Source organism: Enterobacter sp. BIDMC 27, from assembly GCF_000534415.1.
Classification (GTDB): Bacteria; Pseudomonadota; Gammaproteobacteria; order Enterobacterales; family Enterobacteriaceae; genus Enterobacter; species Enterobacter hormaechei_C.
This window is the reverse complement of record NZ_KI973178.1, coordinates 1,875,093-1,990,435: the sequence shown is the minus strand read 5'-3', so window position 1 is coordinate 1,990,435 and position 115,343 is coordinate 1,875,093. Positions and strand designations below refer to the sequence as shown.

At 55.1% G+C, this 115,343-nt stretch carries 105 protein-coding genes, 1 other RNA gene and 1 other annotated feature (3 of these 107 running past the window's edge); of the genes, 47 read left to right on the top strand and 59 right to left on the bottom strand.

The genetic code is table 11. The features are described from left to right. From dnaX to L463_RS13195, 3 genes are all read right to left on the bottom strand, one after another. On the bottom strand, positions 1-1,299 hold the 5' portion of the coding sequence (dnaX, locus tag L463_RS13185; protein ID WP_017694393.1) for a DNA polymerase III subunit gamma/tau. Its footprint begins 630 nt before the window's first position; only the first 1,299 of its 1,929 coding nucleotides appear in the window; the start codon lies at positions 1,297-1,299; its stop codon lies off the left edge, out of view. After that, positions 1-41, bottom strand: a sequence feature (DnaX frameshifting element) (it extends 24 nt beyond the left edge of the window). (Overlaps the previous gene by 65 nt.) A gap of 88 nt (positions 1,300-1,387) precedes the next feature. After that, on the bottom strand, positions 1,388-1,939 hold the full coding sequence (gene apt, locus L463_RS13190; RefSeq protein ID WP_000127359.1) for an adenine phosphoribosyltransferase: 552 nt from the start codon (positions 1,937-1,939) through the stop codon (positions 1,388-1,390). A gap of 151 nt (positions 1,940-2,090) precedes the next feature. Beyond that, positions 2,091-2,468, bottom strand: a complete 378-nt coding sequence (locus L463_RS13195) for a DUF454 family protein (RefSeq protein WP_032104069.1) — start codon at positions 2,466-2,468, stop codon at positions 2,091-2,093. A 50-nt stretch (positions 2,469-2,518) separates the two neighbouring features. On the opposite strand from L463_RS13195, the gene priC reads away from it, so the two are divergent. Beyond that, entirely contained in the window at positions 2,519-3,046 is a 528-nt protein-coding gene (priC, locus tag L463_RS13200; RefSeq protein ID WP_017383213.1) for a primosomal replication protein N'', read from the top strand. 12 nt (positions 3,047-3,058) lie between these two features. After that, entirely contained in the window at positions 3,059-3,235 is a 177-nt protein-coding gene (gene rsmS / locus L463_RS13205; protein WP_017694394.1) for a pleiotropic regulatory protein RsmS, read from the top strand. Position 3,236: 1 nt separating this feature from the next. On the opposite strand, the gene mscK is transcribed toward rsmS, so the two are convergent. Together mscK and acrR are read right to left on the bottom strand one after the other, a co-directional pair. Continuing rightward, entirely contained in the window at positions 3,237-6,584 is a 3,348-nt protein-coding gene (gene mscK, locus L463_RS13210; RefSeq protein WP_023296044.1) for a mechanosensitive channel MscK, read from the bottom strand. A gap of 113 nt (positions 6,585-6,697) precedes the next feature. Next, positions 6,698-7,351 (bottom strand): multidrug efflux transporter transcriptional repressor AcrR, encoded by a 654-nt coding sequence (gene acrR / locus L463_RS13215; protein WP_015571247.1) that lies wholly within the window; start codon positions 7,349-7,351, stop codon positions 6,698-6,700. Between the two features lie 141 nt (positions 7,352-7,492). On the opposite strand from acrR, the gene acrA reads away from it, so the two are divergent. The 6 genes from acrA (at position 7,493) to L463_RS13245 (ending at position 14,330) form a co-directional block, all read left to right on the top strand. Then, entirely contained in the window at positions 7,493-8,686 is a 1,194-nt protein-coding gene (gene acrA / locus L463_RS13220) for a multidrug efflux RND transporter periplasmic adaptor subunit AcrA (protein WP_017694395.1), read from the top strand. A gap of 22 nt (positions 8,687-8,708) precedes the next feature. Then, positions 8,709-11,855, top strand: a complete 3,147-nt coding sequence (gene acrB / locus L463_RS13225; RefSeq protein ID WP_015571248.1) for a multidrug efflux RND transporter permease subunit AcrB — start codon at positions 8,709-8,711, stop codon at positions 11,853-11,855. 510 nt (positions 11,856-12,365) lie between these two features. Then, positions 12,366-12,740 (top strand): Hha toxicity modulator TomB, encoded by a 375-nt coding sequence (gene tomB, locus L463_RS13230; protein ID WP_006809850.1) that lies wholly within the window; start codon positions 12,366-12,368, stop codon positions 12,738-12,740. A gap of 27 nt (positions 12,741-12,767) precedes the next feature. After that, the gene (locus L463_RS13235; protein WP_015571250.1) at positions 12,768-12,986 is read left to right on the top strand and encodes an HHA domain-containing protein; all 219 of its coding nucleotides are present in this window, start codon (positions 12,768-12,770) and stop codon (positions 12,984-12,986) included. A gap of 208 nt (positions 12,987-13,194) precedes the next feature. Then, positions 13,195-13,746 (top strand): maltose O-acetyltransferase, encoded by a 552-nt coding sequence (gene maa, locus L463_RS13240; RefSeq protein WP_015571251.1) that lies wholly within the window; start codon positions 13,195-13,197, stop codon positions 13,744-13,746. 116 nt (positions 13,747-13,862) lie between these two features. Beyond that, on the top strand, positions 13,863-14,330 hold the full coding sequence (locus L463_RS13245) for a YlaC family protein (protein WP_023296041.1): 468 nt from the start codon (positions 13,863-13,865) through the stop codon (positions 14,328-14,330). On the opposite strand, the gene L463_RS13250 is transcribed toward L463_RS13245, so the two are convergent. Continuing rightward, positions 14,302-15,762: a MocR-like pyridoxine biosynthesis transcription factor PdxR gene (locus tag L463_RS13250; RefSeq protein WP_032673154.1), complete on the bottom strand. Its 1,461-nt coding sequence runs from the start codon at positions 15,760-15,762 to the stop codon at positions 14,302-14,304. The genes L463_RS13245 and L463_RS13250 overlap by 29 nt on opposite strands. A 101-nt stretch (positions 15,763-15,863) precedes the next feature. On the opposite strand from L463_RS13250, the gene L463_RS13255 reads away from it, so the two are divergent. Beyond that, the gene (locus tag L463_RS13255; RefSeq protein ID WP_023296039.1) at positions 15,864-16,574 is read left to right on the top strand and encodes a GNAT family N-acetyltransferase; all 711 of its coding nucleotides are present in this window, start codon (positions 15,864-15,866) and stop codon (positions 16,572-16,574) included. On the opposite strand, the gene ykgO is transcribed toward L463_RS13255, so the two are convergent. Next, positions 16,571-16,711 carry a type B 50S ribosomal protein L36 gene (ykgO, locus tag L463_RS13260; RefSeq protein WP_003859006.1) on the bottom strand — a complete coding sequence of 47 codons (141 nt, stop codon included), beginning with the start codon at positions 16,709-16,711 and terminating at the stop codon, positions 16,571-16,573. The two genes, L463_RS13255 and ykgO, sit on opposite strands and share 4 nt — an antisense overlap. A gap of 2 nt (positions 16,712-16,713) precedes the next feature. After that, positions 16,714-16,974 (bottom strand): type B 50S ribosomal protein L31, encoded by a 261-nt coding sequence (locus L463_RS13265; protein WP_015571255.1) that lies wholly within the window; start codon positions 16,972-16,974, stop codon positions 16,714-16,716. A gap of 217 nt (positions 16,975-17,191) precedes the next feature. On the opposite strand from L463_RS13265, the gene L463_RS13270 reads away from it, so the two are divergent. Then, on the top strand, positions 17,192-18,760 hold the full coding sequence (locus L463_RS13270; protein ID WP_032104923.1) for an EAL domain-containing protein: 1,569 nt from the start codon (positions 17,192-17,194) through the stop codon (positions 18,758-18,760). Here L463_RS13270 and L463_RS13275 read toward each other — a convergent pair. After that, the gene (locus L463_RS13275; protein WP_015571258.1) at positions 18,753-19,025 is read right to left on the bottom strand and encodes a metal-sensing transcriptional repressor; all 273 of its coding nucleotides are present in this window, start codon (positions 19,023-19,025) and stop codon (positions 18,753-18,755) included. The genes L463_RS13270 and L463_RS13275 overlap by 8 nt on opposite strands. 134 nt (positions 19,026-19,159) lie before the next feature. Between L463_RS13275 and L463_RS13280 the strand changes: the two genes are divergently transcribed. Then, on the top strand, positions 19,160-19,975 hold the full coding sequence (locus L463_RS13280; protein WP_017694400.1) for a nickel/cobalt efflux protein RcnA: 816 nt from the start codon (positions 19,160-19,162) through the stop codon (positions 19,973-19,975). Positions 19,976-20,010: 35 nt separating this feature from the next. On the opposite strand, the gene L463_RS13285 is transcribed toward L463_RS13280, so the two are convergent. From L463_RS13285 to L463_RS13295, 3 genes are all read right to left on the bottom strand, one after another. Beyond that, positions 20,011-23,100, bottom strand: coding sequence for a beta-galactosidase (locus L463_RS13285; RefSeq protein ID WP_032673152.1), 3,090 nt, complete (start codon positions 23,098-23,100; stop codon positions 20,011-20,013). A gap of 103 nt (positions 23,101-23,203) precedes the next feature. Further along, entirely contained in the window at positions 23,204-24,274 is a 1,071-nt protein-coding gene (locus L463_RS13290) for a LacI family DNA-binding transcriptional regulator (RefSeq protein WP_015571260.1), read from the bottom strand. A gap of 77 nt (positions 24,275-24,351) precedes the next feature. Beyond that, positions 24,352-24,963, bottom strand: a complete 612-nt coding sequence (locus L463_RS13295) for a membrane protein YczE (RefSeq protein ID WP_015571261.1) — start codon at positions 24,961-24,963, stop codon at positions 24,352-24,354. Between the two features lie 84 nt (positions 24,964-25,047). Here L463_RS13295 and L463_RS13300 point away from each other — a divergent pair, with 84 nt between their 5' ends. After that, the gene (locus tag L463_RS13300; protein ID WP_032102880.1) at positions 25,048-26,469 is read left to right on the top strand and encodes a MocR-like transcription factor YczR; all 1,422 of its coding nucleotides are present in this window, start codon (positions 25,048-25,050) and stop codon (positions 26,467-26,469) included. A gap of 70 nt (positions 26,470-26,539) precedes the next feature. Here L463_RS13300 and L463_RS13305 read toward each other — a convergent pair whose 3' ends face one another. Continuing rightward, entirely contained in the window at positions 26,540-26,755 is a 216-nt protein-coding gene (locus L463_RS13305; protein WP_015571263.1) for a hypothetical protein, read from the bottom strand. After that, complete coding sequence (locus tag L463_RS13310) at positions 26,752-27,003, bottom strand: hypothetical protein (protein WP_006809862.1); 252 nt, start codon at positions 27,001-27,003, stop codon at positions 26,752-26,754. The genes L463_RS13305 and L463_RS13310 overlap by 4 nt, the downstream gene beginning before the upstream one ends. A gap of 422 nt (positions 27,004-27,425) precedes the next feature. Here L463_RS13310 and L463_RS13315 point away from each other — a divergent pair, with 422 nt between their 5' ends. Next, on the top strand, positions 27,426-29,912 hold the full coding sequence (locus L463_RS13315; protein WP_223826493.1) for a BsuBI/PstI family type II restriction endonuclease: 2,487 nt from the start codon (positions 27,426-27,428) through the stop codon (positions 29,910-29,912). A gap of 121 nt (positions 29,913-30,033) precedes the next feature. On the opposite strand, the gene ffs is transcribed toward L463_RS13315, so the two are convergent. Beyond that, an RNA gene (gene ffs / locus L463_RS23480) (signal recognition particle sRNA small type) lies at positions 30,034-30,130 on the bottom strand. Positions 30,131-30,300: 170 nt separating this feature from the next. Here ffs and L463_RS13320 point away from each other — a divergent pair. Beyond that, positions 30,301-30,612, top strand: a complete 312-nt coding sequence (locus L463_RS13320) for an MGMT family protein (RefSeq protein WP_023296033.1) — start codon at positions 30,301-30,303, stop codon at positions 30,610-30,612. Positions 30,613-30,649: 37 nt separating this feature from the next. On the opposite strand, the gene L463_RS13325 is transcribed toward L463_RS13320, so the two are convergent. Beyond that, complete coding sequence (locus tag L463_RS13325) at positions 30,650-31,177, bottom strand: YbaY family lipoprotein (protein WP_023296032.1); 528 nt, start codon at positions 31,175-31,177, stop codon at positions 30,650-30,652. A 203-nt stretch (positions 31,178-31,380) separates the two neighbouring features. Between L463_RS13325 and tesB the strand changes: the two genes are divergently transcribed. After that, positions 31,381-32,241, top strand: a complete 861-nt coding sequence (tesB, locus tag L463_RS13330) for an acyl-CoA thioesterase II (protein ID WP_015571264.1) — start codon at positions 31,381-31,383, stop codon at positions 32,239-32,241. Between the two features lie 102 nt (positions 32,242-32,343). On the opposite strand, the gene amtB is transcribed toward tesB, so the two are convergent. The 5 genes from amtB to L463_RS13355 form a co-directional block, all read right to left on the bottom strand. Next, positions 32,344-33,630 (bottom strand): ammonium transporter AmtB, encoded by a 1,287-nt coding sequence (gene amtB / locus L463_RS13335; RefSeq protein WP_015571265.1) that lies wholly within the window; start codon positions 33,628-33,630, stop codon positions 32,344-32,346. A gap of 35 nt (positions 33,631-33,665) precedes the next feature. Further along, a complete protein-coding gene (gene glnK / locus L463_RS13340; RefSeq protein ID WP_006809867.1) occupies positions 33,666-34,004 on the bottom strand; it encodes a P-II family nitrogen regulator in 339 nt (112 codons plus the stop codon). Between the two features lie 211 nt (positions 34,005-34,215). Continuing rightward, positions 34,216-35,997, bottom strand: coding sequence for a SmdB family multidrug efflux ABC transporter permease/ATP-binding protein (locus L463_RS13345; RefSeq protein ID WP_023296031.1), 1,782 nt, complete (start codon positions 35,995-35,997; stop codon positions 34,216-34,218). Beyond that, entirely contained in the window at positions 35,990-37,744 is a 1,755-nt protein-coding gene (locus L463_RS13350; protein WP_032102879.1) for a SmdA family multidrug ABC transporter permease/ATP-binding protein, read from the bottom strand. The genes L463_RS13345 and L463_RS13350 overlap by 8 nt, the downstream gene beginning before the upstream one ends. A gap of 30 nt (positions 37,745-37,774) precedes the next feature. Next, entirely contained in the window at positions 37,775-38,233 is a 459-nt protein-coding gene (locus tag L463_RS13355; RefSeq protein ID WP_015571267.1) for an Lrp/AsnC family transcriptional regulator, read from the bottom strand. Positions 38,234-38,348: 115 nt separating this feature from the next. Between L463_RS13355 and L463_RS13360 the strand changes: the two genes are divergently transcribed. Then, on the top strand, positions 38,349-39,395 hold the full coding sequence (locus L463_RS13360; RefSeq protein WP_023296029.1) for a PLP-dependent cysteine synthase family protein: 1,047 nt from the start codon (positions 38,349-38,351) through the stop codon (positions 39,393-39,395). A 41-nt stretch (positions 39,396-39,436) separates the two neighbouring features. On the opposite strand, the gene cof is transcribed toward L463_RS13360, so the two are convergent. Next, positions 39,437-40,255 carry an HMP-PP phosphatase gene (gene cof, locus L463_RS13365; protein ID WP_017383195.1) on the bottom strand — a complete coding sequence of 273 codons (819 nt, stop codon included), beginning with the start codon at positions 40,253-40,255 and terminating at the stop codon, positions 39,437-39,439. A gap of 101 nt (positions 40,256-40,356) precedes the next feature. On the opposite strand from cof, the gene L463_RS13370 reads away from it, so the two are divergent. Together L463_RS13370 and queC are read left to right on the top strand one after the other, a co-directional pair. After that, positions 40,357-42,057 carry an SgrR family transcriptional regulator gene (locus tag L463_RS13370; protein ID WP_023296028.1) on the top strand — a complete coding sequence of 567 codons (1,701 nt, stop codon included), beginning with the start codon at positions 40,357-40,359 and terminating at the stop codon, positions 42,055-42,057. Between the two features lie 66 nt (positions 42,058-42,123). After that, positions 42,124-42,819 carry a 7-cyano-7-deazaguanine synthase QueC gene (queC, locus tag L463_RS13375; protein WP_015571271.1) on the top strand — a complete coding sequence of 232 codons (696 nt, stop codon included), beginning with the start codon at positions 42,124-42,126 and terminating at the stop codon, positions 42,817-42,819. A 62-nt stretch (positions 42,820-42,881) separates the two neighbouring features. On the opposite strand, the gene L463_RS13380 is transcribed toward queC, so the two are convergent. The 9 genes from L463_RS13380 to bolA form a co-directional block, all read right to left on the bottom strand. After that, on the bottom strand, positions 42,882-43,280 hold the full coding sequence (locus L463_RS13380) for a YbgC/FadM family acyl-CoA thioesterase (protein ID WP_017694410.1): 399 nt from the start codon (positions 43,278-43,280) through the stop codon (positions 42,882-42,884). Between the two features lie 97 nt (positions 43,281-43,377). Next, a complete protein-coding gene (locus tag L463_RS13385) occupies positions 43,378-43,758 on the bottom strand; it encodes a helix-hairpin-helix domain-containing protein (protein WP_023296027.1) in 381 nt (126 codons plus the stop codon). Between the two features lie 148 nt (positions 43,759-43,906). Next, positions 43,907-45,778, bottom strand: a complete 1,872-nt coding sequence (gene ppiD / locus L463_RS13390) for a peptidylprolyl isomerase (RefSeq protein WP_017383192.1) — start codon at positions 45,776-45,778, stop codon at positions 43,907-43,909. 212 nt (positions 45,779-45,990) lie between these two features. Next, entirely contained in the window at positions 45,991-46,263 is a 273-nt protein-coding gene (gene hupB / locus L463_RS13395; RefSeq protein ID WP_002444653.1) for a nucleoid-associated protein HU-beta, read from the bottom strand. Positions 46,264-46,473: 210 nt separating this feature from the next. Next, complete coding sequence (lon, locus tag L463_RS13400) at positions 46,474-48,828, bottom strand: endopeptidase La (RefSeq protein WP_014882775.1); 2,355 nt, start codon at positions 48,826-48,828, stop codon at positions 46,474-46,476. Positions 48,829-49,012: 184 nt separating this feature from the next. Next, positions 49,013-50,287, bottom strand: a complete 1,275-nt coding sequence (gene clpX, locus L463_RS13405) for an ATP-dependent protease ATP-binding subunit ClpX (RefSeq protein WP_015571275.1) — start codon at positions 50,285-50,287, stop codon at positions 49,013-49,015. Positions 50,288-50,414: 127 nt separating this feature from the next. Then, on the bottom strand, positions 50,415-51,038 hold the full coding sequence (clpP, locus tag L463_RS13410) for an ATP-dependent Clp endopeptidase proteolytic subunit ClpP (protein ID WP_006809880.1): 624 nt from the start codon (positions 51,036-51,038) through the stop codon (positions 50,415-50,417). Positions 51,039-51,298: 260 nt separating this feature from the next. Further along, positions 51,299-52,597: a trigger factor gene (tig, locus tag L463_RS13415; protein ID WP_015571277.1), complete on the bottom strand. Its 1,299-nt coding sequence runs from the start codon at positions 52,595-52,597 to the stop codon at positions 51,299-51,301. A 331-nt stretch (positions 52,598-52,928) separates the two neighbouring features. After that, the gene (bolA, locus tag L463_RS13420) at positions 52,929-53,246 is read right to left on the bottom strand and encodes a transcriptional regulator BolA (protein ID WP_003859051.1); all 318 of its coding nucleotides are present in this window, start codon (positions 53,244-53,246) and stop codon (positions 52,929-52,931) included. Between the two features lie 303 nt (positions 53,247-53,549). On the opposite strand from bolA, the gene L463_RS13425 reads away from it, so the two are divergent. The 7 genes from L463_RS13425 to cyoE all read left to right on the top strand — a co-directional run bounded on the left by L463_RS13425 (position 53,550) and on the right by cyoE (position 60,913). Further along, positions 53,550-54,128 carry a lipoprotein gene (locus tag L463_RS13425; protein WP_003859052.1) on the top strand — a complete coding sequence of 193 codons (579 nt, stop codon included), beginning with the start codon at positions 53,550-53,552 and terminating at the stop codon, positions 54,126-54,128. A 45-nt stretch (positions 54,129-54,173) separates the two neighbouring features. Next, the gene (ampG, locus tag L463_RS13430) at positions 54,174-55,649 is read left to right on the top strand and encodes a muropeptide MFS transporter AmpG (RefSeq protein WP_017383190.1); all 1,476 of its coding nucleotides are present in this window, start codon (positions 54,174-54,176) and stop codon (positions 55,647-55,649) included. A 479-nt stretch (positions 55,650-56,128) separates the two neighbouring features. Next, entirely contained in the window at positions 56,129-57,076 is a 948-nt protein-coding gene (gene cyoA, locus L463_RS13435; RefSeq protein ID WP_006809886.1) for a cytochrome o ubiquinol oxidase subunit II, read from the top strand. Positions 57,077-57,092: 16 nt separating this feature from the next. Then, complete coding sequence (gene cyoB, locus L463_RS13440) at positions 57,093-59,084, top strand: cytochrome o ubiquinol oxidase subunit I (protein WP_017383189.1); 1,992 nt, start codon at positions 57,093-57,095, stop codon at positions 59,082-59,084. Then, positions 59,074-59,688 carry a cytochrome o ubiquinol oxidase subunit III gene (locus L463_RS13445; RefSeq protein ID WP_003859057.1) on the top strand — a complete coding sequence of 205 codons (615 nt, stop codon included), beginning with the start codon at positions 59,074-59,076 and terminating at the stop codon, positions 59,686-59,688. Before cyoB ends, L463_RS13445 begins: the two co-directional genes overlap by 11 nt. Continuing rightward, positions 59,688-60,014: a cytochrome o ubiquinol oxidase subunit IV gene (locus tag L463_RS13450; protein ID WP_006809888.1), complete on the top strand. Its 327-nt coding sequence runs from the start codon at positions 59,688-59,690 to the stop codon at positions 60,012-60,014. The genes L463_RS13445 and L463_RS13450 overlap by 1 nt, the downstream gene beginning before the upstream one ends. Before the next feature lie 11 nt (positions 60,015-60,025). Further along, positions 60,026-60,913, top strand: a complete 888-nt coding sequence (gene cyoE, locus L463_RS13455) for a heme o synthase (protein ID WP_017383188.1) — start codon at positions 60,026-60,028, stop codon at positions 60,911-60,913. Positions 60,914-60,953: 40 nt separating this feature from the next. On the opposite strand, the gene fucU is transcribed toward cyoE, so the two are convergent. The 3 genes from fucU to fucI are packed head-to-tail and all read right to left on the bottom strand — an operon-like array spanning position 60,954 to position 64,606. After that, positions 60,954-61,382 (bottom strand): L-fucose mutarotase, encoded by a 429-nt coding sequence (gene fucU / locus L463_RS13460; protein ID WP_023296025.1) that lies wholly within the window; start codon positions 61,380-61,382, stop codon positions 60,954-60,956. Then, complete coding sequence (fucK, locus tag L463_RS13465; protein WP_032102885.1) at positions 61,375-62,778, bottom strand: L-fuculokinase; 1,404 nt, start codon at positions 62,776-62,778, stop codon at positions 61,375-61,377. The genes fucU and fucK overlap by 8 nt, the downstream gene beginning before the upstream one ends. A 49-nt stretch (positions 62,779-62,827) precedes the next feature. Then, entirely contained in the window at positions 62,828-64,606 is a 1,779-nt protein-coding gene (fucI, locus tag L463_RS13470; protein ID WP_017383185.1) for an L-fucose isomerase, read from the bottom strand. Positions 64,607-65,013: 407 nt separating this feature from the next. On the opposite strand from fucI, the gene L463_RS13475 reads away from it, so the two are divergent. The 7 genes from L463_RS13475 (at position 65,014) to L463_RS13505 (ending at position 73,308) form a co-directional block, all read left to right on the top strand. Next, a complete protein-coding gene (locus L463_RS13475; protein ID WP_017383184.1) occupies positions 65,014-66,513 on the top strand; it encodes a sugar ABC transporter ATP-binding protein in 1,500 nt (499 codons plus the stop codon). A gap of 2 nt (positions 66,514-66,515) precedes the next feature. Continuing rightward, positions 66,516-67,499 carry an ABC transporter permease gene (locus L463_RS13480; RefSeq protein WP_017383183.1) on the top strand — a complete coding sequence of 328 codons (984 nt, stop codon included), beginning with the start codon at positions 66,516-66,518 and terminating at the stop codon, positions 67,497-67,499. A 47-nt stretch (positions 67,500-67,546) separates the two neighbouring features. Then, positions 67,547-68,497, top strand: coding sequence for an ABC transporter substrate-binding protein (locus L463_RS13485; RefSeq protein WP_000858088.1), 951 nt, complete (start codon positions 67,547-67,549; stop codon positions 68,495-68,497). 11 nt (positions 68,498-68,508) lie between these two features. After that, a complete protein-coding gene (locus L463_RS13490; RefSeq protein WP_017694416.1) occupies positions 68,509-70,098 on the top strand; it encodes an FGGY-family carbohydrate kinase in 1,590 nt (529 codons plus the stop codon). Between the two features lie 61 nt (positions 70,099-70,159). Beyond that, the gene (locus L463_RS13495; protein ID WP_023296023.1) at positions 70,160-71,155 is read left to right on the top strand and encodes a LacI family DNA-binding transcriptional regulator; all 996 of its coding nucleotides are present in this window, start codon (positions 70,160-70,162) and stop codon (positions 71,153-71,155) included. 28 nt (positions 71,156-71,183) lie between these two features. Further along, positions 71,184-71,831: an L-fuculose-phosphate aldolase gene (gene fucA / locus L463_RS13500; protein ID WP_023296022.1), complete on the top strand. Its 648-nt coding sequence runs from the start codon at positions 71,184-71,186 to the stop codon at positions 71,829-71,831. 115 nt (positions 71,832-71,946) lie between these two features. After that, a complete protein-coding gene (locus tag L463_RS13505; RefSeq protein ID WP_023296021.1) occupies positions 71,947-73,308 on the top strand; it encodes an MFS transporter in 1,362 nt (453 codons plus the stop codon). A 32-nt stretch (positions 73,309-73,340) separates the two neighbouring features. Here the strand turns inward: L463_RS13505 and L463_RS13510 are convergent, their stop codons facing one another. Beyond that, positions 73,341-73,832, bottom strand: a complete 492-nt coding sequence (locus tag L463_RS13510; RefSeq protein ID WP_017383179.1) for a YajQ family cyclic di-GMP-binding protein — start codon at positions 73,830-73,832, stop codon at positions 73,341-73,343. Between the two features lie 125 nt (positions 73,833-73,957). On the opposite strand from L463_RS13510, the gene panE reads away from it, so the two are divergent. The 5 genes from panE to L463_RS13535 all read left to right on the top strand — a co-directional run bounded on the left by panE (position 73,958) and on the right by L463_RS13535 (position 79,051). Further along, complete coding sequence (gene panE, locus L463_RS13515) at positions 73,958-74,869, top strand: 2-dehydropantoate 2-reductase (RefSeq protein WP_023296020.1); 912 nt, start codon at positions 73,958-73,960, stop codon at positions 74,867-74,869. Then, positions 74,832-75,425: a protein deglycase YajL gene (gene yajL, locus L463_RS13520; protein ID WP_023296019.1), complete on the top strand. Its 594-nt coding sequence runs from the start codon at positions 74,832-74,834 to the stop codon at positions 75,423-75,425. Before panE ends, yajL begins: the two co-directional genes overlap by 38 nt. Positions 75,426-75,725: 300 nt before the next feature. After that, positions 75,726-76,994 (top strand): PTS sugar transporter subunit IIC, encoded by a 1,269-nt coding sequence (locus L463_RS13525; protein WP_032673151.1) that lies wholly within the window; start codon positions 75,726-75,728, stop codon positions 76,992-76,994. Positions 76,995-77,006: 12 nt separating this feature from the next. Further along, positions 77,007-78,332 carry a 6-phospho-beta-glucosidase gene (locus tag L463_RS13530; RefSeq protein WP_015571289.1) on the top strand — a complete coding sequence of 442 codons (1,326 nt, stop codon included), beginning with the start codon at positions 77,007-77,009 and terminating at the stop codon, positions 78,330-78,332. Continuing rightward, a complete protein-coding gene (locus L463_RS13535) occupies positions 78,329-79,051 on the top strand; it encodes a glucosamine-6-phosphate deaminase (protein WP_017383175.1) in 723 nt (240 codons plus the stop codon). Before L463_RS13530 ends, L463_RS13535 begins: the two co-directional genes overlap by 4 nt. A gap of 26 nt (positions 79,052-79,077) precedes the next feature. Here the strand turns inward: L463_RS13535 and L463_RS13540 are convergent, their stop codons facing one another. Further along, on the bottom strand, positions 79,078-79,812 hold the full coding sequence (locus tag L463_RS13540) for a GntR family transcriptional regulator (RefSeq protein ID WP_017383174.1): 735 nt from the start codon (positions 79,810-79,812) through the stop codon (positions 79,078-79,080). Between the two features lie 69 nt (positions 79,813-79,881). After that, on the bottom strand, positions 79,882-81,330 hold the full coding sequence (gene thiI, locus L463_RS13545) for a tRNA uracil 4-sulfurtransferase ThiI (protein ID WP_006809903.1): 1,449 nt from the start codon (positions 81,328-81,330) through the stop codon (positions 79,882-79,884). Positions 81,331-81,508: 178 nt separating this feature from the next. Here thiI and xseB point away from each other — a divergent pair, with 178 nt between their 5' ends. The 4 genes from xseB to L463_RS13565 all read left to right on the top strand — a co-directional run bounded on the left by xseB (position 81,509) and on the right by L463_RS13565 (position 85,575). Beyond that, entirely contained in the window at positions 81,509-81,751 is a 243-nt protein-coding gene (xseB, locus tag L463_RS13550; protein WP_015571292.1) for an exodeoxyribonuclease VII small subunit, read from the top strand. Continuing rightward, entirely contained in the window at positions 81,752-82,651 is a 900-nt protein-coding gene (gene ispA, locus L463_RS13555) for a (2E,6E)-farnesyl diphosphate synthase (RefSeq protein WP_017383172.1), read from the top strand. Positions 82,652-82,675: 24 nt separating this feature from the next. Beyond that, complete coding sequence (gene dxs, locus L463_RS13560) at positions 82,676-84,538, top strand: 1-deoxy-D-xylulose-5-phosphate synthase (RefSeq protein WP_015571294.1); 1,863 nt, start codon at positions 82,676-82,678, stop codon at positions 84,536-84,538. Between the two features lie 62 nt (positions 84,539-84,600). Beyond that, positions 84,601-85,575, top strand: a complete 975-nt coding sequence (locus tag L463_RS13565) for an aldo/keto reductase (RefSeq protein ID WP_017383171.1) — start codon at positions 84,601-84,603, stop codon at positions 85,573-85,575. A gap of 58 nt (positions 85,576-85,633) precedes the next feature. On the opposite strand, the gene L463_RS13570 is transcribed toward L463_RS13565, so the two are convergent. The 8 genes from L463_RS13570 to nrdR all read right to left on the bottom strand — a co-directional run bounded on the left by L463_RS13570 (position 85,634) and on the right by nrdR (position 91,394). Continuing rightward, positions 85,634-86,017, bottom strand: a complete 384-nt coding sequence (locus L463_RS13570) for a DUF943 family protein (RefSeq protein ID WP_049012873.1) — start codon at positions 86,015-86,017, stop codon at positions 85,634-85,636. Positions 86,018-86,140: 123 nt separating this feature from the next. Further along, positions 86,141-86,602 (bottom strand): DUF943 family protein, encoded by a 462-nt coding sequence (locus L463_RS0122670; RefSeq protein ID WP_050499228.1) that lies wholly within the window; start codon positions 86,600-86,602, stop codon positions 86,141-86,143. Positions 86,603-86,609: 7 nt separating this feature from the next. Further along, the gene (locus L463_RS13575) at positions 86,610-87,449 is read right to left on the bottom strand and encodes a DUF3289 family protein (RefSeq protein WP_049024630.1); all 840 of its coding nucleotides are present in this window, start codon (positions 87,447-87,449) and stop codon (positions 86,610-86,612) included. Between the two features lie 338 nt (positions 87,450-87,787). Continuing rightward, positions 87,788-88,759, bottom strand: a complete 972-nt coding sequence (gene thiL / locus L463_RS13580) for a thiamine-phosphate kinase (RefSeq protein WP_032102872.1) — start codon at positions 88,757-88,759, stop codon at positions 87,788-87,790. Positions 88,760-88,837: 78 nt separating this feature from the next. Continuing rightward, complete coding sequence (gene nusB / locus L463_RS13585) at positions 88,838-89,257, bottom strand: transcription antitermination factor NusB (protein ID WP_006809908.1); 420 nt, start codon at positions 89,255-89,257, stop codon at positions 88,838-88,840. 21 nt (positions 89,258-89,278) lie between these two features. Continuing rightward, positions 89,279-89,749 carry a 6,7-dimethyl-8-ribityllumazine synthase gene (gene ribE / locus L463_RS13590; RefSeq protein ID WP_003859098.1) on the bottom strand — a complete coding sequence of 157 codons (471 nt, stop codon included), beginning with the start codon at positions 89,747-89,749 and terminating at the stop codon, positions 89,279-89,281. A gap of 87 nt (positions 89,750-89,836) precedes the next feature. Then, on the bottom strand, positions 89,837-90,940 hold the full coding sequence (ribD, locus tag L463_RS13595) for a bifunctional diaminohydroxyphosphoribosylaminopyrimidine deaminase/5-amino-6-(5-phosphoribosylamino)uracil reductase RibD (RefSeq protein ID WP_032102871.1): 1,104 nt from the start codon (positions 90,938-90,940) through the stop codon (positions 89,837-89,839). A 4-nt stretch (positions 90,941-90,944) separates the two neighbouring features. Then, positions 90,945-91,394 (bottom strand): transcriptional regulator NrdR, encoded by a 450-nt coding sequence (nrdR, locus tag L463_RS13600; protein WP_003859099.1) that lies wholly within the window; start codon positions 91,392-91,394, stop codon positions 90,945-90,947. 152 nt (positions 91,395-91,546) lie between these two features. Here nrdR and L463_RS13605 point away from each other — a divergent pair, with 152 nt between their 5' ends. Together L463_RS13605 and L463_RS13610 are read left to right on the top strand one after the other, a co-directional pair. After that, positions 91,547-92,086, top strand: coding sequence for a SadB/YajI family lipoprotein (locus tag L463_RS13605; RefSeq protein ID WP_003859100.1), 540 nt, complete (start codon positions 91,547-91,549; stop codon positions 92,084-92,086). A gap of 268 nt (positions 92,087-92,354) precedes the next feature. Beyond that, complete coding sequence (locus L463_RS13610; RefSeq protein ID WP_026080602.1) at positions 92,355-93,239, top strand: nucleoside-specific channel-forming protein Tsx; 885 nt, start codon at positions 92,355-92,357, stop codon at positions 93,237-93,239. Between the two features lie 88 nt (positions 93,240-93,327). On the opposite strand, the gene L463_RS13615 is transcribed toward L463_RS13610, so the two are convergent. The 7 genes from L463_RS13615 to queA all read right to left on the bottom strand — a co-directional run bounded on the left by L463_RS13615 (position 93,328) and on the right by queA (position 99,986). Beyond that, positions 93,328-94,008, bottom strand: coding sequence for a helix-turn-helix transcriptional regulator (locus tag L463_RS13615; RefSeq protein ID WP_032102870.1), 681 nt, complete (start codon positions 94,006-94,008; stop codon positions 93,328-93,330). A 10-nt stretch (positions 94,009-94,018) separates the two neighbouring features. Further along, entirely contained in the window at positions 94,019-94,384 is a 366-nt protein-coding gene (locus L463_RS13620) for a VOC family protein (protein WP_017383165.1), read from the bottom strand. 138 nt (positions 94,385-94,522) lie between these two features. Then, a complete protein-coding gene (gene secF / locus L463_RS13625; protein WP_003859105.1) occupies positions 94,523-95,494 on the bottom strand; it encodes a protein translocase subunit SecF in 972 nt (323 codons plus the stop codon). Between the two features lie 10 nt (positions 95,495-95,504). Beyond that, the gene (gene secD, locus L463_RS13630; protein ID WP_063135571.1) at positions 95,505-97,352 is read right to left on the bottom strand and encodes a protein translocase subunit SecD; all 1,848 of its coding nucleotides are present in this window, start codon (positions 97,350-97,352) and stop codon (positions 95,505-95,507) included. Positions 97,353-97,379: 27 nt separating this feature from the next. Beyond that, positions 97,380-97,712 (bottom strand): preprotein translocase subunit YajC, encoded by a 333-nt coding sequence (yajC, locus tag L463_RS13635; protein WP_003859109.1) that lies wholly within the window; start codon positions 97,710-97,712, stop codon positions 97,380-97,382. 22 nt (positions 97,713-97,734) lie between these two features. After that, positions 97,735-98,862: a tRNA guanosine(34) transglycosylase Tgt gene (tgt, locus tag L463_RS13640; RefSeq protein WP_015571303.1), complete on the bottom strand. Its 1,128-nt coding sequence runs from the start codon at positions 98,860-98,862 to the stop codon at positions 97,735-97,737. A gap of 53 nt (positions 98,863-98,915) precedes the next feature. Continuing rightward, entirely contained in the window at positions 98,916-99,986 is a 1,071-nt protein-coding gene (queA, locus tag L463_RS13645) for a tRNA preQ1(34) S-adenosylmethionine ribosyltransferase-isomerase QueA (RefSeq protein WP_017694427.1), read from the bottom strand. 92 nt (positions 99,987-100,078) lie between these two features. On the opposite strand from queA, the gene acpH reads away from it, so the two are divergent. After that, a complete protein-coding gene (acpH, locus tag L463_RS13650) occupies positions 100,079-100,660 on the top strand; it encodes an ACP phosphodiesterase (RefSeq protein ID WP_015571305.1) in 582 nt (193 codons plus the stop codon). Positions 100,661-100,787: 127 nt separating this feature from the next. Then, complete coding sequence (locus L463_RS13655) at positions 100,788-101,390, top strand: peroxiredoxin C (RefSeq protein ID WP_003859113.1); 603 nt, start codon at positions 100,788-100,790, stop codon at positions 101,388-101,390. Between the two features lie 49 nt (positions 101,391-101,439). On the opposite strand, the gene L463_RS13660 is transcribed toward L463_RS13655, so the two are convergent. The 7 genes from L463_RS13660 to phoB form a co-directional block, all read right to left on the bottom strand. Continuing rightward, entirely contained in the window at positions 101,440-102,819 is a 1,380-nt protein-coding gene (locus L463_RS13660) for a DUF3999 domain-containing protein (RefSeq protein WP_032102867.1), read from the bottom strand. After that, positions 102,816-105,425, bottom strand: a complete 2,610-nt coding sequence (locus L463_RS13665) for a DUF2339 domain-containing protein (RefSeq protein WP_032673150.1) — start codon at positions 105,423-105,425, stop codon at positions 102,816-102,818. The genes L463_RS13660 and L463_RS13665 overlap by 4 nt, the downstream gene beginning before the upstream one ends. A 91-nt stretch (positions 105,426-105,516) precedes the next feature. Beyond that, positions 105,517-107,334 carry a maltodextrin glucosidase gene (gene malZ, locus L463_RS13670; RefSeq protein ID WP_023296011.1) on the bottom strand — a complete coding sequence of 606 codons (1,818 nt, stop codon included), beginning with the start codon at positions 107,332-107,334 and terminating at the stop codon, positions 105,517-105,519. A 163-nt stretch (positions 107,335-107,497) separates the two neighbouring features. After that, positions 107,498-108,871 carry a proline-specific permease ProY gene (proY, locus tag L463_RS13675; protein ID WP_017383160.1) on the bottom strand — a complete coding sequence of 458 codons (1,374 nt, stop codon included), beginning with the start codon at positions 108,869-108,871 and terminating at the stop codon, positions 107,498-107,500. 81 nt (positions 108,872-108,952) lie between these two features. Continuing rightward, positions 108,953-110,272 (bottom strand): branched-chain amino acid transporter carrier protein BrnQ, encoded by a 1,320-nt coding sequence (gene brnQ / locus L463_RS13680; protein WP_017694430.1) that lies wholly within the window; start codon positions 110,270-110,272, stop codon positions 108,953-108,955. 409 nt (positions 110,273-110,681) lie between these two features. Next, positions 110,682-111,977 (bottom strand): phosphate regulon sensor histidine kinase PhoR, encoded by a 1,296-nt coding sequence (gene phoR / locus L463_RS13685; RefSeq protein ID WP_017383159.1) that lies wholly within the window; start codon positions 111,975-111,977, stop codon positions 110,682-110,684. Between the two features lie 21 nt (positions 111,978-111,998). After that, a complete protein-coding gene (gene phoB / locus L463_RS13690; RefSeq protein ID WP_003859122.1) occupies positions 111,999-112,688 on the bottom strand; it encodes a phosphate response regulator transcription factor PhoB in 690 nt (229 codons plus the stop codon). A 187-nt stretch (positions 112,689-112,875) separates the two neighbouring features. Here phoB and sbcD point away from each other — a divergent pair, with 187 nt between their 5' ends. Together sbcD and sbcC are read left to right on the top strand one after the other, a co-directional pair. Further along, positions 112,876-114,081, top strand: coding sequence for an exonuclease subunit SbcD (gene sbcD, locus L463_RS13695; RefSeq protein WP_017694432.1), 1,206 nt, complete (start codon positions 112,876-112,878; stop codon positions 114,079-114,081). Then, positions 114,078-115,343: the beginning of an exonuclease subunit SbcC gene (gene sbcC, locus L463_RS13700; RefSeq protein ID WP_032102865.1), read on the top strand. The gene runs 1,866 nt beyond the window's last position; 1,266 of the gene's 3,132 nt are visible here — the first part of the coding sequence; its start codon is at positions 114,078-114,080; its stop codon lies off the right edge, out of view. The genes sbcD and sbcC overlap by 4 nt, the downstream gene beginning before the upstream one ends.

The following is a 115,343-nucleotide window of genomic DNA, read 5'->3' as shown; positions in this document are numbered from 1 at the left end:
CGCTGCCGGTTCACTCTTTTTTGGTTTGGTTGCTCCCTGCGCACGTTGCAACTGGCTTCGTGCGGCAAGCACCGAACTGGTGGCATCCGACAGCGGCACGTTTTGCGGCGGCGGCGATGCCGGTTGCGGTGGCACCTGCTGCGGTGACATTACCGCGGTCGGCGCTACCGGCGCAAAGGACTGCCGGGGCGTTTCCGGCTCCGGCAATGGCTTGCGCGGATGGAAGGCCAGCGCGCGCAGCAGCGTCATTTCAACGCCCATCCGGCGATCCGGTGCAAAAGGCAGCTCTTTGCGGCCAATCAGCAGCGTCTGATAATAAAGCTGAACGTCAGCCGGCGGCACGGTGCGCGCAAGTTCACGCATCCGCTGTTCAATGGTCGCCATGTCCGCGCCAATGGCCGACGGAGACAGTTGCAGCATCGCCACGCGGTGCAGCAGGCTGAGCATCTCGACAAGCAGCGCTTCCCACTCAATGCCACGGGCAGCGGCGTCGTTGACGAGCGCCATCACTCGCTCACCGTTGGCGGCAATCATCGCTTCAATAAGCGACAGCGCCTGATCGTCATCCAGCGTGCCGAGCATGGTACTGACCGCGTCGGTGGAGAGTTTACCGTCACCGCTGGCAATCGCCTGATCGGTCAGGCTCAACGCATCGCGCAGGCTGCCGTCCGCGGCACGGGCCAGCAGTTGCAGCGCACGCGGCTCGTGGACAATGTTCTCTTCATCGAGGATATGCTCAAGCTGAGCGCGGATCTGCTCAACGTCGAGCGCCTTCAGATGGAATTGCAGGCAGCGCGAGAGGATCGTGACCGGCAGCTTTTGCGGATCGGTGGTCGCCAGCAGGAATTTGACATGCGCAGGCGGCTCTTCCAGCGTTTTCAGCAGGGCGTTGAAGCTGTGGCGCGACAGCATGTGCACTTCATCGATCAGATAGACCTTGAAGCGGCCGCGCGCCGGGGCGTACTGCACGTTGTCGAGCAGATCGCGGGTATCTTCCACTTTGGTGCGCGAGGCGGCGTCGATCTCAATCAGATCGACAAAACGCCCCTGCTCGATCTCACGACAGTTGTCGCACACGCCGCACGGGGTGGCGGTGATCCCGGTTTCGCAGTTCAGACCTTTTGCCAGCAGACGGGCAATAGAGGTTTTACCGACGCCGCGGGTGCCGGAAAAAAGATAGGCGTGATGGATGCGACCTAGCGACAAGCCGTTCGCCAGGGCCGTCAGCACATGTTCCTGACCGACAACGTCAGCAAAGGTTTGTGGTCGCCATTTACGGGCTAACACCTGATAACTCATGGGCAGGCTCTGCAACGCTGGAAGGTGAATTAATGGAGGGGAATGCTATCACAACCTCACCCATTGAGCGAGGTTGTGAGATACGGGATTAATGTCCCGGGAATGGCACCAGGCTGTAGCTGGTAATACCCTGTTTTTCCAGGCGCTGCTCGCCGCCGAGATCGAACAGGTTGATGATGAATGCCGCGTCGGTCACTTCCCCGCCCAGACGACGGATCAGCTTCACGGTCGCTTCGATGGTGCCGCCGGTTGCCAGCAGATCGTCCACCACCAGCACTTTGTCGCCTGGCTTGATGGCATCAACGTGAATTTCCAGCTGATCGGTGCCGTATTCCAGTTCATAGCTCTCAGCAATGGTTTCACGCGGCAGTTTGCGCGGTTTACGCACCGGCACAAAACCCACGCCCATCGCCAGCGCAACCGGTGCGCCAAACAGGAAGCCACGGGCTTCAGTACCTACTACTTTGGTGATCCCGGCGTTTTTATAACGCTCAACCAGCAGTTCAATGCTGAGGGCGTACGCTTTCGGGTCTTCCAGCAAGCTGGTGACATCGCGGAAAAGAATGCCAGGTTTTGGATAGTCCTGGATACTTTTGATGCTATTTTTCAGATATTCAAGCTGCTGTGCAGTTGCGGTCATCGGTTTGTGCCTAAATGAAACAGTGTTACTCACGGCGCGCGACGAGTCGGTCAAAGTAACAGTTGTTTAACCTTTGACCAGGCGCACCTGTGCTCGAAAACGGTCGAATTTACTGGCTGTGCGCCATAATTGCAACCGCCATGATGAGGCTTCAGTGCTTTTGTTGCTTTTCATCAACCACGGGGATCCGCCACATAAAGATCAGCAGGCAAACCAGGATCGCCAGCAGCAGAATGCGCACCCACATCATTTTCACCAGCCATAACGAGACGGCGAAGGTGATCAGGATGAAGGCAATGGCGCGCGGCTTGGCCCCGGGCGGCATGGCCCGGTGTTTTTGCCAGTGCCGCAGGTAGCCGCCAAACCACGAGCGGTACAGAAGCCAGTGGTGAAAACGCGGCGACGAGCGGGCGAAGCACCAGGCGGCCAACAGGATAAACGGGGTGGTCGGCAGCAAGGGTAAAACCACACCCAGCGTGCCCAGCACTACCGCGAACCAGCCAATGATGATTAAAATAGTACGCTGCATAATGCGAATCGTTATCAAACTGAACGGCTACTTTACCACTGGAGAGCGCCTTGAAAACAGCACTGCTTCTTGAGAGGCTGCAAAATCAGCTGATCGCGCTGCGGGCGCAGGCCACGCCGTTGATGGGCCACGCCACGCTGAAACCGCGCTTTGACCGACAGCTCTTCCGCACCCGCAGCACCGTCATTGAGGATTATCTTGCTGAAGCGCAGACCAATCTCGACGAGCTTCGTCACGCGGTTGAGAGTGAACAGCAGGAACAGGTCGCGTGGCTTGCGGAGCATCTTACCGAGCAGATCACCGCCCTGCACCGGGAAATCGCCGCCTGGCCGTTACGGGCGTGGGACAGCGCCTCGCCGGGACTCGGAAAATGGCAGCGCAAGCGGCTGGAGAACCAGGAGTTTGAGCGCCGTCTGTTTGAGATGAAGCGCGAGCGCGAAGCCCGCCTGAACACCAGCGAAACGCTGGAAGAGCAGCAGTTATTAATGCGTGAAATCAGCGCGCTGGAAGGCCGCATCGTCCGCTGCCGTCAGGCGCTGGATGAGATTGAACGCGTCATTGAACGCCTGACCCGTTAACAGGAGCCACTGATGTCACTGGAAAATGCCCCCGACGAGGTCAAGCTGGCCGTCGATTTAATTATGCTGCTGGAAAATCACGAGATCCCGGCGGAGACGGTGCTGAAAGCGCTGGAGATTGTGCGACGAGATTTTGAGGGGAAACTTCCCCCTCACCCTACCCTCTCCCCAGAGGGGAGAGGGAAATAGATTAGGCGGGAGTAGGGTCGTCCCCCTTAATCTCGCGCTTCACTTCCGTATGCTCATCGCCTTTCTCGTTGCGCAGATGAACCTCAAGCTGGTTAAAGGCGATATTAATATCGTTTTCACGACACAGACGGTCAATGGTGCGGTTCAGCTCATCGACGGTGTAGCTGCGATCGCGCAGTTCGCGTACGTACAGGCGCAGCTCATGATCCAAAGTGCTCGGCCCGAAGGTGGTGAAGAATACCGCTGGCGCAGGATCGTGCATCACTTTTGGATGGTCGGCTGCCGCCTTCAGCAGTACCTCTTTCACCTTGTCCAGATCCGAGCCATAGGCCACCCCGAGTCGGATCACCACGCGAGTGGTGGTATCCGAGAGCGACCAGTTGATCAGACGCTCGGTCACAAACGCTTTGTTCGGGATGATCACCTCTTTACGATCGAAGTCGGTAATGGTGGTCGCACGAATGCGGATCTTGCTGACGGTCCCGGAGAAAGTACCGATGGTGACGGTATCGCCGATACGCACCGGACGTTCGAACAGGATAATCAGGCCAGAGACAAAGTTACCGAAGATCTCCTGCAAGCCGAAGCCCAGACCCACCGACAACGCCGCCGCCAGCCACTGGAGTTTATCCCACGAGACGCCCAGCGAGCCGAATACCGTCATCGCCCCGACAATAATAATGACATAGTTCAGGATGGTGGTAATAGCGTACGACGCCCCCTGACGCAGGTTCAGCCTTGAGAGCACCAGCACTTCCAGCAGACCCGGCAGGTTGCGGATCAACGCCCAGGCAACCACTGACGACACCAGCGCAAAGAGCAGGCTGCCCATGGTGACGCTTTTCATTACCGCAGCGCCCGCTTCGGTACCGTTGTATTGCCAGAGCGTGATACTGTCGAGGTAGGCGAAGACGGTAATTAAATCAGACCAGATGGCCCAGAACATCACCGCAAACAGGGCGATCATCACCAGCATGGTAATACGCATCGTTTGCTGGTTAACCTGCTCCAGAGCAATGGTCGGCTCTTCCTGCGGCTCTGCCCCTTCAGCCCCCTCTTTCACCTGATGCTGCCGACGGGCAACAGCACGACGATACGCAATGCGGCGCGCCGCCACGCTCAAACCACGCAGCACGGTCTGGAACAGCAGGTTCCATACAATCACCAGATAAACCGTTTCGATCCAGCGACCGGACAGACGCAGCGTGGTATAGAAGTAACCCGTCGCCGTCAGCACCATCAGCGCCAGAGGAATGATCGCCAGTACCGTTACGGTAGCCAGACGAAGATTGTGGGACTCTTTATCCCGCCAGCTGTCGCGGCACATTGGCCACATCAGAACGGCAATCAGCAGCAGGTTCAGCATAATCACCAGTTGCCCCAGCACGTCATCCATCAGGTGCAGCGGGGAAAGCTCCGCCACAACTGACCAGAAGTGCAGCGGCAGCAGCGCGAGGCTGATGCGCACAATCTGGCGACGCCAGTGGCTGGTGAGTTTTTCCGGCATGTTGAAGTGGCGGACGGCGACGCCATCTTTTTCCAGCACTTTCCAGCACAGACCAAACACCAGCCAGAACAGCGCCAGCTTCTTGCTGAACGCCCACAGCAGATCGCTGATATTCAGCTGCATGGTCAGCAGGATCAGGCCCACGGCGAGTATCAACAGGCAGACCGGCAGAGCACGGATCAGATCGATCAGGATCGCTTTCGGGGTGTGCAGTTGGCTGTCGTTACGCAGTTGCCCCACTTCCGAGGCCAGCTTCGCCTGGTACTGTTTCAGCCATTTCAAACGCCAGCGTATGACGCCAGCGATGAGCAGCAAAGGCAGCCCCGTCAGGAAGGCAATCATCACCGCAGGCCAGGCTTTCTCCCAGTTCACGGTAATTTTCATGCTTTTGATCTGGGATTTCAGCGTTTCCGGGAAAGATTTAAACCAGTCCCAGTCCATGGGTTTATTGCTGTTCACCCAGAAAATCTGCTGGGTCAGGATCTCCTGGAGGCTTTTAGAAACGCTCACCAGCTGCTGCTGGTTGATTTGCAGGTTAATCGCCATCATCAGCTGGTTGCCCAGCTGCTTGTTAAGCTGATCGAGCAATTCGCGGCGCATGTCCACCACCTGCAACAGCGCGTCGTGAACTTCAGCGTTCACTTCACCTGAATGGCCCTCTTCCACTTTGGCAACGAAGGTATCGCTCTGGAATAGCGCATCGCGCTGCTGGTTAACGTCAAACTGTTCAAGACGCAAATCCGCAATGCGGTTGGTCATGTCTTCCAGCTCGTCGGCGGACGGCAGCGTCTGCTGTTGCTGGTAGAGAATGCGCGACAGCAGCAGGCTGCCCTTCAGGACGGCAATCTGCTCCTTGACGTTGCGCTCGGCCTGCAAAGCGCGATCCAGCCAGTTTTTGACCTTAATATTCTGCTGCACCAGCGCGCTGCCGCTTTCAGTCGCCTGAATCAGACGCTCGCTCAGTTGGTGGTTAATCTCCAGCTCCTGCTTCACCAGCGGGTTGGCCTGAATACGGGCCGTCTCGTCTGGCGAAACCGCTTCCTGCGCCGTTTTTTCAGTCAGCGTCAGGCGCTTGCTGTTCACCGCTTCCTGCAACAGCTGAAGCTGATGCTCAAGCCGGTTGATATTCGCGGTCACGTAGTCACGCTGTTTTTGCAGCGCATCCTGTAGCACCGTGTTGCCTTCCAGGCTCTTACGCTGCTGTTCAATCTCCGCGTTTAGCAGCGTCTGCTGGATGTTCAGCAGCGTTTGCTGGGTGGGACGAAGCGCCCCTTCCCCCACGGTGATGCCATTCAGACGGTTACGTATCTGCTGTAGCTGTTGCGACGCCGAGTACATGGCGTTCTGCACGCGCTCAGGCTGGGTTTGCAGCGAAACCAGCTGGCTGTTGTAGGTTGAGAGATCGGATTGCGCCGTTTGCAGATCGTCCAGCAGCTGCGCCACGCGCGACTCAAGCTGGCGCAACGACAGCGTGGCAAGCGTTTTTCGGGTTTCATCGTCGTTATCGACGTCGCTGAGCGCACTCAGCGCCTCCGTTGCCTTACGCATGTTCTCCGGCGCCTGAGCGACCTTCTGCCGTAGCTGGGCCGTTTCGGCTTTGATGCGATCGATCTTGTCCAGCGTTTCCAGGGTTTCCGTCAGATCCTGCTGAACGAGCTTTTCCTGGGCGGAGAGATCTTTTTGCTTATTCAGGGTGTCGAGTTGCGACTGAACATCAGCACGCGTGGGAATGTCACTGCCGTTGTCTGCACGTGCCCATGAAAGCGGCGCGGCTGCAAAGTAAAACAGCAGGATCAAAAACAGGGCCAGAACAGGATGTTGCGAGCGATTGATGTGCAGCATAGTTGTGAATGTGATGTGAGAAATGACCGGAAATAGTCGGGCATGAAGGATATCACGCCCGGCTGAAGCAGAATAGTACGACGGAAAGGGTCTACGATTTTTCCCATGCCCGATCAGGCAGAGCGCGGGCTAAGTTTACTTTGAAGGGTCGGACAGAGCTGGCACATCTCAAGAAAAATTTCGACGTAGCTGCGCGCCTCTGACCTGAGATCGAACGACTCCGGAGCAAAAAGCCAGTTTTCCATCAGGCCGGAAATATAGCTGCGCATCAGGATCGCCGCCCGGCGGGTGAGTAATGTGGCAGGAAGCATTTTGGCCTGCATGCACTCCGTGAGGACCTGTTCGATGCGATCGTAGCTTTCCAGACACAGGTCGCGCTGCGCCTGCTGAACCACCGCCATTTCACCAACGAACTCACATTTATGGAAGATGATTTCCATCATCAGACGACGACGCTCTTCAACAACCGTCGCTTCAAGGATATATACTAGAATTTCTCTTAACACTGAGAGTGGATCGTGAGGGAATTTTGCCCGATACTCACTCTCAAGATCGCTAATGCTGGACTCTGAAAGCTCCCAGATTTCACCAAACAGATCGGACTTGTCTTTGAAATGCCAGTAAATCGCTCCCCGCGTGACGCCCGCGGCCTGAGCAATCTGTGCCAGCGAGGTTGCCGAAACACCCTGCTGTGAGAACAAACGCATTGCCACATCCAGAATGTGTTGTCGGGTTTCCAGCGCTTGTTGTTTGGTTTTTCGTGCCATACGTTGATGAATTTACAGGAGTCAGATTTACATACATTTATGAATGTATGTACCATAGCATGACGATAATATAAACGCAGCAATGGGTTTTTAGACTCAGGACCCTTGATCAATTTGAAATCGGACACTCGAGGTTTACATATGAACAAAAACAGAGGGTTAACGCCTCTGGCGGTCGTTCTGATGCTCTCAGGCAGCTTAGCGCTTACAGGATGTGACGACAAACAGGCTCAACAAGGAGCTCAGCAGGTGCCAGAAGTTGGCGTCGTGACGCTCAAATCCGAACCTCTCCAGATGACAACAGAACTACCGGGCCGCACCAGTGCCTACCGCATTGCGGAAGTGCGTCCGCAGGTGAGCGGTATCATCCTGAAACGTAACTTCACCGAAGGCGGTGATGTCAAGGCAGGCGAGTCTCTGTATCAGATTGATCCAGCAACCTATCAGGCGTCTTATGAGAGCGCTAAGGGCGATCTGGCTAAAGCCGAAGCGGCAGCCAAAATCTCGCAGCTGACGTTGAATCGTTACAAGAAACTGCTCGGCACGCAGTACATCAGCCAACAGGATTACGATTCTGCCCTGGCCGATGCACAGCAAGCCAACGCAGCCGTTGTGGCGGCGAAAGCGGCGGTAGAAACCGCGCGTATTAACCTGGCCTACACCAAAGTGACCTCCCCTATCAGCGGTCGCATTGGTAAATCAGCCGTCACCGAAGGTGCGCTGGTGCAGAACGGTCAAACCAACGCGCTGGCCACCGTGCAGCAGCTCGACCCGATCTACGTTGACGTCACCCAGTCCAGCAACGATTTCCTGCGTCTCAAACAGGAGCTGGCTAACGGCACCCTGAAACAGGAAAACGGTAAAGCCAAAGTGGAACTGGTTACCAACGACGGTATCAAGTTCTCACAGACTGGCACACTGGAATTTTCTGATGTGACCGTCGATCAGACCACCGGCTCTATCACCATCCGGGCCATTTTCCCCAATCCGGATAAAACCCTGCTGCCCGGTATGTTCGTACGCGCCCGTCTTGAGGAAGGGACTAACCCAAGCGCCATTCTGGTTCCTCAGCAAGGTGTGACCCGTACGCCACGCGGTGATGCGAGCGCACTGGTTGTGGGTGCCGATAACAAAGTCGAAACACGCAATATCACTGCAACGCAGGCGATTGGCGACAAGTGGCTGGTAACGGAAGGTCTGAAAGATGGCGATCGCGTAATTATTACTGGTTTGCAAAAAGTTCGTCCTGGTGCGCAGGTCAAAGCTCAGGAAGTGAAATCTGACGACAAACAACAAGCGTCGGCCGCTGGCCAGTCAGAACAAACCAAGTCTTAACTTAAACAGGAGCCGTTAAGACATGCCTAATTTCTTTATCGATCGCCCCATATTTGCGTGGGTGATCGCCATAATCATCATGCTGGCCGGGGGACTTGCGATCCTGAAGCTGCCTGTCGCGCAATATCCAACGATTGCGCCGCCGGCAGTGACGATCTCCGCAACCTATCCGGGCGCTGATGCCAAAACGGTGCAGGATACGGTTACGCAGGTTATCGAACAGAACATGAACGGTATCGATAACCTGATGTACATGTCCTCAAACAGTGACTCAACCGGTACGGTTCAGATCACCCTGACCTTTGAATCCGGTACGGATGCGGACATTGCACAGGTTCAGGTGCAGAACAAATTGCAGCTGGCGATGCCTCTGCTGCCGCAGGAAGTACAACAGCAGGGCGTGAGCGTCGAGAAATCGTCCAGTAGCTTCCTGATGGTTGTCGGCGTGATCAACACCAACGGCACCATGACGCAGGAGGATATTTCCGACTACGTGGGCGCCAACATGAAGGACGCCATCAGCCGTACGTCTGGTGTGGGTGACGTTCAGCTGTTCGGTTCCCAGTACGCGATGCGTATCTGGATGGATCCGAATAAACTGAACAACTTCCAGCTGACGCCGGTTGACGTTATCAGCGCAATTAAAGCGCAGAACGCCCAGGTTGCCGCCGGTCAGTTGGGTGGTACACCGCCGGTGAAAGGCCAGCAGCTTAACGCGTCGATCATCGCGCAAACGCGTCTGACCTCCGCCGATGAGTTCAGCAAAATTCTGCTGAAGGTGAATCAGGACGGTTCGCAGGTTCGCCTGCGTGACGTGGCGAAGGTTGAGCTGGGCGGTGAGAACTACGACATCATTGCGAAGTTCAACGGTAAACCGGCTTCCGGTCTGGGTATCAAACTGGCGACGGGCGCGAACGCCCTGGACACCGCGACGGCTATCCGTGCAGAACTGAAGAAGATGGAACCGTTCTTCCCGTCAGGTCTGAAAATCGTTTATCCGTATGACACCACGCCATTCGTTAAAATTTCGATTCACGAAGTGGTGAAAACCCTGGTTGAGGCGATCATTCTCGTCTTCCTGGTGATGTACTTGTTCCTGCAAAACTTCCGCGCAACGCTGATCCCAACCATCGCCGTGCCGGTTGTACTGCTCGGGACCTTCGCGGTGCTGGCGATATTTGGCTACTCGATAAACACCCTGACGATGTTCGGGATGGTGCTCGCCATCGGCCTGCTGGTGGATGACGCCATCGTGGTGGTCGAAAACGTCGAGCGTGTCATGGCGGAAGAAGGCCTGCCGCCGAAGGAAGCAACCCGTAAATCAATGGGCCAGATCCAGGGCGCGCTGGTCGGTATCGCGATGGTACTGTCTGCGGTATTTATCCCGATGGCCTTCTTTGGTGGCTCTACCGGTGCGATTTACCGTCAGTTCTCCATCACCATTGTTTCGGCGATGGCGCTGTCGGTACTGGTTGCACTGATCCTGACGCCAGCCCTGTGCGCGACGATGCTGAAGCCGATTCAGAAAGGCGGTCACGGCGAGCATAAAGGCTTCTTCGGCTGGTTCAACCGCATGTTTGATAAGAGTACGCACCACTACACCGACAGCGTGGGTAATATCCTGCGCAGCACCGGTCGTTACCTGCTGCTCTATATCATCATCGTGGTGGGCATGGCTTTCCTGTTCGTTCGTCTGCCAAGCTCGTTCCTGCCAGATGAAGATCAGGGCGTGTTCCTGAGTATGGCGCAGCTTCCGGCCGGTGCGACGCAAGAGCGTACGCAAAAGGTGCTGGATGAGATGACCGACTACTTCCTGACCAAAGAGAAAGACAACGTCGAATCCGTGTTTGCGGTTAACGGCTTTGGCTTCGCGGGTCGTGGTCAGAACACCGGTATCGCCTTCGTTTCTCTGAAAGACTGGTCTGAACGTCCGGGCGCAGAGAACAAGGTAGAAGCCATTACCGGCCGCGCGATGGGCACCTTCTCACAGATTAAAGATGCGATGGTCTTCGCCTTTAACCTGCCAGCGATTGTTGAACTGGGTACGGCGACCGGCTTCGACTTCCAGCTGATTGACCAGGGCGGTCTGGGCCACGAAAAACTGACTCAGGCGCGTAACCAGCTGTTTGGCGAGGTGGCAAAACACCCTGACCTGCTGGTGGGCGTTCGCCCTAACGGTCTGGAAGATACGCCGCAGTACAAGATCGATATCGACCAGGAAAAAGCGCAGGCGCTGGGTGTTTCCATCAGCGACATTAATACCACGCTGGGTGCAGCCTGGGGTGGCAGCTACGTCAACGACTTCATCGACCGTGGTCGCGTGAAGAAAGTCTACGTGATGTCCGAAGCGCAATACCGTATGCTGCCGAACGATATCAACAACTGGTATGTTCGCGGCAGCGATGGCCAGATGGTGCCATTCTCCGCCTTCTCAACCTCGCGCTGGGAATACGGTTCACCGCGTCTGGAGCGTTATAACGGCTTGCCATCGATGGAAATCCTCGGTCAGGCAGCGCCGGGCCGAAGCACCGGTGAAGCCATGAACCTGATGGAAGAACTGGCTAGCAAACTGCCTGCGGGTGTCGGCTACGACTGGACCGGCATGTCCTATCAGGAACGTCTGTCCGGTAACCAGGCCCCTGCCCTGTACGCCATTTCACTGATTGTGGTGTTCCTGTGTCTGGCGGCATTGTATGAGAGCTGGTCGATTCCATTCTCCGTTATGCTGGTGGTTCCGCTGGGGGTTATCGGTGCGCTGCTTGCCGCAACGTTCCGTGGGCTGACCAACGACGTTTACTTCCAGGTGGGCCTGCTGACAACCATTGGCTTGTCGGCGAAGAACGCGATACTAATCGTCGAATTCGCCAAAGATCTGATGGAGAAAGAAGGAAAAGGCCTGATTGAAGCAACGCTGGAAGCCGTTCGTATGCGTTTGCGTCCAATCCTGATGACGTCCCTGGCATTTATCCTCGGCGTTATGCCGCTGGTTATCAGCTCCGGCGCGGGCTCCGGCGCACAGAACGCAGTAGGTACCGGCGTAATGGGTGGGATGGTAACCGCGACCGTTCTTGCGATCTTCTTCGTACCGGTGTTCTTCGTGGTGGTTCGCCGCCGCTTCAGCCGTAAGAATGAAGACGTTGAGCACAATCATTCGGTAGAACATCACTGATACCGGTTTCACATGATAAAAAGGCCGCATTTGCGGCCTTTTTCTTTTTCAGAAAAAATCATAAAATAGACCTATTGCCTTTCTATTTATTTTCCTCTTTTTTAATAAGGCCTATCATAATAGGCCGATAACTTACACCAGGAACTCAGCATTCTTTTATTATCATTTCGTGACGTAAATTATTCGGACTATTCCTAAGCAATGGAAAATATCTGAAGATATCTGGTTTCGGACTTCACATGAAACTTTGCGCTAACTCAATGAATTCTAAGGAACCGATAAAAATCGTCTTTTTTATTGATTAACGCGTTCGCTGCAAAAGGTAGATTTGCGTAAAGGCTCGAACAGTAACGATTTAATTGTAATTTTTCGTAATAGCGCGGTGAAATCTTGATCAGAGTGGCTTATAGTTAGAGTTATCAGGAACACAGCTCCCGTGTGGCTAAGCAAGTTGTATCCATCCCGACATGATGTTCGGTGAGTAAAAAATCACTCAGAAGGGGATGCGCTATGGACGAGTACTCGCCAAAAAGGCATGATATCGCGCAGTTGAAATTTCTCTGCGAATCCTTGTACCATGACTGCCTTGCCAATCTTGAAGAAAGTAACCATGGCTGGGTGAACGATCCAACGTCTGCTATCAATTTACAGCTTAACGAGCTGATCGAGCATATCGCCACCTTCGCACTTAATTATAAAATTAAGTACAATGAAGATAATAAGTTGATAGAGCAAATTGATGAATACCTGGACGACACCTTTATGTTGTTCAGCAGCTACGGCATTAACGCACAGGATTTGCAGAAATGGCGTAAATCAGGAAACCGTCTATTTCGCTGCTTCACTAATGTCAGCAGAGCTAATCCGGTTAGTCTTTCCTGTTAAAATTATTACAATTACTAAGGTGAATTTATGTCTGATAAACCATTAACAAAAGTCGATTATTTGATGCGCCTGCGACGCTGCCAGTCAATTGACACCCTTGAACGAGTTATTGAGAAAAATAAATACGAGCTGTCTGATAATGAACTGGCGGTATTTTATTCAGCTGCCGACCATCGTCTTGCTGAGCTGACCATGAATAAACTGTATGACAAGATCCCCTCTTCGGTGTGGAAATTTGTTCGTTAATCGTTGAAGATAGACTGTAAAGGCATTACGCCCGTTGTTAAGCTGAATTTACCTTTCGAATTACGCTTCAAATGCAAACGCCAGGTTCCCGTATAAAACGTATTTATGCGCAAGAATGTTGTGACTCCCGTCACAGCCACTTTTAGGGAACGTTCCCTTTCTGGTTAATCCTCTTTACGCTGCGTAAAACGATTCCAGAGAGGTTCCCATGAGTGAAGAAAAACAGAAGATGATTGCAGGTGAATATTACCGCCCTGGCGATGACACGCTGAGGGCTGACCGTTTACGCGCGCGTCATCTTGTTCACCGCTATAACCATACCGCACCCGATGAGAAGGCCGAACGTCGCGCCTTATTAGCTGACCTGCTGGGTCAAAGCGAAGGTGCCTATATAGAGCCAAGCTTCCGCTGCGACTACGGGTATAACATCTATCTGGGCAACAATTTTTACGCTAACTTCGATTGCGTCATGCTGGACGTCTGCCCTGTCCGCATTGGCGATAACTGTATGCTTGCGCCGGGAGTGCACATTTATACGGCCACGCATCCTCTGGATGCGACCGAACGTAACAGCGGGCTGGAGTACGGTAAACCGGTCACCATTGGTGATAATGTCTGGATCGGCGGACGCGCGGTGATTAATCCAGGCGTGACCATTGGCGATAATGCGGTTATCGCTTCCGGCGCGGTAGTGACCAAAGACGTGCCGGCCAATGCGGTAGTGGGCGGGAATCCGGCGAAAATCATTAAAATGATCTAAGTGCATCCTGAGTAACTGTTATGCTTTTTCCTGGCATAACTGTTACTTTCATCGCATAAACCCCTCTCATAAAATAGGCAGATCACCTGTATTTTTAACAATCATAAAGGCAAAAAATGACAGAGATACAGCGCCTGCTTACCGCCACCATCGACGATCTCAATACCCGCGAAAAGCGCGACAATCGCCCGCGCTTTAGCATCAGCTTTATTCGCAAACACCCCGGATTGTTCGTCGCCATGTACGCCGCCTGGCTGGCAACGCTTATCGTCATGCTGAAGTCTGAAACACTGGTCGATTCCGTCTGGCTACTGGTTGTGCTGTTCGTGGTGTTTAACGCGTTTTTCTTTTTCGACGTCAATCCGCGTTACCGGTATGAAGATATCGACGTACTCGATTTCCGCGTGTGCTACAACGGGGAGTGGTACAACACGCGCTACGTGCCGAAGGAGCTGATCGACAATATCCTGCTCTCGCCGGCCGTCGAAGCCGGGCAAAAAGAGAAGTTGCAGAAAATGGTCATCACTAAGGGCCAGCTCTCTTTTTATGATGTCTTTACCCTTTCCCGCCCCACTGCTGTGTAATGAGCGCCTGAAGACGTCGGATGCCCGGCGCAAACTGCGAAGCAGAGGTATTACCGTAACCTAAAACCAGACCGGTTTGCCCCTGCTTCGTCTCAAGGTAATACCCGCTCAGCGCAGCGGGTGCCAGCTGAAACGCTCTCGCCTGCTCCACCAGCCGCTGGTCGTCGATACCGTCAATCGCCAGCGTCAGGTGTATTCCCCCTTCCCCGGCAAGAACACGGTGCGGCGTATGAAGCTCTGCGCTCAGCACCTCCCGCAGCTGGCGGTAACGCTTACGATAAAGGCGGCGCATGGCGGCAAGATGTCGTGCATAGTGGCCTTCCTCAATAAACAGCGCCAGGGTGCGCTGTTCAGCGCGATGCCCGCCGCGCAGCAGCGAGCCGATGGCCGGACGCGCCGCCTTCGCCAGCGCTGGCGGTAACACCATGAACCCCATCCGGAGCGATGGAAACAGCGTTTTGCTGAACGTCCCCAGATACACAACGGGCGCATTGTTGACCATTCCCAGCATCGCCGGGACGGGCTCACCGGTATAACGAAATTCGCTGTCGTAATCATCCTCAATGATCCACGCGCTGTGCTGCCGGGCCAGTTCCAGCAGCGCCAGACGCCGCCGCGCGCTGAGCACGCTTCCGCAAGGGAACTGATGCGATGGCGAGGTAAAAATCAGCGTGGGTGAAGGCGCAGACAGCCCTTCCCAGCACATCCCCTCGTCATCCACCGGTATGCCTGTCATCGCCAGGCCGGTTTTGACAAAAGCGCTTTTGGCGCCGCTATAGCCGGGATTTTCCACCCAGGCGACATCCCCCGGCTCGCTTAACAGCATCGTGCAGAGATTGACGCCCTCCAGCGCCCCTTCGGTTATCACTATCTGGCTGGCATCGCAGTCAATGCCGCGGGAGAGCGCAAGATGGCGGGCAATGGCGGCCCGCAGCGTCGGCTCGCCGGCCGGGTCGCCATACCCTAACAGGGCGCTTCCCTCCTCGCGCAGGACGCGATCGTACAACCGCCGCCACAGCGGCAAGGGGAAATAGTTGATGGCAGGCGTTCCCGGCGTAAACGCCATCACCGGAGTGTCGCGCGGCACAGGCGCGGGCAGCAGGGCGACACGTTTTGTCAGCCTGACGTCCGGGTCCGGTAATGTCCGGGTAATCGTCCGAGGAGCGAATTGCCCCACCCGCGTACCCTGGCGGCTACGCAGCAAATAACCTTCGAGCGTGAGCTGGTCCAGCGCGGCATTGACGGTGTTTCGGGACACTGAGATCTGCTGTGCCAGCGTTCGCGAGCCGGGCAAATGGCTGCCGGACCGGAGCCTTCCGCACAGTATGGCCTCCCGCAAAGCAAGATAGAGCGCACGCTGGAGCGTCTCTCCCCCACGTTTTTTCAGCGCAGCATGGATCAAGGTGTAAAGCTCATCACCCGGTATATTCATCTTTCCTCCTCGTGGTACCAGAAAAACATAGCCTGGTGGTTCTTTTTAAGGAACCAGCAATTCATTAATCTGGAGATCTTTTCAATGTGACGGGAATAAAGATGAATACATTCAATGAGTTTGGACAAGCTGTAGGGGAAAGCCTTTTCGACTGGCAGCCTCGCCCGCACCCGTCCCGGGTGATACTTCAGGGTCGCTATTGTCGGCTTGAGCCGCTGCGCGTGGAGCATGCCCCGGCGTTGTTCTCTGCGTATTCCCTGGCCGGAGATACCCGAAGCTGGACGTGGCTGCTGCGTGAACCCGATGCCACCGCAGAGGAGTTTGCCGAATGGGTGGCAAGCGTAAGCGAATTAGCCGATCCCATCCACTTTACCGTTATCGATAACCAGACCCAGTCTCCTGTCGGGACGCTGTCCCTGATGCGGATCGATCCTAAAAACGGCGTTGTGGAAGTGGGACATGTTCACTTCTCGTCACTGTTAAGTCGCACGCCCATGTCGACAGAAGCGCAGTATCTGCTGATGCGGTACGTGTTCGATACCCTGGGCTACCGGCGTTATGAATGGAAGTGCAACAGCCTGAACGAACCATCCCGCAAAGCGGCTCTGCGTCTGGGCTTTCAGTTTGAAGGGCGTTTTCGCCAGGCGCTGGTCATTAAAGGCCGAAACCGGGACACCGACTGGTTTTCAATTCTCGACAAAGAGTGGCCAGCGCTGGCGAGCGCGTTTGAAAGCTGGCTTGCCACCGACAATTTTACCGCCGATGGCAAACAGAAAAGCTCCCTGGAAAGCTGGCGAGAGACGCGCGTTTAGCGTCTTTTTTTACGTCCCTGCACCGCCTTAAAGCGCGGGTTAGATTTGCAGATCACGTATAAGCGTCCCTTGCGTTTGACTATCTGGCAATCCGGGTGACGCTGTTTTGCACTGCGTAATGAGTTCAGCACCTGCATGATTAGCCTCGCTTCGCATCAAGAAAGCCACCAAAACGCTTGCGGAAGCGTGCCGCGCTGCCATCCGTCGAGAAGGTCTTCTGCTTCCCGGTATAAAACGGATGTGATTTAGAGGAGACATCAAGGGTAACGTAGGGATACGTTTTCCCCTCCAGCTCAATTTCACGGTCTGTCTTAATTGTTGAGCCGACTTTAAAGTATTCATTAGCCGTGGTGTCGTGAAACACAACGGTGCGATAGGTTGGATGGATATTCGGTTTCATCTCTGGCCTTCATGTATTGTTATAACATAACAAAATACTATCTGAGCTTTACTGCAAAAACAACCTCTGTGACGCACAGCCTGTTTTTGAAAGGTTGATTCAGATACCTGCCTGAGACTGTCACATGCTATAACTATATCATTTAGCGATAAAAAACTTTTTCTTCTGGCGCGCAAACTCCAGGCCCAAGGTGGGCATATGGAAAGGATAAAGCAGCATGCGAACCCGACATCTGGTCAGCCTGGTAACAGGCATACTGATCTTCTCTGTGCTGGTCCCTGTGTGCCTCAGTATCTGGCTGGCGCATCGTCAGGCAGAGGATAAATTTGTGGACGCTCTGGACAGCTATGCCTCGCGCGTCCTGATCCGTACCGACAGAGTCGTTGCGCAGGCAAAACAGGCGCTCACGCATCTACAGACATTCCACGCCCCACCCTGCACTCCCCCGCATTTACGCGAAATGCGTCGGGTTGAATTCTCATGGCGCTATATTCAGGAAGTGATGTATATCGATAACCTGAAGCCGCTCTGCTCATCCCTTGAACAATCCAGTAATACGGCGATCTTACCGCCCCCGATGCGGATCACCGCAGACGGGTATAGCGCGTGGCTCACCTCGCAAAACGACCTCGGCATTCACCGCTATATGGCCGTTCTGGGGAAAGGACATTATCTGGTGATGGTTGATCCTGCCTCGCTTGTGGATGTTGTCCCGTTTGGTGAAATTTCGATGGATGCCGCCCTGGTGGGCAGTGAAACCCATCGGATATTTGCCAGAAGCAATATTGTCGACCCGTATATTCTTTCTGTCGTTAAGGAGCAGCAGGACGTTACGCGCGTACAATACAACGGCTCGATGTACGTGTTGAAACCTGTACCCGAACTGGGTTTTACGGTGATCGCGTGGGCGTCGTTAAAACCGCTGGCGGAATCGTGGCACCAGCAGCTGATCATCTGGCTACCGGCTGGCATCTTGCTAAGCCTGGCTGGTGCCCTTATTGTCCTGCGCATCCTCCGCCGTTTGCTGTCACCGCGTAACCGCCTGATCGACGCAATCAACAACCGGGAGATCGAGGTTTACTATCAGCCCATCGTAGCGCTGTGCAGTGGAAAACTGGTGGGTGCTGAAGCGCTGATGCGCTGGCCGCAGCCAGATGGCAGTCACCTGTCGCCCAATCTCTTTGTGCCGCTGGCTGAGCAGACGGGGCTTATTTCAACGCTGACGCAGCTGGTGGTGAATAAGGTGTTTGAGGATTTAGGCGCCTGGCTGCATCATCACCCGGAACTGCACATTTCTGTCAACCTTGCGCCATCGGATTTAACGTCCCCCGAGCTGCCTCGCCAGCTGAGTCAGTTGCTCAACAAATGGGGCGTCCACCCGCGCCAGATCGCCCTTGAATTAACCGAGCGCGGCTTTGCCGATCCCGCCGTCAGCGTGCCTGCCATCGCTGCGTTTCGCCGCGCCGGACACGCTATCTACATTGATGATTTTGGCACGGGTTACTCCAGCCTGAGCTATTTGCAGGATCTGGATGTCGATACCCTGAAGATTGATAAATCCTTTGTGGATGCGCTGGAGTACAAGAACGTGACTCCCCACATCATCGAAATGGCCAAATCGCTTAAACTGGCGATGGTCGCAGAAGGCATTGAAACTGAAGGGCAGATCGAATGGTTGCATCGCCACGGCGTGCAGTACGGCCAGGGCTGGTATTTCAGCAAGGCGCTGCATAAAGAGGATTTCATTCTCTGGGCCGGGCACAACCTGGAGAAGCACATTACTTAAGGTACGATTTGATCACCTGCATCACGACCCCGAGATCGGCCTCGCGCTGCGCTTCCTCTGGCTCTTTCACCACGTGATCGGTTAAATGCCCCTCAATCACTTGCATCATCATACCGTTTACCGCGCCCCTGATCGCCGCCAGCTGCTGTAACACCTCGGCGCATTCATGATCGCTGTTAAGCATTTTTTCCAGCGCAGCGCTTTGCCCCTGAATTTTTTTCAGGCGGGTCAATAACTTCTTTTTATCACGAACTGTGTGTGACATCGCTTAGCTCCTCTTTGGTGGCGTAAAAAGCATATCACGCTCTACTCCCCCTGGGTATTTTTCTACTGGGGGGTAGTATTATACTACTGGGGGGGAGTAGTATTCTCGGCATGTTTTCCACCCCGGAATGTTCAATGAACGATTTTTCTTCTCTTCTACAGCAGGGTAACGCCTGGCTGTTTGTCCCCAGCGCCATCCTGCTTGGCGCGCTCCATGGCCTTGAGCCAGGCCATTCAAAAACAATGATGGCGGCTTTCATTGTGGCGATCCGCGGTACGCTGAAACAGGCTGTGTTGCTTGGGTTGTCCGCAACGCTGTCTCATACGGCGGTCGTCTGGATCATTGCGATGGCGGGATTATGGTTTGGTCGGGGATGGGATGCAGATACTTCTGAGCCCTGGTTTCAGTTGATTTCCGGGGTTCTGATCGTGTTGATCGCCCTGTGGATGGCGTGGCGAACCTGGCATGAGAGCCAGCCGCATCACCACCATGATGATCATCATCACCATCATGATCATCACGACCACGCGCATCATCACGACCACACGTCTCCTCTGGTTGAAGAGGAGTGGCAGGATGCCCACCAGCGCGCACACGCCCAGGACATTAACCGACGCTTCAACGGTAAAGAGGTCACCACCGGGCAAATCGCGCTATTCGGCCTGACCGGTGGGCTTATCCCCTGTCCGGCCTCCATTACGGTGCTGCTGATCTGCCTGCAACTGAAACATTTCGCGCTCGGCGCCACGCTGGTGTTCAGTTTCAGTATCGGACTGGCGCTCACTCTCGTCGCCTCTGGCGCAATTGCCGCATTAAGCATGAAACATGCGGCGAAGCGCTGGCCCGGCTTTAGCGCCTTTTCGCGCAAGGCGCCGTGGATCTCAGCGGCACTGATCGCGGTAGTCGGGATTTATATGAGCATTCACGGCGCAAGCGGGATCCTGAGATAAGCATTGCGGCCACGGCAGTGGCCGCACGTGTCGGCTCAGCCGTTCTGCTGCCAGCTAAACGTGTAGCGCAGCCGGCGGTTTTGCAGAATGAAGGCCGGGGCTACGCTCGGGCTCCATGAGTCGTCCCCCCCTACGCCCATGTGAAACGCATCAAGATTCAACCAGCAGCCAGCCTCTTCCCGCAGCAAGTGCTGATGCGTTGTCTCATGCAGCTGCCGCTGGCTATAACGGCTCAGGGAGAAATGGAACTGTCCCTGCAACTGATGGGAGCCAAACGTCAGCTCGCGGGTGTCGCAGCGCAAACCGTTCTCCGTCGGGAAGATATACGGCGTCTGCATCTCTTCCAGCGGTAACGCCCAACGCCCCTGCTGCGCCGCCAGTTTTCTGTCCGGATAGTTCTCCAGCGGGCCTAGCCCCAGCCAGCGCACCGTTTCCGGGATATCCGCCAGCATAACGCTCAGGCCCACGCGAGCGGGCTCAGGAATGTCAGACGCCACCGTCACCTGCACATCACCGTGCAGCACCCCGTGGTCATCAATCCGCCAGAGCTTGCAGCTGATAAACAGCGCTTTACCCTGATGCTCCCACACGTGCTGCGTGGTCACCACCACCTCACGGGCATGCTGCTCCGCTTCACACTGGAGGAGGCGCGCGGACATCCCATACATCCCTGCCGCTTTCCAGCGTTCCACCCACGCGTTCGGATCGATGCGGGTCGCCTCGCTGACGCCAATGTCATTGTCCAGCGGCGCGCGGGTGAAGTTATCCGTTAGCGGGGAACGGAGCGTTTCAGCGCCCTCGTTCCACCACTGGGCCAGGTTTCCGGTGAGACGGCTAAACTGCCAGCGCTGCTGCTGATGAGTAATGTCCAGCGCCTCGTCCTGCACCGTTAGCTGCGGAGGGGTTCCGCCTGCTTTCGGTGGCGCAAGGTACAGCGGAGCCGGGAGCGGCCACTGATCCCAGGCACAACGGTGGCCGGGCGGCGACCACGGCGTGGCCTGCGGCTGAACGATCTCCACGTTGAGCCAGACCTCGCCCGGCTCAGCGTCAAGCTCAGGCAGCGGGATCTCAACGCGCTGCGTCTCCTGAGGCGCAACAGAAAGGGGTATTTCGCCGGAGGCCAATACCGCACCGTCACGCGCCACCGACCATCGCAGATATTCGTTGTCAGTATGACGGAACAGATATTCGCTCTGGATCTCGACGACCAGCGGAGCGGTGCTCACCAGCATAAAGGTAAAGAACTGCTGGGCACGCTGCGCCTCGTAAAGGGCGGGATGCGGAGTGCGATCGGGAAACACCAGTCCGTTGAGGCAGAACTGACGGTCGTTGGGCTTATCGCCAAAATCGCCGCCGTAGGCCCAGAATGCCGTGCCGTCTTCCGCTTTTTTCGTCAGCGCCTGATCGACCCAGTCCCAGACAAACCCGCCCTGCAAACGGGGATGGCTGCGGAATGCCTGCCAGTAGCTGGCAAAGCCGCCAAAGCTGTTGCCCATCGCGTGGGCATACTCGCAGAGGATCAGCGGACGGGTTTCGTCCGGCATGCCGATCCACTTTTTAATCGACCACTTTGGCACCGCCGGGAACGGCTGATCCTGATCGACGCGGGCATACATCGGGCAGACAATATCGGTAGCGGCTGTACTCGCGCCGCCGCCTTCGTACTGCACCGGCCGCGTGGGATCGGTGGTTTTCAGCCAGCGGTACAGCGCATCGTGGTTCGCCCCATGCCCGGACTCATTCCCCAGGGACCAGATGATGATGGACGGATGATTCCGGTCCCGCTGCACCATACGCGTTACGCGTTCGCTCATGGCAGGCAACCAGCGCGGATCGTCCGCCAGGCGGCTCATCGGCACCATGCCGTGGGTTTCAATATTCGCCTCATCGACCACGTACAGGCCGTAGCGATCGCAAAGCGTGTACCACAGAGGATGGTTCGGATAATGCGAGCAGCGCACGGCGTTGAAGTTATGCTGCTTCATCAGTTCGATGTCGCGGCGCATGGTCGCCTCATCCATCACCTGCCCCTTCTCAGGATGATGTTCGTGACGGTTCACGCCGCGGATCAGCAGCGGTTTGCCGTTAAGCTTCAGCAGGCCGTTGCTGATTTCGACGCGTCTGAAACCGACATCGCAGGCTTCAGTCTCCAGCACGTTACCCTGCGCATCCCGAAGCGACATTGTCAGCCGATAGCATTCCGGTGTTTCAGCGCTCCACAGCGCGGGAGCGTTCACGGGGATCGCCACCGTGAGCCGTTCTGCCCAACTGCCACGTTCGTCCACGATGGCCGATCCGGGCTGCTGCGTGGTTTGCGCGCAGGCTTCGCCGTTACGCCACAGGGTAAACGCCACCTCGCATTCGGCGTAGCGTGAGCCTTCCAGCGCAACGTCAACCCGGAGTATCGCCCGATCGCATTCGGCATTCAGATCGGTCACGATCTGATAATCGGCAATTCGCGTTTCCGGCTTGTGCAGCAGCGAGACGTCACGGAAAATGCCGCTCATCCGCCACATGTCCTGATCTTCCAGGTAGCTTCCGTCGCACCAGCGTAACACCATCACCGCCAGACGGTTCTGCCCCGGTCGCAGCACCGCGCTAAGATCGAACTCCGCAGGCAGACGGCTGTCCTGCGAATAGCCCACCCACTGGCCGTTACACCACAGATGAAAAGCTGAATTCACCCCGTCAAAAATAATGCGGGTTTGCCCGCTGCACAGCCAGGCGTCATTCATCTCAAATGTGAGCGAGTAACAACCAGTTGGGTTTTCAGCCGGAACATACGGCGGGTTCACATTTATCGGATAGGTGACGTTGGTATAGATGGGAGTGTCAAATCCCTCCATCTGCCAGTTCGACGGCACGGGCATCTCAACGGCGTCAGCCAGATCGTCCGTTATCCATGCCTCGGGAACCTGCTCTGGCGCCGGGAAAAAGCTGAATCGCCAGACGCCGTTAAGCAGACACTTGCTTAGCGAAAGTTTATCCTCGCGGGCGAAGGTTTCATCGCGCCAGCTATGAAAAGGCGCGTGTGTAGCCAGACGATTCCACTGCGTCACGCCCGGGTTTTCCCAGTCACGACGCGCCAGAAGTGCGCTGAGGGTCAGCGGTAATGTAGAAGACATATCAACCTCTTCGCGAAGCGCTCACAATTTCAGCCAACATGCCCTGGTAAACGGTGGCGGTAAAGACTTTGATCGTCACCAGGCGAGCACGATCACAAAAGTGCTAGCTGCGCGCCAGTTTCTCCGCCAGCAGCGCCAGCGTTCTGAGCTGTTGCGCCAGATCTTCACGATCGGCCTGCTGTGCGGCGCGCGGCGCGGTGGAATGACGTACTATCAACGTAACGGGAAGTTGTTCCTGCCAGCATTCGTCGTGATGGTCAGGTGCCATCAGCCACTCCACGCTGCGCTCACCGGCCTCGCGGAACGCCTGCCGAACGGTGGTGAGCGGAGGTGAAAACCACGCGCTGTCAGCCGTATCATCAAACCCGACAACCGAGATCTGCCCCGGTACCGCAACGCCTTTTTCCGCACAGGCGCGTAAAACGCCAAGCGCCATCTGATCGTTAGCGACGAGGATCGCCTCCGGCAGCTGCGCGCCCGCCAGGAGCTGATGCCCTTTCTCATAGCCCGAGGCCGCGCTCCAGTCGCCCTGCGCCACCGCAAACGCCTCCACGCCGGCCCGGGCCAGCGTGGTTTTCCATCCCGCCAGACGAGCCCGGGCAGAGACAGAACTTTCCGGCCCGGCGAGCAGCGCAATTCGCTGGTGCCCCAGCGAAAGCAGATGCTCTGCCCCCAGGCCAGCGCCCTGTTCGGCATTGAAAACAAGGCTGTTAACCCGAGCTGTGGGGGAAACATCGAGAAAAAGAACCGGGGTCGGCGAGGCCATTTCCTGAAGCATTTCTGCCTGTGCATCTTCCAGCGGAACGTTCACCAGCAGCGCCTCCACGCGCTGCGCCAGTAATTCCTGCAAAGCAGCCTGACACTGCGCGGGTTGCTCCACCATGGAGATGAGTACGCTAGCCCCCTGCTCCACTGCCCGGGATTTTACAGCTGAGGCGATTTGCGACGGCGCATGCAGCGCCAGATCGCTGGTCATTAGCCCCAGCGTGCGGGTACGTTTCCCGGCCAGCTGCTGCGCGCCACGGTTAGGCACATAGTGTAGCGCCGCCATGGCCTGCCGGACCTTTTCCCGCGTACGGGCAGAAACGTGTTCTGCGTCGTTAATCACCCGGGAAACGGTCTGATAGGAAACGCCCGCCACGCGGGCAACGTCATAAAGAGTGATCGCTTTCATACATTCTGGCGTCGTAAAAAGAGAAGTCTCTATTCTGACACAGTTACGCCATCATAGCCTGTGAGCGCTTCGCAAAATTAAACAATCCGCTCCGGCCGCGCGGCTTTCTGAATGCGCGGTCCCTGACGAAACCACGGCAAACAGAGCTGGATCAGCGGGCCGATGGTTAATGCATACAGTACGGTTCCAACGCCAAACGCTCCCCCGAGGAGGTAGCCGACGATCAACACGGTCACCTCGATCGCGGTACGCACGCTGCGGATCGACCAGCCCAGCCGGGCATGTATGCCGGTCATCAGACCGTCGCGCGGGCCTGCGCCAAAACCCGCGCCGATATACATCCCGGTGGCAAGGGCGTTAACCACAATGCCGGAAACCAGCAGGGTGATGCGCACGGGCAGCGAGGTGAGCTCAGGGATCAGCGCCATTGACGCATCGGCCGCCAGACCAATACAAATCACATTACTGATAGTACCCAGTCCCGGCAGCTGACGCAGCGGGATCCACAGCAGCAGCACCGCGGCCCCGGTTAAAATAATCACCGTGCCGATGCTCATCCCGGTCTGGATGGCGACGCCAAGGTGAAAGACATCCCACGGGTCGACACCCAGATCCGAACGAATAAACATCGCGGTTGAAAGCCCGTACAGGCCTAAACCGACATAAAGTTGTACCAGACGACGTACCATTTTCTCTTCTCCGAAGAACCAGGTTCCATCTTCGGTGAAAATGGCACTATGATTAATGTCCAGTTTTCAAATAGTGGACTGCATATGTCATCACGTCGTTTTGGAAGCCAGTCTCTGGTACGCCTGTTAGGGCACTGGCAGCAAGCCTCTTCCCGCACCCCGCTGTGGCGCCAGCTGGCTGACGCGTTACGCCTGTTAATTCTGGATGGCAGGCTGGCGTTAAACACGCGCCTGCCCGGAGAGCGGGAACTGGCCGCCGCTCTGAGCGTAAGCCGCACCACCATCAGCAGCGCGCTGGCGCATCTGCGGGAAGAGGGTTATCTGGAGAGCCGTCACGGCAGCGGTTCGCGGGCGATCCTGCCAGACCGCCGCGCCGTGCCCACGCTTTCTACTGCCAGCGCGGCGCTGGATCTCTCAACCGCCGCACTCAACGCGGAACCAGAGATCCACCAGGCCTACGCCCACGCGCTGACGGCCATCACGCCGAATCTGGCGCTGACCGGGTACGATCAGCTTGGGCTTCCGGCGCTGCGTGAAGCTATCGCCGCCCGCTACACCGCACGCGGTCTGCCCACCCGGGCAGACGAAGTGATGGTGGTGAACGGCGCCGTCAGCGGCTTCGCCCTGATCTTAAGAATGATGACCGGTCCCGGGGATCGCGTGGTGGTGGATCATCCCACCTACCCGCTGGCGATAGCCGCTATTCAGGGGGCGCTATGCCGGCCCGTGGGCGTCTCGCTGCCTGAAACGGGCTGGGATACCGACGGTTTTGCCGCAACGCTTGCCCAGACAGCCCCGCGTCTGGCCTATCTGATGCCGGATTTTCATAATCCGACCGGACGTTGCATGGATGCCGTGACGCGCCAGACCATAACCGACATCGCCGCGCAGACCCGCACCACGCTGGTGGTGGATGAAACCATGGTCGATCTCTGGTTCGATGTTCCCCCGCCGCCGCCGCTGGCCGCCTTTAACCCGGAGGCCACGGTGATGACGCTGGGTTCCGCAGGTAAAAGCTTCTGGGGTGGGCTGCGTCTCGGCTGGATCCGCGCCTCGTCACGCACTATCGCCACCCTCGCGCAAACGCGCGACACGCTGGATCTGGGCTCGCCGGTGCTGGAACAGCTGGCCACGCTGTGGCTTATCGAAAACAGTGCAACCTTCCTGCCTGCCCGGCGGCAAATGCTGGCAGAACGGCGCGACCGCTGCGGCCAGATGCTGCGGGAACATTTCCCCGAATGGCGGTTTCAGGAAGCGGAGGGAGGGCTTTCATACTGGATTGAATTACCCGGCATGCTGGCGACACAGCTGGCGGCACGCGCCGAAACGACAGGCATCATTATGGGCACCGGCACGCGTTTTGGACTATCAGGCGCGTTTGACCGCTACCTGCGTATGCCCTTCTCACTCAGTTCACCAGAACTTGAAGAGGCATTATTGCGGATCAAACCGCTGTGGCGTGCATTAAATAAAAGTGTAGCGCCAGTAAAACGGAGCCTGGTGTAAATTATTCGCCAGAAACAATAAAAACTGCTGACTGTATCGCATGCAGTCAGCAGTTTTCATGAAGAACAACTTAATGTTGAGGTGGAATCGGGAAGCCTTTCAGCGAAATAATGAAATTATCCCCTTCTTTCTTTATTTTTGCACCGGTATCACACCAGTCAGACGCAATACGAAAGAACTCATCACTTCCTACATTCCAGCCAAGACGAACATGTTTCACGTAGCCGGAACGTAACAGATTGCAGGCCTCGTTGTAGTCACTGGCAGTCGATAGTTGTTGTTTCATTTTCTCTTCTTCAGAAGTTTACGTAGTGCTTTGATTTCTTTAGGAGTAAATGGAGTTACGCTCTCTTCTTCCGTATGCTGATTATCAACATCCTCTTCCGATACTCCCGCCTCTTCTACTGCTTCAAATGCCAGCAGCAGCAGTTTCTCTGTGGTCACGCTTAAATTCTCATTATTGTCTTCCGCATAGTGGCGAAGTCTTTCTTTTAGCGCTTCATCAATTTTAACGTTTAAAACCGCAGTAACCATGATTGTCACATCCTTTCGGAACACGTGTTTAATTTAATACACGAAGATAAGTTTGTTATCCAGATATATATTTTTTAGCTTATGACAGAATAAAGGCATCGGAAAATAAAATGACAGTCTATTATTACAGGTTTATGACATTATTATTTCAGTTAAATGAAGTCTGTATTACACGCCAGGATAGCAGAATCGGTAAAGCAACCGTTGAACAGCTACGGACTGTTGACGCTGGGTTTACCATTAGCGGTGGCGCAGGCTAGGCTGGCGATCGGCAAAGCGGCCTTTGACGGACTAAAGATATCCTGATCGCTGCTCTGTTTGTAGTAACATTGTCGGCATGTGACGCATTCTGACTCTTAATATTGTTCCGGATGACACAGGAGCAGTATGCAATTTGAACTTTTTTGTTACCTAGTGGAAATATGATGCGCTTGTTGGAACTGGCTGATCAGCATAGAAAAGAAGCGAATAAGCTGTTAAATCCAAAGACAAAATCTGCACTCGGTCAGTTTATGACCCCGGCTCCGATTTGTCTGTTCATGGCAAGCCTGTTTGACGACATAAAAGGTGACATCAAGCTACTCGATCCAGGCTGCGGAGTGGGGTCGCTCTCTGCGGCGTTCGTAGAACGAGCGTTGCGCCTTGATGTCGACAAGATGGAGCTCGACGCCATCGACATTGCAGAAGTGATGCTTCCGTATCTTAGCAAGACACTGAAAGCCTGTGATGAGGCTGCAAATGGAAAATTAACCCATAAAATTAGTAAGGTAGATTACATACTTGAGGCAAGTCTGGCTAAAAATATTTCGACCAGTGAAGAGCCAGGGACTTATAGCCATGTGATTATGAATCCCCCTTATAAAAAAATTCTCTCGTCGAGCGCTCACCGGGCCTCTTTACGCAATGCAGGCATAGAAACGGTCAACCTATACTCTGGGTTTGTGGCGTTAGCTTTGAAACAGCTGAAAAAGGGAGGAGAATTAGTGGCGATTATTCCACGCTCTTTCTGTAATGGCCCTTACTATCAGCCTTTCCGCGAGCTTTTACTCTCTGAAACGTCCATCAAGCACATCCACATTTTCGACTCCCGTAATGCGGCTTTTGCTGAGGATGAAGTGCTTCAAGAAAATATCATCATTCACTGTGTTAAAGGCGTTCCGCAGGGGCAGGTTATTATCACCTCCAGCCCAACGTCAGATTTTCATCTTGATGAAGAATCCGGGCAAATCACGGCCACCGATATGACGCAGCGCAAGGTGTCGATAGACAAAATAGTTAACCCAGCAGACAAACAAAAGTTCATTCATATCGCTGCAAGTCCCAGAGAACAGGACATAATCGAGAGATTATCCCCTTTTACAACAACTCTGGACGAGCTTAATGTTCAGGTTAGTACTGGGCCGGTAGTTGACTTTCGCCTTAAAAATGACCTCAGAGAAAGAATGGACTCCGGGTCAGTGCCGCTACTTTTTCCTCAGCATTTGAACGGCAAAGTGAATTGGCCCCTTGATGGGAAAAAACCTAATGCAATTAGGGTTTCCGAATCATCACGTCCCTGGTTATGGAAAAACCAGGGCTACTTCCTGATTTTAAAAAGATTTAGCAGCAAAGAGGAAAAGCGTCGCATTGTCGCAACATTATATGACTCCTCACTTCCTGGCGAGTTGATCGGTTTCGATAATAAAACCAATGTCTTCCATATTCAGAAGAAGGGTATGGATGCGGATCTCGCCCGAGGGCTTTATGTCTATCTGAATTGCACTTTGCTGGATAAGTATTACCGTCAGTTTGGTGGGCATACTCAGGTAAATGCCTCTGATTTAAGATCAATTCATTATCCATCAATGCAAGTATTGCGAAAAATGGGTACTGAGTTCGATGATGAAGTGCTTAAACAGAACCAAATTGACGAAATTATTAACAGGGAGTTAGATCTTATGACGAAAGGAAAAATCGCTGACCCGTTGAAAGCGCAGGAAAAAATAGAGCAAGCTCTTGATGTGTTGCGTCAACTTGGAATGCCTCGTGCTCAAATAAACGAGCGTTCGGCTTTAACTATGCTCGCATTGCTTGATCTTCATCCTGATGGCGAGTGGGAGAAAATTGAACGCCCAATGTTGGGTGTGACACCGATCATGGATTGGTGTAGAGACGTTTACGGAAAAGAGTACGCCCCAAACACGCGTGAAACCTTCCGTCGACAAACGCTCCATCAGTTTTGTGATGGCGGAATAGCTATATACAATCCGGATAAACCCGAACGCCCCGTTAACTCCCCTAAAGCTTGCTATCAGATAGCGCCTGAACTGCATACCGTGTTATTAAACTATGGTTCTGCCAAATGGGAAACAGCGCTTGAAGAACATATGGGCAACGTACCGACCTTAGTTGAGCAGTATGCCATGGCGCGAAAAATGGAAATGGTGCCATTAAAGCTGAATGACGGTACTGAATTAGAATTAAGCCCCGGTGCGCATAGCCAGCTCATCAAGGATATCATCGTTGAGTTTGGTCCTCGTTTCGCTCCTGAAGCAGAAGTTATTTACATCGGAGATACTGGCGCGAAGGAAGATCATTTTAGAAAAGACCGACTTGCAGAACTGGGAGTAAGTGTTGATCGAAAAGGTAAACTGCCCGATGTTGTTCTTTATTGGCAAAAACGCAACTGGCTACTTTTAATTGAATCAGTTACTTCCCACGGGCCCGTCGATGGAAAGCGTCACGGTGAGTTAGCAAAATTATTTGCTTCTGCTAAACCCGGATTGGTTTACGTTACAGCCTTCCCCGACCGGAAAGTGATGGCAAAATATCTGATGGAATTATCCTGGGAAACAGAGGTCTGGGTAGCTGATGCTCCAACCCATATGATCCACCTGAACGGCGATCGATTCCTTGGACCCCATATTTAAACCGAAAACGTCATCTTCGATTAAGGGAGCCGGATATAATCGGCTCTATATCAGAATGATTGTTGGCAAAGAGATGAGGTTTTAAGCTATACGGCTTAGCGTAAGCTCAAATGGGTGGGGGCCCTGCCAGCTACATCCCGGCACCCACGTCGTCTGCCCTGGCTGCTTCCTTCCGGACCTGACCTGGTGAACAGAGTAGCGTTGCGGGAGAACCAACAGAGCCCCCATTGAGAGCGTTGATAACCAACGCGCTGGCGCATTATCCCTGTGGAGCACCTCAATTGCAAGCCGCTGGCAACCGGATGCTGGATTATTGCGCAAACTGCCCCGACAATCTTCTTTATCTTCGTATAACATTACCCTTCGCTGATTTCCCGCAGGAGTAACAATGGACGAACATGACACTTTCCCACAGCGAGTGTGGCAAATCGTAGCCTCGATCCCGGAAGGCTGTGTCACGACCTATGGGGAAGTCGCCCGGCTGGCGGGTTCTCCGCGCGCGGCGCGTCAGGTAGGCGGCGTGCTGAGGAGGCTACCGGAAGGAAGCTCGTTACCGTGGCACCGGGTCGTCAATCGCCATGGCGCCATTTCCCTCACCGGGCCAGACTTGCAGCGCCAGCGTCAGGCATTACTCTCAGAAGGGGTGCAGGTGTCCGGGGCAGGACAGATTGATATGCAGAAGTATCGCTGGGAGTACTGACGCCCTCTCCCGTCAACATGGAGAGGGCGAAAGAGAATTACAGCTGTGTTGGCGGTGTAGGCAGAGTCGGCTGATTGGTCTGCGTTGCAACAGGTACTTCAGTTTGCTGCACCGGTACCAGGGTCAGGTCGATTTTGGTGCCGCCTTTGTTGACCGCTTCCTGCACGGTATCGGTGATAAAGACCAGCTTATCGTTGATCGTTACCGCCGCGCTCAGGAGGATACGCGCATTGGGTTGCACGTCAGACGGGTTGTACGGCAGCACAAAGCTGAACGGCGCCTGTTTACCCTCTGTACGAACCGCGCGCTGCGCAAGCACTTTGGACGGCGCATCCGCCAGGGAAGCATCAGACAGCGTGACCGTTAAAACCGCATCCGGCGGCAGCGCAACCTTCTGTTTGATCCAGATCGTACCGGAAACATTTGGCTGCTGAATAGCTTGCTGTGAAAGGGTGTTAATCCCGTTTGCGCTTGCTGTTGGCACCGGTACATCGGCACTCTTACCAGCACAGGCGGACAACGCTACCGCAATTGCTACACCACTGAGCATAGGCACGAGTTTCATTGAAGTCTCCTTATCATCAATGCACCAGCGGGATCGATCCCATCTGATGTCGTTTTATTCACATAACGAATACAAGTGTGGCACAAATCACGGATTTATGCCTAATTTCGTCCGGATATTAAGATTATTCTACCCATCGGACCACTTTCATTTCTGGGTTATACTCAGCGTATCTTTCGCCACGGCGTTTATTGAGGACCACTATGAGTCAGGCACTGAACAATCTGCTGACATTACTGAACCTGGAAAAAATAGAAGAAGGGCTATTTCGCGGACAGAGCGAAGATTTAGGCTTACGCCAGGTTTTTGGCGGCCAGGTCGTGGGGCAAGCGCTGTATGCCGCCAAGGAGACCGTCCCGGCAGACCGTCTGGTGCACTCGTTTCACAGCTACTTTTTACGCCCCGGTGACAGTGCTAAACCGATTGTTTACGACGTGGAAGTTCTGCGTGACGGTCAAAGCTTCAGCGCCCGTCGCGTGGCGGCCATCCAGCATGGCAAACCCATCTTCTACATGACCGCCTCGTTCCAGGCGCCAGAGCCGGGCTATGAGCATCAAAAAAAGATGCCGTCTGCCCCGTCGCCGGACGATCTGAAATCGGAAACCGAAATTGCCCGCGCTCTCGCGCATCTGCTGCCGCCGCAGGTAAAAGAGAAGTTTCTGTGCGATAAACCGCTGGAGATCCGCCCGGTCGAATTTCATAACCCAATGAAGGGGCATACCGCTGAGCCCGCCCGTCAGGTGTGGATCCGCGCCAACGGCAGCGTACCCGCAGATTTACGCGTGCATCAGTACCTGCTGGGGTATGCGTCGGATTTCAACTTCCTGCCGGTTGCGCTACAGCCGCACGGTGTGGGCTTCCTCGAAAAAGGGATGCAGGTAGCCACAATTGACCATTCCATGTGGTTCCACCGTCCATTCGATATGAATGAATGGCTGCTTTACAGCGTGGAAAGTACCTCTGCGTCCAGCGCGCGCGGCTTTGTACGCGGGGAGTTTTACACTCAGGATGGCGTGCTGGTGGCTTCTACCGTGCAGGAAGGTGTGATGCGTAATCGCGGGTGATGTAAAAAGAAAAAGCCCGGTGGCGCTGCGCTCACCGGGCCTGCGAATTGTGCTTTTTCAGGCCGGGTAAGGCGAAGCCGCCGCCCGGCAAAAGCACTCAAACTATGCGTTGTACGCATTCTCGCCGTGGCTGTTGACGTCCAGGCCTTCGCGCTCCTGCTCTTCCGGCACGCGCAGCCCAACGGTCATATCAGCCAGCTTGTAACCGATAAAGGCCACAACACCGGACCAGACAACGGTGATCGCGATGCTTTCCAGCTGTACCAGCACCTGATGCATCATGGTCACGCCTTCTGCGTAACCCACACCGCCCAGAGATTGGGCAGCAAAGATACCGGTCATGATACAGCCGACGATGCCGCACACACCGTGTACGCCGAATACATCACACGGATCGTCAACGCGCAGAACACGTTTCAGTGCGGTAACGCCCCACAGCCCCGCCAGTCCTGCGACGATACCGATCAGCAGCGCACCGCCCACGCCCACGTAACCGCACGCTGGCGTAATACCTACCAGACCGGCAATCGCCCCGGAACAGGCACCCAGCAGCGATGGCTTGCCGCGAACGGCCCACTCGCCAAATACCCATGAGAGGATAGCGCCGGCGGTTGCCACAACGGTATTCACGAAGGCCAGCGCGGCGATTTCGTTAGCGGCGCTGGCTGAACCTGCGTTGAAGCCGAACCAGCCAAAATAGAGGATGGCGGTGCCGGTAAAGACCATCGGCAGATTGTGCGGCTTAAATGCTTCCTTCCCGAAGCCCACGCGCTTACCAATCAGGTATGCGCCTACCAGACCTGCTACCGCGGCGTTGATGTGCACAACGGTACCGCCCGCAAAGTCCAGCGCGCCATGGGAAGCCAACAGACCACCTCCCCAGACCATATGCGCAATCGGGATATAGGAGAGCGTCAGCCAGACCACCACGAAAATCAGTACCGCAGAGAAGCGGATACGCTCAGCCAGCGCGCCCACAATCAGCCCCACGGTGATGCAGGCGAATGAGCCCTGGAACGCGACATGAATATACTGATAAAAACTGCCCATCACCGCGGTCAGTTCGATATTTTTCAGCATCGCCCAGTTAACATTGCCGAAGAAGGCGTTGCCCTCCCCGAAGGCCAGCGAGTAACCGTAAACCACCCACAGCACACACACCAGCGCGAACGTGACGGCAACCTGCGTCAGCATGGAGAGTACGTTCTTGCCGCGGATCAGGCCGCCGTAAAACAGCGCGATCCCCGGAATCGTCATGAACAGCACCAGCGCGGTGCAAATCATCATAAAGGCGTTATCGGCTTTGTCTGCCACAGCAGGTGCAGCCATTGCCAGGCCCGGCAGCAGTGCCAGCGAACCCAGACCTGTTTTCATTGTTGCTTTCTTCATTTTCTCGATCCCTATCACTGTGTGCCAGGAGTTACTTACAACGCCGCTTCGTCAGATTCGCCGGTACGGATGCGAATGACGCGCTGTAGTTCGGCAACGAAAATTTTGCCGTCGCCAATTTTTCCGGTGTAGGCTGCTTTGCTGACGACATCAATCACCTCATCAAGCTGATCGTCGGCAATCGCCACATCAATCTTCACTTTTGGCAGGAAGTTAACGCTGTATTCCGCCCCGCGATAAAGCTCGGCATGACCTTTCTGACGCCCAAAGCCTTTCACTTCGGTGACAGTCAGTCCCTGAATACCCATGGAAGACAGCGCTTCACGCACGTCTTCGAGTTTGAATGGTTTGATTACCACCGTAACCAGCTTCATATATCCCCTCCAGTCAGAATTCGGTAATGGCCGCAGCTAACACGAAAGGGATATTGCAAAGGGTGTGCCAGAAGTGAAAGGTGAGGAGGAAAGCGCCGCGGCGCGCATGCGCCGGGTAGGGATGAAAAAAAACGCACCATGGCAGTGCAGGGTGCGTTTCAGTTTTGCACCAACGGTTAAGTCTGTTAGCGCATTGCCTTGTTATGGTGCATCAGGCGCTGAGTGACTCTTCCTCGCGCTCGCTGGCGGCCAGTTCGTCGCCTGCCAGCTGCAACTGATACATCTGCCAGTAGCGTCCTTTTGCCTCAAGCAGCGCTCTGTGCGTCCCCCGTTCAACGGCCTGGCCACGGTGCAGCACCAGAATGGTATCGGCATCGACGATGGTTGAGAGGCGGTGGGCGATCACCACCAGCGTAGTGCGATCCCGCACGGCAGCCAGCGCCTGCTGGATCGCCTGCTCGGTACCGGAGTCAATGCTTGCGGTCGCTTCATCCAGAATTAACACCTGTGGCGTCTCAATCAGCACGCGCGCCAGCGCAAGAAGTTGCTTTTGCCCGACCGAGAGATTATTGCCCTGCTCACCCAGCCGGGTATGGATCCCCTCGCTTAACCCGCGCGCCAGATCCGCAAGCTGCACCGTTTCCAGCACCTCCCATACCTGCTCAGGCGTGAAAGGTCGTCCCAGCGTCACGTTGGCATAAAAGGTATCCGCCAGTACCACCGGATCCTGCTGCACCATCGCGACGCCCTTACGTAACGCGTTGTGGCTAAGCGCGGCAAGCGGCCGTCCGTCCAGACGGATCTCCCCCTGCGTCAACGGATAGTAGCCCATCAGCAAACTGGCGAGCGTGCTTTTGCCGCTACCGGTATGCCCAACCAGGGCGACAAAACCGCGCGACGGTACCTCGAGGTTGATATCCTGCAAGACAAGCTGGTCGTCGCGGTAGGCAAACGAGACATGATCAAACGCTATGGATCCACTTTCCAGCGGGCGTTCGTCATCGCCATAGGTCTGACGCGGCCTGTCCATCAGCTCGAATACACGTTCGCCCGCGACCACTGCCTGTTGCAGCATCGATTGCTGCGTGGTGAGTTCAATCAGCGGTTCGTTAAGGCGTCCAAGGTAGCTGATAAATGCGTACAGTACCCCCACCTCGATGGTTCCGCGCGTCGTCAGGCCAAACAGCATCAACAGCCCGCACAGCACCAGCGCAGAGAAGAGGCTCAGCAGCGGGCGTAACAGGAAGCCATCCAGCCGTAACGTCTGCATCCGCGCCATATAGTGCGAGCGGCTGGCTTCTCCCATTCGCTCGCCAAAACGCGCCTGCTGGCGAAACTGCTGGATAACGCTCATGCCGTTGATCACTTCGTTGAAGCCATCATTGATATCTGCGAGGTAAGCGCGCACGCGACGAACAATCGGCGTGCTGTAGCGCTGGTAAATTACCATCACAATCAGCACCGCCGGGAAAATAGCGATCGCCACCAGCGCCATACGCCAGTCCAGGCTGAACATCGCCACCAGCATCGCGCCAATTAACGCGGCACTGCGCAGAACCGTTGCGACAACGGTTACATAGAGGTCGCGGATCACCTCGGTGTCATTGGTGACGCGCGAAATAACCTGTCCGACCGGCTGGGTATCAAACTCGCTCAGCGGCTGGCGCAGCGCGGCATCCATCACATCCGTGCGTAGCTGCTGGACCACGCCCACGGCGGCCCGGTTAAACAGCAGCGACTGCGCATAGTGCAGCCCCGCCGCCGTCAGCTGTAGGCCGACATACGCCACGCCCAGCCCCGCCACCAGCCCCAGCGGCAGATAGTTTTTCGCCACCATATTGTCGATGAAATAGCTGATAAGCAGCGGACCGGTCACCTCCGCAATCGCGGCGATCCACAGCAACAGCACGGCGATGGAAAGCGGTTTGCGCCACGGCGAGCCATAGGCCAGCAGCCGTTTTAACGTCGGCCACATCTGTCCAAACTTACGCATCGGCGACCTCCTCATCCAGCGCGGCTTCAAGCTGTTGATAGCGGTACATATCCCGATACCATCCGGTCTGCGCGGCGAGCTGCTCATGCTGACCACGCTGAGCAATATGCCCGTGCTGAAGCACCAGAATTTCACTGGCTTCGGTAAGGGCCGACAGACGGTGCGCGCTGATGATGACCGTGCGCCCCTCTCCCCACTGGCGAAGGTTATGCAAAATTTGATGTTCAGTACGCCCGTCAACTGCGGACAGCGCATCATCCAGTATCAGGATCTCAGCATCCAGCAGCAGCGCGCGGGCAATAGAGATACGCTGTTTTTGTCCGCCGGAGAGCATAACGCCCCGCTCACCCACTTCCGTATCGTAGCCCTGCGGCAGGCGCAGAATATCCTCGTGGACGCTGGCCAGACGCGCCACGTGCTCGATCTGGTCCTGTGTCGCCGTCGGACACCCGAGCGCGATATTGTTGGCAATGGTGTCTGAAAACAAAAACGGCGTCTGGCTGACGACCGCCAGGCGGCTGCGCCAGTCATCCAGCAGCAGACGTGGCAGAGGGACGTCGTGGAAACGGATATCGCCTTCGCTCACGTCAAAATGGCGCTGAATCAGTGACAGAATGGTGCTTTTACCGGAACCCGTCGGGCCACAGATGCCCAGCATCTGACCAGGACGCAGCGTGAAACTGACGTTCTCAAGCACCGGATGTTCCGTTTGCGGGTAGATAAAGGCGCGGATATCAGCCTTGAGAATACCCGGACCTTCCGATACCGGCTCGCTGCCATCGTTCACGACCGGCACTTCCGCCAGCATGGCGCGGATACGGCTGTAAGCGGCGCTCCCGCGTTCAACGATATTAAACATCCAGGCCAGCGCCAGCATCGGCCAGATCATCAGCCCAAGGTACATCGCAAAGCTGGTTAACTGCCCGAGGGTCATCGTGCCTTGCACCACCATCCAGCTGCCGCCGCCCACTGCCAGCAGGTTCGCCATGCCAATCGCAATATAAATTGTCGGATCGAAACGGGCATCAATACGCGCCACGCGCATGTTTTTCGCGCCGGTATCGGCAGCGTCGGCGGCAAACAGCGCGGACTGGCGGTCTTCCAGACCAAACGCTTTAATCATGCGGATGCTGGTCATGCTCTCCTGGGTGCGATCGTTCAGCGACGAGAACGCCGCCTGCGCCAGCTTAAAGCGTTCATGGAGCTGCTCGCCGTAGCGGTTAATTGCCAGCGCCATCAGCGGCATCGGCAGCAGCGCCAGCAGCGTGAGCTCCCAGCTAATTTGCGTAGACATCACAATCAGTACCGCACAGCCCATCACCAGGGAATCCACCAGCGTTAGCACCCCTTCACCGGCGGCAAACACCACGCGGTCTACATCGTTAGTGGCGCGGGCGATGAGATCCCCGGTACGGTGACGCAGATAAAACTCAGGGTGCTGGCGGCTCAGCTGGCGGTAAAAGTCCTCGCGCAGCTCAACGGCAAGCTGATAGGACGCGCCGAACAGCAGCACGCGCCAGACATAACGCAGCAGGTAAACCACCACGGCCGTCAGCACCAGCGTACCGCCCCACATCATCACCCGTGCGGCGGTGTAATGTTGTTCCGTAACGCCATCCACGACGTAACCCACCACTTTGGGCGGGATCAGTTGCAGAATGGCAATGATAATAAGCAGGGCCACCGCGCCGAGGTAGCGTTGCCACTCCCGACGAAAGTACCAGCTTAATTGGGCAAATAATCGCACGCGGTCTTTTCCTGAAGGTATTTTAAGAAGTTATTCAATGGGTAACGCTGTGGTGTATTTAATCTGTTCCATGGCGAAACTGGAGGTGACATCGGACAAGCCTGGTACGCTATTGACCAGCCGCTTGTAGAAATCATCGTAGCGCTTCATGTCTGCCACCTGAACGCGCATCAGATAGTCGTATTCCCCCGCCATGCGCCAGAAGCCGAGCACTTCGGGCATGTCGGAAACCTGGGTGACGAAGCGGCAGTACCATTCGCTACTGTGATGCTGCGTTTTTATCAGGACGAAGGCGGTCAGTCCAAGCCCCAGTTTTTCGGGATCCAGCAACGCCACGCGTCCCAGCAGAATGCCATCATCTTCCAGCTTCTTGAGGCGCTTCCAGCACGGTGTGGTGGTCAGATTAACGGCATCTGCCAGCGCCTGCAAAGAGAGGGTGCAGTCGCTTTGCAGCAAAGAAAGCAGCTTACGATCAATTTTATCTAACATAGCCACCTCGAAGAGAAAATTATTCTCCTTACATTCTATTTTAAAGGTCAGATAGCAACAATTTTTTCTGTGCTTTTCGCTATGCTGGGCACAAAATGACAAACGGATAACTACGATGAATAGCACCTGGGTTAAACATGCCATCAGCGAAATAAATGCCGACTATCAGCGCTCGGCAGACACCCACTTGATCCGCCTGTCTCTGCCTGGATTTCCCGGCATTCAGCTTTACCTGAAGGATGAAAGCACCCATCCTACCGGCAGCCTGAAGCATCGCCTGGCGCGTTCACTCTTTTTATACGGTTTATGTAACGGCTGGATTAAAGAAGGCACCACGATTATTGAATCGTCGTCCGGATCAACTGCCGTCTCCGAAGCCTACTTTGCCCGCCTGCTGGGCCTCCCGTTTATCGCCGTGATGCCCTCCTGCACGGCGAAACGTAAAGTCGAACAGATCGAATTTTACGGCGGACGCTGCCACTTTGTGGAAAGCGCCTGCGAAATCTATGCGGCCTCCGAAATGCTGGCCCGCGAACTGAATGGTCACTATATGGACCAGTTCACCTTCGCCGAGCGCGCCACCGACTGGCGCGGCAATAATAACATTGCGGACAGCATTTTCCGCCAGATGACCCACGAGCCGCATCCTGTTCCCTCTTACATTGTCATGAGCGCGGGCACGGGCGGAACCTCCGCCACCATCGGACGTTATATCCGCTGTCAGGGTTATGATACGCAGCTGATGGTGGTTGACCCGCAAAACTCGGTGTTCCTCGATTACTGGCAATCCCGCGATGCCAGCCTGCGCAGCCCCGTGGGGAGCAAGATCGAAGGGATTGGTCGCCCGCGCGTCGAACCCTCGTTCATTCCGGACGTTGTGGATGAGATGCTCCGCGTGCCGGACGCCGCCAGCGTCGCGACGGCGCACTGGCTGGAGACACAGCTTGGCCGTAAAGTCGGGGCTTCCACCGGCACCAATATGTGGGGCGCGCTACAGCTGGCCGCGAGGATGCGCGAAGAAGGCCGTACCGGCTCTGTCGTCACGCTGCTGTGTGACAGCGGGGAGCGCTACCTGGACACCTATTACAACGCAGAATGGGTGCAGGCAACTATTGGCGATGTAGAACCGTGGAAAGCGCAGATTTCGCAGCTGGTGAAATAAAAAAAAGCCAGGCTTTAGCCTGGCTTGCTGGAAGGGTCTCACTATTCGGGGGAATATGGGAGGTTATTTTTGTCCAGCCAATGCGTCAAAAAATGGGACACCGCTTCGTTACGACAGTGTCCGATAACCGGTAAATGCGGGAGCGCGGCGATAAGTTGCGGCATCGCGTTCCCCATAATCAGTCCACGACCCACGCTGCTCAGCATCTCGTGGTCGTTCATGGCGTCACCAAAGGCCATACAGTCCTGCATCGTCAGCCCCAGATGATCGCTCAGCACCGCCAGCGCAGATCCTTTGTTACAGCCCACCGGCAGCACTTCAAGGCAGTCCACCGCCGAGAAGGTCAGGTGCGCCCGGTCGCCCAGCGCCTCGTTAAGCTGAATACGCAGGCGGCAGAGATCGTCGTGATCCCCACAGAAGCAGATCTTGGTCACCTTGTGTGCCGGAATGCGGCGCAAATCGATAAGCTGATATTTAAAGCCGCTGTAAACGTGAGCGTGCAGCAAGGCCGGGATCTCACGCCCGGTAAACCAGCCTTCATCATTAAAAACATGCACGCTGGCCTGCGTATCCCAGGTGCTGTGCAGGACAATGTCCGCCACTTCCGGATTCAGATCCTGACGGTGCAGCATATTGCCGTCGACGGAGTGAATGCGCGTCCCGTTGCCGGTGATCAGGAACGCATCGAGGGCAAATGTTCCCAGCAGATGGCGCATCTCGAGAACATGACGACCAGTGGCAAACGTCAGGGTGACTTCACGCTCGCGCAGGCGCTTAAGTGTGTTCAGGGTTTTCTCCCCTAAACGGTGATCCGGCATTAACAGCGTGCCGTCCATATCAAATGCAGCGAGCCGAGCCATAATTACTCCCGAAATGTGATGCGGTTAACTTGTGCATCAGTATTACGTGAGATATACGGAAGTAATAGTGAATAGATGATAATTATTGTTCCGGGTTTTTCATGCGCCAGCTTAATCGTCTTAACCAGTATCAGCGTCTGTGGCACCCCTCCGCCGGCGCACCGCAGCAGGTTACCATCAGTGAACTTGCCAGCCGCTGCTTTTGCAGCGAGCGACATGTTCGCACCCTGCTGCGCCAGGCGCAGGAGGCGGGCTGGCTAAGCTGGCACGCCCGCTCCGGACGAGGTAAGCGTGGGGAATTACGCTTTCACGTCACCCCGGACTCGTTGCGTAATACGATGATGGAAGAGGCCCTGAAAAGTGGACAGCAGCACAACGCGCTGGAGCTGGCCCAGCTCGCGCCTGAAGATTTGCGATCGCTGCTGCATCCGTTTATGGGCGGGCAGTGGCAGAACGATACGCCGACGCTGCGTATTCCCTACTATCGCTCGCTGGAGCCGCTTCAGCCGGGGTTTCTCCCTGGCCGGGCGGAGCAGCATCTGGCGGGACAGGTATTCTCTGGTTTGACGCGTTTTAATGGTACCAGCAGTGAACCCACGGGCGATCTGGCGCATCACTGGGAAATCTCCGCTGACGGCCTGCGCTGGCATTTCTACATTCGCTCCACCCTGCACTGGCATAACGGCGATAAAATAGAGACGGCACAGCTCCGGCAAAGCCTGACGGCGCTGTTATCGCAGCCCGGCTTGGGCACGCTTTTCCGCAGCGTCTTACGTATCGAAACCACGCATCCGCAGTGCCTGACGTTTATTCTCCATCAACCTGACTACTGGCTGGCGCACAGGCTGGCAACCTACTGTAGCCGTCTGGCGCATCCCGATTACCCCGTGGTGGGCAGCGGTCCCTTTCGACTGAGCGTTTTTGAGCCTGAACTGGTGCGTCTGGAAAGCCACGAGCAGTATCACCTTGGCCATCCGTTGCTTAAGGCTATCGAGTACTGGATCACGCCCCAGCTTTTTGACTACAGTCTGGGCACCAGCTGTCGCCACCCGGTGCAAATCGCCATTGGCGAGGCCGACGAGCTGGCCAGCCTGCGGCTGGTGAGTAACAGCACCAGTCTGGGTTTCTGCTACCTCACGCTGAAACAGAGCCCACGTCTGAGCGAACTTCAGGCAAAGCGGCTGATTAATATCATTCATCTCTCAACGCTGCTGCACACGCTTCCCCTGAACGAAGGGCTCATCACCCCTACCGAGGAACTGCTTCCCGGCTGGGCGATCCCCCAATGGCCTGATTTAACCGACGTTGCGCTGCCAGAGGCATTGACGCTCGTCTACCACCTGCCGGTTGAGCTTCACACCATGGCCAGCCAGTTAAAAGCATACCTTGCGCGGCAGGGTTGTGAACTGACCGTCATCTTTCACGACGCCAAAACGTGGGACGGGTGCCAGCAGCTTGCCGATGCAGACATCATGATGGGAGACAGACTGATTGGCGAAGCGCCAGCGTACACGCTTGAGCAGTGGCTCCGCTGCGATGCGCTCTGGCCGCATCTGCTGAGCGCACCGGCATACGCCCATTTGCAGGCCACGCTGGATGCGGTGCAGACGCAGGCCGACGAACGTGACCGACACGCAGGACTTCAGGCTATCTTCAGCCGGTTAATGGAGACAGCCGTCCTGACGCCGCTCTTTAACTACCAGTATCAAATCAGCGCGCCTCCGGGCGTCAACGGCATACGCCTTAACACTCGCGGCTGGTTTGACTTCACCGAAGCCTGGCTTCCTCCCCCAAACGCGTGAAGAAGCTGGTCGCCGCTTTAGCCAGGCGTTAACATGACGCTTTTACTGTAACTGTCGAGATGATCTATGAAACGTGCCGTCGTCGTGTTCAGCGGAGGACAAGATTCCACCACCTGCCTGATTCAGGCGCTTCACCAGTATGATGAAGTGCACTGCGTCACTTTTGATTATGGTCAGCGTCATCGCGCTGAAATCGATGTCGCTCGTGAACTGGCCCTCAAACTGGGCGCCCGCGCTCATAAAGTGCTGGACGTGACGCTGTTAAATGAACTGGCCGTCAGCAGCCTCACCCGCGACAGCATTCCGGTGCCTGATTACGAACCGGATGCCAGCGGCATTCCGAACACCTTCGTACCGGGCCGCAACATTCTCTTCCTGACCCTGACGGCGATCTATGCCTACCAGGTGAAAGCCGAAGCGGTGATCACGGGCGTGTGTGAGACCGACTTCTCTGGCTACCCGGACTGCCGGGATGAATTCGTGAAAGCACTCAATCACGCTGTCGATCTGGGAATGGCAAAAGAGACCCGCTTCGAAACGCCGCTGATGTGGCTGGATAAGGCTGAAACCTGGGCCCTGGCCGACTACTGGGGCAAGCTGGATGTTGTTCGCAACGAGACCCTGACCTGCTACAACGGCATTAAAGGGGACGGCTGCGGGCAGTGTGCCGCCTGTAACCTGCGCGCGAACGGTCTGAATCATTATTTTGCGGATAAAGCGGGCGTGATGGCCGCGATGCAGAAAAAGACCGGGCTGAAATAAGGGCTACCTGACCGTGCTGTCGAACGGTAAGTGTCGACAGCACAGTTATTCCTGAACATTTCTTACGCGATCATCAGCTCCAGCTTTTCGCGCAACTCCCCTTCCAGCGGCAACGCTTTCTGGGTTTTGAGATCGATACAGACAAAGGTGATCAGCGCATCGGCCACCACCTGCCCTTCTGGCTCCAGCGTAACGACCTGGCTCAATACACCACTTTTGCCATTCAGTTGTTGGACCTCACTGGTCACGGTGAGCACATCCCCCAGCACAGCCGGGCGGCGGTAGTTAATGTTGATATTGACGACCACAAACGCGATGTTGTGTGCGGTCAGCCACTGGAAGCTTTCGCTGTTCTCCAGGCCGTCCCAGCGCGCCTCTTCAAGAAATTCAAGGTAGCGGGCGTTATTGACGTGCTGGTAAACATCGAGGTGATAACCACGGACTTTGATTTGTGTCTGCATAGCGCAATAGCCTTTCGTTGTTATAGGTTCAGAGGTCATAACTGGTATGACCTCTTTATCCTGGCAAATATTTGCCGCAGTGCAAGTGATTACGCGATTACAGCGTCAGGTGTGCGAGATTGCGCTCAACCAGCGCGCTGCCCATACCCGGCACCTGCTTGAGATCGTCAAGGGTTTTGAAAGGGCCATACTCTTCACGATAGCTGACGATGGCCTGTGCTTTTTTTAGACCCACGCCATTCATAACGCGGGCAAGATCGTCCGCAGAGGCAGTATTGATACTGACCCGCGTACCCTCGTCCTCAATGGCTTTCGTGCTGGCCGTCGCGTTGGCTTTAACATGACCTTGTGACGTTGCATCGGCCTGGTTTTGTGCAGCCTGCGCTTTAGCCGAGGGGGACGCCGCCAGCGCGCCCGCACTCATCCCGGAAGTGGCAATAGCCAGTGTAATTAACAGTGCTTTGATTCCACATTTCATGCTGTTTTCTCCTTGTTTGTTGACAGCCACGCCACGATAACCGCACGGGAAAACAGGGACAAACAACAGATTGCAGAAATGGAAAAGGCCGCGAAAGCGGCCTTTAGTTTTTGCAGAGCGTTACTAAAATCTGCGAGCAGATACGTAATTATTGCTCCTGAGTGACCACATCACCCAGTTTGATTTTGGCTTCTTTACGCAGGTTGCTCATCATCGCTTCGAAAGCAATCTGGGCATTGTTCTGGGTAATTCCCTGAACCATGGCCTTCTTCTGCGCGTCTGGCAGCGTACCGGCTTTTACTTCATCCAGCGCCAGAAGCACCACGTTACCCTGCATATCGGTCGTGGTGCCAAAGACAGGTTTGTCTTTCGCCGGCAGGCTCAGGCCAAACGCCGCCTGGCTGACAGGATCCTGACCGGTACGGCTCAGCGTTTTTGCTTCGCCAAAGCTCAGGCCAGCCGCTTTCAGCGCATCGTTCTTACCGGCTTTCAGATCGGCCAGAATTTTCTCTGCATCCAGTTTTGCCTGCTGTGCCGCTTTGTTGTGTTTGACCAGCGCCACCACCTGATCTTTCACTTCCGCCAGGGGCTTCACTGCCTCGGCTTTGTGCTCGCTGACGCGCAGTACGAACGCACGGTCACCGTCAACGGTAATGATGTCTGAGTTGCTGCCCGGCGTACCGTTCTCACCGACCAGACCACCATTGAAAATGGCATCTGAAACTGGTTTGAAGTTCAGTTCTTCCGGCAGGTTTTCGTGGCTGAACCAGCCCGTCTCAACCGCTTTAACGCCAGCAGCCTGCTCAGCACCCGCCAGTGATTCGTTGTCGTTGCTTGCGGCATCGCTCACTTTCTGTTGCAGAGCATAGAAGGCGTCCAGCGCTTTCTCCTGCTTCACTTTCGCAGCGATATCATCACGAACGTCAGCCAGCGGCTTGGTTTTCGCCGCCACAACATCGTCCAGACGCGCCACCAGGAAACCAACGGAGGATTTGATTACACCAGACAGTTGGCCTTTCTCTTTCAGGCCTGCATTTTTCAGCTCGTCCGGGGTAGTGGACTCTTCCAGCCAGCCCATATCACCGCCGTTTTTGGCAGAAATAATGTCGGTGGATTTTGCTTTCGCTAAGGTGGCGAAATCAGCGCCTTTGTTCAGCTCGTCCAGCACGGCTTTCGCTTCTGCTTCCGTTTTGGTCTGGATCACGCTGTAACGGTTACGCTGCGGCTGAGTGAACTGATCCTGATGCTGGTCGTAATAAGACTGGATCTCGGCGTCAGTCGCGTTTTCCTGCATCGCAGCTGCATCCAGCTTGATATAGCTTACGCGGAACTGTTCCGGAGAGATGAAGTTGTTCTTGTTTTGCTCGTAGTAAGCATTAACTTCAGCGTCGCTAACCTGCTGTTTCGCTGCCAGTGCGTTGACATCAATCGTCGCTTCACGCACCACGCGTTGCTGCGCCACCAGTGCCGCCAGCTCTTCAGTTTCGCCTTTCAGCATGAAATCGGTGCCCACCACCGCGTTGATCAGCTGTTGCGTGGTCAACTGGTTACGCAGCGCCTGAGCGTACTGGTCAGCCGTCATACCCATCTGGTTAACAATGCTGTTGTAACGCGCGTTGTCGAACTTCCCATTAGACTGGAAAGCCTGCGTCGAGAAGATGGCTTTTTTAACCTGCTCATCGCTGATGCCCAGACCCAGGCTTTTCGCGTACTGATCCAGCAGCGCTTCGTCGATAAGGCGGTTCAGCGTCTGCTGACGCAGGTTTTTCATATAGCCTTCGTTGGCTGCAAGTTCAGAGTATTGGTCGCCCAGTTGCTGCTGCATGCGGTTACGTTCACCAGCAAAAGCGTTCTCGAACTGCCCACGGCTAATTTCCTGGCCATTCACTTTTGCGGCGTAGTTCGCGCCACCGCCGATGAGGTAACTACTCACACCGGTCAATATGAACGACACGATAATGATACCGAAAATAATCTTGAGCACGAGACTGTTAGCAGCCGTGCGTAAGCTGTCCATCATGGTGTAACAACACTCCGCTGTAGGTGACTGGTTACCTGACGCTGACGGAAAATCCTGACCGTCGCGCGTAAAGGCGTATTGTGACAAGAAAACAGGGCAATTGTCAGCCCACAACTCGCATAAACTCGCACAAATCAGGTCTGGACAAACAAAAAAGGCACATCAAACGATGCGCCCTTGTACTTTTCAGCTTCCCTGGAGCGGGAAAGCAATCAGTTTACTGCGTCTTTCAGCGCTTTACCTGCACGGAAACCCGGCACTTTAGCGGCAGCAATGGTGATCTCTTTACCGGTCTGAGGGTTGCGGCCAGTACGGGCTGCACGCTCTTTAACCGCAAAAGTACCGAAGCCTACCAGTGCAACGTCGTCCCCAGCTTGCAGAGATTCAGTAACAGAAGCAATTAAAGCATCTAAAGCACGTCCCGCTGCAGCTTTAGAAATATCAGCACCCGCAGCAATTTTGTCAATCAGTTGAGATTTATTCACTGTTCTCTTCCTCTCTTTATAATTTATATCGCACCTGAATCCTTCACAGCGCGACCGCGCAGCAGTTATATCAGTCCTGCTATGACCTTACAACACCCGTTGTTGATGGCTAACCCAATCAGCAATCTAAATTAGCTATACAAAAAAAGGCTGGCAAGTACGAAATGACTTACCAGCCTTGTTTTTATTGGCGCTCTTTGCGCGAGGTCACTATTTTGCGGTTACAACCTGCATTCCGGACGGTTCATTTTGCAGTGCGAGAGTCAGAACTTCCTCAATGCGTTTCACCGGATGGATCTGCAAATCGGCAATAACGTTGTCCGGAATCTCTTCCAGATCGCGTTTATTTTCGTAAGGGATCAATACGGTTTTGATCCCACCGCGGTGTGCCGCCAGCAGTTTTTCTTTTAACCCGCCGATAGGCAGTACCTGACCACGCAGCGTAATTTCACCGGTCATTGCCACATCAGCACGAACCGGGTTCCCTGTCAGGCAGGAAACCAGCGCCGTACACATGGCAATACCCGCGCTTGGGCCATCTTTCGGCGTCGCCCCTTCCGGAACGTGAACGTGAATGTCGCGTTTTTCGTAGAAATCCGGGTTGATACCCAGTTTTTCCGCGCGCGCGCGCACCACGGTCAGCGCCGCCTGGATGGACTCCTGCATCACTTCACCCAGTGAACCGGTGTAGGTCAGCTTGCCTTTGCCCGGGACACAGGCGGTTTCGATGGTCAGCAGATCGCCGCCCACTTCCGTCCATGCCAGACCGGTCACCTGACCAACGCGGTTTTCGTTGTCCGCACGACCGTAGTCGAAGCGCTGAACGCCAAGGTAAGCATGCAGATTGTCGCCGTTAATCACAATGTGCTTCAGGCTCTTATCCAGCAGCAGCTGTTTCACCGCCTTACGGCACAGCTTAGAGATCTCACGCTCGAGGCTACGCACGCCCGCTTCACGGGTGTAATAGCGAATGATGCCAATAATCGCGCTGTCCTCGACGGTCAGCTCGTTGGCTTTCAGCGCGTTACGCTCAATCTGTTTCGGCAGCAGGTGCTGCTTAGCAATGTTCAGCTTCTCATCTTCGGTATAACCGGAGAGACGGATCACTTCCATACGGTCCAGCAGCGGGGCCGGAATGTTCATGGAGTTGGAGGTCGCCACGAACATCACATCGCTCAGGTCGTAGTCCACTTCCAGGTAGTGATCGCTGAACGCCACGTTCTGTTCTGGATCAAGCACTTCCAGCAGCGCCGACGCAGGGTCGCCACGCATGTCCGAAGACATTTTGTCGATCTCATCGAGCAGGAACAGCGGGTTTTTAACCCCCACTTTCGCCATCTTCTGGATCAGCTTGCCCGGCATAGAACCGATGTAGGTACGGCGGTGACCGCGGATTTCCGCTTCATCGCGTACGCCGCCCAGCGCCATACGGATATACTTACGTCCGGTCGCTTTGGCGATGGACTGGCCCAGAGAGGTTTTACCCACGCCTGGAGGCCCTACCAGGCACAGAATTGGGCCTTTGATTTTGTTCACACGGCTCTGTACCGCGAGGTACTCAAGAATGCGGTCTTTCACGCGTTCCAGGCCGTAGTGGTCGGTATCGAGGATTTCCTGCGCCTGACGCAGGTCTTTTTTGACCTTGCTGCGGGCATTCCACGGAACCTGCACCATCCACTCAATATAGCCGCGCACGACGGTCGCCTCTGCCGACATCGGAGACATCATTTTCAGCTTCTGCAACTCAGCTTCGGCTTTCTCTTTCGCCTCTTTCGGCATCTTCGCCGCGTCGATCTTACGCTTCAGCGCTTCGTTTTCATCCGGCGCATCGTCCATCTCGCCGAGCTCTTTCTGAATGGCTTTCATTTGCTCGTTCAGATAGTACTCACGCTGCGATTTTTCCATCTGCTTTTTGACGCGGTTGCGAATGCGCTTCTCAACCTGGAGCAGATCGATCTCAGACTCCATCATCGCCATCAGGTATTCCAGACGTTCGTTAACGTCGGACATTTCCAGCACGGACTGTTTGTCAGCAAGCTTCAGCGGCATGTGCGCAGCGATGGTATCCGCCAGACGTGCAGGATCGTCGATGCTGTTCAGCGACGTCAGCACTTCAGGTGGGATTTTCTTATTCAGCTTGATGTAGCCTTCGAACTGGCTGATCGCGGTGCGTACCAGCACTTCCTGTTCGCGCTCATCAAGTTCCGGTGAATCAAGGTACTCCGCCTTCGCAGAGAAGTGCTCGCCATCGTCTGACAGAGTGGTAATACGCGCACGCTGTAAGCCTTCCACCAGCACCTTCACGGTGCCGTCTGGCAGCTTCAGCATCTGCAAAATAGAGGCCACGGTCCCGACGGTGAAAAGATCGTTTACACCCGGCTCATCCGTTGATGCTTCCTTCTGCGCGACCAACATGATTTTTTTATCATGATCCATGGCGGCTTCGAGGCAACGGATAGATTTTTCCCGCCCTACAAATAAGGGTATGACCATGTGCGGATAAACCACCACATCGCGCAACGGCAATACGGGGATTTCAATGCGTTCAGAACGCTCAGGATTCATAGAGCTCTCTCTTAGTTTAGTGTCCGCCAGGTAAACTGGTCATGTAACTGTGCTTCACACAACCATTAACATGTAATCCAGTATATGGGGATGTTTCCCATACATTCAACGCCATGAATACGGAAAAAGTAAAGGGGAGATAAAATCCCCCCTTTTTGATTAACTGATTGTATGAAATGGTGAATTATTCGCCAGATGCCTGCTGCGCTTCCGGTTTACCGTAAATCAGTAACGGCTTGGACTGGCCACCAATGACGGACTCGTCGATCACGACTTTTTCAACGTCTTCCATAGAAGGAAGATCGTACATCGTGTCGAGCAATGCTGCTTCTACGATAGAACGCAGGCCACGGGCACCGGTTTTACGCGCCATCGCTTTCTTAGCAATCGCGTCCAGTGCTTCGTCACGGAATTCCAGCTCAACGCCTTCCAGATTAAACAGCGCCTGATACTGCTTGGTCAGCGCGTTTTTCGGCTCTTTCAGGATCTGAATCAGCGCGTCTTCGCTCAGTTCGTTCAGGGTCGCCACAACCGGCAGACGGCCGATAAATTCCGGAATCAAACCGAATTTGATCAGATCTTCCGGTTCAACCTGCGCCAGCAGCTGGCCTTCGTTTGGTTTTTCAGACGTGGCTTTCACCGTTGCGCCAAAACCAATGCCGGAGCCGGTTTCCACACGGTGAGAGATCACTTTATCCAGGCCTGCAAACGCACCACCACAGATAAACAGGATCTTGGAGGTATCAACCTGCAAGAATTCCTGCTGCGGATGTTTACGCCCACCCTGCGGTGGAACAGCCGCAACCGTACCTTCAATCAGCTTCAGCAGCGCCTGCTGCACGCCCTCGCCCGAGACGTCACGGGTGATCGACGGGTTGTCTGATTTACGGGAGATTTTGTCGATCTCATCGATATAGACGATCCCGCGCTGGGCTTTCTGTACGTCGTAATCGCACTTCTGGAGCAGCTTCTGGATAATATTTTCAACGTCTTCACCCACATAACCGGCTTCGGTCAGGGTGGTGGCATCCGCCATGGTGAACGGAACATCCAGCAGGCGCGCCAGCGTTTCCGCCAGCAGGGTTTTACCAGAACCCGTAGGCCCGATCAGCAGAATGTTACTTTTGCCCAGCTCTACGCCATTGCTGGTATCGCCGTTACGCAGACGTTTGTAGTGGTTGTATACCGCCACCGCCAGCACTTTTTTCGCCTGCTCCTGACCAATGACATAGTCGTCCAGGTGGTGGCGAATCTCGTGTGGCGTTGGTAACGCGCTGCGCTCACGGTGCGGCGCGACTTCTTTAATCTCTTCGCGAATGATGTCGTTACATAAATCGACGCATTCGTCGCAGATATACACGGACGGCCCGGCAATCAGTTTACGCACTTCATGCTGGCTTTTGCCGCAAAAAGAGCAGTACAGCAGTTTGCCCGAACCATCTTTGCGTTTATCTGTCATGAGTCCAAACCTCTTTTTAAGTTCTATGTGCCGCACATGACGACGCAAATGCCATTCTCAGACGCAAGCTGCTTACAGGCAACGTTCCGCCCTACCTTAGTATAGCGGCACACTCGCGTCGCGGGCATCAATTACGATGGGTCAAAATGGAGTCGACTAAGCCGTACTCAACTGCCTCTGGTGCAGAGAGGAAGCGATCGCGCTCGGTATCGCGCTCGATCTGCTCGAGAGGTTGACCCGTATGCTGCGCCATAAGTTCATTCATGCGCGCTTTTACTTTCAGAATTTCTCGGGCGTGGATTTCAATATCCGTCGCCTGGCCCTGGTAACCACCCAGCGGCTGGTGAATCATCACGCGGGAGTTAGGCAGGCAGAAACGCTTACCTTTCGCCCCTGCGGTTAACAGGAAAGCCCCCATGGATGCCGCCTGCCCCATACAGATGGTACTGACATCCGGCTTGATGAATTGCATGGTGTCATAAATTGACATGCCCGCCGTAATCACACCGCCTGGCGAGTTGATGTACAGGTAAATGTCTTTTTCCGGGTTTTCCGCTTCCAGGAACAGCATCTGCGCCACGATCAGGTTAGCCATATGGTCTTCCACCTGGCCGGTCAGAAAGATAACGCGTTCCTTGAGCAGACGGGAATAGATATCGAAAGAACGCTCACCGCGTGAGGTCTGTTCAATAACCATTGGCACCAGCGCCATATGGGGTGCAAAGTTATCTCGTTCGCCACTGTATGACATTTCCGTCTCCTGGTTCAAAATTGAAAACACCTGCTGTACTGATTGTAACCTTATGGACGGATTATCAGCCAGTCTCAATCATCGTGATTACATACTAATGGGGGTCGTCATGCCCTATTTCAAGCATAACAACGTTTTGTTGTAACGCTAACACTGAAAGGGCGTTTTAGCACCCTTCCAGGACTAAAGCTGTGATAAAAAAAACCCGTCGCCGGAGGGCAACGGGTTTTTTGTTCAAACTTTAAACCGTCGGGGCGAAATTACGCCTGCTGGTTCATCAGTTCGGTGAAAGAGGTCTCTTTTTCGGTCACTTTCGCTTTCGCCAGTACCGCTTCAACAGCCTGCTCTTCCAGTGCGACGTTGCGCATGTTGTCCATCAGCTCTTTGTTCTTACCGTAGAACTCGATCACTTCTGATGGATCTTCGTATGCAGAAGCCATCTCTTCGATCAGGCCTTTCACACGCTCTTCGTCAGCTTTCAGCTCGTGGGTACGAATCACTTCGCCCAGCAGCAGGCCGACAACAACGCGACGTTTCGCTTGCTCTTCGAACAGCTCGCGTGGCAGTTCCATCGCTTGCTGCTGGTTGCCACCGAAGCGCTGTGCAGCCTGACGGCGCAGAACGTCGATTTCGCTGTCGATCAGGGCAGCAGGAACGTCGATGTCGTTCGCTTTCACCAGACCTTCAATCGCCTGAGACTTCACGCGGTTACGTACAGCGCCGTTCAGCTCGCGCTCCATGTTTTTACGCACTTCGGTACGCAGGCCCGCAACAGAACCATCTTCCACGCCGAAACGCTTGATGAATTCTTCAGTCAGTTCTGGCAGTTCGCGCTCTTCCACTTTCTTCAGGTTGATAACGAACTTCGCTGCTTTACCTTTCAGGTTTTCAGCGTGGTATTCTTCAGGGAAGGTCACGTCAATGGTGAACTCTTCGCCCGCTTTGTGGCCTTTGATACCGTCTTCGAAGCCTGGGATCATACGACCCTGGCCCATCGCCAGTACGAAGTCAGACGCTTTACCGCCTTCGAACTCTTCGCCGTCTACAGAACCGGTGAAGTCGATGGTTACGCGGTCTTCCGCGTCAACAGCGCCTTCTTTCTCTTTCCAGTTCGCCTGCTGCTTACGCAGGGTATCCAGCATGCCGTCAACGTCTTCGTCAGTCACGGAAACGATCGGTTTTTCAACTTCGATAGATTCCAGACCTTTCAGCTCAACTTCCGGGTACACTTCGAACTCTACGGAGTAGGTGAAGTCTTCGCCCTGCTTGTATTCACCTGGAACGTAGTTCGGCGCGCCGGCTGGATTGATTTTTTCTTTGATGATCGCGTCGATAAAGTTGCGGCTCATCAGTTCACCCAGCACATCCTGACGCACGGAAGCGCCATAACGCTGAGCAACAACATTCATTGGTACTTTGCCCTTGCGGAAGCCGTCAATACGTACTTTTTTTGCTACGTTGACCAGCTCGCTTTTCACAGCAGTTTCGATGCTGTCAGCAGCGATAGTAATCGTTACACGGCGGCCAAGGCCTTGAGTGGTTTCAACTGAAACTTGCATCTTGTTACCTCAAAAAAATCACAGTGCTCGGTCAACTCTGAATCTGTCTGTTATACCGGGATGCTCTCTTATGTGCAGATTCACATTCCCTGTCGCCAGAATCATCCCGAAGACATTCAATAAGACGCGGCATTATAGCGGCATCACTTAGGTGAGTCGAGAACGGTTGGAGCATGTTGCTGCGGCTTTTTTCACACTTTAAGGCTATTTTTAGCCTTAAAAACGCGCCATCCGCTCAAAACTCAGACAAAACAAAACGGCCCGAAGGCCGTTTTGACGAAATCTGTAAGCAACATACTGGAAAAACTCCGGCGGTTGCAAATCCGATTTATCAGGCGATGGTGCCTGCACCCCGACAAGGCGGTGATGCGAATACCGTATCCTGTAGCCCTTCCCATTCCTTAATGGTGTAGGTATGCAGCGCCAGCGCATGTACGGTTGTGGAGAGTTCTTCCGTCAAGGTGCTGTAGATCAAGCGGTGTCGGTTCAGGAAACGTTCTCCCGTGAAGCGATCGCTGACCAGAACCACTTTAAAGTGGCTTTCAGAACCTGCCGGCACGTTATGACGATAGCTTTCGTCGACAACTTCGAGAAACACAGGGTTGAACGCTGCCCTTAATTTTTCTTCTATCTGTTCACGTATCATCATGAAATCACTCCTCCGACAACGCTAAGGTGTCACCCATCCCTTTAAATATTAGCCGCTTTTACCGGTTCCATTACACCTTGACAACAAATATTTAGCTTTCGTCTGATTTTCTCATCCAAACGAATGAAGTTCACTATGAGGTTCATACGTTTTGTCACTTACAGGCAGAGAAAAGCGGAAAGGTGGTCAGTTTTCGGACAAGGCGATGAATTTACATGCGTTGACCACTTCCCCTGGCCGTTAGCGATGTTATGATGGCGGCAATTTTTCTCTCTTTGCTTACGATTCGTTGAGAACCCGAAAATGTTAAAAAAACTCTTCTTTCCGTTGGTAGCACTCTTTATGCTCGCCGGCTGCGCGACTCCGCCGACGACCATTGACGTTTCACCAAAAATTACCCTGCCTCAGCAGGATCCAAGCCTGATGGGCGTCACAGTCAGCATTAATGGCGCCGATCAGCGTCAGGACCAGGCGCTGGCGAAAGTGACTCGCGACAACCAGCAGGTCACGCTGACCGCCTCCCGCGACCTGCGCTTCCTGTTGCAGGAAGTGCTGGAAAAACAGATGACCTCCCGTGGCTACATGATTGGCCCAAGCGGCGCGGTTGATCTGCAAATCATCGTGAACAACCTGTACGCTGACGTCTCCCAGGGTAACGTTCGCTACAACATTGCGACCAAAGCCGATATCGCCATCATTGCTACCGCGAAGAACGGCAATAAAATGAACAAAAACTACCGTGCAAGCTATTCCGTTGAAGGCGCATTCCAGGCCTCCAACAAAAATATCGCTGACGCGGTTAACAGTGTGCTGACTGACACCATTGCCGACATGGCACAGGACACCAGCATTCACGACTTCATCAAGCAGAACGCCCGTTAATCCTGCTGACTGACCCGGTGCTTCACCGGGTCAGTTCATAAGAACATGTCCAGTCACTACTTACGTATTTTCCAGCAACCGAAATCAGCTATTCTGCTGATCCTTGGTTTCGCCTCCGGTTTACCCCTTGCGCTCACCTCCGGCACGTTACAGGCGTGGATGACGGTTGAGAACATCGATCTTAAAACCATTGGTTTCTTCTCGCTCGTCGGCCAGGCTTACGTCTTTAAGTTCCTGTGGTCGCCGGTGATGGATCGCTATACCCCACCGTTCCTCGGGCGCCGTCGCGGCTGGTTAGTGATGACGCAGGTGCTGCTGTTGCTGGCCATTGCCGCAATGGGTTTCCTTGAGCCGTCAACACAGCTGCGCTGGATGGCCGCGCTTGCGGTGGTGATCGCCTTCTGCTCCGCTTCGCAGGACATTGTTTTTGACGCCTGGAAGACGGACGTCCTGCCAGCAGAAGAGCGTGGCGCCGGTGCGGCAATCAGCGTGCTTGGCTACCGCCTGGGTATGCTGGTTTCCGGCGGGCTGGCCCTCTGGCTTGCCGACCGCTATCTCGGCTGGCAGGGAATGTACTGGCTGATGGCCGCTCTGCTGATCCCCTGCATTATTGCCACGCTATTCGCGCCTGAACCGAGCGATGTGATTCCGGTCCCCCGCTCGCTGGAGCAGGCCGTCGCCGCACCGCTCCGCGATTTCTTTGGTCGCAATAATGCCTGGCTGATCCTGCTGCTGATTGTCCTTTATAAGCTTGGCGACGCTTTCGCCATGAGTCTGACCACCACCTTCCTGATCCGCGGCGTCGGGTTTGATGCGGGCGAAGTCGGCGTGGTGAACAAAACCCTGGGGCTGTTTGCCACGATCGTCGGCGCGCTGTACGGCGGTGTATTGATGCAGCGCCTGACGCTGTTCCGCGCTCTGCTGATCTTCGGCATCCTTCAGGGCGCATCGAATGCCGGTTACTGGCTGCTGTCGATCACCGACAAGCATATGATCAGCATGGCGACGGCGGTATTCTTTGAAAACCTGTGTGGCGGTATGGGCACTGCGGCATTTGTCGCCCTGCTGATGACGCTGTGCAATAAGTCATTTTCCGCCACCCAATTTGCGCTACTGTCTGCCCTTTCTGCCGTCGGGCGCGTATACGTTGGCCCCGTCGCGGGCTGGTTTGTTGAAGCTCACGGCTGGCCGACGTTTTATCTCTTCTCGGTGGTGGCGGCGGTGCCGGGGATTTTATTGCTGCTGGTCTGTCGCCAGACGCTGGAATATACCCAGCGGACGGAACACTTCATGCCGCGCACGGAATATCAGGCTGCCTATCGGTTTGCCCTGCGTCTGCTGATGGCTGGTTGTCTTGCGCTGGTAGTGTGGCTCGCGGTACTCATCTTGAATGCGACGACCACCTTGTCGCTTCCGTTTGAAACCCAGCTGCTTGATGCAGGGGTGTTACTCGCCATCGTGGGTATCCTGACCGGTGGGATGCTGGATTTCATGTCATTGCGGAAAACGCAGATGACATGAAGTAAAAAGCGAAAGGTTATTTCCCGTTGTAATAACGACACGAAATTATAACGGCGAAATAACCGCCATCGGCAAAAAAAAATATTTGTTGTTTTGTGCGGGATAGCATTCGGAAATTATTGGAGCTTATTTCGCTACGCTATTTTCCGTTAAACGATTCAGCATTCGAAAGATTGAATTTTCGTTTTTTAGTTGTCTTTTTATTGATAATTAATTGTTAATTATTTGTGTATTTTTCACAATGGTTATACCAATTGTCCCTTTTGCGGTATGCTGGGGCACCCTTTCGTTATAACGCCCGCTCCGTGCGGCTTCCCCCGGAAAACGCGACATAATTTGCAACACTTGTGACATGTGCGGCAGAACCCGGTAACACCTTCCTGACACAGGGCTAATGATGTTTACAGTAATGTAACCTTCCCGTAAAATGCCCCCACACTTTAAACGCCACCAGACTCCCGTGGAATTGAGGTCGTTAAATGAGACTCAGGAAATACAATAAAAGTTTGGGATGGTTGTCATTATTCGCAGGCACTGTATTACTCAGTGGCTGCGATTCTGCACTACTAGACCCCAAAGGACAGATTGGACTGGAACAACGTTCATTGATACTGACGGCTTTTGGCCTGATGTTGATTGTGGTTATTCCTGCCATCTTGATGGCTGTTGGTTTCGCCTGGAAGTATCGTGCGAGCAATAAAGATGCGAAGTATAGCCCTAACTGGTCACACTCCAATAAAGTGGAAGCTGTGGTCTGGACGGTACCTATTCTGATCATCCTGTTCCTTGCTGTACTGACCTGGAAAACCACTCACGCACTTGAGCCGAGCAAACCGCTGGTTCACGATGAAAAACCTATTACCATTGAAGTGGTCTCCATGGACTGGAAATGGTTCTTCATCTATCCAGAACAGGGCATTGCTACCGTGAATGAAATCGCCTTCCCGGCGAACACTCCGGTTCAGTTCAAAGTGACCTCCAACTCCGTAATGAACTCCTTCTTCATCCCACGTCTGGGCAGCCAGATTTACGCGATGGCCGGTATGCAGACTAACCTGCACCTGATCGCGAATGAAGCAGGCACCTACGACGGTATCTCCGCCAGCTATAGTGGCCCGGGCTTCTCGGGTATGAAGTTCAAAGCTATCGCTACGCCAGACCGCGCGACTTTCGACCAGTGGGTTGCAAAAGCGAAGCAGTCTCCAAACACCATGTCTGACATGGCGGCGTTCGAAAAAGTGGCTGCACCTAGCGAATACAACAAGGTGGAGTACTTCTCTAACGTGAAACCGAATCTGTTCAAAGACGTTATTGGCAAATTTATGGATCACGGCATGAGCATGGACATGACCCAGCCTGAAGGCGAGCACAACACGCACCAGGGTATGGAAGGCATGGACATGAGCCACGCGGAAACCGCTCACTAAGGGGCCGAGGAAGAAAATGTTCGGAAAATTGACACTGGATGCAGTGCCCTACCATGAACCGATTATTATGGTTACGGTGGCTGCAATTATCATTGGTGGCGCGGCCTTAGTTGGCCTGATCACTTACTTCGGTAAGTGGAGCTACCTGTGGAATGAGTGGCTGACTTCGGTTGACCACAAAAAACTCGGTATCATGTACTGCATCGTCGGTATCGTCATGTTAATTCGTGGCTTTGCGGATGCAATCATGATGCGTAGCCAGCAGGCGCTTGCGTCTGCGGGCGAAGCCGGCTTCCTGCCACCGCACCATTACGATCAGATCTTTACCGCCCACGGCGTTATCATGATCTTCTTCGTGGCGATGCCGCTGGTAATCGGTCTGATGAACGTGGTCGTTCCGCTGCAAATCGGCGCGCGCGACGTTGCGTTCCCGTTCCTGAACAACCTGAGCTTCTGGTTCACGGTTGTCGGCGTTATCCTGGTTAACCTGTCACTGGGTGTGGGCGAATTTGCTCAGACTGGCTGGCTGGCCTACCCGCCGCTGTCGGGAATTGAGTACAGTCCGGGCGTGGGCGTTGACTACTGGATTTGGGCGCTTCAGCTCTCCGGTGTCGGTACCACCCTGACCGGTATTAACTTCTTCGTGACCATCCTGAAGATGCGTGCACCAGGTATGACGATGTTCAAGATGCCAGTATTTACCTGGGCATCTCTGTGCGCCAACGTCCTGATTATCGCGTCGTTCCCAATTCTGACCGTCACCATCGCGCTGCTGACCCTGGATCGCTATCTGGGTACCCATTTCTTCACGAATGATATGGGTGGCAACATGATGATGTACATCAACCTGATTTGGGCCTGGGGTCACCCGGAAGTGTACATCCTGGTTCTGCCGGTGTTCGGTGTGTTCTCCGAAATCGCGGCAACCTTCTCGCGTAAACGCCTGTTTGGTTACACCTCTCTGGTGTGGGCAACCGTATGTATTACCGTCCTGTCGTTCATCGTCTGGCTGCACCACTTCTTCACCATGGGTGCGGGTGCCAACGTAAACGCCTTCTTCGGTATTACCACCATGATTATCGCGATCCCGACCGGGGTTAAGATCTTCAACTGGCTGTTCACCATGTACCAGGGTCGTATCGTGTTCCACTCAGCTATGCTGTGGACCATCGGCTTCATCGTGACCTTCTCCGTAGGTGGGATGACCGGCGTACTGCTGGCGGTACCAGGTGCTGACTTCGTTCTGCACAACAGTCTGTTCCTGATTGCGCACTTCCATAACGTTATCATCGGTGGCGTGGTCTTCGGCTGCTTCGCTGGTGTGACCTACTGGTGGCCAAAAGCGTTCGGTTTCACCCTGAACGAAAAATGGGGTAAACGCGCGTTCTGGTTCTGGATCATCGGCTTCTTCGTGGCGTTTATGCCGCTGTACGTGCTGGGCTTCATGGGGATGACCCGTCGTCTGAGCCAGCAGATCGATCCGCAGTTCCACCCAATGCTGATGGTTGCAGCGGGCGGCGCAGCGCTGATTGCCTGCGGTATTCTGTGCCAGCTGATTCAGTACTACGTGTCTATCCGTGACCGTAACCTGAACCGCGACCTGACCGGTGACCCATGGGGTGGCCGTACGCTGGAGTGGGCGACCTCTTCTCCGCCTCCGTTCTATAACTTTGCCGTAGTGCCGCACATTCACGAGCGTGATGCATTCTGGGAAATGAAAGAAAAAGGTGAAGCGTACAAGCAACCTGAGCATTACGAAGAGATCCATATGCCGAAAAACAGCGCCGCGGGCATGGTCATTGCCGCTTTCGCAACGGTATTTGGTTTCGCAATGATCTGGCACATCTGGTGGATGGCGATTGTTGGCTTCGCTGGCATCGTAATCAGCTGGATTGTGAAGAGCTTTGACGAGGACGTGGACTACTACGTACCAGTCCGTGAAGTTGAAAAGCTGGAAAACCAGCATTTTGACGAGATTTCTAAAGCGGGGCTGAAAAATGGCAACTGATACTCTGGCGCACTCAACTGCCCACGCGCATGAACATGCGCACCATGATACAGGACCGACGAAAGTCTTCGGTTTCTGGATCTACCTGATGAGCGACTGCATCCTGTTCTGCTGTCTGTTCGCAACCTATGCCGTTCTGGTGAACGGCACAGCGGGCGGCCCGACCGGTAAGGACATCTTTGAACTGCCGTTCGTTCTGGTTGAAACCGCACTGCTGTTATTCAGCTCCATCACCTACGGCATGGCGGCTATCGCCATGTACAAAAACAACAAGAGCCAGGTTGTCTCCTGGCTGGCGTTGACCTGGCTGTTTGGTGCTGGCTTTATCGGGATGGAAATCTATGAATTCCATCACCTGATCATGGAAGGTTTCGGCCCGGATCGTAGCGGCTTCCTGTCAGCGTTCTTCGCGCTGGTAGGCACCCACGGTCTGCACGTGACCTCGGGTCTGATCTGGATGGCGGTGCTGATGTTCCAGATCTCCCGTCGCGGCCTGACCAGTACTAACCGTACCCGTATTATGTGCCTGAGCCTGTTCTGGCACTTCCTGGACGTGGTATGGATCTGTGTGTTCTCTGTTGTCTATCTGATGGGGGCGATGTAATGAGTCATTCTAACGATCATGGCGCTTCCCACGGCAGCGTAAAAACCTACATGACAGGTTTCATCCTGTCGATCATTCTGACGGTGATCCCGTTCTGGATGGTGATGAACGGTTCTGCATCTAAGCCGGTTATCCTGGGCGCAATCCTGGTGACCGCGGTGATTCAGATTCTGGTGCATCTGGTTTGCTTCCTGCACATGAACACCAAGTCCGATGAAGGCTGGAACATGACGGCCTTTATCTTTACCGTGATTATCATCGCTATCCTGGTAGTCGGTTCCATCTGGATTATGTGGAACCTTAACTACAACATGATGGTTCACTAAGAGCGGCGAGTATGTTTAAGCAATACCTGCAAGTCACGAAACCAGGCATCATCTTTGGCAACCTGATCTCCGTAATCGGAGGGTTCCTGCTGGCCTCTAAAGGCAGCATTGATTACACCCTCTTTATTTACACGCTGGTCGGTGTGTCACTGGTGGTTGCGTCCGGTTGTGTATTTAACAACTACATCGACATGGATATCGACAAGAAGATGGAAAGGACCAAAAATCGGGTGCTGGTTAAAGGCCTGATTGCTCCTTCCGTCTCGCTGGTGTACGCCACCTTGCTGGGTATTGCTGGCTTTATGCTGCTGTGGTTTGGTGCTAACCCGCTGGCCTGCTGGCTGGGGGTGATGGGGTTCGTGGTGTATGTGGGCGTCTACAGCCTGTATATGAAACGTCACTCCGTCTACGGCACGCTGATTGGTTCTCTCTCCGGCGCGGCGCCGCCGGTGATTGGCTACTGCGCCGTCACGAACGAGTTCGACAGCGGTGCGCTCATCCTGCTGGCTATCTTTAGCTTGTGGCAGATGCCGCACTCCTACGCCATCGCGATTTTCCGCTTTAAGGATTATCAGGCGGCGAACATTCCGGTTCTGCCGGTCGTGAAAGGCATTTCAGTTGCCAAGAACCACATCACGCTCTACATCATCGCTTTTGCCGTGGCAACGCTGATGCTCTCTCTGGGCGGTTACGCCGGATATAAATATCTGGTGGTAGCAGCTGCGGTGAGCGTATGGTGGCTCGGCATGGCCCTGCGCGGTTACAAAGTGGAAGATGACAAGGTCTGGGCACGCAAGCTGTTTGTGTTCTCGATTGTCGCCATCACCTCCCTGTCCGTGATGATGTCCGTAGACTTCATGGTGCCAGATTCACAACACCTGCTGACTTACGTCTGGTAAGAAGACTGATGTAAAAACGCCGGGTTTAGCCCGGCGTTTTTTATTGGTACGGCGTAACCCCTTTCTTTAACAGTATATTGCCGTATTTCGCGGTCTCGCCCGTCACCACGATGGCGTACGCTTTCTGTGCCCGCGCATAAAACGCATAACGGTCAATACGCGTAACCCCCTCCCCTTTCGCCTCACCAAAGAGTGCGTTGCGATAGCGCGCTTCTACCTGTATATCGAGCGTATCCCCGTCGACAGGGGCCATCATCACCAGCGGTGGCGCATAGCTGTCCAGTTCAAACAGCGGTATCACCGCGGCCAGCAAATCGCTGATGAGCAGGCCATCTGCGCGGATCGTCTTTGGCCCCAGGCTGTGCGCGGGAAAGTGAGCATCTGCAAAAATAATCTCGTCACCATGACCCATTTCTGCCAGCGTTTTCAGCAGCTCGGGTGAAATCAGAGGGGATATCGTTTTAAGCACAAGGTTGCTCCTCAGGATAGAAATAACGGTAACGATAGTGGACCCGATCGCGAGCAGCCTCAGCGCTGGCCGTTTCTCCGACGCCCCACCATCCGTACAAAGACGCCCCCAGTACGGTCGTATCAGCCTCTTCAAGAACCTTCACCGGGATCCCAAGCGCATTGGACTTGAGCTGATTCCACAGCATATTGTGGCTACCTCCCCCCACCAGCAGGAGTTCACGCGCCTTAAATTGCGCGATCGCCTCCAGCGCCAGGCATTTTTCTTGCAGATGCACCGTGAGTCCTTCCAGGGCTGCGCGGTAAAAATGGGCTGGCGTTGTGGTGAGCGTAACGCCCTGCCAGCCGGCGAGTGGAGAATCGAGCAGTTGGGTATTCATCGTGACGCCATCCGCGCCGTTCGGAATTGCCGCCGCCTGAGCCAGAATAGTTTCCCAGTCGGTACCAGGCGACCAGAACAGCGCGCGGATCCACTCCAGTACGCCAGACGCCAGATATTGCATTCCCGGATTATAAAGCCCCGTCCGGCTATCCAGTTCGCAGGTCGCACCCGGGTATTGCCCCAGTAAAGCGGTATCAACCTGCGAGGTGCGCGCCATTAAAATCTCCCAGGTACCCGAAGAGAGAACTGGCTCATTAATTCCCGCCCCGGCGCCAAAAAGGGCAAACTGCGTGTCGTGCCCGGCGGAGATCACCGGCACACCGCAAGGCAATCCGAGCCTGGATGCAGCGTCGGGCCGCAATTCACCAATCCTTTCTCCGGGGGAAACCAGCGGCGGGAAAAGGGAATGAGGCACGCCGATCTTGCTTAAGATCGTTTCACTGAAGCGCTGCTGATGCAGATCGAACATCTGACTGGTACCGGCCATCGTGAGATCGGTCGTCATCTTTCCGGTCAGGCGATGGTTGATTAGCGAGGAGATAAAAAGCCAGGCGTGAGCACGCTGTAACAGATCGGGATGGTTGTCCTGAAGCCAGCCTAGCTTATACAACGTGTTAAAACTAAACTGCCCAACGCCGGTGATCTGCTGTAGTTCTGCCGGGGAGCATGAACGGGCAACCGCTTCCATCACCGGCACGGTCCGCGGGCACTTCCAGCTGATGATCGGGTAAAGCAGTTCTCCCCGCTCATCTACCAGTGCGCCATCCACGCCAAAGGTCGTCACACTCATTCCGCACAGGTGATGCTCGCTCAGCGCTGCGCTGATTTTCTGACAACAGACGGCAAACCGTTGCATGATGGCGTCGAGCGACCACTGGTGCCAGGCCGGATTTTCAGCGGCGCTTTCGCTTTCGTTCGCCACCGCGGCGCGCGCCACAATATTCCCTTCGGGATCCAGCGCAATGGCGCGCACGTTCGTCGCGCCACAATCGAGAACCAGAAAACATTTTTTCATCGCGGTCCCCACAGGCTGCCAGCCCGCCGGAGCAGGCTGGCAGGCCGGATTAATGTTTGTATAACGGTCCGTAATTTTCACAGGCGCGGTAATCCTGCCCTTCCGGATCCATACCGTGAGCGCCCCAGGCCGTCGGCCGATAAATCAGCGCCTCCGGTACGTTATGCATGCATACAGGGATGCGCAGCATGGACGCCAGGGTGATGAAATCAGCGCCGACGTGCCCGACGGTTAATACCCCGTGGTTAGCGCCCCAATTCGCCATCACTGAATAGACGTCGCTGAACGGGCCTTTACCGGTCAGGCGTGGGGCAAACCAGGTGGTGGGCCAGGTTGAATCGGTGCGCTTATTCAGAATGTCATGTACGTGTTCCGGCAGCTCAACACTCCAGCCTTCCGCTATCTGTAATACCGGACCCACACCCTTGATGAGGTTTACGCGGGTCATGGTAAATGGCACGCCACCCCGGGTGAGGAAGTTTGATGAGAAACCGCCCCCGCGGAAGTATTCATGCACCGCCGGACACCAGTGGGTTGCGGCCAGGCACGCGTTGGCTTCCTGCTCAGTAATGTCCCAGTGTGGTTTCAGGGTCGGTTTCCCCTCGGCGTCTTTCTGCTCCGCTGTACCGTCCAGCGCCGCCGAGCCGGAGTTGATCAGATGAATAATGCCGTGCTCAGCCCGTCCAGTGAGCTTCTGGCCGGTAACACGCTCAACCGACTCCGGCGACCAGTAGGTGCGTACATCAGCAAAAATCTGCGCGGTGCCGGTCATCAGATGCCCAAACAGCATCGCTACCCCGTTAAGGCTGTCATTTTCCGTCGCCACTACCAACGGCTGGCGAATACCGTTCCAGTCGAAAGAGCTGTTCAGCAGCGCCTCTGCGGTATCGCCATTTGGATACTGATCCGTCCAGTGGCGCTGCCCCTGGAAACCGGACGCAATGGCGTTATAGCCCAGCGATTCCTCCACGCGGCCCATCGCAGCGAGTTTAGGGTTGCCCTGCATCATGTCGCGGATGCACATCGCCATTAGCAGGCTCTCCCGCAGGATCGCGGCATTTTCCTGTTCATTGCGACGATACTGCTCTGCGTTTTTATCCTCGCCGAAACGGAAATGTGCCTTCGCCCAGCTCAGGGCCAGCTCAAGTTCTTGTTCGTCGTAAATCTTATGATCGATGCGGCGACGCAGTTCGGTCATATCCACCGCCTGCACCTTCATCCCCAGCCAGGATTCAAAGAAGTTGTGATCGACAATCGAGCCCGCGATCCCCATTGAGACACCGCCCACCGACAGATAACTTTTCCCCTTCATGCTGGCGACCGCCAGGCCCGCCCGGGCGAAGCGCAACAATTTTTCCTCAACGTCTGCCGGGATGGTCTCGTCGCCCGCATCCTGTACATCGTGGCCGTAGATGGAAAACGCCGGGATCCCTTTCTGGTTATGCGCTGCCAGCGCCGCTGCGAGGTATACCGCCCCCGGACGCTCGGTGCCATTAAAGCCCCAGATCGCTTTCGGGCGCAGCGGATCCATATCAATGGTTTCACTCCCGTAACACCAGCAGGGGGTGATGGTGATCGTCAGACCAACGTGGCACGTGCTGAACTTCTCTTCGCAAGCGGCGGATTCCGCCATTCCGGCAATGCAGCTGTCGGCAATTACGCACTCTACGGGCGTACCGCAGGGGTGGCGTAATTTTTCACTGAGTAGCGCCGCCGTGGCTTTCGCCATGTTCATGGTCTGCTCTTCCAGAGACTCGCGTACGCCCATTCGGCGGCCGTCAATAACAGGTCGAATGCCAATCCGGGGTAACGCTTTTATCGTTTTCATAGCCCTTCCTCACGTTGGTTAACCTATCCGTCTCAGGAGCATAGCCGTGAAAAAGCGCCCGGGCAGCACCGTGAACGGAAAGCGGTGAAATTTGCTAACTCGAATTAGCTTAGGGTTCTCACTAAAAATGAGACAAGATAAATGTGCAGGATCTGTGAGCAGTTTCACGATGAGAGGTCAAAATTCGATCAGTGTCAGGTATTACGATTCAGCAAAATCTAAACATATCGTTTGAATTCAATTAAATAACAAAATACCTTTGCACGACGTCACAATTTGAATACAAATGATTTGGCTAAATTATGACCCTAAAATAGCTTTTAAGGACGAAAGCTAAGTCGAGTTAGCTTAATAACTAAATCACTGTGGCTTGTGATTCATTGCCTTTCCAACACAGGAATTTTGCAATGTCAGAGACTCTTATTCAGATGACGCGCATCACCAAACGCTTTCCCGGCGTGCTGGCGCTGAATCAGGTTGATTTCGATTTACGCCGCGGCGAAGTTCATGCCCTGTTAGGTGAAAACGGTGCCGGCAAATCGACGCTGATGAAAATATTATCCGGTGTTTACCAACCCGATTCCGGTGAAATTCGCTTTGAAGGGCAATCCGTATCATTCAGCGATCCGCTAAGTGCTCAGCACGCAGGTATTACGATTATCCATCAGGAATTTAATCTCTTTCCCGATTTAACCGTGGAAGAGAATATCTTTATTGGCCGTGAATTCTGCAAAAATAGTCGCTGGCAGTTAGATAAACGCGCCCAGCGACAGGCGGTTGAGAAAATACTGCACACGCTGAATTTAAAAATCGCCCCGGACGCCCGCGTCAGTGAATTAACCGTAGCCCAGCAGCAGATGGTGGAAATTGCCAAAGCGATTTCGGTCAATGCCAAAGTGCTAATCATGGATGAACCCACCGCCGCGCTGACCGAAAGTGAAATCGAGAGTTTATTTGACGTCACGCGGATGCTCAAGGCTCAGGGCACGGGGATAGTCTACATCTCGCACCGTCTGGAAGAATTGGCGCTGATCGCCGATCGCGCGACCGTCATGCGCGACGGACAATACATCGCCACCGTAGATTATGAAACGGTTCAGATCGGCGAGCTTATCGCCATGATGGTTGGCCGCAATCTCGATAACATCTACCCAAAACGCCCGCCGCATCAGCGCAGAGAAAAAGTGCTGGAGGTGAATGGCCTGACGCGAAATGGTGTACTGCACGACATCAACTTTACCCTCTGGCGCGGTGAGATCCTCGGCCTCGCTGGCTTAATGGGCGCAGGCCGAACGGAACTGGGCCGGGCCCTGTTTGGCGCCGATGCGATCGACGCCGGTACCCTGACGCTGAACGGCACCCCCACACGGATTAAAGACGTGGCTGACGCCATTGAGAAAGGCATCAGCTATTTAACAGAAGACCGCAAAAAAGAGGGACTCGCCCTCGGCCTTTCCGTTGAGATGAACATTATGCTCGGCAATTACCCGGACTACGCCGGCGCCGCGGGTAATGTCGATGAAAAGCGCTGCCGGGAGTCCAGCCAGAAACTGGTGGATGCGCTGCGAATAAAAACGCCGCATCTGGAACAGGCGGCACTGAATTTAAGCGGCGGTAATCAACAGAAGATCATTATTGCCCGCTGGGTCTGTAAAGATACCGATATTTTAATTTTTGATGAGCCAACCCGGGGAATTGATGTTGGCGCCAAGCTGGAAATTTATGAACTAATGAACCGCCTTGTCGCTAAAGGTAAATCGATCATCATGATTTCATCCGAACTGCCGGAAGTATTAGGAATGTGCGACCGCATACTTGTGATGCGCAGCGGCCACATTGCCGGCGAAATAGAGGCTGAGCACGCCACCCAGGAAAAAATCATGCAATACGCCACGCTGGAGGATTAATCATGTCCGTTACCGTTCCATCGCCGCAAAGCGGAAGTCATACGATGAAAATAAATAAAGCGCTCCTGATGCGTCTGGCGCCTCTTTTTAGCCTGGTATTGCTGGTTCTGTTTTTCAGCTTCAGCTCACCGTTCTTCTTTAATACTGAAAATATCATGACTATCGCCCTGCAAACGGCGGTGATTGGCATCATGGCCATTGGCGTAACCTTTGTGATTATTACCGCCGGGATCGACCTGTCGCTCGGATCGGTGGTGGCGTTCTCAGGGGTTGCGGTGGGCATCGCCGCCGGGTTTGGTATGCCGCTGCCGGTCTGTATTCTGGCAGGCGTGCTCGCCGGCGGGCTTTGCGGCTATGTGAACGCGTTTCTGGTCACCAAAATGACCATACCCCCGTTTATTGCCACCCTCGGCTTAATGATGTCGGTACGCGGCATCAATATGGTGATGACCGATGGCCGCGCGATTTATTTTTCTGACTATCCGCAGTTCAAGCTGCTAGCGCAGGGTCGCCTGTTCGACGTCCTGCCTTACCCGGTGTTCTACCTGGTCATCGTGGCACTGATCGCCATGTGGATCCTGAAGAAAACGGTGATGGGCCGCTATATCTACGCTGTCGGCAGCAATGAAACGGCGGCACATCTTTCCGGGATCAAAGTCCAGCGAGTGAAAATTTTCGTTTACGCCTTATGCGGCCTGTTAACCGGCGTGGCCGGGGTGATCCTCGCCTCTCGTCTCAATTCAGGCCAGCCAACCGTAGGCGTGGGTTATGAGCTGGAAGCCATTGCGGCGGTAGTGATCGGCGGTACCAGTCTGATGGGCGGCGTGGGCACGATTGGCGGCACCATCATAGGCGCGTTCATTATGAGCGTGCTGAAAAACGGCCTCAATCTCATGGGCGTGTCCCAGTTCTGGCAGATGGTGGCGATGGGCGTGGTCGTCGTTGCCGCCGTCTACCTGGACACGTTACGTAAAAGAATGCGTTAGGTTCTCGATACAACAAGCCCTGCCAACCCCTACAACGGAGCAAAATAATGAAAACCAGCCATATCCTGAGCGCCCTGTCGCTCGTTGCCATCCTGTCCAGCAGCGCGCTGGCAAAAGATTTAAACCTGCCGGTAGTCAGTAAAGGTTACCAGCACGAATTCTGGCAGACGGTCAAAATGGGGACGGAAGCTGCCGCAAAAGAGTTGGGTGACAAAACCAGCTACGTTGGCCCTGCCGATGAAACGCAAATCGCCGAGCAGATCCAGTTAGTCGAAAACACCATGGCACAAAAGCCAAACGGCCTGTTGCTGGCCGCGCTTGATGCAAACGCCCTTGCCCCGCTGGTCGAAACCGCCAACAGCCGGGGGATCAAAGTGGTGACCTTCGACTCGGGCGTGAACTCCGATATCCCGGCCAGCTTTGTCGCCACCAATAACCGTAAGGCGGGCGCACAGGCTGCGGATGCGCTGGCGGAGCAGGTAGGTCAGAAGGGGAAAGTGGGTATTATCGCCCACGTAGCCGGAACGACGTCCGCCATTGAGCGCTCTGAAGGATTCAGCGAGCGAATGAAAGAGAAGTACCCGAATATTCAGGTACTGCCGGTGCAATATAGCGATGGCGACCCGCAAAAGGCGATGGATAAAACCATTGATATGGTTCAGGCCAACCCGGATATCGCCGGTATTTATGCCACCAACGAAGGATCAACCCTGGGCGTTGCGAACGCTATCGACAGCCAGAATCTGAAGGGCAAAGTGAAAGTCATCGGTTTTGACAGCACCGAAGCCATCATTAACTTCCTCAAAAACGGCGTGATTCAGGGCTTCGTGGTGCAGGACGCGTACCAGATTGGTTATCAGGGCATAAAGGCGCTGAACGCGGTAATTTCCGGACAGACGGTGGCTAAGGAAATTGATATTCCAGTGAAATATGTCAATGCGCAGAATATCAACACCCCTGAAATTGATAAACTGTTACATCCGTTTGGTAAAAAATAAGGAAGTTTATGATGAGTGACGGCTATTTCCTCGGGGTCGATGTGGGTTCAGCCAGCGTTCGTGCTGGGCTTTACTCTGCGCAAGGCGAGCGTTTGAGCTTCGCGACCCGTCCGATTTCACAGTTTCACGCCAGCAACGCGCGCGTGGAACAGTCCTCCGCGGAGATCTGGCAGCAGGTTTGCGCGGTGGTGCGGGAAGCCGTCGACTCCTCTGGGATCTCACCCGACGCCATTCGTTCGATTGGCTTCGACGCCACGTGCTCGCTGGTCGCGCTGGATGCTGAGGGTAACGGCCTGAGCGTGTCCCCCGACAGTCCGGCATCGCAGGACATCATTATGTGGATGGATCATCGTGCTCACGAAGAAACTGTTCGCATCAATGCCACACGCGATCCTGCCCTGTGCTACGTGGGCGGCGAGGTGAGTATTGAAATGGAACTGCCAAAACTGCTGTGGTTGCAGCGACATCATCCTGAAACCTGGAATCAGGCCTGGCGCTTTTTCGACCTTGCCGATTTTCTGGTCTGGAAAGCGACGGGCCAGGACGCCGCCAGCCTGTGCACCCTCACCTGCAAATGGAACTACCTTGCGCATGAGGCGCAGTTCAGCGAATCGCTGCTCAGGGAGGTGGGGCTGGAGACCTTACTGACAAAAATTCCCGATACTATTCTGGACGTCGCTGAATGCGTCGGGAAACTCAGCCCACAGGCAGCGCAAGCTCTGGGGTTGCCCGAAGAGGTGGTTGTGGCAAGCGGCATGATCGATGCCCACGCGGGTGGCGTGGCGCTGACGGGCTCACACCCGGAGGGCACGCTGGCGCTCATCAGCGGAACCTCGAACTGCCATATGCTTGCCAGTCAGACGGAGATCCATACGCCCGGCGTCTGGGGGCCTTACTGGAGCGCCATGCTGCCGGGCTACTGGCTGACGGAAGGCGGGCAAAGTGCTGCCGGGGCGCTGGTCGACTGGACGTTGCGCGAGCACGGAGCCAGCGCAGACCTGTTTGCAAAAGCAGAAGCGGCGCAACGCCATCCGGTGGCGCTGCTCAACGACTGGGTAGCCGCGCTTGAACAGGAAGAAAAATATCCCACCCGCAACCTGCACATTCTGGCCGATCACCACGGCAACCGCTCGCCGCGTTCGCGTCCGGATGCGCGGGGCAGCGTGGTCGGTCTGACATTAGAAACCGGTGAACGTGCGCTGGCGAGGCTCTATCTGGCCACGCTACAGGCCATAGCCTATGGCACACGACATATTATGGATACCCTGAAACATCACGGGCACACCTTGTCGCGCATTGTCATTTGTGGAGGAGCCACCCATAACCGGCTCTGGCTGCGGGAGTATGCCGATGCCACGGGCTGCGATATTCATCTCTTAGCCGAAGAAGATGCCGTCACTCTCGGCGCGGCCATTTGCGGCGCTGTGGCGAGCGGTGCATGGGCAACGCTCACCGATGCCACCCGGGAAATGGTCAAAGCCGGCGACATCATCACCCGTCGGCCGGAAACCGCGGCTTTCCACAGGCAAAAATATGAGGCGTACCTGATGCTGTGGACCCAGCAGCAGGCGCTTAATCTCCTGATGCAGCAGGAAATGTAATGGCAGGATGCGTATGCTTTATCAGCAGTTTTTTACGTACGTTAAGGATTGAGGCGTAGCGATGGCCAAAACAGTTGAACAGATAGCGAAGGATCTGAATTTATCCGTCACCACCGTGCGGCTGGTACTGAGCGGGAAAGCCGAACAGTATCGGATCAGCGTGAAAACACAGTCCCGAATTAATGAACACGTCGAGCGCTTCGGCTATACCCTCAACCATTCGGCGCGCAGTCTTAAGCTAAACAAAACCGAGACGCTGGGACTCATCGTGCCCAACATCTCGAACGTGTTCTTTGCAACGCTCGCCGAGAAACTCGAACTGCGCTGCCGCCGTTCGGGCTACCAGCTGATGATCAGCTGTACTTACAACGATGTGGATTACGAAAATAAGCTGGTCAAAGCCCTGATAGCGCGCAACGTGGACGGCTTGTTTATCGTTCCCTCGACGCTGGAAAACCAGCAGCATCATTTGCGGCAGATCCAAAAACCACTGGTGCTACTCGACCGGGATTTTGGTTTTACTGACAACGCGCTGGTTGAGAGTCATAACGAGGCCGGGGGGGATGAACTGGCCCGCAACATGCTGGCAGAGAGAAAAATGCCGCTCTGGTTCCTTGTGGGCGATACCGCACTGCCCAGTATTACGGACCGTCTGAACGGCTACTTACAGGCCCTGAAAACAGCCGGTATTCACCATCGCGAGTGGGTCATCGAAGGACCGGACAATACGCCGGAGGGCGGATATGCCCTGATGGATTCGCTTATCGACAGCCAGGGTGTTCCGCAGGCGTTTATCGCCTCATCGTTACCCGTTCTGGAAGGGGCAATCGAAGCCCTGCGGACGCGTACCGGCACCGTGCCCCAACACATCAATATCGGCACCTTCGATGAGCACCCCATGCTGGGGTTCCTGCCAAACAGCGTCTGGTCCATGCAACAGGATGAAGATACCTGGGCGGAAAAAGCGTTTGAACTGATGCAGCGAGCCATCGACGGCGAAGCGGTCAACGAGACGGCGAAAGTCGATATGAAGCTGGTCAAACGTTCCCGCCAGTAAAAATAAAACTGTACCCGGAGAATAAAAAATGGAACGAGCCCGATTAGCCAGAGACATTATCGACACCTGCCTTGAGATGACCCGCATGGGGTTAAATCAGGGCACCGCCGGCAATATCAGCGTTCGCTATCGCGACGGCATGCTGATTACGCCGACCGGAATTCCCTACGAGCATCTGACCGAAGAGAGTATCGTCTATGTAGATGCACAGGGGCGACACGAAGAAGATAAACTGCCCTCCAGCGAATGGCGTTTTCATCAGGTTGTGTATCAGACCCGCCCGGATGCTAACGCCGTCGTCCATAACCATGCGGTTAACTGTACCGCCGTCTCGATACTCAACCGCCCCATTCCTGCTATTCACTATATGATTGCCGCCGCCGGGGGAAACTCCATTCCCTGCGCCCCTTACGCGACCTTCGGGACGCGCGCGCTGTCAGAGCATGTCGCGGTCGCGTTACGCGATCGCAAAGCGACGCTCTTACAGCACCACGGCCTGATAACCTGCGAAGAAAATCTTGAAAAGGCACTGTGGCTGGCGCAGGAGGTAGAGGTGCTGGCAAAACTCTACCTGACCACGCTGGCGATAGTGGATCCCGTTCCGGTACTCAGTGACGATGAAATTGCCATTGTTCTTGAGAAATTCAAAAGCTACGGATTGCGCGTCGAGGCGTAATTTTTTTATCCGGGGGTGCTTTTATCACACCCTCGTAATATCTCTTAAACAAACACCTATTTACCGCACTTATCACCCCGCCTAAACTATGGCCTGCTTTTTGGTAGAGGTGGTAATGAACGATTATAAAATGACGCCAGGCGAACTGCGTGCGACCTGGGGTTTAGGGACTGTTTTCTCGCTGCGGATGCTTGGCATGTTTATGGTCCTGCCCGTTCTGACCACATATGGCATGGCGTTACAGGGTGCCAGCGAAGCGCTGATTGGTCTGGCGATTGGTATCTACGGTCTGGCGCAGGCGATATTCCAGATCCCCTTTGGCCTGCTCTCCGACCGCGTGGGTCGTAAACCGCTGATTGTCGGCGGACTGCTGGTGTTTGTACTTGGCAGCATCATCGCCGCCCTCTCCCACTCCATCTGGGGAATTATTCTTGGGCGCGCCCTGCAAGGTTCCGGGGCGATTGCCGCCGCCGTAATGGCGCTGCTGTCAGACTTAACCCGCGAGCAAAACCGCACCAAAGCCATGGCGTTTATCGGCGTCAGCTTCGGCGTCACGTTTGCCATTGCCATGGTGCTGGGGCCTGTTATCACTCATGCGCTCGGCCTGCACGCCCTGTTCTGGATGATCGCGGTGCTGGCGACCATCGGGATCGCACTCACGCTGTGGGTTGTGCCTGACAGTAAAAACCACATCCTCAACCGTGAATCCGGGATGGTGAAAGGCTGCTTCAGCAAAGTCATCGCCGAGCCGCGCCTGCTTAAGCTGAACTTCGGCATTATGTGCCTGCACATTCTGCTGATGTCCACCTTCGTCGCCCTGCCCGGTCAACTTGCCGCAGCAGGTTTCCCGGCGGCAGAGCACTGGAAAATTTATCTGGTCACAATGCTGATCTCGTTTATCTCCGTTGTGCCCTTCATTATTTACGCCGAAGTGAAGCGCAAAATGAAACGCGTCTTCGTGGGCTGCGTGGCGTTATTGCTGATTGCCGAGATTGTGCTGTGGGGCGCTGGCCCGCATTTCTGGGAACTGATCGCCGGCGTACAGCTGTTCTTCCTGGCGTTTAATCTGATGGAAGCCCTGCTGCCGTCGCTTATCAGCAAAGAGTCTCCGGCAGGATACAAAGGCACCGCGATGGGCATTTACTCCACCAGCCAGTTTCTCGGCGTGGCGATCGGCGGGTCGCTCGGCGGCTGGGTGGACGGTCTGTTTGACTCCCAGACCGTTTTCCTCGCCGGTGCGCTGCTGGCGATGCTCTGGCTGTTTGTTGCCAGCACCATGAAAGAGCCGCGCTATGTAAGTAGCCTGCGGGTAGAAATTCCCGATGACGTGGCAATCGGTGACGCGTTAAAACAGCGTCTGGAAGCGACAGAGGGCGTGAGCGAAGTGCTGATTGTCCCGGAAGAGCGCAGTGCGTATGTCAAAATTGACAGCAAAGTGACTAACCGCTTTGAGGTGGAGCAGGCGCTGAAGGCCTGAAAAAATGCCCGGTTTAGCCGGGCATGATTGTCTTAATCGCGGAAGTTTTTAAACTGGAATGGCTGACCGAGATCGCCGCCACGCACCAGCGCCATCACGGATTGCAGGTCATCACGGGATTTTCCGGTCACGCGGATCTCTTCACCCTGGATCTGCGCCTGCACTTTGAGCTTACTGTCTTTGATAAGCTTAACGATTTTTTTCTGTACCGCGCTCTCAATCCCCTGCTTCAGCTTCGCTTCCACAAACCAGGTTTTGCCGCTGTGAACAAAATCTTCCGGTACATCGAGTGAGGTCCCTTCAATGCCGCGCTTGAGCAGCTTGGCGCGCAGGATATCCAGCAACTGGTTGACCTGGAAATCAGACTCGCTCAGGACTTTGATCGTCTTGTTCGCGTCGTTCAGTTCAATGGTCGCCTCAACGCCACGAAAATCGAAACGTGACTCAACCTCACGGACAGCATTTTCTACGCCGTTACGCGCTTCCTGCAAATCAACTTCAGAAACAATATCGAAAGATGGCATCTTTTCTTCTCCCTTCATTTTTGTTGCGTTGCATAATACCCGCAACGAGGCATAACGAGAAGCTTAGCTGATGGCGCTATACTTAGCGTCATAGCACCTGGCGCCGTTGCAGGTGAGGAGGAACGATGAAAGTAACAGTGCTTGGATGCGGAGCCCTTGGCCAACTCTGGCTTACAGCGCTATGCAAACAGGGACACGACGTTCAGGGCTGGCTGCGAATTCCCCAGCCCTATTGCAGTGTGAACGTAATTGGTACAGACGGTTCAATTTTCAACGAGTCTTTGACGGCAAACGATCCGGAATTTCTTGCCACCAGCGATTTGCTGCTGGTCACGCTGAAGGCCTGGCAGGTCTCCGATGCGGTGAAAAGCCTGGCCGCCCAGTTACCTGAAAGCACGCCAATCCTGCTGATTCACAACGGTATGGGTACCATTGAAGAGCTAAAATCTGTCCGGCAACCGCTGCTGATGGGGACAACCACCCACGCGGCACGTCGCGACGGTAACGTCATTATCCATGTTGCCAGTGGTATCACCCATATCGGTCCTGCGCGTGAACAGCCCGGCGATTACAGCTATCTTGCGGATACCCTGCAAAGCACGCTGCCTGACGTCGCCTGGCACAATAACATTCGCGCGGAACTGTGGCGCAAACTGGCGGTCAACTGCGCGATCAATCCGCTGACCGCCCTGCTGGATTGCCCTAACGGTGAGCTGCGCAAGCATCCCGATCGGGTAGCGCTGATTTGCCGGGAAGTTGCCGCCGTCATTGAACGCGAAGGCTACCACACCTCAGAGTCCGATTTACGTTATTATGTCGACCAGGTCATTGAGAGTACGGCAGAAAATATCTCCTCAATGTTGCAGGATATCCGGGCTATGCGGCATACCGAAATTGATTACATTACCGGTTATCTGTTAAAACGCGCCCGGGCACACGGTATTACCGTTGCGGAAAACAGCCGTCTGTTTGAGTTAGTAAAACGAAAGGAGAGTGAGTATGAGCGCATCGGCACTGGTATGCCTCGCCCCTGGTAGCGAAGAGACAGAAGCGGTCACCACCATTGATTTGATGGTGCGTGGTGGTATTAAGGTTACTACCGCCAGCGTCGCCAGCGACGGAAGTCTGGCGATTACCTGCTCGCGTGGGGTGAAGATCCTGGCGGATGCACCGCTTGTACAGGTGGCGGACGGTGATTACGACATTATCGTTTTGCCGGGTGGGCTGAAGGGTGCAGAGTGTTTCCGCGACAGCCCGCTGCTGGTTGAAACCGTTCGTCAGTTTCATCTTTCCGGGCGTATCGTCGCGGCAATCTGTGCGGCCGCAGGTACGGTGCTGGTTCCGCACGACATTTTCCCCATCGGGAATATGACCGGCTTTCCTGGCCTGAAGGACACAATTCCGGAAGACCAGTGGGTGGATAAACGCGTGGTCTGGGATCCGCGCGTTAACCTGCTCACCAGCCAGGGGCCGGGCACCGCCATTGATTTTGGCCTGAAGATTATTGACCTGCTGGTCGGGCGCGAAAAAGCGTACGAAGTGGCGTCATCGCTGGTGATGGCGGCGGGGATTTATAATTTCTACGAAGCCTGATGTCCTCCCGGGCTGGCAACGCGCTGGCCCGTCTGCCCTACAGAAATAGTGCAGCCAGCGTCACAGTTCTGCGATTCATTTTCCTGCCCTGAAGCGTCTCCCCACCGTTTTACCATTTCAAAAACCCTTTATTTTCAGGCAAATAATCAAATCTGCACCGCATTGCATGCCTGTTTGACAGGCTAAAAGAACCGTGAAAAACTGCATTCAACTGGTATATACCAGTTTAAAAATCCGCCAGCAAAGCCTGATAACATCAACAGCGGCGGGAGAGCAGAAATCTCTTCTGGAGTAAGCAATGTGATTACATTTCTTGAGCACAGAGTCATTCCTGTACTGATTCGCGTAGGCGAAAATAAAATACTGGTCGCCGTGCGCAACGGTATTGCGCTGACCTTACCCTTCACCATCACCGGTAGCCTGTTTCTCATTCTCGCCAATCTACCGATACCCGGCTGGAGTGAATGGCTTGGCCCGTTTGCCGAAAAGCTCAGCGCCCCGGAGGGCGTTACCTTTGGTGCGATAGGGCTGATTTCTGCGGTGGGTATCAGCTACAACCTCGCGAAGGAGTACAACCTCAACGCTATCACCTGCTGCATAGTCACGCTGGTGGTGTTCTTACTGGCGCAACTCAACGACAGCTATCAGCTCAACGTTGACAATCTTGGTGCGGCGGGGCTGTTTTCTGCCATCATCCTGGCGATTTTGACGGTGCACATCGTGCGATTTTTTATCCGGCACAACGTCGTGATCACCCTGCCGGAGGGCGTGCCTCCTGCCGTGGCGCAATCTTTTGCGAGCCTGATCCCCGCCGCGGTAGCAATCACTCTGATCTGGCTGATTCGGGTCATCCTGAATTTTGATATCAACCACTTCTTCACCCTGCTGCTCAGCCCGCTCGTCTCCGGCCTCGGTTCGCTGCCGGGCATGCTGGTGCTTATTTTTCTGATTTCGCTGCTGTGGTGCTGCGGCATACATGGCGACAACGTGCTTTCCGGCATCACCAGTCCCATTTTCCTGAAATACATCGCTGAAAATACTCAGGCCTATCTGCATCATCAGCCCATTCCCCATATTACCGCCGACGGGTTTTATATCGTCTTTATGTGCCTGGGCGGAACGGGCGCGACCATGGGGCTGGTCATTGCCATGCTGCGTTCCCGCAGTCGGCTGTACAAATCAGTGGGCAAGCTCTCCCTGCCCTCCGCGATATTTTGTATTAACGAACCTGTCATTTTCGGTTGCCCGATAGTCTTCAACCCACTGCTGATGATCCCGTTTACCCTGACGCCGATGATCCTGTGCATCTCAACCTGGTCGCTGATGTACTTCGACATCATTGGTCGCCCCGTCTTACAGATCCCCTGGACCATGCCGCCGATTTTCGCCGCATGGTTCGTGACCGGCGGCAATATCCCTGCCGTGATCTGGTCCGTCTGCACGCTGGTTATTTCCGCCCTGGTCTGGCTGCCGTTTTTCAAACTGGCCGAGCGCAAACAACTTGAAACCGAAGCGGCCGAAGAGAATGCCCGCCGCAACGCGGACACGCTTTCCGACCCCATCTTGTAAAAAGGAACCACGATGAAAAAGCTCAAGGTTGTCACTATTGGCGGCGGCTCCAGCTACACGCCAGAATTGATCGACGGTTTTATCAAACGCTACGCAGAGCTGCCGGTCACCGATTATTATTTGCTGGATATTGAAGAGGGAAAAGAGAAGCTGGAGATTGTCGGAAAGCTGGCCCAGCGCATGGTAGCTGAAGCCGGGCTCCCAATGAATATCCACCTGACGCTCGATCGGGAAGAGGCGCTGAAAGATGCCGATTTTGTCACCACGCAGCTGCGTGTCGGCTTTCTTGATGCCCGCATCAACGATGAAAAAATCCCGCTAAAATACGGCGTTCTGGGGCAAGAGACGACAGGTCCCGGCGGGTTTATGAAAGCTCAACGCACGATCCCGGTCCTGCTGGATATCTGTAAGGACATGGAAAGATGGTGCCCGAACGGCTGGCTGATTAACTTCACCAACCCGGCCGGGATTGTCACCGAGGCAATCACCCGCCACTCGGCCATTCGGACCATAGGCATTTGCAGTGGCGCAAACAGCATGATGATGGACATCGCCAAAGCCTACGGCGTGCAGAAGTCGGACGTTTACGCACGCATTATTGGTCTGAACCATCTTATTTTTGCCGACCAAATTTTCCTCAAGGGAGAGGATTATACCGACGACTTTATTGAAAAACTGGCCGAGGGCAGCGCAAATAACTCCCTGAAAAATATACCGGACATTGGGTTTAGTGCCCGCTTTGCCAGGGCACTCCACATGTACCCTATCTCCTACCTCAAATACTATTTTTTGACCCGCGAGATGACCGACGCCGCGCTGCGCGATGCAAATACTAAGGGAACCCGCGGCGAGCAGACGCGCGAAATTGAGCAACGGCTTTTTACGCTTTATCAGGACCCCCATCTCGCGCACAAGCCGAAAGAGCTGGAGCAGCGCGGAGGCGCCTGGTACTCCGATACTGCATGCTCGATCATCAGCGCTATTTATAACGATAAAAAAGAGATCCACGTCGTAAATGTTCCTAACAGGGGCACAACACCCGATCTGCCGGATCACGTTACGCTGGAAACCAACGCCATGATCGACCGAAACGGCGCGCATCCCCTCGCCTATGGCAGGCTGCCCGTGAAGATCCGCGGCCTGATCCAGAGCGTGAAGGCCTATGAAGAGCTCACCGTTGAGGCCGCTGTCACTGGAAATTACGACACGGCGCTGCTGGCGCTGAGCGTAAATCCCCTTGTGCCTTCTGCCGCCGCGGCAGAACAGATCCTTAATGAATATCTTGAGGTCAACCACCGTTATTTACCCCAGTATGCTAAACGTAAGGACGCACAATGAACGTAGAACAGACAGACGATTATGCGGCGCTGAGTGACGCCGTGGCGAAAGCGGTCATTGAAACCGTTACGCAAAAACCCGATGCGCTGATTTGCATCGCGGGTGGAGATACGCCGCTGGGCGTTTTTGCCGCGCTTGTGCACGCCAGCAAACAGGGTAGGGTCGATTTTTCCCGTGCGGCATTTGTTGGCCTGGATGAGTGGCTGGGGCTCGGTCAGGCCGATAAAGGCAGCTGCCGGGAGATGGTATGGGGCCATTTCTTCAGCCACCTGGCCCTGCGCGACGATCAGATCTGTTTCTTTGATGGCCTGACGCAATCCCCCGAGGAAGAGTGTCAGCGTGTGGATAACTTTATTACGGCCCACGGTGGGCCTGACATCATTGTGTTGGGGATCGGTATGAACGGCCATATCGGCTTCAATGAACCGGGCGCCGCCCTCGATACCGGTTGCCACATCGTGGACCTGGATGCGGTGACGCAGGCCGTTTCGGTTAAATACTTCGGCCAGCAGCGTCATATCCGTCAGGGCATTTCGCTGGGGATGAAGACTATCCTGGCCTCACGGGCCATTATTTTGATGGCAAGCGGCGAGAAAAAAGCCGACATCATCGCAACAACCGTCAATTCCGCACCGGACCCGGCGGTTCCCGCGACGCTGTTAAAGCCGCACCCACGGTTAAGGATCATTGTCGATAAAGCGGCAGCCGCTAAGCTGTAAAAGAGAAACAGGCGCTGATGCGCCTGTTATCGTTTGATATGCATATTCTTGACGCGGAAAATATCTGCCCGGTTGTAGCTGATGGAGAAGTTAAATGCTCTACCGTCATCGAGGCGCGTGACTTCGGTAATTTTCAACATCGGCTGGCCTGGCAGAATATTGAGATGGGCCGCCAGCTCCTCATCAAAAAGATCCGCTTCAATCAGTGAATCGGCGTCGCTGATTTTCTTACCGGTAAAGTCTTCAATATAGCCATACAGCGATCCCTCTTCGAGAATAGCCTGCGGAACAGTGGCAACCACCTTGTGAGGAATATTGCTGTCTTCAATTAACACCGGCTGTCCGTCCAGTAAACGGATACGGCGAATAAACCAGACATCATCACCCTGCGCAATTTCGAGGTGCTGTGCCAGCGCCGCGTCGGCGTGAAGGGTCGTCAACGTCAGCAAGCGGCTGGTTACGTTGACCCGCCCCTGAAATTCACGGGAAAACCCGAGAATACTGTCACTCTTTTCATTATTCAGAATGTAAATATTGCTGGCAGTATTCTTTAAAACAAACATGCCCTTGCCGTGGATACGCTCGATATACCCTTCCTGTACCAGCATCGCCATGGCTTTCTGAACCGTTACGCGCGTAACGTCATAAATACCGGCAAGATCGCGCTCCGACGGAATGCTTTCGCCCTTTTTGTAGACTTCATTGAGAATATCTTTTTTGATTCTCTCTTTGATTTCCCAGTACTTATGTTTTTTTTCCATTGTCGATTACCCGGCCAAAAAGAGCATAGAATCGCAGGCCCGGTAGCGCTCGCGCCACCGGGCGAGAAACTACGGGCGATACACCTTCACGTTCGCGAAGCCCTGCTCACGCAGATACAGCGCCTGCAAACGGCTCATGACCCCACGTTCGCACCACAGCAGATACGTTTTGCTCTGGTCGAGATCGCCAAACTGGGTGCTCAGCTTGTAGAACGGCAGCGAAACCACCTCGACGCCTTCCACCTGCAACGGCTTGTCATCCTGCTCATCAACAGAACGGATATCCAGAATCGTATCGTTAGCACCGAAGCCGCTGACCGTCTCCACCTCAACCACTTCCTGCTCGGTCTGCTGAGCGATCTCACGGATATCGATGTTGGACGCTTCCGCCACCACTTTTTCCAGGATGCTGAAATCGAAGTTCTCTTCTTCCGCTTCGATCTTCGCCTTCACCGCTTTGATGGTTGGACTTTTTGAGATCACACCGCAATATTCCGGCATGGTGCGGGCAAAATCTTCAGTACCGATTTTACGCGCCAGATCGATGATGTGCTCTTTATCGTGAGAGATCAGCGGACGCAAGATCAGCGTATCAGACACGTTATCGATAAGACGCAGGTTAGTCAGCGTCTGGCTGGAGACCTGCCCCAGCGCTTCACCGGTGACCAGCGCCTGCACGCCGTAGCGCTCAGCCACTTTGGACGCCGCACGCACCATCATACGTTTCAGCACCACGCCCATCTGGCCGTCGTCCACTTTTTCGAGGATTTCGCCGACCACCGGCTCAAAGTTGATCGCCACAAAACGCACGCGGTGAGAGCTGCCGAAGCGGTTCCACAGGTAATGCGCCACCTGACGTACGCCGATTTCATGCGCCGCGCCGCCCAGGTTAAAGAAGCAGTAGTGCACGCGGCAGCCACGACGCATCAGCATATAGCTGGACACGCCGGAGTCGAACCCGCCGGAGATCAGCGACAGCACATCTTCCTGAGTGCCGATAGGGAAACCGCCAATACCTTCATAACGACCCTTGACCAGCAGCAGGCGATCGTTTTCGATCTCAAGGTTAACGGTGACGTCCGGGTTAGTCAGGCGCACGCGCGCCGTTTCAACGTGCTGGTTCAGACCACCACCGACGTAGCGCTCAACCTCAATAGAGCTAAACTCATGCTTACCCCGGCGCTTCACGCGCACGCAGAACGTTTTCCCTTCGATCTGGTCGCGGTACTGCACCAGCGCCTTTTCGAAGATATCGTGCATATCGGTGAAGGGAACGTCTTCCACTTCCAGAATATGGTGAATACCCGGGATACGGGTCAGCGCGTCGCGAATATCAAGACGTTTGTTTTCGTCTTTCGCGCGGACTTCTACGTGGTCCCAGTGACGCACCACGGCGAGCGTTTCGTCGTAGTGTTTTAATACGTTACGAATGTTCCCGGTGAGAATTTTAATAAAGCGCAAACGCACGGATTGGCTTTTGATGGTGATTTCAGGGAACAATTTAATGATAAACTTCATGGCGGCAATGTTTCTTAGGCAAGCTTATAAAGGCTTGTAGTGGAAAATGATACAGCAGCCCACACCCGTGGCTGCATCCAGGCGCGCAAGTATACCACCATCGCGCCACTCGCGTTATTTGATAATTGCCCCGAGTCCGTTACCATGTCAGGGCGAAAAATTTAAGAGTCAATTCACTATGCCGAAGAAAAACGACGCACCGGCCAGTTTCGAAACTGCGCTGAGTGAACTGGAGCAGATCGTTATCCGTCTTGAGAGCGGCGATCTCCCGCTGGAAGACGCGCTCAACGAATTTGAACGCGGCGTGCAGCTCGCGCGCCAGGGGCAGGTAAAACTCCAGCAGGCCGAGCAGCGTGTGCAGATCCTGCTTTCCGACAGCGAAGACGCTAAAACCACGCCATTCACACCGGACGCCGAGTAAATGGATTTTTCCAACGCGCTTCAGGCGCGCGTCATCCGCGCCAACGATGCGCTGCGCCGATTCATTGAGCCGCAGCCTTTTCAGAACACTCCACTGGTTGAAGCCATGCACTATGGCGCACTCTTGGGGGGTAAACGCCTGCGTCCGTTCCTGGTGTATGCCACGGGCAATATGTTCGGTATCAGCGATAACACGCTGGACGCCCCGGCAGCCGCCGTGGAGTGTATCCACGCCTATTCGCTGATCCACGATGATTTGCCGGCCATGGACGATGACGATCTGCGTCGCGGTCAGCCAACCTGCCATATCAAATTTGGCGAAGCGAATGCCATTCTGGCGGGGGATGCGCTGCAAACCCTGGCCTTCTCCATTCTGAGCGATGCGCCGATGGTTGAGGTGAGCGATCGCGATCGTCTGGCAATGGTGTCCGAACTGGCAATGGCCAGCGGCGTCGCCGGGATGTGCGGCGGCCAGGCACTGGATTTAGAGGCTGAAGGGCGTCAGGTTACTCTGGAACAGCTGGAGCGCATCCACCGTCACAAAACGGGCGCACTGATTCGTGCAGCCGTTCGCCTGGGCGCGCTGAGCGCGGGTGAACGCGGGCGTAAAGCCCTGCCGGTTCTGGACAGATACGCAGAAAGTATCGGTCTGGCATTCCAGGTTCAGGATGACATTCTGGATGTGGTGGGCGATACTGCAACATTGGGAAAACGTCAGGGTGCGGATCAGCAGCTTGGCAAAAGTACCTACCCCGCCCTGTTGGGCCTTGAGCATGCCCAACGTAAAGCCCGGGATCTGATAGACGATGCCCGCCGGTCGCTGAATGAGCTGGCCGCGCAATCGCTGGATACCTCGGCACTGGAAGCGCTAGCGGACTACATAATCCAGCGTGATAAATAAACTATAAATCTCGATGAGCCTTTGATGAGTTTTGATATTGCCAAATACCCGACACTGGCGTTAGTTGACTCCACTCAGGAGTTACGTCTGTTGCCGAAAGAGAGTCTGCCGAAGCTGTGTGACGAGCTGCGTCGCTACCTGCTCGACAGCGTTAGCCGCTCCAGCGGCCACTTCGCCTCCGGACTTGGCACGGTTGAGCTGACCGTGGCGTTGCATTACGTCTATAACACGCCGTTCGATCAGCTGATCTGGGATGTAGGCCACCAGGCCTATCCGCACAAAATTCTGACCGGACGTCGCGATAAAATTGGCACCATTCGCCAGAAAGGGGGCCTGCACCCGTTCCCGTGGCGCGGCGAGAGTGAATATGATGTGTTAAGCGTCGGCCACTCTTCCACCTCCATTTCTGCGGGCATTGGTATTGCCGTTGCCGCCGAAAAAGAGAATAAACAACGCCGCACCGTCTGCGTGATTGGCGACGGGGCGATCACCGCCGGGATGGCCTTTGAGGCCATGAACCACGCGGGCGATATCAAACCGGACATGCTGGTGATCCTCAACGATAACGAAATGTCGATCTCCGAGAACGTCGGCGCGCTGAATAACCATCTGGCGCAGCTGCTGTCCGGCAAGCTTTACTCCTCACTGCGTGAAGGCGGTAAAAAAGTCTTCTCCGGCGTACCGCCGATTAAAGAGCTGCTTAAGCGTACCGAAGAACACATCAAAGGCATGGTCGTGCCGGGTACGCTGTTCGAAGAGCTGGGCTTTAACTATATTGGCCCGGTGGACGGCCACGATGTGCTGGGCCTGGTGACGACGCTTAAAAACATGCGCGACCTGAAAGGCCCGCAGTTCCTGCATATCATGACCAAAAAAGGGCGTGGTTACGAACCGGCGGAAAAAGATCCGATCACCTTCCACGCGGTGCCTAAGTTCGACCATACCAGCGGCTGCCTGCCGAAAAGCAGCGGCGGGATGCCGAGCTACTCAAAAATCTTTGGCGACTGGCTGTGCGAAACGGCGGCGAAAGACAACATGCTGATGGCGGTGACGCCTGCCATGCGTGAAGGCTCCGGCATGGTGGAGTTTTCCAAAAAATACCCGGACCAGTATTTCGACGTGGCTATCGCCGAGCAGCACGCGGTAACCTTTGCTGCGGGCCTGGCGATTGGCGGCTACAAGCCGGTGGTAGCGATCTACTCTACCTTCCTGCAACGCGCCTACGATCAGGTTATCCATGACGTTGCCATTCAGAAGCTGCCGGTGCTGTTTGCTATCGATCGCGCGGGCATTGTGGGGGCTGACGGCCAGACGCACCAGGGCGCGTTTGATCTCTCCTTCCTGCGCTGCATCCCTGATATGGTGATCATGACGCCAAGCGACGAAAACGAGTGTCGTCAGATGCTGTATACCGGTTACCACTATCAGGACGGCCCCTGCGCGGTACGTTATCCGCGCGGTAATGCCCTTGGCGTTGAATTACAGCCGCTGGAAAAACTGGACATCGGTAAAGGTCTGGTGAAACGCCGCGGTGAAAAAGTGGCGATCCTGAACTTTGGTACGTTGATGCCGGAAGCGGCAAAAGTCGCTGAAAACCTGAATGCGACGCTGGTCGATATGCGCTTCGTGAAGCCGCTCGATGAATCTCTGATTCTGAGCATGGCGGAAAGCCATGACGTGCTGGTCACGCTGGAAGAGAACGCCATCATGGGTGGCGCGGGTAGCGGCGTGAACGAAGTGCTGATGGCGAACCGTAAAGCCGTTCCGGTGCTTAATCTCGGCCTCCCTGACCACTTCATCCCGCAAGGCACCCAGGATGAGGCGCGCGCCGACATTGGTCTGGACGCCGCCGGTATCGAAGCTAAAATCCGCACCTGGCTGGCCTGATCCCTCCCCTTTTCTGCTCCTGCTATGCTTAAACGTATTGTTTAAACAGCAGGAGCGGAACCATGCAATACACGACATTAGGAAAAACGGACCTTAAGGTGTCCCGGCTTTGCCTGGGATGCATGACGTTTGGCGAGCCTGACCGGGGAAATCATGCCTGGACGCTGCCGGAAGAGAGCAGCCGCCCTATCATCAAGCGCGCCATTGACGGCGGCATTAACTTCTTCGATACCGCCAACAGCTACTCAGATGGCAGCAGCGAAGAGATTGTGGGCCGCGCCCTGCGAGATTTTGCCCGTCGTGATGACGTTGTGGTCGCCACTAAGGTGTACTACCCGTCAGGCGATCTGGCGGAAGGCCTTTCTCGCGCGCAGATCCTGCGTTCCATTGATGACAGCCTCAGACGCCTGAACATGGATTACGTCGACCTGCTGCAAATCCACCGCTGGGATTACAACACCCCGATCGAAGAGACGCTTGAAGCGTTAAACGACGTTGTGAAAGCCGGTAAAGCGCGCTACATCGGCGCATCGTCCATGCATGCCTCACAGTTTGCCCAGGCGCTCGATCTCCAGGCGCAGCACGGCTGGGCGCGCTTTGTCACCATGCAGGATCACTACAACCTGATTTACCGGGAAGAAGAGCGCGAGATGCTGCCGCTCTGCTACCAGGAAGGCGTGGCGGTGATCCCGTGGAGCCCGCTGGCGCGCGGAAGGTTAACCCGTCCGTGGGGGGAAACTACCGCCCGGCTGGTATCGGATGAAGTGGGTAAAAACCTGTATGACGATACAGAAGCCAGCGATGCGTTAATTGCCGAACGCTTAGCCGGGATCGCCGACGATATCGGTGCAACGCGCGCGCAGGTGGCGCTGGCGTGGCTGCTGAGCAAGCGCGGTGTCGCCGCGCCGATTGTGGGCACATCGCGGGAAGAACAGCTGGATGAGTTGTTAAGTGCGGTGGACTTATCGTTGACGCCGGAGCAGATTGCCGAGCTGGAGACGCCGTATCAGCAGCATCCGGTGGTAGGGTTTAAGTAAACACTTGCCGGGTGGCGCTGCGCTTACCCGGCCTACGCTCATTCTCCTGCCACAGTTTTCAATACCGCTCTTTCGTCATCGATCCATCTTTGGTATTCATAACGTACATACTATCACCAACATAAAAACGGATCTTATTACTTTCAGGAAATCTGAAAGTAACCTCAAGAAGGCTTTTTTTCTCAATACAGTTCTTCTCTGATGTCATATCAGTAAAACAAAAATAATCCTCTCGCGGCGAGTCCCGCAGATACCCGTCCCCCACGTCCCAGACCGTCAAAACAAACTCCTGCCCGGAGGGGATGTTATATTTTTTCTTAAGCATATCCCGCTGAGATAGCCACCAGTTAATTCTTCCCCGGTCCGTTAACGCGAAATGGTCAACGATAATATCATCAAAGCCAAGGCGATCGGTACTGCGATGGACGTCAATGATTTTCACCGGATAAATATCACCCCCAATGACTGCAAAAAAATTACAACCAACGCAATCGCCAGATAAAGAAACCAGGATTTTTTCATAGCATTATCGCTCCGATAATTTGATAATTCCCAATTGCGGTTTTCAGTAACGCTCTTTAGTCATCGAACCATCTTTTTTATCCATAATGTACAGATTACCATCAACATAAAACTTGATTTTATTGCTTTCAGGAAATCTGAAAGCAACCTCAAGAAGGTTATTTTTCTCAATGCAATTTTTCTCTGAAGTCATATCAGGAAAACAAAAATAATCCTCGTGCAGCGAATCCCGCAGATACCCATCCCCCACGTCCCAGACCGTCAAAACAAATCTCAGCCCGGAGGGGATGTTGTATTTTTTCTTGAGCATATCCCGCTGAGATAACCACCAGTTAATGCGCCCTCGATCCGTTAACGGAAAATGGTCAACGATAATATAGTCATAACCCAGGCTATTCGTACTGCGATGGACATCAATGATTTTCACAGGATAGATATGGTCCCAGAAACTATAAACAATCATAATCAACGCAATCGCCATATAAATAAACCAGGATTTTTTCATGTCATTATTACCCCGTCAGTTTTACAGAAGCATTGAAATTTGTCACAAAAGGTTTAAATGAAAAGCGGTTATATCGCTGAAGAACAAACCATATCCGAAAAAACCTGAAGTTTTGGTATAGTTTTTTCATGATATCTTCTCGCCCCAGTCCAAAATGATCCTGAGCTTCAAATAATATATCCGCTTCCCATCCTATCTGGTATCGTCTAAAATTAAGCATAACAATCCGCTGGAAATAAATATCATGGACGGTGATCCCCATTCCGTTAAATCTGTCTTCAAAATCATTAAACTTAGGCAATGCCGCATTCAATATTCCTGTTTTTACATCCCAAATAGAACCCTGACTACCAACGTGTTTACGCCTGTCACTGACATAATCATTAATGACTTTTCTAATAACACCGAGCGTAGTATTTCCATATTGCTTTGCCCTGAGAAGATCAGAGTATGACCTGTTGAGTAACGCACTATAACCAAAAGGTCTGCCATCTCCATGCTGAAAATGGTTAATCATCTCTCCAATTAAGTTTTTATATTGCCCGGAAGCAAACGCCCCTGACAATTCTCTCATTTCATCAAAAAGAATACTGGCGCATTCATCAGGGGTAACGGGCCGATCGTCTTTAAGGGAATACCCAGCAATAGATGGAAATTTGAAGTATTTATCAGCGTTATCTTTGAAGATCATATTATAGGGGTTGACCATAGAAGAAACGTCGTTTAGCCCTAATGATTGTAATTCTACAGCAGACAGATCGCTATACCGCATATCATCTGTACTTGTATCATTAATTCTTTGTTTTGTCTGAAAAAGTATTTCGCAAGGAAAATTCATTTCGTACATATTCATCCCTTAATAGTACACGTACTAACAATCCTATAATTTACATCCTCATTTCAGGGTCATCATACGCCAGACGGCAAGATAAAAACATTATAAATAAAGTAATTGCCAAAATTATATAAATGACATTCACGCAATGAATAATATTGCACTGATAAATCTATTAACCTAATTAAATTTTGCGATCCGTTTTATAAAAAAGAACTTTCATTATCTTTCACCTTACAACCCTAACCTGAATCCGATAGAGAGAAGGTGGAAGTTAATGAGCGAGCATGCCCGGAACATTCGTTATTCAAATAATCCGCGAGAATTCAGGATGCAATCTGCATCCTGAGTCAGGCAAAGTGATCAAACCCTTTCACGTCAAGTTCTCGCAGTGCGCCATTCTGCACAAACTTCAGCCCTTCACTTTCCGGCATCACCTGCCCGATGCAGGTAAATTTCGCGCCGAGATGCGCTAGCGCCACATCCAGCGTCCCGCGATTCAACTCAGGCACGGTGAAGCACAGCTCATAATCTTCTCCACCGGATAACGCCCAGCGCAGCGCCTGTTCAGGTTCGACATGGCGAAGCAGTTGCTCCGACAGCGGGAACAGATCCAGGTCAACGCGTGCGCCCACGCCGCTGGCCTTCAGGATATGGCCGAGATCGGAGATCAGCCCGTCAGACAAATCGATAGCCGAACTGGCCCGCTCGCGCAGCGCCTGACCGTGCAGAATACGCGGCGTTGGCCGCAGATGGCGCTTCACCAGATACGCCGCATCGTCAGCCTCTTCAACCGTTAAGCGATTCTGAAGGATAGCTAACCCCGCGGCGCTGTCGCCCGGCGTACCGGTCACGTAGAGCCAGTCGCCTGGTTTTGCACCCGAGCGCTTCAGCGCGCGCCCGGCAGGCACATAGCCGTGGATTGCCAGGGTCATGGACAGCGGACCGGCGGTGGTATCACCGCCAATCAGCTGCATATCGTAATAATTCAGCTGTTCAAACAGGGCATCGCTGAAGGCTTCAAGCCAGGCTTCATCCACCTCCGGCAGGGTCAGAGCCAGCGTCAGCCAGGCCGGGTCGGCGCCCATTGCCGCCAGATCGCTGACGTTCACCGCCAGCGCTTTATACGCCAGATCGGCAGGATCGATATCCGGCAGGAAATGACGCCCACACACTAAGGTGTCGGTGCTGATTGCCAGCGTCTGTTTTTCGGGAATATTGAGAAGTGCGCAGTCATCGCCAATGCCGGTTTCAACATCAAGACGAGAGGTTCTGACACGGTCGAAATAACGGGCAATCAGGGAGAATTCGCCGCATGCCATACGTTATGCCTCAGCAAATTAAATAAAAAAACCGGAGCCGCACTGCCAAAAAGGCAATGCAAGACTCCGGTTTGCGGATCACTTTTTGTGGGGACGGATCGCAGGTGCGGCTTTATCCAGCACGCCGTTAACAAACTTGTGGCTGTCTTCAGCGCCGAAGGTTTTCGCCAGTTCGATCGCTTCGTTGATGGCCACTTTGTACGGCACATCATCACGTTTAGACAGCTCAAACAGCGCGATACGCAACACTGCTTTTTCGACCTGGCCCAGCTCTTCGAGCAGACGGGACAGGTATGGCTTCATCAGACCATCGAGATACGCGCTATTAGTCGCCACTCCCGACAGCAGTTCACGGAAGTACAGAACGTCAACGTCTTTCACGTCCTGTTCTGACAGGAACTGGTATTCAACATCAGCGATGTCGTTCTGGGACAACTGCCAGGAGTAAAGTGCCTGGACGGCACATTCACGGGCGCGGCGACGAGCAGCAGGTTTCACGGAATTCCCCTTACAAAAAAATCAGGCCTTGATGGCTTTCAATACATTGATCATTTCAAGCGCGGTCAGTGCAGCTTCTGCACCTTTGTTACCGGCTTTAGTGCCAGCACGTTCGATGGCTTGTTCAATACTTTCGGTGGTCAGCACGCCGAACGCGACAGGGATTTCAGCATCCTGTGCAACGTGTGCCAGACCGTTGCTTGCACCGCCCGCAACGTATTCGAAGTGCGCAGTGCCGCCACGAATAACGGTACCCAGCGCAATCACCGCGTCGTATTTACCGGTTTTCGCCAGCGCGCCCGCTGCCAGTGGCAGTTCGTAAGCACCTGGTACCCAAACGACGGTAATGTTGTCATCTTTAACCTGGCCGATACGTTTCAGGGCGTCAACCGCACCTTCCAGCAGGCTATCGTTGATGAAGTTGTTGAAACGCGCAATGGTGATGGCGACGCGAGCGTCCGGGGTAGCTACAGCAGCTTCAATAATGTTCATACTCTTCCTTTACGGGTTCATTTGGCCCCGCAGGGGGGCGGATTTTATCATAATACTTTGCGCACTGCTTCCCTATTTCAGGAGCAATTACGCTGTCGTTAAATGGAGGCAGACATCCGGGCCTACCGGACGAATCTCGCTGAATGAGAGTTGCGGCGCATCGGCCAGTTTTTCAAGGCCGGGCAGCACAAACAGGCCGCGCGCGTCATTACCTAACAGTTTAGGCGCAACGTAGACGAGAAGCTCATCCACCAGCCCCGCCTGAAGCAGTGCGCCGGCGAGCGTCGGACCGGCTTCAACCCAGATGCTGTTGACCTGCTGTTTGCCGAGCAACATCATCAGCACCACGAGATCGAGATGCCCGTTATGTTCCGGCACCATAATGCTGCGCACGCCTGCCGGCCACTCGCGCGTATCTTCTTTGGTGCGGGCAATCCAGGTTTCACCCGGCTGCTGCACGATGCGGTGCTCCGGCGTCACGCGGTTCTGGCTATCAACAATAATGCGCAGCGGCTGACGCAGGTTCTCCTGCGGATAGAGCGCCTGCGTATCCGCATTCAGCTCTTCCCAGCGCACGGTCATGGCCGGATCGTCAGCCAGTACCGTTTCACTGCTGGTGAGAATAGCATGGCTTTGCGCGCGCAGACGTTGCACATCGCGCCTTGCCTGCGGCGAGGTGATCCACTGGCTCTCGCCGTTCGCCATCGCCGTGCGGCCATCCAGTGACGCGCCAAGCTTAAGCTGGATAAACGGGAAGCCGGTGCGCATACGCTTCAGGAAGCCTTTGTTGATGTTTTCGGCATCCTGCATCATCAGGCCGTGGCTGACGTCGATGCCTTCCTGTTGCAGACGATACAGCCCGCGGCCCGCCACCTGCGGATTAGGATCCTGCATGGCGGCGACAACGCGCGAGACGCCCGCCGCAATCAGCGCTTCACAGCACGGCGGCGTACGTCCGTGATGACTGCATGGCTCCAGCGTCACATAGGCCGTCGCGCCACGCGCTTTCTCACCCGCCATGCGCAGGGCATGCACTTCAGCATGCGGCTCGCCTGCGCAGTAGTGAAAACCTTCCCCCACGATCTCGCCATCTTTAACAATGACGCACCCGACATTGGGGTTAGGGTGAGTGGTAAACCGACCGCGCTGCGCCAGCTTCATGGCTCGCGCCATGTACATCTCGTCGTGCATGGGCTTAATCCTGTAAGCGGGCGATCTCTTCGCCAAATTCTTTGATGTCTTCGAAGCTGCGGTAAACGGAGGCAAAGCGGATATAGGCGACTTTATCGAGCTTTTTCAGCTGTTCCATCACCAGATTGCCGATCATTTTGCTCGGCACTTCGCGCTCACCTAACCCCCGCAGATAAGATTTAATATGGTTTAACGCCATTTCGACGTCATCGGAGCTGACGGGCCGTTTCTCCAGCGCCTTGAGCATCCCGCTACGCAGTTTCTCTTCATTGAACGGTTCGCGCACATCGTTACTTTTTACCACGCGCGGCATTACCAGCTCTGCCACCTCGAAGGTGGTAAAACGCTCGTTGCACACCAGACACTGCCGACGACGACGCACGGAAGACCCTTCGCCTACAAGACGTGAGTCGATGACTTTGGTATCCACAGCGGAGCAAAATGGGCAATGCATACGATGTCCCTGTTATCTGGTTAACTGATTTCTATTTTACCCTGAACTGGCCCGACAACAAAGGAAGAGCTTTTTGAGACAAAGGATCTATGCCTGACGGCACTATCCTGTCTACCATTGCAGCAATCTGTGATTTCAAGGAATTAAACGCAATGACAAGACGTTACCTGAAAATAGTGCTGGTGGGGAGCCTGTTCACGCTCAGCGCCTGCGCACAGCAAAGTGAAGTCCGCGAAATGAAACAAAGCGTGAATACGCTTAACGTGGCGATGGACAAACTTAACAAAGAAACCGTGAAGATCACCCAGCAGAACGCCCTGAATGCCAAATCCAGCAATGGCGTTTATTTATTGCCAGGTGCAAACACGCCCGCGCGTCTGAACAGCCAGATTGGCACCCTAAAGATGTCTCTGGTGAATGTTGCAGCGAATGCCGATGGTACTCGCGCAACATTACGCATTCAGGGTGAGTCCAACGATCCGCTTCCCGCGTTCAGCGGCACCGTAGAGTGGGGCCAGATTCAGGGCACCACGGAGAGCTATCAGGAAGTGAACGTGAAGAATCAGCTCTTCACCGCCCCCGCCAGCACGCTGGCGCCGAGCGATGTTGATATCCCGCTCCAGCTGAGCGGACTGACCCCAGAACAGCTGGGCTTTATCCGTATTCACGACATTCAACCCGCCGCGCAATAACCCGCCCTTCTAGCGGAGTGAAATGTCACTCCGCTAACATTTACATTTCGTATGGATTGGCAACATAAATGATTGCCGCTACAATCCCGCCCGTCTAAAGTACGCAAACGTGAACGCAATCGATTACGTATGTGAGAGATATGTGAAACAACACATATTTTTGTGAGCAAGGATTCCTATAATAGGCTCCGCAGAAATACGAAATATTTAGAAACGCAATTCGCGCATTTTTCACTCCCGGAAGGGAATTTCAATCAGTGGCATGATTATGAAAAAAACATTACTCGCAGCCGGTGCAGTTCTGGCACTCTCCACCTCTTTCACTGTTAACGCAGCGGAAAACGACAAACCACAATACCTTTCCGACTGGTGGCATCAGAGCGTTAACGTTGTAGGCAGCTACCATACCCGTTTCGGACCGCAGATCCGTAACGATACCTACCTCGAGTACGAAGCATTCGCTAAAAAAGACTGGTTTGATTTCTATGGCTACATGGACGCACCGGTATTCTTCGGCGGTAACACCGACGCGAAAGGTATCTGGAACCACGGTTCCCCACTGTTCATGGAGATCGAACCCCGCTTCTCCATTGATAAACTGACCGGTACCAGTCTGGCGTTTGGTCCGTTCAAAGAGTGGTATTTCGCAAACAACTACATCTACGACATGGGTCGCAACAAGTCCGGTCGCCAGAGCACCTGGTACATGGGTCTGGGTACAGACATTGAGACTGGCCTGCCGATGAGCCTGTCCATGAACGTCTACGCAAAATACCAGTGGCAGAACTACGGCGCCGCGAACGAGAACGAGTGGGACGGCTACCGTTTCAAAGTGAAATACTTCGTGCCAATTACCCAACTGTGGGGCGGCAACCTGAGCTATATCGGCTTCACCAACTTTGACTGGGGTTCAGACCTGGGCGATAACGATTTCCGCGACCTGAACGGCAGAAAAGCGCGCACTAACGACTCCATCGCGTCCAGCCACATCCTGGCGCTGAACTACGATCACTGGCACTACTCTGTTGTTGCGCGTTACTGGCACAACGGTGGCCAGTGGAACGACGACGCCAGCCTGAACTTTGGCAACGGCGACTTCAGCGTTCGCTCTACCGGTTGGGGTGGTTACCTGGTCGTGGGTTACAACTTCTAAACAGTGCGGATTCCGCCCGGTGGCGCTACGCTTACCGGGCCTACGATCCGAATGTAGGCCGGGTAAGGCGTAGCCGCCCCCCGGCTTTTTACTGCCTCACCTTGCGCAAAAAATCTGCCAATGACCTGTCCGCACTTTCGCTAAACCGCCTCTCCGTCTGCACAATATTGAGGCATCGGTCGAGCCGGAAACAGCGATAGTCATCGCGCCGTTCACACCACGCCGCCAGCAGCCAGCGCTCTCCCCAGAAGAACAAGCCCAGCGGCTGAACCTCACGCCAGGTTAACTGCCCGGCTTCATCGCGATAGTGCAACCCCAGCACACGCAGGGCAGAAATGGCCTGATGGATCACGTCGAAACCACTACGGGAGTGTGGCTGAAGCGCAATATCCGGCGCGTAAATCCGCGTCTGCTCAGCTTTGCGGCGGCTCTCTTCTGGCAGGATCGCCAGCACTTTTTCCTGGGCCGACTCCAGCTCGCGCGACAGCGATTCCCCGCCCCAGGTTTTGAGCAGGCGAATCGCCACCATCAGCGCCTCGGACTCTTTGTTGGTCAGCATCAGCGGGGGTAAATCAAAACCCGACATCAGCCGATATCCGCTTCCCGCCTCGCCTTCCACCGGCACGCCGGAAAGCGACAGGTCGCGGATATCGCGGTACACCGTGCGCTCGGACACGCCAAGCCTTTCCGCCAGATGCGCTGCCGTTGTCAGACGCCTGCCCCGAAGGATCTGCACAATCTGGAACAAACGGTCAGCGCGTCGGGTCATCGGTTTACTCTCATACCGGTTGATGGAGGCCGACGCGATTACCTTCGCTGTCGGTAAACAGGGCTATAGTGCCAATGCCTTGCGGCAGTTCCAGCGGGCCAAACACGCACTCACCGCCCGCAGAAGCAATACGATCGAGCGTGGCCGCCAGATTGTCAGTATGCAGGTAAATAATAGCGCCCTGCGAAGACGGTGTAACGCCGTCAAATTTCGCCAGCGCGCCGCCGGTGGCCGGATCCTCGTGCGGGAAAATCGCCAGATCAGCCACGTCCATCTTCTCGCGCCGCAGCGCGACCTGCATCACCGACTCATAAAATTTGATGGCGCGATCCATATCGGCGACCGGAATTTCAAACCAGTTAATAACACTTTTCATACGTCCTCCTGCCTGTTGTTAGGGTTCAGAAGGAGTCTACGACAGGGCTCCTGACAGCATACTGTCAGGAGTGTTTGTGAGATGCAGACAAAAAAAATCCCGGCCAACAGGCCGGGATTTCGATACTACATAAGACTCTTACGGCAGAATGGACGGCTGATCCGCCCCTTCTTTCTCGACTTTCTGCTGGATCAGATGCTCGCGCTTCATGCCCAGCTTCAGCGCCAGTGCGGACGCGACGTAGATAGACGAGGCCGTACCGATAGACACACCGATCAGCATGGTCAGCGAGAAGCCTTCCAGCACTGGGCCACCGAACAGGAACAGCATCAGGATCACCATCAGGGTGGTGCCGGAGGTGATCAACGTACGGTGCAACGTCTGGGTCAACGACACGTTAAAGATTTCGTACGGCGTGCCGCGACGGATCTTACGGAAGTTTTCACGAATACGGTCAGATACCACGATACTGTCGTTCAGTGAGTAACCGATAACGGACATCAGGGATGCCACAATCGTCAGGTCAATCTCAATGTGGAACAGAGACAGTATGCCCATGGTGATCACCACGTCGTGCGCCAGGGCGATAACCACGCCTGCCGCCAGTCGCCACTCAAAGCGGAAACCGACGTAAATCAGGATCGAGATCAGCGCCACCAGCAGCGCCATCGCACCGGTCTGCGCCAGGTCAGCACCAACGCTCGGGCCGACAAACTCAATACGCTTAACCGTTGCATCCTGGCTGGTCGTTTCGTTAATAACCTGGACGACCTTGCTGCCCAGCTCCTGGCTGCCGTTGGCATCGTGTACCGGCGGCATACGCACCATGATGTCGCGGCTGCTGCCGAAGTTCTGTAGCAGCGGCTCTTCAAAGCCCGCTTTTTGCAGAGACTCACGCATCTGGTCCATATCGACCGGTTTTTCCAGGGTAATTTCGATCACCGTACCACCGGTGAAATCCAGACCCCAGTTAAAGCCTTTCACGCCCATAATGACGATGGACAAGATCAGCAGAAAACCTGAAATGCCGAAGGCCCAGTAGTCCCAGCGCATAAAGTCCCAGACTTTACGGCCGTGGTTCAATTGTTCAACAGTATATTCCTGTGCCACAACGCACTCCTCAGATAGACAGCTTTTTGACGCGCTTGCCGCCGTACAGCAGGTTCACGATGGCACGGGTGCCGACAATAGCGGTAAACATCGACGTTGCGACACCGATACCGGTAGTAATCGCAAAGCCTTTGATCGCACCAGTACCCACTGCATACAGGATAAGAACCTTAATCAGTGTTGTTACGTTCGCATCGAAGATGGAGCTGAACGCTCCTTTGTAGCCTTCTTCAATCGCCTGCTGTACAGAACGACCGTTGCTCAGCTCTTCTTTGATACGTTCGTTTATCAGTACGTTGGCGTCGACCGCCACCGCAAGGGTTAAGACGATACCCGCAATCCCCGGCATGGTCAGCGTTGCCCCCGGCAGCAGAGACATAATACCGATGATCAGCACCAGGTTTGCCACCAGCGCGGAGGTCGCAATCAGACCAAACTTCTTGTAGAAGAAGATCATGAAGAGAATAGAGACCACCAGACCGGCCAGACACGCTTCCAGACCCTGTTTGATGTTCTGCATACCCAGGGTTGGACCAATGGTACGTTCTTCAACAATCTGGATTGGCGCAATCAGCGCACCGGCACGCAGCAGCAGAGAGAGCTGACGCGCTTCGTTCGGGTTGCTGATACCGGTAATACGGAAGCTGTTACCCAGACGAGACTGGATGTTGGCGATGTTAATCACCTCTTCCTCTTTCACCAGCACGGCACGGCCATTGGCGTCTTTCTTACCGCTGTCTTTGTACTCCACGAACAGGGTCGCCATCGGCTTGCCGATGTTGTCCTTGGTGAAGTTAGACATGATGTTGCCGCCTGCGCTATCCAGCGAGATGTTAACCTGCGGCTGGTTGTACTCATCCTGGCTTGAAGTGGAGTCGGTGATATGGTCACCGGTCAGGATCACGCGTTTGTACAGCACAACAGGCTGGCCTTCGCGGGTCTGTTTCACTTCAGAATCGCCCGGCACACGGCCTGAAGCCGCAGCAGCCTGGTCGACATTGGAGTTAACCAGACGGAACTCCAGGGTCGCCGTCGCGCCCAGAATCTCTTTCGCACGGGCGGTATCCTGGATACCCGGCAGTTCGACCACGATACGGTCAGCACCCTGACGCTGTACCAGTGGCTCAGCCACGCCCAGCTGGTTTACACGGTTACGCAGAATGTTAATGTTCTGCTGAACGGCGTATTCACGTGCTTCACTCAGACGCGCGTCGGTCATTACCGCACGCAGCTGGTTGCTGCCCTGAGAGGTGATCACCAGATCGCGGTGACGCTGAGACAGATACGTCACAGCCTGATCGCGTGCCGCGCTGTCGCGGAACGTGATGCTCAGGCCGTAGTTATCTTCTTTACGTACGGTGGTGTACGGAATGCCCTTATCGCGCAGATCGCTGCGCAGGCTGTCGATATTCTGTTCCTGTAGCTTGCCGAGCGCGGTATCCATATCCACTTCCATCAGGAAGTGAACGCCGCCACGCAGGTCAAGACCCAGTTTCATTGGCTCTGCGTTCAGCGCAGCCAGCCAGCGTGGGGTTGCAGGAGCAAGGTTAAGCGCCACGACATATTTATCACCCAGCACGCCCATCAGCGCTTCACGTGCGCGGAGCTGCGTGTCGGTGGTGTCGAAGCGAGCAAGAATTGCGCCCTCTTCCAGTGCCACAGACTTAGCGGTAATTTTTTCTTCTTGTAACGTTTTCTGGACCTGGATCAGCGTTTGCTCACTGGCGGCGACACCGCGCGCGCCAGTGATTTGAACGGCCGGATCCTCACCATACAGGTTGGGAAGCGCGTACAGCAGGCCGACGATAATCACGACGACCAGCATGATGTACTTCCACAAAGGATAACGGTTTAACACGGCAGTTCCCTTTGGGAAAAGTTGGGATTACAGCGCCTTCATGGTGCCTTTCGGCAGAACGGCAGCTACGAAGTCACGTTTGATAACCACTTCAGTGGTGTCGTTGAGGGCGATAGCAATGTAGCCGTTTTCCGCTACTTTGGTTACGCGACCCACCAGGCCACCATTGGTCAGGACTTCATCGCCCTTCGCGATGGAGTTCATCAGGTTTTTGTGCTCTTTAGTACGCTTCTGCTGTGGACGCAGGATCATGAAGTAGAAGATCAGACCGAACACAACCAGCATCAGAATCAGAGACATCGGGCTGCCCTGCGCTGGTGCACCCGTTGCTGCTACCGCATCAGAAATAAAAAAGCTCATTCAAATTCCCTCATTATTAAAATTAATCAACGTTCAACGGTGGAACATCCCGCCCCTGACGTTGGTAGAAATCGGTCACGAAGCTCTCTAATTTACCCTCTTCGATAGCCTTACGTAAACCAGCCATTAAGCGCTGATAATAACGAAGATTATGAATGGTATTGAGACGCGCCCCCAAAATCTCGTTGCAACGATCGAGATGATGCAGATACGCGCGAGAATAATTGCGACAGGTATAGCAATCGCACTCGGAATCGAGCGGGCTGGTGTCACTCTTATGCTTCGCGTTACGGATTTTCACCACGCCATCGGTAACGAACAGATGACCGTTACGCGCGTTTCGGGTTGGCATAACGCAGTCGAACATATCAATGCCGCGACGTACGCCTTCCACCAGATCTTCTGGTTTACCCACACCCATCAGGTATCGTGGTTTATCCGCCGGGATTTGCGGGCAGACATGCTCCAGAATGCGGTGCATGTCTTCCTTCGGCTCACCCACAGCCAAACCGCCGACAGCGTAGCCATCAAAGCCTATCTCTACCAGACCTTTAACCGAGATATCGCGTAAATCTTCGTAAACGCTGCCCTGAATAATGCCGAACAGCGCATTTTTGTTTTGCAGGGCGTCAAAACGGTCGCGGCTACGCTTCGCCCAACGCAGGGACATCTCCATGGAACGCTTGGCGTAGTCCCAGTCCGCCGGGTATGGCGTACATTCGTCGAAGATCATTACGATATCGGAGCCGAGATCGTACTGAATCTCCATAGACTTTTCCGGATCGAGGAAGATTGGATCGCCGTTGATCGGGTTACGGAAGTGTACGCCCTGCTCAGTGATCTTACGGATATCGCCCAGGCTGAAGACCTGGAAACCGCCGGAGTCGGTGAGGATCGGGCCTTTCCACTGCATGAAATCGTGCAGGTCGCCGTGGAGCTTCATAATCTCCTGGCCCGGACGCAGCCACAGGTGGAAGGTGTTGCCGAGGATAATCTGTGCGCCAGTGGCTTCAACTTCTTCCGGCGTCATTCCTTTTACGGTGCCGTACGTGCCCACAGGCATAAACGCGGGGGTTTCTACCACGCCGCGATCAAACACCAGACGACCGCGACGCGCGCGGCCATCGGTGGTATCGAGTTCAAATTTCATTTTTTCTCCGACGTCAGAAAAACAGTCCAACGTTGTAATACGGTGCCGCGGACTTATTCCCCGACACGCTCATTCAAAGCCTGCGGATTGTACGTGATAAACATCGCGTCACCGTAGCTAAAAAAGCGATATTTTTGTTCTACCGCAGACTTGTAGGCGTTCATCGTATGCTGATACCCCGCAAACGCGGAAACCAGCATAATCAACGTCGATTCAGGCAGATGGAAGTTGGTCACCAGCGCATCAATGACTTTGTACTGATAGCCCGGGTAGATAAAGATCTGCGTATCGCCAAAGAACGGCTCAATCAGCTCGCTTTTCGCGGCCTGCGCAGCGCTCTCAAGGGAACGTACCGACGTTGTACCGACGGCCACGACGCGATTACCGCGCGCTTTCGCCGCCAGCACCGCATCCACAACCTCCTGTGGCACTTCGGCATACTCAGAGTGCATGATGTGGTCTTCGATGCTGTCCACGCGCACCGGCTGGAAGGTGCCTGCACCAACGTGCAGCGTCACGAACGCCATCTCTACGCCCTTCGCGCGCAGTTTCTCCAGCAGCGGCTCATCAAAGTGCAGGCCCGCCGTTGGCGCCGCCACCGCGCCAGGCTTCTGGCTGTAGACGGTCTGATACAGCTCGCGGTCGGCCTCTTCGTCCGGGCGCTCAATATACGGCGGCAGCGGCATGTGGCCGATGGCGTTGAGGATATCGAGCACCGTGCGCTCGTCGTTGAATTCCACTTCAAATAGCGCGTCGTGACGCGCGGTCATGGTCGCTTTGATGCTCTCGTCATCCCCCAGCAGCAGTTCAGCGCCCGGCTTCGGCGCTTTAGAGGCGCGAATATGTGCCAGAATACGTTTATCATCGAGCATACGTTCGACCAGCACCTCGATCTTGCCGCCGCTGGCTTTACGGCCAAACAGACGCGCCGGGATCACGCGGGTATTGTTAAAGACCAGCAGATCGCCAGGGTTGAGCTTGTCGAGAAGATCGGTGAAAGTACCGTGCGTCAGCGCGCCCGTTGGCCCGTCCAGTGACAGCAAGCGACAGCTGCTACGCTCAGGCATGGGATAGTGAGCAATCAGGGATTCAGGTAGTTCAAAGGAGAAATCGGCGACGCGCATGACGTATACTCGTGACTTAAAAACAGGCGGCATAGTCTAGTGCTCACACCCTTTTGCTGCAACAACTAGCCGCCACCGGACAACGAAAACGCATGAATTTTCTCGCTCACCTGCATCTCGCTCATCTCGCGGACAGCTCCCTCTCCGGCAATTTGCTGGCCGATTTTGTACGCGGCAACCCCGCGGAAGCGTACTCCCCTGAGGTTGTCGACGGGATTTTTATGCACCGCCGCATCGACGTGCTGACCGATAACCTGCCGGAAGTGACGGAAGCCAAAGCCTGGTTCCGCCCCGAAACCCGACGCGTGGCGCCGATCACGCTCGACGTCATGTGGGATCATTTCCTGTCGCGCCACTGGTCCCGGCTGTCGCCTGATATGTCGCTGCCTGAGTTTGTGCGCTACGCCCACGCGCAGGTGTCGATCATTTTGCCGGACTCCCCGCCGCGCTTTGTGAATCTGAATAACTATCTCTGGTCTGAACGCTGGCTGGAGCGATACCGCGAGATGGATTTCATTCAGAACGTCCTGAACGGCATGGCGAGCCGTCGACCGCGTCTGGACGCGCTGCGCGACTCATGGCATGACCTGGATGAACATTATGATGCGCTGGAAACCCGCTTCTGGCAGTTCTACCCGCGTATGATGACGCAGGCGAAAAATAAAGAACTGTGAAGTCGGTTCGATTGATAGGTAAAAGCTGGTGGAACGATTGTTACCACCTCTTTGTCTTATTCCCGTACTGCCTCTATACTGGCCCGCGTTGCGTTCCAAATAACCTTAGTATCTACAGGAGAATCATATGGTTCTGGTAACTCGTCCGGCTCCGGATTTTACAGCTGCCGCCGTTCTGGGCAATGGTGAAATCGTTGAAAACTTCAACTTCAAACAGCACACCAACGGTAAAGCGACCGTTCTGTTCTTCTGGCCAATGGACTTCACTTTCGTTTGCCCGTCTGAGCTGATCGCGTTCGACAAACGTTACGAAGAATTCCAGAAGCGTGGCGTGGAAGTGGTTGGCGTCTCCTTCGACTCTGAATTTGTACACAACGCATGGCGTAACACCCCTGTCGAAAACGGCGGCATCGGTGCAGTGAAATACGCGATGGTTGCGGACATCAAACGCGAAATCCAGCAGGCTTACGGTATCGAACATCCGGACGCTGGCGTTGCACTGCGTGGTTCTTTCCTGATCGACGCGAACGGCATCGTTCGTCACCAGGTTGTGAACGATCTGCCGCTGGGTCGTAACATCGACGAAATGCTGCGCATGGTTGACGCGCTCCAGTTCCACGAAGAGCACGGTGAAGTGTGCCCGGCTCAGTGGGAAAAAGGTAAAGAAGGTATGGCGGCTTCCCCAGACGGCGTAGCTAAATACCTGTCTGAGAACGTATCCAGCCTGTAATCGGCACGGTTTACCAAAAAACCCGCGAATACGCGGGTTTTTTTATGGCTTATGCTGCGCCGTCTTTTTTTACCTCGCGCCAGATGCGCCATGCCATACCCGCAAGCACCATCACCCCCGCAATCAGTACGCCCCAGACCATCAGCGTTTTCATTCTGCTTTCCTGCTCAGCCGCAGACGTCGCGGTTAAACGCGCCTCGCCACCCAGCGGGACAGGTTCCAGCGTATCCGCCATCGGCAGGGCTGCCAGATCGTAGGTTTTACGCAGTTCGGTCGGGATCAGCATATCCGTCTCCACGCTCGCCGGTTTCGCAGCCCCGTTCCCCCACGCGAGCAGGTACGGCCCCTTCCCCTGCGCGTTAAACACCAGATCGTAGCGCACGCGTTGCCCGGTCACGCCAGGCAGGTTCTCAGGCAAACGCGCATTGAGGGTCTTGATTTTTACCGCCTCGACCAGCCCGCCAGGGAGCGGAACAGGTTCAGACGTTTTGCCGCCGAGCTGGTAGATCACCTCTTTTTTCAGCGTATGCCACCGATCCTTATCCGCCTCCCGCCAGGCTATTTCTGCCGGGAGAACACCGTCGCCATTCAGCATGAAGCCGATCGCACTCAGAGGCTGCGGATGTTTCCAGCGCCACACGGCTTCGCTTTCGGATAACCGCTCCCCCTCTCCCGCCAGGCTAATGTGCTCAGATTCCGGCTGTTCAGTCGCGTTAATCGCGTTGACGCCGGTTAACGTCAGGGCAGAACGCCCCGTGTTCAGCACCAGCAGCAGATAACGATTCGCCTCAGGCGATAACACCAGATCGGTATCGATGCGGTCGAGCTTCAGGCGATCCTGTCCACTCATCACGTCCAGCAGGGGCATCTCTTCGCGCAGGGTATACCAGTTTTTCAGATCCTCGCTGTAATAGACCGATGCCGTCCCCTGCCACGAGCCCTGCGGCGTGTCCCAGAAAAGCTGGAGCTGAGAGAGCGGAACCTCCGTCGCGTTTTCCGGCAGGGTCAGCAGATAGTGCTGTCCGGCAGCCGCCGCGTGTTGCCCTTCCAGCACAATTTCCACGCCGTTTCTGGCCCGTAGCATAATTTTATCGCCGCTGTCCTCTTCTCCGCCCGGCGAGGCGTTAAGCGCAAAGAGGCGCAGCGCCGTGGTGGTCGGTGCCGGCTGCGGACGCGTCGTGGCAACCAGGCTGAACGGTACCGGCTCGCCCGACTGATTAAACACGCGCACGTCGCGCAGATCGGGCGATGTGCTCTGCTGATAAACCGCCAGCGGCAGCATGACCCGATACCACGGCGAAGAGGCAGAGGTATCAAGGGACAGGCCATAGGCATAATCCCGCGGGGATTCCGCTGGCGCGCCCTCGCAGAATGCCGGACCGGCCACGGCCAGCAGTGCCGTACAAACAACCGCGTTCATCCATTTCATTTTTCTTCTCCTGCTTTAGGCGGTAGCGGCGAGAAATAGCCCACAATCAGGACCAGGATCGCCACGCCAATAAACGCGACGGCGCGCGCCAGGCCGCCACCGCCCGCGCTGTCCACCAGCATCAGTTTGAGCATGACCACCCCCAGTAGCGCCGCACCGCCAAGCCACTGCTGACGGGAGGCGTGACGGGTGGCGCGGATCATGACCACCAGCGCGCACAACATCCAGAACAGGGCAAAGGTGGTCTGGATAAGCCGCGAATGCCACAACGACTCCATATTCCAGGCCACCTCGCCGTACCACGCCAGCGCGCGCAGCAATGCGCCGTTAAGCCACCAGAAACCCAGGGCCATCAGCACAACGGCGGGCCACGGACGGGACTGCGCAAGCGATGCCGGATAGTAGCGATCCACTTCCCGATAAAACACCACCAGCCCCAGCAGCGCGAACGCCGCCCCTTCCTCAAGCGGGTTCACCAGCGGCAGCCAGGTCTGTTGATAGACCACACCGTCCTGCAAATTGGTCACGACCAGTAATACCACCAGCGCCACAACCACAGGGATCGCGGCAAGGCAGGCGTAGAGCGCAGGCCATACCCGGAACGGCCACCCGCGACGCCGTACGGCCGCGGAGAGCGCCATAATCACCCCACCGCCAACAGCCATCGCAATGCCGCTTCCCCAAGCCGCCATGCCCCACGGCAGGGAGCGGGCAAACCAGTAAAGCTCGGCGGCTATGGCGAGTAAAATCATCCACACCAGCGACAGATGCAGTCCCATTGAGATGCGCGGCAGAAGTTTATCTTCGTCGCGCCGCAGCAGCATCAGGGCGGCAGGCAGCGCAATAGCCCAGGCCAGATTTGCCCAGCCGGCCGCCAGGATTTGCTGTTGCCAGATCTGATACAGCACCATCAGCAGCATCACCGGCCACAGCAGCCATTTGCTGGCATCCAGCTCCCGCCACGCCAGACGAGCGGCAGCCTGCCGCCATCCCCAGGCCGACGCCGCCGTCAGCGCCATTACGCCTTCCAGAACCGATAACTCCTGCTTCAGGAACAGCTGCGACGCGCCCAGCTGCGCCACTAACCAGAACAGCAGCCCACCGGCCAGCAATGCCCAACTGCCCGGCTGTGCGATTTTCTGCCACAGCCAGGCCGCAGCCAGCCAGCAAAGACTGAGCACTGCGAAAATAAGCAGCAGGCTCAACGAGGTGACGCCGTCCATTTGCGCCCATATCGCGCTGCCGAGCGCCAGCACCAGCAGCGCCGTCCCGCTATAGCTCATGCGCCGCTGCTGCTGTTGCACGCCCAGCCAGAGAATACCCAACCCTTCCAGCGCCCAGGCCATCGCCGTCCAGCGCGCTGAAAGCGCCAGCGGTATGGCAAGCGTGGCAAACCCGCCGCCGATCGCCAGCGCCGCCATAACCAGTGGCCGCCCGACAGACGGATAGCGTCGCAGTGCGAGAAACGCCAGTGAGAGATAAAACGCACCATAGCCCAGCGCGCTGAGCGCCGGGCCGTACGTCCAGTGAGACGTCATGCCATACTGCATCCCAAAACCAATCAGCGGCGGAGCAAACAGCAGTGCGCCGTCAATAATCTGTTTGCCTTTTTCCTGCGCCCGCAGCGACAGCGCCACGCTAAACACGCCAAAAATAAGCGTATTGGCAATCAGGAACAGCTGACAGATAGCATAGTCTTTAGGCTGGTAGTCGCTCAGCCCCCATACCCCGCCAACGCCAAACGTGAAGAGCAGCCCGAGCAGGTTGAGCTCGCGCCAGTGCTGCCAGATGCTGATGGCGAGAATGCCGATGGAAAGCATGAGATAGAAGGAGAACAGCGCCACAACGCTGCCGCCTCCGGTAGACAACAGCAGCGGCGCAAGGTATCCGCCGAGGCTCGCCAGCATGGCAAGGCTCAGCGCCTTTTGCAGCACGGCCAGCCCGACGCTCGCCGCGCAAATCACCACCAGCAGCGCAAACGCCAGCGTCATCGGCAGCATTTGCCACAGCCGGAATGCGCCAAAGACGGTCAGATAAAGCACGCCGGTCGCCCCGCCCTGGAGGATCAGCGCGTAGATCCGCTGCCTGTGCCGCAGCCGCCATCCAACGGCCAGCAGAACCATGGCAAACAGCGCCGTGGCGGCAAGACGCAGCTCAATCGGAAACAGTGAATGTTCAACGGTATAGCGCAGCAGGAAAGAGAGGCCGAGGAAGAGCAGTACAATCCCCAGTTTTGCCAGCGGATTGCCCTGCATAAACCAGCGCGTCAGCGAGGACAGGATGCCGCCAAAGGCGGAAGGCCGTTTTGCCGCCGGTACAAGCGCTGGTTCTGCTTCAGTGACGGGCGGTTCGGGACGCCAGGGATCGACAGGTGGGGTAACGGCTTCTGCCACCGACGCTGGCGTCTCCACCGGCGCGGCGGTCTGCACCGGCTCCGGCGCTTTCTCAGCGACACCGCGCTGCTCAAGCGCCTCAATGCGCTGGCGAAGCCGGGCAATCTCCTGCCGCGCCGCCGTGCTTCGGTTAAAACCTATCACCGCGAGCACGGGTGCCACGACCAGCGCAAAAACCAGGAACAAACAGCCAAGGATGTAAAGCTCGTCCATGTTTCCACCTTCACCGTAAACGATCCGCTAAGATTGACACAAATCGTTGCATTTGCGCCATCTTAAAAGGTGAAAACCATTCTGCCTGCGCTTAGCTGCCGAACCAGACCACAGCGGAAATCGCGGGCAGCGTGAGCACGCTCTCCTGGAACGTCGCTTTACCCTCTTTGATCTTCCACGTTTTACCGGCCAGCAGCGGTGAATCTTCCAGCACCACTTCACACGCCTCGCCCCGGTTGATCGCCACCAGCACACGCTGCTGGTTATAGACGCGGACAAACACCACCACGTTATCGTGGGCGTACATCACCTGACAGCCCCCGTAGCGCAGGGCCTGACTCTGCCTGCGCAGCGTCGCCATACGCTGGTACAGGCTGAGCAGATCCTGATCCTGTTTTTCACTCTCCCACGGGAAGGTTTTACGGCAGAACGGATCGTTATTCCCCTCCAGCCCCACTTCATCGCCATAGTAGATGCAGGGTACGCCCGGCCAGGTAAAGAGCCAGGTCACTGCCAGCGGCAGACGCGCCACATCTTTACCCAGCAATGATTTAAAGCGCGCGGTATCATGGCTGTCGAGCTGGTTAAACATCCGCAGCTGCTGCTGATGCGACAGGCCAGCGCGATAGTTTTCCATCCACGCCATGCAGGTTTCGGCGTCGATATGCTGCGGATCGTAAGAGATATCGGTGTTAGCGAGGAAACCCCACAGCGGGAAGGTGAAGCCGCGATAGTTCATCGCCGCGTCTTCTGCATCAGCCTGCAACCACTGACGCGCATCGCCAAAGTGCTCCCCGAAGACGAACGCTTCCGACCGGGCCGCTTTTGCCGACCGGGTAATGGCGGCGACATGTTGAAGGTTATTCCGCGCCCCGCCTGATTCACCCAGCATATGCACCACGTCCAGCCGCCAGCCGTCCATGTTCCACGGCGCTTTCAGCCAGTGGCGCACGATGCTGTCGTCGTCGCCGTAGATCTCATTCACCAGCGATGGCGACTGGAAATCGAGCTTCGGCAGGCTCGGGTAGCCCAGCCAGTCCAGGGCACGGCCATTCTCATCAAAACTGTACCAGTCACGCTGCGGTGAGTCCGGATTATGGCATGCGCCGCTCATCGACTGATTATGACGGTCAAACCACGCGTGAGAATCACCGCTGTGATTGAACACGCCATCAAGGATCAGGCGCATACCCTTTTTTTGCGTGTTGTGCCGCAGCCGCAGCAGCGCCTCGTCACCGCCAAACTGCTCGTCAACGTGGCGATAATCCTGCGTATCGTATTTGTGCACGCTTGGCGCTTTAAACACCGGGTTCAGGTACAGCGCCGTGACGCCGAGCTTTTTCAGGTACGGCAGTTTTTCGCTGATACCGTCGAGATCGCCGCCGTAAAAGGTCGATCCCCCCGCCTGGGCGGTCAGCGGCTCGTCCCATTTTTTCAGAATGATGTCGTGACCGACCGCATGATGGTAATAAACCTTGTCCTGATCGGCGTTGCGCTTTTCGCTGCGCGCAAAGCGGTCCGGGAAAATCTGGTAAAAGACCTGATCGTTAACCCACTGCGGGCCGTTATCCGGGTGATCCACGGCAAACTGCTCCAGCCGGGCCGGAGGAAAACGGCTGAAGCCCTGCGGGGTAAACCACAGCTGCCGGTTGTTCCACAGCAGCTTGAAGCCGTAGCGGCGACGCGGCTGCCCGCTGAGCAAATCGATATTTGCCCGCCACGCCGTGACGCCCGGCTGCGGCTGGCTGCGCACTTTGTGCATTTTCAGCGACGTTTCTTCGTTATCCACTTCGGCGCGCAGGGTCACACGTTCAGGCTGATTGTCCCCTGCCAGCCAGAGCGTAATCACAAGGTTGTCTTTGTTTTGCTTAACAAATGGGGCAACCGGAAGGTGCCAGGCGTTTAACATCACGAATCCCCTTTGATGAAATTGACGTCACCTTGCCACAGGGTGATTAAAGATAGCTCATCGTGTTCGGGATTATTGGGGGAGGAGAACGGAGGAGGAGATTTTTTCCAGGGCAAAAGGGAGTGTAGGCCGGGTAAGCGCAGCGCCACCCGGCATTTTTACCTTACTGTGCTTCCGCCAGCTGACGATCGCGGCGACATTTAAACATCCAGCCCACCAGCAGCAGGACGATCCACGCGAAGCCCACGTACAGGGAAATACGGGTATCCGGGTGATAACCAATCAGGCCAATGATGAAGACCAGGAAGATGAGACCGACAATGGTCGTTGGCACGCCGCCCGGCACTTTAAACTTCAGCGCTTTGGCCTCTTCTGGCGACAGGCGGCGACGGAACGCAATCTGCGACAGCAGGATCATGATCCACACCCACACCGTCGCAAAGGTCGCCAGTGACGCAATCACCAGGAAGACGTTCTCCGGCATGATGTAATTCAGGTAAACCGAGAACAGCAGCGCCACGGTCATGACCAGCACCGTTACCCACGGGGTGCCGCGACGCGACGTTTTGGCAAACACCTTCGGCGCACTGCCCTGCTCCGCCATGCCGTGCAGCATACGACCCACGCCGAACACGTCACTGTTGATGGCCGACAGCGAGGCGGTCAGTACCACAAAGTTGAGAATGCTGGCGGCAAACGCAATGCCCATATGCTGGAAAGTCAGGACAAACGGGCTGCCGTTGGTGCCCACCTGGTTCCACGGGTAGATGGACATAATCACAAACAACGTGCCCACGTAGAACACCAGGATACGCATCGGCACCGAGTTGATGGCGCGCGGAATGGACTTCTCCGGATCTTTCGCTTCCCCGGCGGTGATGCCGATAATCTCAATACCGCCATAGGCGAACATGACCATCTGGAGCGACATGACCATCCCGAGCCAGCCGTTGCTGAAGAAGCCGCCGTTGCTCCACAGGTTATGGATGCCGGTTGGCTGCCCACCGTTGCCGATACCCCAGATGATGATGCCGAAACCGGCGAGGATCATGATAATAATGGTCGCGACCTTGAAGAAGGAGAACCAGAACTCCAGCTCGCCAAACACCTTCACGCTCATCAGGTTGACGGCGCAGATGATCAGCACCACGCTCAGTACCCAGATCCAGTGCGGCACGGCGGGGAACCAGACCCCCATATAGATGCCAAACGCCGTCACATCGGCAATGGCGACAATCAGGATTTCGAAGCAGTAAGTCCAGCCGGTGATAAACCCGGCCAGCGGGCCTAAGTTTTCTTGTGCGTAGCGGGAGAAGGAACTGGCAGACGGGTTGTGAACCGACATCTCCCCCAGCGCACGCATGATGATATAGGCCGCCACGCCGCCGATGATGTAGGCCAGCAGAACGCTTGGACCGGCCATTTTGATGGCATCTGCCGAGCCATAAAAAAGACCGGTGCCGATAGCCGAGCCCAGCGCCATAAAGCGGATGTGGCGGGTGCTCAATCCACGTTTAAGTTTGTTAGTGCTTTCCATTAAAATCTTGCCATTCAACACGAAAAAAACAAAAAACCACGGGGCCTTAAGCCCCGTGGTTAAACAATTTGTTGCCGTTGATTAATGGGCGTTGGATGTCACCTGACGCCCTGCCGCACGGTCCCAGATAATCGCCAGAACCAGCGCTACAACGGAAGGCATCAGCCAGGCCAGGCCCTGCTCGGACAGCGGCAGACGCTGTGTCCAGGCTGGCAGGATTTCTGCAAATGCTGATGCTTTGATCCCGTCAAGGATACCAAAAATCAGGCTGATAAACATGGCCGGCGCAATAATTCGCGTCGAGTTATGCCACCACGGGCGGGTGAAGCTCAGCACCACCAGCACGATACATGGCGGATAGATCGCCGTCAGCACCGGAATTGACACCTGAATCAGGTGGCTCAGACCGAGGTTTGACACCGCCATGGAGAAGATGCCGAGGATAAACACCAGCGTGCGGTAAGAGAGCGGCAGATACTGGGCGAAGAACTCCGCGCAGGCGCAGGTCAGACCCACCGCCGTCACCAGACAGGCCAGGAAAATCAGCGCCGCCAGCAGCATGCTGCCTGCACCACCAAAGGTATGCTGCACGTAAGCATGCAGGATCGCCGCGCCGTTTGCGTTCTGATCGACCAGCGTTGCGCTATCTGAGCCCAGACGGAACAGCGCCAGATACAGCAGCGTCAGGCCGACACCGGCCATCAGGCCAGCCCAGATGGTGTAGCGAGTCAGCAGACGCGCTTCGGTCACCCCGCGGGAACGCGCGGCGTTAACGATAACGATACCAAACACCATCGCACCGAGCGTATCCATTGTCAGATAGCCGTTCACGAAACCGTTTGAGAACGCCGCGTTCTGATAAGCGTCCATCGCGGAGCTGATGGGCCCCGCAGGCCAGACGATGGCCGCAACCGCCAGCACGATCAGCGCCACAATTTTCAGCGGAGCCAGGAAGTTACCCACGGTATCCAGCAGTTTGCCGGGATAGAGAGAAACCAGAATCACGATGGCGAAGTAAATGAGGCTGTAAATAAACAGCGGCATGGCGCCGTCACCGGTCAGCGGGGCGATACCCACTTCAAAGGAGACGGTCGCCGTACGTGGGGTCGCGAACAGCGGGCCAACGGCCAGATAGCAGACGGTTGCCAGCAGAACGCCAGCCACTTTGCCAATCGGGGTGCTGAGGCTGTCCACACCGCCACCGACTTTCGCCAGCGCGATAACGGTCAGTACCGGCAGGCCCACGGCAGTAAGCAGGAAGCCAAACGCAGCCGTCCAGACGTGTTCACCCGCCTGTAAGCCAACCATTGGAGGAAAAATGATGTTACCTGCGCCAACGAACAGCGCAAATGTCATAAAGCCCAGCGCGATAATGTCACGCGATTTCAAGTGATGGGTCATAAAACCTTACTGCCTGTGGATGTGGTGTTGAATACGTTGAGATTTTCGCCATCCCTCACGGGACGATACAGCGGAAAATTTGCTCAATTTCAGCGGGATATGCTCCCGTCCTGGCGTGGCGAAGAATAGTTTTTCGATTTACCACGCAAATACAGTCGGTCTGACAGTATATGGGGGGCAATTTAAACGCTTATAACGTTTAAAGGCAAGAAGGGATCGTAAAACCAGAACAATATGCCAGCATGAAAATTCAGACCAAAATAATATGCCATGTATAAGAAAAACTCATGGCTAATCATGCGAACAAAAAAGCACCAGCCGTATAATATTCATCCGCGTTTCGCTTGACTGCAAAGCAAACGGGCCAGCAATCGCTGGCCCGTGGAAAGGTAGCCTGACACATCTGCCGTCAGGCGCTTTTTTTGGCAATTAATCGTTCCGGAATCACGAAGCTAAAGCGCGTGCCCTTACCCAAGGTGCTTTCGATATTGAGCCGGCTTTCGTGGTGGCTGACGGCATGCTTCACAATTGCCAGTCCCAGTCCGCTCCCGCCGGTCTGCCGCGAGCGCGCCTTATCCACCCGGTAGAATCGTTCGGTGAGACGCGGGAGGTGCTCGGGCCCAATCCCCGGCCCGTTGTCCTCGACGCTAAACTCAGCGCCCGCCGGGGTATGCTGCCAGCACACCGCGATATGCGTCCCTTTCGGGGTATGATTCACGGCGTTATAGACCAGGTTTGAGATAGCGCTTCGCAGCTCATCTTCACTGCCGAGCACTTTCAGCGTGTTATCAACGTCAAAACTCAGGGTGTGCTGATTATGACTCAGCGTTTGGGCTTCGCGCTCCACCACCCGCAACATCATCGGCACATCAATGATGTCGTTTAGCGCCAACGACGGGGCAGCCTCAATCTTTGAAAGCGTCAGCAGCTGTTTGACCAGCCCTTCCATGCGGAACGTCTGCTCCCGCATGGTATGCAGTGCTTTCTCACGCGGCGCCCCCTCAAGCGTTTGCTCCTGCATCATCTCCAGGTAGCCCTGAAGCACCGTCAAGGGCGTACGCAGCTCGTGGCTGACGTTGGCAAAGAAGTTACGTCTCGCGCCCTCAAGCTGGTGCATCTGGGTAACGTCCCGCGCCACCATCAGCCACTGCCGATCGCTGTAGGGCATCACGCGGATTTCCAGATGGCGACCGTTATTGAGCTTCAGATTGTGCGGGCGCGAAAAATCCCGCTTTTTCAGATACAGCGTGAACTCGGGATAACGCAGAAGGTTCAGGATGTTCTGACCATTATCATCCGGCCAGCGCAGGCCCAGCAGCTGTTGCGCGAGGCCATTACACCAGAAGATTGTCCCTTCTTCTGTCGTCAGGATCACCGCGTCCGGCAGCGACTCCGCACCGCTACGAAAGCGTTTGATCAGGCTTCCCAGCTCACGACGGCGCTTTTTGTTACGCATCTGCATCTGGTGCAGGCCGTAGAGTAGCGGTTCCCAGCTCCCGCTTCCCGGCGGGGGTGTCATACTTCTGTCGACCCACAGCCACCAGGAGAGACGCAGTAAATTCCAGAAATGCCAGACGAGCAATCCCGTCACGGCCACCAGTAAAAACCACGGCAGATAGCCAAAGATAGCCCCCAGAATGAGGGCCGGAATACAACATAAGATCAGTTCAAAGACGAGCCTTTTCCATGACAGACGTTCCAGCACGCGTCACACTCCTGTCATTGTTCAGAAACGGGTCGAGAAACGATAACCCGTGCCGCGGACCGTCTGTACCATGCGATCGTGGCCGCTCAGTTCCAGTGCTTTACGCAGGCGGCGAATATGGACGTCAACCGTTCGGTCTTCGACATAGACGTTAGTTCCCCAGACGTTATTCAGCAACTGTTCGCGGCTGTAAACGCGCTCCGGGTGGGTCATAAAGAAGTGCAGGAGTTTAAATTCGGTCGGTCCCATATCGAGGGGATTTTCACCGGTCATGACCCGGTGTGAGGTAGGATCCAGGCTCAGCCCCTGCATCTCAATCACCTCTTCCACCGCCATCGGTGAAATACGGCGCATCACGGCTTTGATACGCGCCACCAGCTCTTTCGGGGAGAACGGTTTAGTGATGTAATCGTCCGCGCCGGTTTCCAGACCGCGCACGCGATCCTCTTCCTCGCCGCGCGCCGTCAGCATTACCACCGGGATATCGCGGGTCATCGCCTCGCGTTTGATATGCTTGATAAACTGCAATCCGGAACCGCCAGGCAGCATCCAGTCCAGCAGGATCAGATCGGGCCAGGGTTCATTCAGCTGGTTCACCGCGCTGTCATAATCTTCCGCTTCAACCGGCTGGAAGCCATTTTGTTCAAGCACGAAGCACACCATTTCACGGATCGGAGCTTCATCTTCTACGACCAGAATACGTCTCGCCATACTTTGCCCTGTCTTATCGTATTTAAGTTACAAGTCTGTAATGCGGCGTCATTATGCGTCAGATTTATGACAGATTTATGAAAAACATTACCACTATAAATAGCAAACTGTTGTTTTATTACAGCGGTTATTTTCCGTTCCCCGAACGTTTATAATCCTGCTTTCTTATTATTGCCACGGATCTTTTATGCGCATACTTCACACCTCAGACTGGCACCTGGGTCAAAATTTTTACAGCAAAAGCCGCGCCGCGGAACATGAAGCGTTCCTGAACTGGCTGCTGGAGACGGCTCAGGCTCACGAGGTGGACGCGATTATTGTGGCGGGCGACATTTTTGATACCGGATCGCCGCCGAGCTATGCGCGTGAGCTGTACAACCGTTTTGTGGTCAACCTCCAGCAAACCGGTTGTCACCTGGTGATTGTCGCCGGAAACCATGACTCGGTGGCGACGCTGAATGAATCCCGCGATATTCTGGCGTTCCTCAATACCACCGTGGTGGCCAGCGCCGGACACGCGCCGCAGATCCTGAAAAAACGCGACGGCACGCCGGGCGCAGTGCTGTGCCCAATTCCGTTTTTACGCCCGCGCGATATCGTGCAAAGCCAGGCAGGTCTGTCCGGCAGCGAAAAACAGCAGCATCTGTTGCAGGCCATCACCCGCTATTATCACCAGCAACATACGGAAGCCTGCGCCCTGCGCGGCGATCAGGCCATTCCGATCATTGCCACCGGGCACCTCACCACCGTCGGAGCCAGTAAGAGTGATGCGGTGCGCGAGATCTATATCGGTACGCTGGACGCGTTTCCGGCGCAAAACTTCCCCCCCGCCGACTACATTGCCCTCGGGCATATTCACCGGGCGCAGATCATCGGCGGCTGCGAGCATATCCGTTACTGCGGCTCGCCCATTTCGCTCAGTTTTGACGAAACGGGCAAAGCCAAATCCGTGCATCTGGTGAGCTTCACCGGAGGCAAACTCAGCGCCGTTGAGACGCTTGAGGTGCCGGTCACCCAGCCGCTGGCGGTGCTGAAAGGCGATCTGGCCGCCATTACCGCTCAGCTTGAGCAGTGGCGCGGCGCAGCGCTTAATCCCCCCGTCTGGCTCGATATCGAAATCACCACCGACGACTACCTGTACGATATGCAACGTAAAATACAGACGCTGACGGAAGACCTTCCCGTGGAGGTGCTGCTGGTACGCCGCAGCCGCGAGCAGCGCGAGAAAATACTGCTCAACGCCCAGCGTGAAACGCTTAGCGAACTTCGGGTTGAAGAGGTGTTCGCGCGGCGGCTTGCGCATGAAGAGGTGGACGAGGCCAGACGCACCAGGCTTAACGAGCTGTTTGCCCAGACCCTGCATTCCCTCCATGACGAGGACGAAAACGCATGAAAATTCTGAGCCTGCGCCTGAAAAATCTGAATTCGCTGAAGGGTGAGTGGAAAATTGATTTCACCGCGGAGCCGTTCGCCAGCAACGGACTGTTTGCCATCACCGGCGCAACCGGCGCGGGTAAAACCACGCTGCTGGATGCCATCTGCCTGGCGCTTTACCACGAAACGCCGCGTCTTAATAAGGTCTCTCAGGCGCAAAACGACCTGATGACGCGCGATACCGCCGAATGCCTGGCGGAAGTAGAATTTGAGGTCAAAGGCGTTGCTTATCGCGCTTTCTGGAGCCAGAACCGCGCCCGCAACCAGCCGGACGGGAACTTACAGGCACCGCGCGTTGAGCTGGCCCGCTGCGAAGACGGCAAAATTCTGGCCGACAAAGTCACGGATAAGCTGGAACAAACCGCCGCGCTTACCGGGCTGGACTATGGTCGCTTTACCCGTTCGATGTTGCTCTCTCAGGGGCAGTTTGCCGCCTTCCTGAATGCTAAACCGAGCGATCGCGCTGAGCTGCTGGAAGAACTGACCGGCACGGAAATTTACGGCCAGATTTCCGCCATGGTTTTCGAAAAACACAAAGCGGCACGTAACGCGCTGGAGATGTGCGAAGCGCAGGCCGCAGGGGTTGTGCTGCTGAGCGAGGAACAGCAGCAGCACTTGCAGCAAAGTTTGCAGGCACTTACTGACGAAGAAAAAGTCCTGCTGGCACAGCAGCAAAGCCAACAGAAAGATTTTCAGTGGCTTACGCGTAACGACGAACTGATACGTGAGCAGCAGCGTGCAGCTGCTTCGCAGCAGCAGGCGCAACAGGCTCTGACGGACGCCGCGCCCCAACTGGCGAAGCTCAAGCTGGCGCAGCCCGCCGCCCAGCTACGTCCCCTATGGGAGTATCAGCAGGAGCAGACCACCCGCCTGGCGCAGACAACAGAGCGAATTGTTGAAGTAAATACTCGCTTACTCGACAGAGCAGCGCAGCGCTCGCGTATTCGCAACGGTGCGCTGCGCAACCGTGAACAGTTGCAGACAGAGCACAAGGTACTGACGCAGTGGCTGACCGAACACGATCGTTTCCGTCAGTGGGGGCAGGAAATTGCCGGCTGGCGGGCGCATTTTACGCAACTGGGTCGCGATAAAAATCAGCTTGTTGCCCAGTCAGCGCGCATGACTGAGCTTCGTCAGAAGCTGGCTGAGATGCCTGAAAGTAGGTTGACGCTGACGGCTGAGGATCTCGCGACGGCAATGGAGCAACAGGCACAGTCGCGG

Excerpts from the sequence above, each read along its gene's own strand:
- apt (WP_000127359.1), bottom strand. The coding sequence starts at position 1,939 with ATGACCGCAACTGCACAGCAGCTTGAATATCTGAAAAATAGCATCAAA.
- L463_RS13195 (WP_032104069.1), bottom strand. The coding sequence starts at position 2,468 with ATGCAGCGTACTATTTTAATCATCATTGGCTGGTTCGCGGTAGTGCTG.
- rsmS (WP_017694394.1), top strand. The coding sequence starts at position 3,059 with ATGTCACTGGAAAATGCCCCCGACGAGGTCAAGCTGGCCGTCGATTTA.
- mscK (WP_023296044.1), bottom strand. The coding sequence starts at position 6,584 with ATGCTGCACATCAATCGCTCGCAACATCCTGTTCTGGCCCTGTTTTTG.
- acrR (WP_015571247.1), bottom strand. The coding sequence starts at position 7,351 with ATGGCACGAAAAACCAAACAACAAGCGCTGGAAACCCGACAACACATT.
- acrA (WP_017694395.1), top strand. The coding sequence starts at position 7,493 with ATGAACAAAAACAGAGGGTTAACGCCTCTGGCGGTCGTTCTGATGCTC.
- acrB (WP_015571248.1), top strand. The coding sequence starts at position 8,709 with ATGCCTAATTTCTTTATCGATCGCCCCATATTTGCGTGGGTGATCGCC.
- tomB (WP_006809850.1), top strand. The coding sequence starts at position 12,366 with ATGGACGAGTACTCGCCAAAAAGGCATGATATCGCGCAGTTGAAATTT.
- L463_RS13235 (WP_015571250.1), top strand. The coding sequence starts at position 12,768 with ATGTCTGATAAACCATTAACAAAAGTCGATTATTTGATGCGCCTGCGA.
- maa (WP_015571251.1), top strand. The coding sequence starts at position 13,195 with ATGAGTGAAGAAAAACAGAAGATGATTGCAGGTGAATATTACCGCCCT.
- L463_RS13245 (WP_023296041.1), top strand. The coding sequence starts at position 13,863 with ATGACAGAGATACAGCGCCTGCTTACCGCCACCATCGACGATCTCAAT.
- L463_RS13250 (WP_032673154.1), bottom strand. The coding sequence starts at position 15,762 with ATGAATATACCGGGTGATGAGCTTTACACCTTGATCCATGCTGCGCTG.
- L463_RS13255 (WP_023296039.1), top strand. The coding sequence starts at position 15,864 with ATGAATACATTCAATGAGTTTGGACAAGCTGTAGGGGAAAGCCTTTTC.
- ykgO (WP_003859006.1), bottom strand. The coding sequence starts at position 16,711 with ATGCAGGTGCTGAACTCATTACGCAGTGCAAAACAGCGTCACCCGGAT.
- L463_RS13265 (WP_015571255.1), bottom strand. The coding sequence starts at position 16,974 with ATGAAACCGAATATCCATCCAACCTATCGCACCGTTGTGTTTCACGAC.
- L463_RS13270 (WP_032104923.1), top strand. The coding sequence starts at position 17,192 with ATGCGAACCCGACATCTGGTCAGCCTGGTAACAGGCATACTGATCTTC.
- L463_RS13275 (WP_015571258.1), bottom strand. The coding sequence starts at position 19,025 with ATGTCACACACAGTTCGTGATAAAAAGAAGTTATTGACCCGCCTGAAA.
- L463_RS13280 (WP_017694400.1), top strand. The coding sequence starts at position 19,160 with ATGAACGATTTTTCTTCTCTTCTACAGCAGGGTAACGCCTGGCTGTTT.
- L463_RS13285 (WP_032673152.1), bottom strand. The coding sequence starts at position 23,100 with ATGTCTTCTACATTACCGCTGACCCTCAGCGCACTTCTGGCGCGTCGT.
- L463_RS13290 (WP_015571260.1), bottom strand. The coding sequence starts at position 24,274 with ATGAAAGCGATCACTCTTTATGACGTTGCCCGCGTGGCGGGCGTTTCC.
- L463_RS13295 (WP_015571261.1), bottom strand. The coding sequence starts at position 24,963 with ATGGTACGTCGTCTGGTACAACTTTATGTCGGTTTAGGCCTGTACGGG.
- L463_RS13300 (WP_032102880.1), top strand. The coding sequence starts at position 25,048 with ATGTCATCACGTCGTTTTGGAAGCCAGTCTCTGGTACGCCTGTTAGGG.
- L463_RS13305 (WP_015571263.1), bottom strand. The coding sequence starts at position 26,755 with ATGAAACAACAACTATCGACTGCCAGTGACTACAACGAGGCCTGCAAT.
- L463_RS13310 (WP_006809862.1), bottom strand. The coding sequence starts at position 27,003 with ATGGTTACTGCGGTTTTAAACGTTAAAATTGATGAAGCGCTAAAAGAA.
- L463_RS13315 (WP_223826493.1), top strand. The coding sequence starts at position 27,426 with ATGATGCGCTTGTTGGAACTGGCTGATCAGCATAGAAAAGAAGCGAAT.
- L463_RS13320 (WP_023296033.1), top strand. The coding sequence starts at position 30,301 with ATGGACGAACATGACACTTTCCCACAGCGAGTGTGGCAAATCGTAGCC.
- L463_RS13325 (WP_023296032.1), bottom strand. The coding sequence starts at position 31,177 with ATGAAACTCGTGCCTATGCTCAGTGGTGTAGCAATTGCGGTAGCGTTG.
- tesB (WP_015571264.1), top strand. The coding sequence starts at position 31,381 with ATGAGTCAGGCACTGAACAATCTGCTGACATTACTGAACCTGGAAAAA.
- amtB (WP_015571265.1), bottom strand. The coding sequence starts at position 33,630 with ATGAAGAAAGCAACAATGAAAACAGGTCTGGGTTCGCTGGCACTGCTG.
- glnK (WP_006809867.1), bottom strand. The coding sequence starts at position 34,004 with ATGAAGCTGGTTACGGTGGTAATCAAACCATTCAAACTCGAAGACGTG.
- L463_RS13345 (WP_023296031.1), bottom strand. The coding sequence starts at position 35,997 with ATGCGTAAGTTTGGACAGATGTGGCCGACGTTAAAACGGCTGCTGGCC.
- L463_RS13355 (WP_015571267.1), bottom strand. The coding sequence starts at position 38,233 with ATGTTAGATAAAATTGATCGTAAGCTGCTTTCTTTGCTGCAAAGCGAC.
- L463_RS13360 (WP_023296029.1), top strand. The coding sequence starts at position 38,349 with ATGAATAGCACCTGGGTTAAACATGCCATCAGCGAAATAAATGCCGAC.
- cof (WP_017383195.1), bottom strand. The coding sequence starts at position 40,255 with ATGGCTCGGCTCGCTGCATTTGATATGGACGGCACGCTGTTAATGCCG.
- L463_RS13370 (WP_023296028.1), top strand. The coding sequence starts at position 40,357 with ATGCGCCAGCTTAATCGTCTTAACCAGTATCAGCGTCTGTGGCACCCC.
- queC (WP_015571271.1), top strand. The coding sequence starts at position 42,124 with ATGAAACGTGCCGTCGTCGTGTTCAGCGGAGGACAAGATTCCACCACC.
- L463_RS13380 (WP_017694410.1), bottom strand. The coding sequence starts at position 43,280 with ATGCAGACACAAATCAAAGTCCGTGGTTATCACCTCGATGTTTACCAG.
- L463_RS13385 (WP_023296027.1), bottom strand. The coding sequence starts at position 43,758 with ATGAAATGTGGAATCAAAGCACTGTTAATTACACTGGCTATTGCCACT.
- ppiD (WP_017383192.1), bottom strand. The coding sequence starts at position 45,778 with ATGATGGACAGCTTACGCACGGCTGCTAACAGTCTCGTGCTCAAGATT.
- lon (WP_014882775.1), bottom strand. The coding sequence starts at position 48,828 with ATGAATCCTGAGCGTTCTGAACGCATTGAAATCCCCGTATTGCCGTTG.
- clpX (WP_015571275.1), bottom strand. The coding sequence starts at position 50,287 with ATGACAGATAAACGCAAAGATGGTTCGGGCAAACTGCTGTACTGCTCT.
- clpP (WP_006809880.1), bottom strand. The coding sequence starts at position 51,038 with ATGTCATACAGTGGCGAACGAGATAACTTTGCACCCCATATGGCGCTG.
- tig (WP_015571277.1), bottom strand. The coding sequence starts at position 52,597 with ATGCAAGTTTCAGTTGAAACCACTCAAGGCCTTGGCCGCCGTGTAACG.
- bolA (WP_003859051.1), bottom strand. The coding sequence starts at position 53,246 with ATGATGATACGTGAACAGATAGAAGAAAAATTAAGGGCAGCGTTCAAC.
- L463_RS13425 (WP_003859052.1), top strand. The coding sequence starts at position 53,550 with ATGTTAAAAAAACTCTTCTTTCCGTTGGTAGCACTCTTTATGCTCGCC.
- ampG (WP_017383190.1), top strand. The coding sequence starts at position 54,174 with ATGTCCAGTCACTACTTACGTATTTTCCAGCAACCGAAATCAGCTATT.
- cyoA (WP_006809886.1), top strand. The coding sequence starts at position 56,129 with ATGAGACTCAGGAAATACAATAAAAGTTTGGGATGGTTGTCATTATTC.
- cyoB (WP_017383189.1), top strand. The coding sequence starts at position 57,093 with ATGTTCGGAAAATTGACACTGGATGCAGTGCCCTACCATGAACCGATT.
- L463_RS13445 (WP_003859057.1), top strand. The coding sequence starts at position 59,074 with ATGGCAACTGATACTCTGGCGCACTCAACTGCCCACGCGCATGAACAT.
- L463_RS13450 (WP_006809888.1), top strand. The coding sequence starts at position 59,688 with ATGAGTCATTCTAACGATCATGGCGCTTCCCACGGCAGCGTAAAAACC.
- cyoE (WP_017383188.1), top strand. The coding sequence starts at position 60,026 with ATGTTTAAGCAATACCTGCAAGTCACGAAACCAGGCATCATCTTTGGC.
- fucK (WP_032102885.1), bottom strand. The coding sequence starts at position 62,778 with ATGAAAAAATGTTTTCTGGTTCTCGATTGTGGCGCGACGAACGTGCGC.
- fucI (WP_017383185.1), bottom strand. The coding sequence starts at position 64,606 with ATGAAAACGATAAAAGCGTTACCCCGGATTGGCATTCGACCTGTTATT.
- L463_RS13475 (WP_017383184.1), top strand. The coding sequence starts at position 65,014 with ATGTCAGAGACTCTTATTCAGATGACGCGCATCACCAAACGCTTTCCC.
- L463_RS13480 (WP_017383183.1), top strand. The coding sequence starts at position 66,516 with ATGTCCGTTACCGTTCCATCGCCGCAAAGCGGAAGTCATACGATGAAA.
- L463_RS13485 (WP_000858088.1), top strand. The coding sequence starts at position 67,547 with ATGAAAACCAGCCATATCCTGAGCGCCCTGTCGCTCGTTGCCATCCTG.
- L463_RS13490 (WP_017694416.1), top strand. The coding sequence starts at position 68,509 with ATGAGTGACGGCTATTTCCTCGGGGTCGATGTGGGTTCAGCCAGCGTT.
- L463_RS13495 (WP_023296023.1), top strand. The coding sequence starts at position 70,160 with ATGGCCAAAACAGTTGAACAGATAGCGAAGGATCTGAATTTATCCGTC.
- fucA (WP_023296022.1), top strand. The coding sequence starts at position 71,184 with ATGGAACGAGCCCGATTAGCCAGAGACATTATCGACACCTGCCTTGAG.
- L463_RS13505 (WP_023296021.1), top strand. The coding sequence starts at position 71,947 with ATGAACGATTATAAAATGACGCCAGGCGAACTGCGTGCGACCTGGGGT.
- L463_RS13510 (WP_017383179.1), bottom strand. The coding sequence starts at position 73,832 with ATGCCATCTTTCGATATTGTTTCTGAAGTTGATTTGCAGGAAGCGCGT.
- panE (WP_023296020.1), top strand. The coding sequence starts at position 73,958 with ATGAAAGTAACAGTGCTTGGATGCGGAGCCCTTGGCCAACTCTGGCTT.
- yajL (WP_023296019.1), top strand. The coding sequence starts at position 74,832 with ATGAGCGCATCGGCACTGGTATGCCTCGCCCCTGGTAGCGAAGAGACA.
- L463_RS13530 (WP_015571289.1), top strand. The coding sequence starts at position 77,007 with ATGAAAAAGCTCAAGGTTGTCACTATTGGCGGCGGCTCCAGCTACACG.
- L463_RS13535 (WP_017383175.1), top strand. The coding sequence starts at position 78,329 with ATGAACGTAGAACAGACAGACGATTATGCGGCGCTGAGTGACGCCGTG.
- L463_RS13540 (WP_017383174.1), bottom strand. The coding sequence starts at position 79,812 with ATGGAAAAAAAACATAAGTACTGGGAAATCAAAGAGAGAATCAAAAAA.
- thiI (WP_006809903.1), bottom strand. The coding sequence starts at position 81,330 with ATGAAGTTTATCATTAAATTGTTCCCTGAAATCACCATCAAAAGCCAA.
- xseB (WP_015571292.1), top strand. The coding sequence starts at position 81,509 with ATGCCGAAGAAAAACGACGCACCGGCCAGTTTCGAAACTGCGCTGAGT.
- ispA (WP_017383172.1), top strand. The coding sequence starts at position 81,752 with ATGGATTTTTCCAACGCGCTTCAGGCGCGCGTCATCCGCGCCAACGAT.
- dxs (WP_015571294.1), top strand. The coding sequence starts at position 82,676 with ATGAGTTTTGATATTGCCAAATACCCGACACTGGCGTTAGTTGACTCC.
- L463_RS13565 (WP_017383171.1), top strand. The coding sequence starts at position 84,601 with ATGCAATACACGACATTAGGAAAAACGGACCTTAAGGTGTCCCGGCTT.
- L463_RS0122670 (WP_050499228.1), bottom strand. The coding sequence starts at position 86,602 with ATGAAAAAATCCTGGTTTATTTATATGGCGATTGCGTTGATTATGATT.
- L463_RS13575 (WP_049024630.1), bottom strand. The coding sequence starts at position 87,449 with ATGTACGAAATGAATTTTCCTTGCGAAATACTTTTTCAGACAAAACAA.
- thiL (WP_032102872.1), bottom strand. The coding sequence starts at position 88,759 with ATGGCATGCGGCGAATTCTCCCTGATTGCCCGTTATTTCGACCGTGTC.
- ribE (WP_003859098.1), bottom strand. The coding sequence starts at position 89,749 with ATGAACATTATTGAAGCTGCTGTAGCTACCCCGGACGCTCGCGTCGCC.
- ribD (WP_032102871.1), bottom strand. The coding sequence starts at position 90,940 with ATGCACGACGAGATGTACATGGCGCGAGCCATGAAGCTGGCGCAGCGC.
- nrdR (WP_003859099.1), bottom strand. The coding sequence starts at position 91,394 with ATGCATTGCCCATTTTGCTCCGCTGTGGATACCAAAGTCATCGACTCA.
- L463_RS13605 (WP_003859100.1), top strand. The coding sequence starts at position 91,547 with ATGACAAGACGTTACCTGAAAATAGTGCTGGTGGGGAGCCTGTTCACG.
- L463_RS13610 (WP_026080602.1), top strand. The coding sequence starts at position 92,355 with ATGAAAAAAACATTACTCGCAGCCGGTGCAGTTCTGGCACTCTCCACC.
- L463_RS13615 (WP_032102870.1), bottom strand. The coding sequence starts at position 94,008 with ATGACCCGACGCGCTGACCGTTTGTTCCAGATTGTGCAGATCCTTCGG.
- L463_RS13620 (WP_017383165.1), bottom strand. The coding sequence starts at position 94,384 with ATGAAAAGTGTTATTAACTGGTTTGAAATTCCGGTCGCCGATATGGAT.
- yajC (WP_003859109.1), bottom strand. The coding sequence starts at position 97,712 with ATGAGCTTTTTTATTTCTGATGCGGTAGCAGCAACGGGTGCACCAGCG.
- tgt (WP_015571303.1), bottom strand. The coding sequence starts at position 98,862 with ATGAAATTTGAACTCGATACCACCGATGGCCGCGCGCGTCGCGGTCGT.
- queA (WP_017694427.1), bottom strand. The coding sequence starts at position 99,986 with ATGCGCGTCGCCGATTTCTCCTTTGAACTACCTGAATCCCTGATTGCT.
- acpH (WP_015571305.1), top strand. The coding sequence starts at position 100,079 with ATGAATTTTCTCGCTCACCTGCATCTCGCTCATCTCGCGGACAGCTCC.
- L463_RS13655 (WP_003859113.1), top strand. The coding sequence starts at position 100,788 with ATGGTTCTGGTAACTCGTCCGGCTCCGGATTTTACAGCTGCCGCCGTT.
- L463_RS13660 (WP_032102867.1), bottom strand. The coding sequence starts at position 102,819 with ATGAAATGGATGAACGCGGTTGTTTGTACGGCACTGCTGGCCGTGGCC.
- L463_RS13665 (WP_032673150.1), bottom strand. The coding sequence starts at position 105,425 with ATGGACGAGCTTTACATCCTTGGCTGTTTGTTCCTGGTTTTTGCGCTG.
- malZ (WP_023296011.1), bottom strand. The coding sequence starts at position 107,334 with ATGTTAAACGCCTGGCACCTTCCGGTTGCCCCATTTGTTAAGCAAAAC.
- proY (WP_017383160.1), bottom strand. The coding sequence starts at position 108,871 with ATGGAAAGCACTAACAAACTTAAACGTGGATTGAGCACCCGCCACATC.
- brnQ (WP_017694430.1), bottom strand. The coding sequence starts at position 110,272 with ATGACCCATCACTTGAAATCGCGTGACATTATCGCGCTGGGCTTTATG.
- phoB (WP_003859122.1), bottom strand. The coding sequence starts at position 112,688 with ATGGCGAGACGTATTCTGGTCGTAGAAGATGAAGCTCCGATCCGTGAA.
- sbcD (WP_017694432.1), top strand. The coding sequence starts at position 112,876 with ATGCGCATACTTCACACCTCAGACTGGCACCTGGGTCAAAATTTTTAC.